The organism is Alkalihalobacillus sp. FSL W8-0930 (genome assembly GCA_037965595.1).
Classification (GTDB): Bacteria; Bacillota; Bacilli; order Bacillales; family Bacillaceae_D; genus Alkalicoccobacillus.
Map to the genome: position 1 here is coordinate 2,306,863 of CP150183.1, position 114,010 is coordinate 2,420,872.

Genomic DNA, 114,010 nt, shown 5'->3' on the forward strand with positions numbered 1-114,010 from the left:
TTCACCCATTTGGCCAAGCCCTCAGGTCCTTGTTCATCAAGGATTTGTTTTGAACCACGAGGCATTTCCTCGATTGGATTGATTTTTGGTACAACCGGCTTTTCAAAGTTTGGCTTTTTCTGTTGATCAATTCCTGGATATCCGTTAACGATTGTTTCTCCTAAGAACGTAAGCATTTTTGTTCCGCGGTCTTTTCGTTTAGGGAAAATAAACAATTCAGGCGTTGTGTCGATAAATGAAGTATTGTATGAACCATTTAAAAACGATTCATGTCGCACAACATTTTCAAGGAACGCAATATTTGTTTTAATTCCACGAATACGGAATTCGCGCAAATTCCGCAGCATTTTTGATGCGGCTCCCTCATACGTTAATGCCCACGTAGACACTTTTACTAATAAGGAATCATAATGCGGAGAAATAACAGATCCTTGGAATCCATTTCCTGCATCAAGACGTACACCAAAGCCACCACCTGAACGGTATGCATTAATTCGTCCTGTATCTGGTAAGAATCCGTTAGCCGGATCCTCTGTTGTTACACGTGATTGAATGGCAAACCCACTACATTGAATATCTTCTTGTGCTGGGATACCCATTTTCGAATCATGAAGCTTCTCACCGTCTGCAATTAATAGCTGTGATTGAACAATATCAATTCCCGTTACCATCTCTGTAATCGTATGCTCTACTTGAACACGTGGATTTACTTCGATGAAATAGAAATCCCCATTTTCTGTTGCTAAAAATTCAACGGTACCCGCATTCACATAACCGATTGCTTCAGCTAGTTGAACCGCTGCTTCGCAAATACGTTCGCGTACACCTTCACCCAACGAAACACTTGGTGCGACCTCAACCACTTTCTGATGACGACGTTGAACGGAGCAGTCTCGTTCATATAGGTGCACAATGTTGCCGTGTTTATCAGCTAGAATTTGAACCTCAATATGCTTTGGATTTTCTACAAATTTCTCAACATAGACCTCATCATTCCCGAAGGCAGACTTTGCCTCCGATTTTGCACGATCATATGATTCACGCAGATCTTCAGCAGCTCGTACAATTCTCATTCCACGACCGCCGCCACCAAGTGACGCTTTTATAATAAATGGATAGCCATGCTCTTGGGCAAAGGCTTCAACTTCCTCCACGCCGTTTACAGGACCATCACTACCTGGAATAACTGGTAACTTCGCTTTTAACGCTTGTTCTTTTGCTTGGACTTTATCACCAAACATCCGAAGATGCTCAAGTTCTGGCCCAATAAAGATGATTCCTTCTTCATGACAACGTTTCGCAAATTGAAGGTTCTCAGATAAGAATCCGTAACCTGGATGAATTGCATCGACACCGTGTAGCTTTGCGGTTTCAATAATTCCTTCTATGTCTAGATATGCATCGATTGGTTTTTTACCTTCACCAATCAGATAGGCTTCATCGGCTTTATATCTATGATAAGCTCCTAAGTCTTCTTTAGAATATACAGCCACTGTTCGGATATGTAACTCAGAACATGCTCGGAAAATTCGAATTGCGATTTCTCCACGGTTTGCTACCAACACTTTTTTAATGGATTGTAACCCGTTCATTTCGTCCTCCCCTTTACTCTCTCGACTTTAGTATTCTTTCTCTACTTTTGGTGAAAGCTTGTTATTTAGTATAGAAGTAAAACAGGAAAAAAAGCAATTGAAATCTTCAGTCAGTTTAAAAACTTTTTTTAGTTTGAAATACTAGACAAACAAAAAAGACTATGGTAATAAATCATAGTCTTTTTTCGTATTAACGTTTAATTGTTAAATCGTGTAAGTCGTCCAGTCTACGTTGTAATTCACTTAAAATAAGTTTTCCCTGCTCTTCGTCTACTAAGCCTAATCGAACAGCAAAATCAATTTCGCGTGAAAGCCCAAACATACGAGTATCTAGTACTTCTTCGTAGAGGGGGCATTGAGGCATCGTTAGATTTTCCAACTGAACTTCAATAAGCTTGCGGATCTTTTCTGCGTCAGACTGCAGAAGTGCGTATGCTTTCTCAGCCTGGCTGGTCATCACCTTAATCGACATTTTGTCCCCTCCTCACAATGATAAATCATCTCTACTCTCATAGTATCTGCTAAAGCGCTAAATTGCAATCTTTTTAGCTAATCTTACGTGATTGAATCGTTGCAGTTATGACTAAATTGAAACGTTTTTAAGTTTCTATAACTGACAAACGTCTATTTTTCGTTTTATACTTAAACAGACAGACCAATTTAGGAGGAATCATCTTGAGTGAATTTGTATTTTTTATCGATGGCGAAGTAGATCGCCCATTAACAATTGATCCGACTGTTTGGATTTTCGACGAACGAAAAGTGGATTTAAGCACTTACTTTGACGAGCTAGAAACGATGGATGATGAGATCACAGCTTATCAAAAATCGATCTCAGCCCAATGGGATAAGGAACGTACGGAAGGTTCAGAGCCTCCAAACCCGAACCATAACGGAAATCTCATTCGGTATAACAAGCAAGCGTTGATAAATGGATCATTTGGTATGCCTTTAAAATCTTTTTTATCAAATGCGAACCCTACCGAAAGCGCTTCATCTGTAAAAATTGAAACGGATAACGGAGAGTCCCATTCTTGCTCTCTTGAAGAGGCATTTAAACTAATTGTTGGGTTTTCAAAAGACGGACAGCCGCTAAGAGATAACGGCCCTGTCCACATTTATTACGGTGACGGCTCCAATGCCAAAAATCCAATTACTCATGTAAAGAGAATAGTGATTGAAAACGGTTTATAAAAGATCAGCTGCAAGCTGCGCGAGTCCGGACCTTTCTCCTTTCACTAGCTTCACATGTCCGTGAATGGATTGGTTTTTAAATTTTTCTACTACATAGGTTAGCCCATTTGTGTATTCATCAAGGTATGGGTGGTCGATTTGCTGTGGATCACCCATCAACACAATTTTACTTTTCTCCCCTACTCTAGTCAGGATCGTTTTAATTTCATGCTTCGTGAGATTCTGAGCCTCATCGATAATGATATATTGCTCTGGAATACTCCTCCCCCTGATATACGTAAGTGCCTCCACTTGAATAGATCCCATTCCTGCAAGAATTTGATCAATCTCACCTGGCTTTTTTGTATTAAACAGAAATTCAAGGTTATCATAAATAGGCTGCATCCACGGTCTTAGCTTTTCATCTTTTTCACCGGGCAAATAGCCGATGTCTTTCCCAAGTGGGACAACTGGTCTTGCCACTAACAACTTGTTATACGTATGAAGATCCTCTGTTTGTAATAACCCTGCCGCAAGAGATAATAGTGTTTTTCCAGTTCCTGCTTTTCCGATCATCGTCACAAGCGGAATGTCTTCTCTAAGTAAGAGCTCAAATACCATCTTTTGTTGGACATTTCGAGAGCGGATCCCCCATACCTGATCTGAATCTGAAACAAAGGGTCGTATGTCAAAACCGTTTGGCTCAATTTTCCCTAGAGCAGAGCTAGAACCACCTAAGGAGTCTTTCAGAATGACAAATTGATGCGGATACAGTTGAGTATGAATCGAGAGATCGCCTCGATTGATTCCACCATTGTCATAAAACCGTTTGATAATGTCCTTATCAACATAGACTTCAATATAGCCATCGTAGCCTTCATCAAACTCTACCACTCGATCATTTAAAAAGTCTTCCACGTCCAAACCAAATGCATCAGCCTTTACTCTGACCAGAGCATCCTTGCTGACCAGGGTCACTTTAGCTCCGTTTTTCTTTTCATTTTCTTCTATTGAAAGGTTTAATGCTACAGCAATAATTCGATTATCGTTTGTCATTTCTGCAAATGATTCTTTTAAGTTCTTAAAGGAACGGTGATTTAATTCTACTCGTAGGGATCCACCCGAATCAAGTGGCACTCCCTCATGCAACTTCCCCTTTTCACGCAATTGATCTATTAATTTTGAGATTTGACGAGCATTGCGTCCAATCTCATCCATATTACGTTTCTTAGAATCCACTTCTTCCAATACTACTGCAGGCAGGACTACCTCATGTTTTTGAAAGGCAAAGATAGAATAAGGATCTTGCAGTAACACGTTTGTATCTAACACATAGATTTTTCTCAATATGAATGCCTCCTGACCTGTTATCGACAAGACCTAGCTCAAAACTAACATTCGCATGTAAATGTACATGTTCATATTCATGTGTATGAGACAAACGTGTCGGTTAGACGAGTTTGTCTTGATTAGTTTCTACAAACTTTTCCTTCTCTATTACATTTTATCAAAATCAGTAACCAGTCATTATGAATTTTCAGTAAATGAGAACGTAAAAAGCCCTCTATGACAAATGGGTGTTTATTTATTATATAAATACGCGTACACTATAGATAATAGTAGGAGCGTGAAAAAAGATGAGAGTAAAGTGCGTGTTATGTGATCAAATCGATACAATCAATGATTTAAAACCTTTAGCAAAAAAGCTACGCAATCGGCCTCTTCATACGTATATGTGTCCGACTTGCGAAGAACGTATTACTCGTAAAACGATGGAACGTAATAAAAACCATAACGAAGTTGAATCTTAATACAAAAAAGACAGCGCCAAGGCGCTGTCTTTTTGTATTAAGAGGATTGAGTTCCACTTTGTTCATTTTGCTTTCTATGAAGATGGAGTCTGAATCGGTACCCGCCTAAGAAAATAGCGGAGATCGCCAACACGGCCATGATCGGTGCACCAAATGCGAATTCCATCGTCCAAAGAAAAAAGCAACCAATGACAAGCATTGTATAGATAATGATTGATTTTAAAAGAGGAAGCTTTTGAGCAAAACCAAGCTTAAAAACGATGACTCCAAGAATTACGGTAATTATACATGTCCAAAAACCCAGCCAAGGATATTCTGCTGTTTGCTGCATGAGCCACGAATATTGACCCAGGTCAGCTTGGCTGATATTGTCTTTCATATATCTCCCGCCTTTTTACTAGGATTGGCTTCCTGTCTTCTTACGTTTTTCTGCTCTTTCACGTTCGTTTTTGTTTAAGATCTTTTTACGTAAACGAATTGAATCTGGAGTTAACTCACAATATTCGTCTTCGTTTAGATACTCAATAGATTCTTCAAGCGTCAAGATACGAGGACGCTTCATTGTAACGGTTTGGTCCTTTGTAGCTGAACGAACGTTGGTTTGTTGCTTCATCTTCGTGATGTTAACGGTAAGGTCATTATCACGTGTATGTTCTCCAACAATCATTCCCTCATAAATTTCAGTACCTGGTTCAACAAAGATTGTACCACGGTCTTCTACTTGCATAATTCCGTATTGGCTTGTCTTACCTGATTCAATAGAAACAAGTACACCTTGACGACGTCCACCAACTTGACCACCAAATAATGGCTTGTAGCTATCGAATGAATGGTTAATAATTCCGTAACCACGTGTTTGTGTAAGGAATTCAGTAGAATACCCAATCAAACCACGAGCAGGAACCATGAACTCAAGGCGAACTTGTCCACTACCATTGTTAATCATGTTAACCATTTCACCTTTACGTTCTCCAAGTGATTCCATAACAGCACCAGTGTACTCTTCTGGAACATCGATTTGAACTCGTTCAACTGGCTCTTGGGCAATGCCATCAATTTGACGAACGATAACCTCAGGCTTAGACACTTGAAGCTCATAGCCTTCACGACGCATGTTCTCAATTAGAATTGATAAGTGAAGTTCTCCACGTCCTGAAACAATCCATACTTCCGGTGAATCTGTGTTTTCAACACGAAGACTAACATCCGTTTCAAGCTCAGCTTTCAAGCGCTCTTCAATCTTACGGCTTGTAATAAATTTCCCTTCACGACCTGCAAAAGGACTGTTATTTACAAGGAACGTCATTTGAAGTGTTGGCTCATCAATACGAAGAATCGGAAGGGCTTCTTGGTGTTCAACCGGGCAAACGGTTTCCCCTACGTTAATCTCTTCCATTCCAGATACTGCAATTAGATCTCCAGCTTTTGCTTCTTCAATTTCTACTCGTTTTAAACCAAGGAAACCGAACATTTTTGTTACACGGAACTGTTTAACAGATCCATCAACCTTCATAAGAGCTACTTGTTGTCCAACTTTAATTGTTCCACGGAATACACGTCCTATTCCGATACGACCAAGATAGTCATTGTAATCAAGCATTGTTACTTGGAATTGTAACGGCTCACTGCTGTTATCAATTGGTGCAGGAATCGATTCAATGATCTTGTTTAATAGGCAAGTCATGTTATCGTCTTGCTTCTCAGGATTTAAACTAGATGTACCGTTGATTGCAGAAGCATAAACAACAGGGAAATCTAACTGATCTTCATCTGCTCCTAGATCAATAAACAAATCAACCACTTCATCCACTACTTCAGCTGGACGAGCGAAGTCACGGTCAATCTTGTTAACGACAACAATTGGAGTTAGCTTTTGCTCAAGCGCTTTTTTAAGTACAAAACGCGTTTGAGGCATACAGCCCTCATAAGCATCAACAACAAGTAAAACACCATCAACCATTTTCATGATACGCTCTACTTCACCACCAAAGTCGGCGTGTCCTGGCGTATCCATGATGTTAATGCGTGTATCACCATAGTTAATCGCGGTGTTTTTAGCAAGAATGGTAATTCCACGCTCTTTTTCAATTGCGTTAGAATCCATTGCTCTTTCTGCAACCTGTTCGTTCTCGCGGAACGTACCTGATTGTTTAAGTAATTCATCTACAAGCGTTGTTTTACCGTGGTCAACGTGGGCAATAATTGCGATATTACGTATATCTGAACGACGATCCATATAAAATTTCTCTCCTTAGCTATGTTCAAAAAGCATATGCTTTCTGCTTCTATTTTATAAAACTTCTCAAAATCTCTAGTTCACAACTGTATAAGTATAACATAGTTATCGTTAGAATAAACAAAAGCTTTACCCAATTTTTCATTTTCTACACTTCATTTAACTGAATTACCGAATTGTTTGACGTATTGTCACATGATACCCTTTTCTTTTTTCTAAATCACGGTACACTGTTAATAGAAGTTTTTGGTGTAAGGGAGGACTTGACTTGAAAAAAGAAAACCTTTTATTTTTATTACTAGCCGCGATCACCGTAGCGTGTATTATGAGTATTGGTATAGCCGTTGCTGAGAGAAGCATTATTATTGCCTTACTTGCTGTAGCAGGTGTCATTCTCGCTATGGGACTCGGCTTCACTCTTAAAAAGCGCATTCGTGAAAATAATCAATCTGAAATAAACTAAAAATGAATCCATACAAAAACCAAGGACATTATCCTTGGTTTTTGTGACGTTTTAAGGTGATTCCTGTTTTTTCTTCAAGGGGTCTAACAATTGCACTAACATCTTGGTGACCATATTTTTCTTTGGCTAAAGCAACCTTCTCAGCACCTAGCTTAACCATCTCAAGAGGCATGTCTATCTCTTCTGCCAGATCAAGAGCAAGTCCAATGTCTTTATGAAGGAGATTAATTGAAAATCTTGCATCAAACTCTCGATCAAGAATGGCATCTACCGCCCAATCCATGCTTTTTGAAAATCCAGCACTTTTCTGGATGAGATCATAGGCTACCGCTGGATCAACACCTGCTTTTTCAGCCATCACATAACACTCAGCAAGAGCTGCTTGGTGTACGCCAATTAACATGTTATTTAATAATTTCACAACGGTTCCGCTACCGATTGGACCGACATGGACGATATACGCCCCGTAGGACTTCATCACAGGTTCGGCCCTTAAGAAGGTTTGTTCCTCTCCCCCACACATAATCGTTAGTGTACCCGCGCTTGCTCCCATTGGTCCACCACTAACGGGTGCATCCATAAATTCAGCACCTTTTTCTTGAAGAAGATGTAATACTCGTTCATTTGTTTGACGATCCACAGTAGAATGATCAATCACAATCTTGCCAGGTGATGCTCCCGCAATTAACCCGTCTTCACCCTCATACACGTCTTCGATTGTTTTAGGAACAGGCAAGCATGTCATCACAATATCGCAAATTTCCATCAATTCTTTAGGTGTCTTTGCTTCTTTTGCTCCATAAGCGACCGCCTCATCAATTGGTCCGCGGCTACGACTTACTACATACGTTTCAAAATTAGAGTCAATTAAATGCTTTGTCATTGGCAGGCCCATCGTTCCAAGTCCTATAAAGCCAACTTTTTTCATTAATTCTCCTCCCCTACGTAAGCAGATACGATTTCCCTTTGCAAGGCTGGCTTCGCGGCAATCACCGTTCCTCCATCAAGAAGGGAGAGTGGTTTTCCCGAAAATGAAGATGCACGGTAGCCCATCTCATCTAGTAGAACTTGTGCACCCGCATAATCCCAAGGAGATAAGTTTACACTTAAGTACGCATCTAGACGATCTGCTGCTACATAAGCAAGTTCTATGGCAGCAGCACCGTATGAACGTACGCTTCTAGAATCTCTAACAAGTGCTAGTAGAGGATTTGCATGAGGATGGTCTGTTTCAGTTAACCACCTTGCATTTAACGAAATGATCGACTCATTTAAAGGTCTTTCTTTTCCAGCAACAAGTTCCACATCGTTTACGTACGCCCCTACGCCTTTTACTGCGTAAAACATTTCGTCAGCCATCACATCATAAACGATGCCGATTTTCCCGACACCATCTTCATAGATCCCAATAGAAATGGCGAACTTTATTTTTTGTTGAACAAAGTTCATCGTGCCATCGATCGGATCAATAATCCACGTAATTCCGTCCGTGTTTTCTAGCTTCTCTGCCGTTCCCTCTTCACCTAGAAATGAGTGTTCAGGGAAGGTTTCTTTCACTTTATTGTAAAAAAACGCTTCTGTATTCTTATCTACTTCAGTCACAAGATCATCTGGCCCTGATTTTGCTTCAACCTTAAAAGGATTCGCTAAGGCTTCTTTTATTTGTTCTGCTGCCTCGTATGTCCAGTTCCGAGCTACTTTTCCAAGTTCGTTCCAATCAGCCATTATAAGTCCCCCTAAAGTAAGGTCAAATTACGTTCGTTTCCTAATTACACCATCATTATGACATATTCATCACTAAATGAACACTCATGCAGGTCCAGCAATCAAAAAAAGCGCAATCACCTAAATGATTGCGCTTACATTTCTATTTGCGTATACGCTTTTCTAAGTCTTGAAGCTCTAGCCATTCTTTTCTAAGTTCAAGCAAGTGTAGCTTGCTTTGTGCAATTGCAGAAGTGTCTTCTTTGACGATAGCATCGTGAAGTGTCATAAGTTCATAATCTAACTCCAGCTGTAAAACTGGAAGCCGAAGCGCCTCATCTCTTTCTTGAACAGGATGGATTAATTTCTCCATCTCTCTCACTCCTTTCAAAGCACTAAATCAAATAATTAAAAATTCTGATTTATAAAGATATTATACATTTTCTAGTATTAAAAAGCAATACTAATTCATTAGATCAATCGCAGGCATGATTCATCAATTTTCATCATTTTTATGGTAGAATAAAGACATTAGATTGAACCGAAAAGGGAGTGCATAGATTTGTTTAAGGGATTTACTAAAGAGGATTTTGACGTATTTAAAATAGATGGTCTAGAAGCAAGAATGGATGGTATAAGAGAACGAATTCAACCTTCTTTTCAAGCGATAGCAGATGAAGTAGTCCCTACATTAAGTACTATTGCAGGCGATGAATTCTTCACTCATATCGCCCAGCACGCAAGACGAAAAGTGAATCCTCCAAATGACACATGGGTTGCATTTGCAGCAAATAAAAGAGGTTATAAGATGATGCCACATTTTCAGGTTGGGCTTTATGAATCTCACCTTTTCATTTGGTTTGCAGTTATTTACGAGGCACAAGTGAAATCCAGCTTTGCAAATCAGCTTTTAACAGATGTATCTAAATGGAAACAAACCATTCCTGGAAATTTCTCATGGTCTCTTGACCATATGAAGCCTGAAACACTAAAGCACGAAGATTTAACGGAAGAAGATTTAAAAGAGATGTTTGTTCGTTTACGAGATGTAAAAAAAGCTGAACTGCTTTGCGGGGTAACCATTGATCGAAATGACCCTATCTTAATAGACGGACCCGCGTTGACCTCAAAAATTGAAGAAACGTTTAAGACCGTTTTCCCACTGTATCAAGAATCTCAAAAAGTTCACTCTATGACTACTTAATACAAAAAATAAAATGGCGAGCCATCCATGTTGGTGGTCGCCATTTATTTTTACTAAGGCATACGAACACGATCTGATTCCCCTGCTTTTGCCTTTTGAACGGTACGATAACAGGAAACATTAGCCTCAGCTTCCTCTTCAAATTCCTTACATAGCTGCTTCTCTTCACTTTTTGAAGGGACAATTTCTTTAAAACGTCGATAACGATTCATCAAATCATTTCGGCTGATCCCTGATTTTTGATAAGCCTCCTCTACCCCTTGAAAAAAATGAATGACATCAACTACTTCTTCTTTTGACCAGTCTAATGAAATAGGCATGTTCATCTAACTCAACCCTTCCTAATCTTCCTAGTTACAAAGATCTTTTAATTTGGTATACTCAATTTTGTTTTCCTTTATATTGGTCGCATGCGACCGACATTTTATAGATAGTAGGTGTGCGATTTGCCCAAATCACAACATGTGACACCAATATTTACAGGTGTTAAAGAACATGCACAAAACCAACCCGTACAGTTCCATATACCCGGCCATAAGCAAGGATCCGGAATGGAACCAGAATTCAGAGAATTTATTGGCGATAACGCCTTATCCATTGATATGATAAATATAGCTCCACTTGATGACCTGCATCATCCATCTGGGATCATTAAGGAAGCGCAGGAATTAGCTGCTGAAGCTTTTGGGGCCGATCACACATTCTTCTCTGTTCAGGGAACGAGTGGTGCGATTATGACAATGATTATGGCTGTTTGCAAACCGGGCGAAAAATTGATTGTACCACGGAATGTGCATAAGTCCATTATGTCGGCAATTATTTTCTCGGGTGCCATGCCTGTGTTTATCCATCCTGAGATTGATAAAACACATGGAATTTCACATGGTGTAACAGTATCCTCTGTTGAAAAAGCGCTTGATGCCCATCCGGATGCAAAAGGATTATTAGTGATTAACCCAACGTACTTTGGCGTTGCTGGAGATTTAGAACAAATTGTTGAACTTGCTCACTCATATTCCATGCCAGTACTCGTTGATGAAGCTCACGGTGTACACATACACTTTCATGAGGAACTTCCTTTATCAGCGATGCAAGCAGGCGCTGACATGGCAGCAACCAGCGTGCACAAGCTGGGAGGTTCAATGACACAAAGCTCGATCTTAAATGTTCGTGAAGGCCTTGTCTCAGCTAAAAGAGTCCAGTCGGTCATTAGTATGCTCACAACTACATCTACATCTTATTTACTTTTATCTTCACTAGATGCAGCAAGAAAGCAACTTGCGATTAACGGACATGAACTTCTTCAACAAACCATAGAGTTAGCTCAATATGCACGCGAGCAAATAAATGCAATTAAGGGATTAAACTGCTTAGGAGATCGTCTTCTCTTCTCTGAATCAGCTTTCTCTTACGACCCGACAAAGCTGATCATCTCGTTAAAAGGATTATCCATGTCTGGCCATGATGCAGAGGTTTGGTTAAGGGAGCAATATAAGATTGAAGTTGAGCTTTCAGACTTGTACAATATTTTGTGCATTGTATCCTTTGGTGATACAAAAGAAACAATACAGATCTTAATTTCGGCTCTTCAAGAAATGGCCAATCAATTTCAAGCAGAAGAATTACATGAAACAAACGATATCTCTATCCTCGTACCTGATGTGCCAACACTTGCTTTGTCACCAAGGGATGCTTTTTATGCAGAGGTTGAAGTGATTCCTTTTAAGAAATCAGCAGGGCGCATCATTGCTGAATTTATTATGGTTTACCCTCCAGGTATCCCTATTTTAATTCCTGGTGAAGTGATTACAGCCGAGAATTTGGCGTACGTTCAAAAGAATCTTGAAGCAGGCTTACCTGTACAAGGACCTGAGGATGAAAGCCTCAATACGTTACTCGTTATTAAAGAGAAGCACGCCATTCAATAGTCAAGCACTTAAAAGAGGCTAAGGCTAAACAATAATCAATTAGAAAAGGCAAATGATTCGCTATGAATCATTTGCCTTTTTGTGTGTAAACGAAGCCAGACTCATCCTGTTCAATTTACACTCAACCTTTTTTTTAATTTTTTATATCCTCTTCTCTATTCAATCGTGTGCGGATCCACAAAGTCATACCCTTTATCTCTTAGGCCATCCACAATATCTGAGAGTGCTTCATTCGTCCAGTCACGATCATGCATAAGAAGGTTTGCACCATTTTGGACAAACTCGTTATTTACCATAATATCAGCTAAAGCATCAGCCGATTGATAATCCGACTCCCAGTCATATCCATATGTCCAATTCATTAAGGTCATTCCTTCTTCAGCAACCAGTTCCTTTGAAAAATCAGTATTTGAACCAAACGGCGCTCTAAAGAACCTAGGGCGTTCTCCTATAATGTCTTCCACTTGATCACTCACACTTACAATTTCTTCACGTTGTTCTTCCTCGCTAATTGCCTTTAAATCCGGATGTGTCGCTGTGTGATTCCCGATTTCGAAGCCCATATTATGTATTTCTTTTAATCTTTCTTTTTCTTCATCCGTTGTTAGAAAGTGACCATTCACAAAAAAGATTGCTGGAACATCTTTTTCTTTTAAGGTTTCCGCCATTTCAACGGCATGTTGATCAGGTGCATCATCAATTGTTAAAAGCACAACTTCGGGGTTTGCTTCTTCAATCGGTTCAACAGTCCAAATCACGTCATTGATTTTATATTCTTTCTCGATCTCATCTGAAGCTTGCTCTGATGTCTCGGCTTCTTGCTCTTCTGATTCATCCTCAGACCCTATTTTCTCTTCTTGGTCATCATCTGCTTCCGAATCTGCATTCGTCTCTTCACTCTGTTCTTGACCTTGTACTACTTCTGCTTCATCCACTTGCTGATCAGCTTGAGTTTGACATGCTGCAAGCATTATGACACTAACCGAAGTTAAAAGCATCGTTCGTTTCATTTAAAGTCCCCCCTATTTATCGCTTTAAGATGAAAGTAATCTTAACAATAAATTCCTAATTCCGACAAGTATTCGCATAATGATTCATCATTGTTACACACTTTAGAATTGATTTGGTGAAAAAAAGAAATAATAAGATTCGACATCACTCATAATAATTCGTCAAAAATGTTTAGCATGGACGGTTTGGTGGTAAATAACAGTCTGATTAGTCCATTTTTGCTCATATGTTCGGTTTGTACTTATTTCACAAGTATGATAGCGTAGGGAACGTTGCACATCTTTCAAAGGGGAGAAAAAGAATTTGAAAAAAACAACATCGGTATTCACAATTTCAATAATTATCGCATTAGCTTTTATTCTATGGGGGGTCGTCTTCCCGAATAACCTAGATCATGTTACTACCCTTATACAAGGCTTTTTAACAAATCAATTAGGTTGGTTTTATTTACTGGCTGCAACGGCTTTCGTTGGATTTAGTATTTATTTAATATTTAGTCCGTATGGCAGAATTAAGTTAGGAAAACCAGATGAGAAACCACAATACAGTTTCCTTACATGGTTTGCCTTTCTATTCACTGCAGGTATGGGAATAGGACTCGTTTTCTGGGGAGCTGCTGAACCTATCAGTCATTTCCACACTCCATTCAGAGCTGATCCAGATACAAATCAAGCGGCTGCTGAAGCGATTCAGTATTCAATGTTCCACTGGGGAATTCATCCTTGGGCCATCTATTCTGTTGTTGCACTATGCCTTGCTTATTTTCAATTCCGTAAGGATGAGCCTGCCATTTTCAGTTCTACACTCAGACCGATTGCAGGAAACAGAGTAGACGGTGGATTAGGTACAACAATTAACGTGTTCGTTGTTATTGCAACCATTTTTGGAGTAGCAACTTCACTTGGGTTTGGTGCCGCACAAATATCCGGAGGGTTAGGATTTTTATTTCCTGCCATCACTAATATGAACCCAACGCTTCTAAACTTAATTGTCATTATCATTGTTACTATTTTGTTTAGTGTCTCTGCAATAAGTGGAATAGACAAAGGCATTCGTTACTTAAGTAATCTAAACGTTTACCTTGCCATTGCCCTTATGCTGTTTATACTCTTTGCAGGCTCTACTGCTTATATGATGGGCGTTTTCACACAGGGTATCGGTAACTACCTACAGAACTTTATTAACATGAGTTTTTCACTAGACATCTATGATGTAGAAAATACGTGGATTCAAGATTGGACTTTATTTTACTGGGCTTGGTGGATCTCATGGTCTCCATTTGTTGGTTCATTTATTGCTCGTGTTTCAAGAGGTCGTACGATTAGAGAATTTATTATCGGTGTAATTGCGGTTCCAGCATTGTTTGGTGCATTATGGTTCTCTGTGTTTGGCGGAGCTGCCATTCAACTTGAACGCTTAGGAAGTAATTTTGGTGATATGATTACAGCATCTGGTGAGGAAGTAGCATTGTTTGCGTTACTTGAACAGTTTCCTTTAACGATGTTCGTATCAATTGTTGCAGTTATCTTAATAGCTTCATTTTTCGTTACATCTGCAGACTCAGCTACGGTTGTGCTAGGAATGCAAACAACAAATGGTATGCTTAATCCACCAAACGTTGTTAAATTAGTATGGGGAATCATTATCTCAGGTACAGCAGCTGTTCTTCTAACTTCTGAACAAGGATTAACCGCCTTACAGACTACAGCGATTATCGGAGCCTTCCCTTTTACCTTTATTATGATCTTAATGATTGTATCCCTTATGAAATCACTGGGAGAAGAAAAACCATTGCTTGCTCAAGATAAAGAAAGACTGCGCCAAGAGCGTGCACGATTAAAAAGTGAGCAAAATAAGTTAAAAGAAGAGAAAGAAAAGTTTAGAAAAGCTAAAATAGATAGCTTAAAAAATAAAAAATAAATAAAGAAAGCCGAGAATTCACTGAAATTCTCGGCTTTTTTCTTACTATCTATTTCTATTTCATTACAATTATGTTACCTCCCCTCTTATCTCTAGAAAACATGATAAACTTAAAAAAAGTGATGGATCGGAAGGGCGTGAGTGTGTGAATAAATGGCTATATTTAATTTGTACGGTTGCACTATTATTTTTGACAAGCTGTGTTGCTGCGTCAACCTCTGCCGTCAACCCTATTGAAGAAGCTGATGAAGACACTCCGGTAGCCGTGTTATTCTCCGATGCTGATAATCCCGAGAAAGAACAAGAAACGATTTATTATGATGCTCTCATTGAACTCTCTAGTAGTCACCCTGATGAAATGCCTCCACTTGTAATCGTAGACTCTTCGGAACAAGAAAAAATCCAATACTTTGAAGTTGAACAATTTCCAACTATATTATGTTTAGATGGGGACGATGTTTCTCTTAGGATAGAAGGTATGAATAAAAAGGAAGAGATCCTCTCTCTTCTATCAAATCTTCTCGAATTAAACTTAAAACTTGGACAAGTATAGGTGTTTTACTACCCTTCCACATATTGTTATAAACCAGGCCTCCTAGAGACCTGGTTTTAATTTTGCTTATATTAGAATTCATAACACTCGTCTAATGGCGCACGTGCGGCTATATGAGCTCCCAACTCAATCTGAAACTATTTATCTTTGCATTACGCTAAAACGCGGAGAACCCACTTCAGTGGCGATTTAAGAGACAATAAAAAAAGCCTCCCAAATATGGGAGGCTTTTCTACTTACATGATATGAATTGGAGAACCTAGAGCAACTTCTGCTGCTTCCATTGTAATTTCACCAAGTGTTGGATGCGCATGAATGGTAAGAGCGATATCTTCCGCTGTCATACCCGTTTCAATTGCAAGACCTAGCTCAGCAATTACGTCAGATGCATTTACACCAGCAACCTGAGCTCCAATTAGAAGGCCATCTTCTTTACGAGTGATCAGCTTCATGAAGCCTTCAGTGTCGTTAAGAGAAAGAGCACGTCCGTTTGCAGCATAAGGGAACTTCGAAGCTTTCACATCGTAACCAGCTTCTTTAGCTTCAGCTTCCGTATAACCAACTGTAGCTAGCTCTGGATCAGAGAAGCATACGGCTGGAATGCCTAGATAGTCAATTTCAGACTTTTCACCAGCAATAACTTCTGCTGCCACTTTACCTTCATAAGAAGCTTTGTGCGCAAGAGCTGGTCCTTCAACGATGTCACCAATTGCGTAGATGTTTTTAACGCTTGTACGAGTTTGCTTATCAATTTTGATTAGACCACGATCAGTCATTTCAATACCAATTGCTTCAAGTCCAAGCTCATCTGTGTTTGGCTTACGTCCAACTGTTACTAGTAGGTAATCAGCTTCAATCGCTTGCTCTTCCCCACCAACTTCAGCTTTAACTGTTACGCCATCAGCAGACTCATCTACACCAAGTGCTTTCGCATCAGTGTGAATCGTTACATTGTTCTTTTTCAAGCGTTTCTCAACAAGCTTGGCCATTTGTTTTTCAAATCCAGGAAGAATTTGTTTCGCCCCTTCAATGATTGTTACTTCAGCACCAAGGTTAGAGTAAGCACCTGCAAGCTCAACTCCAATGTATCCTCCACCAATTACAACAAGCTTCTTAGGTACTTCTTTAAGAGCTAGTGCACCAGTAGAACTGATTACACGATCAGTAAACTTAAACGCTGGAAGCTCGATTGGGCTAGAACCTGTAGCGATAATGCAGTTTTTGAATTTGTACGTAGTCGCACTGTTTTCATCTGCAACTTTTACTGTATCTTCAGAAGAGAAGTAAGCTTCTCCTTGAACGTAATCAATTTTGTTTCCTTTGAAAAGTCCTTGAACTCCACCTGTTAATTTCTTAACAACAGATGCTTTCCATTCTTGTACTTTATCGAAGTTCACTGAAACATTTTCAGCAACAATACCGATATCATCAGAATGCTTAGCAGTGTGAAGCTTGTGACCAGCAGAGATAAGTGCTTTAGATGGGATACACCCAACGTTTAAGCAAACTCCTCCGATTGTCGCTTTTTCAACTACTGTTACTTTTTGTCCTAACTGCGCTGCACGAATTGCTGCAACGTATCCCCCTGGACCTGAACCAATGACTAGTGTGTCTACTTCGTTAGCGAAATCTCCTACAACCATTTGTTTAACCCTCCATTAAAAGTAATTGCGGATCGTTTAACAAGCGTTTAACGTGATTAACTGCGTTTTGAGCTGTTACTCCATCAATTAGACGGTGGTCATAACTGAATGAAAGTGCAAGCATTGTTGCAACAACGATTTCCCCATTTTTCACTACAGCTTTGTCTTCAATACGACCGATACCAAGGATTGCAACTTCAGGGTGGTTAATAACTGGAGTGAACCATTGACCACGAGCTGAACCAAGGTTAGAGATCGTAATAGATCCGCCTTTCATTTCAGCGCCAGAAAGCTTACCATCACGAGCTTTTACAGCTAGATCATTAATATCATCAGCTAGCTCATAGATAGACTTACGATCAGCATTTTTCACAACTGGTACTACAAGACCTTGCTCTGTATCTGCAGCAATACCGATGTTGAAGTATTTTTTGTATACAATTTCTTGTGCTTCATCATCAATTGAAGCGTTAAGAGCTGGATACTTTTTGATTGCAGATGTTAATGCTTTAACAACATAAGGAAGGTACGTTAGCTTTGTTCCTTGCTCAGCTGCTTGTTCTTTGTACTGCTTACGGTGCGCAACAAGATTCGTTACTTCAATCTCGTCTAAGTGCGTTACGTGTGGAGCAGTGTGTTTAGAGTTAACCATTGCTTTTGCAATTGCTTTACGGATTCCTTTAAGTGGAACACGCTCTTCAAGCTCTTCAGAAGAAGCAGCCGGAGCAGATGTAGATGCAGAAGAAGTCGTTTTCTCTTCTTTTGCTTCTGTTTCAGATGCTTGTGCAGCTGGCTGATCTCCAGATAGATACGCATCGATGTCTTCTTTAACTACTCGTCCGTTTTTACCAGAACCACTAACTGCTTGGATCTTAACGTCTTTTTCACGAGCATACTTACGTACAGAAGGCATAGCAATAACACGACTATCGTCGCTCGCGTCTTCAGATTGAGCTTCTTTAGAAGTTGCTTCAGACTTTTCTTCCTTCGCTTCTTCTTTTGGAGCTTCCTCTTTTGCTTCTTCTTTAGCAGGCTCAGCGTCACCAGAACCGTCATCAATTGTGAGGATAACGTCTCCTACAACACTAACTGTTCCTTCTTCAACCTTAACTTCGATAATCTTACCGTCAACTGGAGATGGAAGTTCAACAACTGATTTGTCGTTTTGTACTTCTAGAAGGATATCATCCTCTTTTACTTCGTCTCCTGCTTTAACAAACCACTTTACGATTTCACCTTCGTGGATACCTTCTCCCACTTCAGGAAGTTTATATTCATATGCCAAGCTTAAGCGCCTCCTTCATTATACCTTGATTTCACCTTGCTTAAAAGGAAAGAACGACACCTTGTGACAGTTTCGGACATGATTTGAACACACCTAAGCCTAGCCACACGGTTTCGTTTCCTTTTTTGTTTAGAGCTTTAGCTCTTTATATTAGAAGTTAATAACTTCTTTTGCTTTTTCAACGATATCTTTGTGGTTTGGTAACCAAAGATCCTCAGCTGTAGCAAATGCGTACACTGTATCAGGTGCTGTTACACGTAGAACCGGCGCTTCTAATGAAAGAATTGCACGTTCTGTAATTTCTGAAACAACATTTGCAGCAATACCTGCTTGCTTTTGTGCTTCTTGAACAACAATTGCACGGTTTGTTTTCTCAACAGATGCGATAACTGTTTCAACATCAAACGGGCTAATTGTCATTAAGTCGATAACCTCTGCTTCAATTCCCTCTTCAGCAAGCTCTTCAGCTGCTTTAAGTGAAGCTTGTACCATAGCACCGTAAGCAACGATTGTAATGTCTTTACCTTCGCGCTTAATGTCTGCTTTTCCAAGCTCGATTGTGTACTCTTCCTCAGGAACCTCTTGACGGAATGAGCGATAAAGCTTCATGTGCTCAAGGAACACAACTGGATCATTATCACGGATCGCAGAGATGATTAATCCTTTAGCATCGTATGGATTAGAAGGAATAACCACTTTAAGACCAGGCGTTTGAGCCATTAGGCCTTCAAGCGAATCAGCATGCATTTCAGGTGTTTTTACTCCACCACCAAATGGTGAACGGATTGTAATCGGCATTGTTTGCTTTCCACCTGAACGGTAACGCCAGCGAGACATTTGACCAGCAACTGAATCAAATACTTCGAACACAAATCCGAAGAATTGGATTTCCATAACTGGACGGTGATCTGTTAGCGCAAGACCGATTGCTAAACCACCAATACCAGACTCAGCAAGTGGTGTATCAAATACACGATCCTCACCAAATTCTTTTTGAAGATTTTCAGTTACACGGAAAACTCCACCGTTGTTACCTACGTCTTCACCAAAAATAAGTACATCTTCATTTGTTTTAAGCTCATTACGAAGACCATCCGTAATTGCTTGAGCCATTGTCCAATTACCCATGACTTAGTTCGACTCCTTTGCCGTAAATTCTTCCAATTGCTCGCGAATATTAACAGGAGCTTCATCAAACATATTGTTAAGCATTCCAGTAACCTTCATCTTAGGCTCTTGGTCTGCTTTTTTGATTGCTTCTTTAATTTCTTCTTTAGCTTTCTCAGTTACTTCGTTTTCTTGCTCTTCGCTCCAAAGCTTTTTCGCTTCAAGGAACTTGCGGAAACGAATTAACGGATCTTTCTTAGCCCACTCATCATCTTCTTCAGAAGTACGGTAGCGAGTTGGGTCATCCCCAGCCATTGTGTGTGCACCATAACGATACGTAAGTGTTTCAATTAATGTAGGACCTTCTCCAGCTAGTGCACGCTTACGAGCTTCTGAAGTTGCTGCGTATACAGCAAGAACGTCCATACCATCAACTTGAATGCCTTCAATACCAGCAGCAACAGCTTTCTGTGCAATCGTTTTTGCAGCTGATTGCTTTTCAACTGGTACAGAAATAGCAAAACGGTTGTTTTGAACGACAAATACTGCAGGTGCATTGTAAGCTCCAGCAAAGTTCATTCCTTCATAGAAATCCCCTTGAGATGCTCCACCGTCACCAGTGTATGTGATACAAATGTTTTCTTTTTTCTTACGCTTTAGTCCAAGGGCTACACCAGCAGTTTGAATGATTTGTGCTCCGATGATGATTTGTGGAACAGCTACATTCAAGCCATCCGGGAATTCACTTCCAGCAACGTGACCGCGCGACCATAGGAACGCTTGATAAAGCGGAAGTCCGTGGAATACAAGCTGTGGAATATCACGGTAACCAGGAAGAATCCAGTCTTCTTTATCTAATGCAAAATGCGAACCAAGCATAGATGCTTCTTGTCCTGCCATCGGTGCATAGAATCCAAGACGACCTTGACGGTTAAGTGCAATGGCACGTTGATCCCAGATACGCGTATAAACCATACGACGCATTAACTCCTGTAATTGTTCATCGCTTAAATCAGGCATAGCTGATTCGTTAACGACTTCGCCTTCCTCATTTAAAATTTGGAAGGTTTCAAATTGCTCTTCTACTTGCTCAATGGTTTTTGTACCCAATTTGTCCACCTCATCCTTTCATATTCAACGTTCGCGACCGTCTACCTTTATTGTTGTGCAAGAACATACAAAGTTCATTCAGTTAGGATACCCAATGTCTAGCTATCCATAACCTTAAACATTCATATTGAAACGTATTTGTATCAAATGTTGCACGATTGAAATTAAGACAATTGCGAGCTAAGAACAACAAAAACTTAGAGTATAACTGTATTAGTTATAGATAAATAATACTGATACACTCTGTTACTTCATCTAGTCTACATTACCAGTGTTAATTCAGTCAATTCTTTTGTTTTAATCAGAATGATGACGCTTGTCTCTTAACTCAAAAACTGTTAAAAAGATGCATCTGTGTTATACAGCACATCTTTTTATACTGGTACAGTTTTGGTGTATTGTATTAGTCGAACGTTACATTTAAATCAGCAGACTCATAAAATGCTCGTTTTGCTTGGTTGTATGTATCTGTTTGTTGATTAAATTGGTCTGTTGCTTCTTTCAGTTCATCATACTTACTGTTTACTTGGTCAATATGATCCTCAAGCTCTTCAACATTTAAATCCTCTTGTGCAAGTAGTTCATATAGGGTTTGGTCAAGGTCAAGTGACTCCGCATATAAATCGTGTAACGATTGATAACTTTCATACCGTTGTTCAATTGCTTCCTGAACTTCTTCGGCATGAGCTTTTGCCTCTTCGTTTTCAATGCTTTCAATTTCAGGTTCCGCTTTTGCTGCTTCTTCGTATCCTGCTTCAATTCCGTTTTTCTCTTCAGCTAAGAAGTCTCTTCTTTGATCAACAGATGCGATCAGCTGGTCTGTTAATGAGACAATTTCATCGTACTCGTCCATTCCTAGCTCAATAACCTCTTCATACCATTGTTGTTCCTGCTCTTCTGCCTCTTGTAGTGATGATTGGTTTTCTGTATAAGCAGATTCTTCTTCGACCCCGGCTTCTAGATGATCATACACTGTTTTTTCTGGGTTAGAGTTACAAGCAGCAAGCATCGCCCCTAATGAAATCACAGAGAAAAGTCCCACAAATTTCTTCATACTGTTATGCCTCCTCATTCAACATCTTTTAAAGTGTGACACACTTCGAGAAAGTCCGTCAATTAAAATAAGAGCAAAGAATATGGGCATTTGTCTATCCACATTTTTAGTCTGTGCATATGGTATGAGTGAATCGTCTGTTAGGCGATATAACAAAGGAGGGTTTTACAAATGGGATACGGATATGGTGGACATTGTCATGAGTGTTATGATCCTTGTGGATACGGATATGGTGGACCAGTAGGCGGATACGGTCATGAAAAAGGTGGAAACGGTTTTGCTTTAATCGTTGTTTTATTTATCCTTTTAATTATTGTTGGAGCTTGCGGGCTTGGTGGAGGCTACAAATAAGTTAGTGTCACAATAAGGGGGTCTCCCCCTTATTACATAGATATTTTTCTTTAATCCTTGCTATTTGCCCCACTTCTTTTTAAAGTATAGCTAGAGATTAAAGGAGTGAATGACATGTTAACCATGAAAGACATCGTGCGTGAAGGAGATCCAGTCTTAAGAAAAGTAGCTGAGCCTGTTGCCCTCCCCCCTTCTAAAGAGGATATTGATACATTAAATGAAATGCTTGATTACTTAGTAAATAGTCAGGATCCTGAAGTGGCTGAGAAATACGATCTTCGTCCCGGTATTGGGATTGCCGCTCCACAGATTGGCGTTTCAAAACGAATGTTTGCCCTTCATTTAATAGATGAATGGGATAACGAATATAGTCTTGGACTTATTAACCCACGTATTATTAGTCATTCTGTTGAAGAGACGCACCTAGAAAATGGCGAAGGTTGTTTATCTGTTGACCGTCCCATCGATGGATTAGTACCCCGTTATGCTAGAATTACAGTTAAAGCAACATCAATAGAAGGCGAAGAAATCAAAATGCGATTAAAAGGCATTGCTGCCATTGCCTTTCAACACGAGTTGGACCATTTAAATGGCATTATGTTTTATGACCGGATTGAAGGATATGAAGATTCGTTAAAAGTAGATGTAACAAAATAAAGTGTAAAAGACGAGGCGATGGCCTCGTCTTTTTTATTTTCATTAAGAAAAAATTACCTGCAAGATTTAGTCGGAAGCCTCGCATACTAACAACAAAATCTTTTATTCGTGTATGAACTTGGAAAGGAGCCTAAACCATGTTACGTAAATTAAAACAAAAACTCATTAAAAGCTGTAAAAACTTATTACCTAAAAGTCGACTTCTTGAGGTTTAAATGCCTGTTTTACTGAGAAAACTGGGGAGCATCGAGAAAACGAATAGGAATTTTATTTCGCTTTCTAGAAAAGAATCAATGAAATAAACAGGGCATTGCTTTATAATGGGTGTTAAACAATGTCTAAGGAGAGGTAAGTATGAGTATATTTAAAGTATTTTTTCAAGAGTCACCATCGGAGGTCCCTGTTCGTGAGTGGACGCAAACGGTTTATGTAGAGGGCGAGTCCGAAGCAGATGTTCGCAAAAAACTAATTGATCGCAAGTATAATATTGAATTTGTCACAAAACTCTCTGGAGCTCATCTTGAGTATGAGCAAGCAAATGAAGATTTTAAAACGGAGAACGTGTAATTAATGAAGCAAACTAAAAACAACCAAACAGCCGTATTTGCTTTAGGTGGTTTGGGCGAAATCGGTAAAAACACCTATGCCGTTCAGTTTCAGGACGAGATTATTTTAATAGATGCCGGAATTATGTTTCCAGAGGACGAACTTCTTGGTATTGATTATGTAATTCCTGATTATACGTACCTTGTTAAGAATGAAGATAAAATTAAAGGCCTATTCATCACACATGGTCACGAGGACCACATCGGTGGAGTACCTTACCTATTAAAAGCTGTGAATGTACCAATCTATGGTGGAAAGCTTGCTCTTGGTCTTCTTAAAGGAAAACTTGAGGAACATGGACTTCTTCGTTCGGCCAAACTTCATGAAATTCAAGAAGAAGATGTGATTAAATTCACTAAAACATCGGTTTCCTTCTTCAGAACCACTCATAGTATTCCTGATGCCTATGGAATCGTTGTAAAAACGCCTCCTGGTAATGTTGTACATACGGGTGACTTTAAGTTTGATTTCACTCCTGTAGGAGAACCTGCTAACTTAACGAAGATGGCTAAGATCGGTGAAGATGGTGTTCTTTGCCTCCTTTCAGATAGTACAAACAGTGAGATTCCTGAATTCACAATGTCTGAACGTAAGGTTGGGGAAAGTATCGATGGTGTGTTCCGTAAAGTAGAAGGTAGAATTATCTTTGCTACTTTTGCATCGAACATTCATCGCCTTCAACAAGTAATCGAATCAGCTGTGACGCATGGTCGAAAAGTTGCTGTGTTTGGTCGTAGTATGGAGTCAGCCATTAATATTGGACAAGACCTTGGATATATCAATGCACCGAAGAGTACATTCATCGACTACTCTCAGCTGAATAAGCTGCCTGATAGTCAGGTTGTTATTCTTTGTACAGGAAGTCAAGGTGAGCCAATGGCAGCTCTTTCTCGTATTGCCTTTGGTACGCACCGTCAAATTCAAATCATTCCTGGTGATACGGTTGTATTCTCTTCTTCCCCTATTCCAGGTAATACGTTAAGCGTAAGCAAAACGATTAACCAATTGTATCGCGCTGGTGCAAATGTCATTCATGGTCCATTAAGTGATATTCACACATCAGGACATGGTGGACAAGAAGAGCAGAAGCTGATGCTTCGCCTAATGAAACCGAAGTACTTCCTTCCGATCCATGGTGAGTACCGGATGCTTAAAATGCACAGTAAGCTAGCTCAGGACTGTGGTGTTGCAGCAGAAAACTGCTTTATCATGGATAATGGTGATGTACTTGCCTTGCATCCTGATGAAGCGGGGATCTCGGGTAAGGTTCCTTCAGGCTCTGTTTATGTTGATGGGAACGGAATTGGCGATATTGGTAACATCGTTTTGCGTGATCGCCGAATTCTATCTGAGGAAGGTCTTGTAATTATTGTGGTTAGCTTAAACATGAAGGAATTCAAAGTGACAGCTGGACCTGACCTGATCTCACGTGGCTTCGTATACATGCGTGAATCCAGTGATTTAATTTATGAAGCTCAAAAGCTTTTAGCGAAACATTTGGATACAATCATGGAGCGCAAAACCACGCAATGGTCTGAAATTAAGAATGAATTGGCCGATACACTCGGACCATTTTTGTATGAAAGAACAAAACGTAAGCCGATGATTTTACCGATTATCATGGAAATATAAAAAAAGAAGCGATCATCTCGGATGATCGCTTCTTTTTATGTTCTATTCTTTTATTCCTAATACGCGATTCACACGTTTTGTCAGCATTTTCATGCCGCCGCCACCCGCTTGGAAATGGCGCAGTTGCCCTTCTTCATCAAATACATAATAAGAAGGTACATACTCATTTTCAAATGCATCTGTAAGCTTGTGCTCACTATCAACATAGATCGGCTGATCAATGTTGTGCTCCGCTGCTACCTTTTTAATTTCTTCAAGATCTAAATCTTTTTCAGAACGTGGCATGTGTACCGCAACCACATTTAATTGATCTTTATAGGTGTCACGAAACTCATTCACATTTGGCATTGCTTCTTTACATAAACCACAGCTGATAGACCAAAAATGAATCAGTGTCGGTTTTGATCCGACTAACTCTCCTCTTGTTACTTCACCGTTTAACCATTCAGTTGCCCCGTCTAATGCAGGCATTTGCGAACGTAGTTTTAAAGCCACTTTTGTTCATCTCCCTTTCTATTAATGTAAACGAAAAGGCCTAACATTAAATAGCTAGACCTTTTCATACAACTCAAGAATTCTTATAGAGTTGCTTGTCCTGGCTTCCAGTTTGCTGGGCAAAGTCCACCAGTTTGAAGTGCTTGAAGTACACGAAGTGTCTCATCAACATCGCGACCGATGTCGTTGTGATTCACTACAGAATATTTTAATTCGCCTTCTGGATCAATAATGAACAATCCACGTAAAGCAATTCCTTCATCTTCAATTAGCACACCGTACTCACGAGAGATCGCGTGGTTCGTGTCAGCAGCAAGAGAGTAGTTTAAGTCACCTAGACCATTCTCATCACGAGACGTATTGATCCAAGCTTTGTGCGTGTGAATCGTATCTGTTGAAACCCCAACGATCACTGCATCAAGATCTTCAAATTCATCATTACGATCACTTAGTGATGTAATTTCCGTTGGACATACAAATGTAAAGTCCATTGGATAGAAGAATAACACTGTCCACTTATCGTTTTTCATGTTTTCTTCAAGACTTACTCGTCCAAATTCTTTGTTTGGAAATACTGCCTCCATATCAAATCGAGGTGCTTGTTTACCTACCATACGTTTATCAGACATACTAATTCCTCCTTCAACTGAATCAATGCTTTTTTCACCTTAGTTATTATAAAAGAGCAACATTTTTTAGTCAATGTTATGTAAGAATAAATGTAAAGTAGTGATCTCTTTTATGACATGACCTAAGATGTAGTTTACCCAGTAAATGTTTGAATAAACGACACTGTTCCCCTTAAGTATACTTCTTTTTTAATGAGTAAGGAAATGATAAGGCTCTACCCTCTTCATTTGAGATTCTCATGTGCCTATGCTAGGATTTAAGACGATATCATTTATTGCTGATTGTGTAGGAGCTGATGGAGAAAATGAGTAATTGGTTTAATGAATTGAATGTAGGCGCACTCCTTGAGAGTGGAATTTTGTTAATCGGTCAATTAGTACTGGCGTTTATCGCCTTTTATGTAGCGAGAGCTATTGGACGTAAGGTGATTACACAAACATTTGCCAAGATGAAGGATCAACGAAATATTTCTGCGGGAAGAAGTCATACCTTAGAAAAGCTTACTAAAAACATTCTTTCGTATGTTCTCGGATTTATTTTAGTGACGTTTATTGCTGAAATGTTTGGTTTGTCTCCAGGCGCACTGATTGCTGGAGCCGGTGTCGTTGGACTAGCGATTGGCTTTGGGGCACAAGGTCTAGTCAGTGACGTTGTAACAGGCTTTTTCTTATTACTTGAAAAGCAAGTAGATGTAGGTGATTACGTCACGATTGCGGGTCTAGATGGTGTGGTTGAAGAGGTTGGTTTGCGAACAACACAAGTGCGTGGGTTTGATGGGTCCTTATCCTTTATTCCAAACCGAAATATTACAGATGTTCATAACCACTCGCGTGGAAATATGCGAGCCCTCGTAGATGTCAGCGTGCCGTTTGAGGATGACATGGACACGACCATCCAACTAATTCAAGAAGCTTGCCTTGATCTTGGAGAGGTGAAAGAATTCATTAAAGAAGGTCCAGATGTCTTAGGAGTGGAAGACTTAACTTCTTCCCTTGTCACGATTCGAGTGATTGCTAAAACTGAGAACATGCACCAATGGACAGTCGAACGCCGTATTCGCCAAGCTATTAAGCAAGCGATGGAAAAAAAGAAACAACTGGATGATGCTGCATCAACAAATGACGAAGAATAACTCAAAAAAACCAGGTGAAAAAGGTTCACCTGGTTTTTTGCGTACAGATTAATGCGTTTGGTTATTTAATGTATGCTCCACTCGTTCACAAACATCCATAGCAGACATTCCATCTGCATTGATGACTGTTCCATTTGTCACATGATCTTGAATGCCCATCACATTCTGATCCAATCCAGAAATGACACAACAGTCACAAGAGCTTGCATCATTTTCTTGCTTAAGTGAAACCACATCATATCCTTTAGATGCGAGTTCCTCACTAACAGCTGTTAACGATTGTTCAACGCCAATACGCGCCATATCAATTTCCTCCCTTAAGATAAAGTTCTTGCGTAGCTAGGTTGTCCAAATGACAAGTAGATATGCAGGATGCTTCACCTTATGTCTGAGAAAATCATGACCAAGCGTCACTTTATGCTTGGTCCATCTTCCACGTAAAGTACTCAATTAGATGATTGACAGCTATTTGGATCGCAGCCTCGTCTGGGAGCAGGCGCGCATCATGCAGCCCGTATGGACTGTTAACCCCTAACCAGAACATAAATCCAGGAATCTGCTCGAGGAAGTAACCAAAGTCTTCACCGGTCATAGCTGCTGGTGCCTCTACAAAAGAGACATTCTTATCTGCTTCAGCAAAGCTCATATATTCTTTAGTGATCGCAGAATGATTAGATACTTGACAGTAATTGCTTCCGTAATCAATTGTCAGCTCACATTCAAAGGAAGCTTCAATTCCTTTTGCGATTGCCTCAATCCGACGTTTCATTTCGATCATCGATTCAATAGAGAGGCTTCGAATGGTCCCTTCTACTCTCGCTGACTCCGCAATGATATTCTGCTTCGTCCCACCTTGAATGACTCCAATTGTCACGACACCTGAATCGAGTGGATTGATATTTCGGGCAACAATGGTTTGTAGCTGTGTCACAAAATGACTCGCCGCGACAACCATATCACGGGCTGTATGTGGATAGGCAGCATGTCCGCCTTTGCCTTTTAGATCAATAAATAACTCTGAGGTGTTGGCAAAAAGCAGCCCTTCACGTGTTGAAACAGTACCTACTGGGAGCTCTGGTGCGATATGCAAAGCAACCATTTGATCTGGCCAAAAATCCTTTAGTACCTGTTCATCAAGCATTGGTTTCGCGCCACCAGGTCCCTCTTCCGCTGGTTGAAACACAAATACGAGGTTATCTTTCGGTTGGTGTGTTGAAACGTGTGAAAGCACACCTAGGGCAATCGTCATATGAAAGTCATGTCCGCACGCATGCATCATGTTGTCATGCTCTGAAGCAAACGTCTCGATACCTGAACGTTCAGCAATTGGTAATCCGTCCATATCTGCTCTATAAGCAAGGGTTTGCTTCGGGTCAGATCCTTGTATATATACAAGTACACCTGTACGCCACAGTTTTATCTTCCAATACTCTTGGGCCATTGGTTCAAGTATTTCTAAAATAAGTTGCTGCGTTTTAAACTCGTTAAACCCGATTTCTGGGATCTGGTGAAAACGGCGTCTTAAAGCAATTAATTCTTCGGTTTTCATTCGTTCACCTCTTGTAATACTTCATTAAACAATGTTAAGAAATCGTGGATCTGTTCATCACTTACAATAAGCGGAGGTAATAGTCGGATGATCGTTTGTTGGGTAACATCCACTAGCATTCCTCTCTCAATAAGCTTGTGCTGAATCTGCTTGACCGATTTCGGCTCAAGCTTCGTGACCACACCAATCATCATTCCTAAGCCACGAATTGACTCGATCTTATCTGTATGTTCTTTCTTCAACCCTTCAAGGCCATCTAATAGAATCTTAGACGCACGTTTTCCGTCAGCAAGCACACCATCATCAAGAAGCAGCTTGAGTACCGTATTACCAAGAGCCGAACTAAGCGGGGATGGTGCAAATGTTGTCCCATGATCCCCAGGCTTAAACAAGTCCTTATGGGCTTCTTTCACGATAATTCCACCTAGAGGTAGTCCTCCTCCGATCCCTTTTGCAAAAAGCACAACATCCGGTTGAACCGCCGTATGCTGGTATGCAAAAAGCTCGCCTGTTCGTCCGATTCCTGTTTGAATTTCGTCCATACAAAAAAGCACACCATACGTTTCACATAAAGCTGCTGCTTGCTCGATGTATGATGCCTCTAAAGGAAGCACGCCACCCGAGCCTAAAACAGGCTCCATTAAAAGAGCAGCCGGTTTCTCTTCGCGTAAGATCGTTTCCAAGGCTTCCAAGTCATGCGGTTCCACATCATACACAGGAAAATCACTTACAGGAAAGTCTTGATAGACGCCTGGCTGTCTTGTTAGCTTTAGAGCACCAAGTGTACGACCGTGAAAGCTTTTCTTCAGGACAACGATTCCATCTTTCTCTTTCTGTGTTTTTGTCCATTTATGAATAAGCTTAACCACAGCTTCTGTCGCTTCCGCACCTGAATTTGTATAAAAAACTCTACCTGGGAATGTTTCTTGAATCAGTCGTTCAGCCAGTTCAACAGCTGGTTTGTTCACATATAGGTTTGAGATATGAAGAAACTTTTCCCCCTGATCTTTTAATGTCTGAACAATGTCAGGATGCGAATGACCTAAAATATTTACTGCCAAGCCGGTAATAAAATCAAGATATCGTTTTCCATCCTCATCGATTAACTCTGCGCCCTCTCCCCGTTCGATCACTAGAGGCAGTCTACCATATGTATTCATAAGTGCCTGATGATTTCGCTCGTTCCAATCTGACATGCAATCACTCCTCAATCTAATTGGATACAGAAAAACCTTGTCACCTGTACTGGCGACAAGGCTTCTCCCTATCTACATTTCTATTAGTCGTTTAAACGACGTAGTTCTTGTTTAATTTCTGTTTTACCTTTTGTTTTTTCATCAATTTCTTTGATTACGCGTGCAGGTGTACCAGCAACTACAGTATTTGAAGGTACATCCTCTGTAACAATGGCTCCAGCAGCGACAACGGCTCCCTTACCTACTGTTACGCCTTCAAGAACCACAACGTTTGCACCAATCACAACATCATCTTCTACGATAACAGGCTTAGCAGATGGTGGCTCAATGACACCAGCAAGAACAGATCCCGCACCAACGTGGCAGTTCTTACCAACTGTTGCACGTCCACCAAGAACAGCGTTCATGTCGATCATTGTTCCTTCACCGATTACAGCACCGATGTTAATGCTTGCACCCATCATGATCACTGCGCCTTTTCCGATTTCTACTTGATCACGGATAATTGCACCTGGCTCAATACGCGCTTCAATTCCTTTAAGGTCTAGAAGTGGAATAGCAGAATGACGACGATCGTTTTCAACAACATAGTCTTCAATGTTCGCTTGATTTTCTTCAAGAACTGCGTTGATTTCGTCCCACTCACCAAAGACAACCCCGGTTTGTCCATTTATAAAGGCTTTTGTATCTTCGCCAAAAGAAATCCCCTCAAGGTTTCCTTTGATATGTACTTTTACAGGTGTTTTCTTTTTACTTTCAGAGATAAACTTAATAATTTCGTTTGCATCCATTTGATTCATGACCTTTTCCTCCTAGCAATTACGTTCAGTATACTCACAATCATAAAGATTTCCCCGTAAAAATGCAACGCTTATCATCCAAGGATCATAATTAGGATCGTAATCGTCGGAATACTGATAAGAGTTGTAATTAAGGTAACACTTGAAACAAGCTTAGGCTGCGCTTGAAATTGGACAGCATACATCACAATCGTTGCGGCTGATGGCATCGCTGCAGATACAATAAGTACTTTACCAAGTAATGGGTCAAGCGGCATCAGTGAGACTAACACCCAAGCAAGCACAGGTGAGATGAACATACGCAGAATCACACTAAAGGTTATATTACCCCAATCGAAATTCCCCCATTTGATCATCGCAAGCTGCATACCTAAAATGACCATAACCATTGGGATCGCAGCATCTGAAATAAGATCTACGGTTCCAAACAAATTGTCAGGTATCTTCACTTGAGTAAAATTAAGAATGAGAGCAAAAATCGCGGCATACGAAGCAGGCATTTTCGCAACAGACTTCATCGCTATGCGGATACCGGCTTTTCCTTTAACCGCATAATAGACTCCAAAGAAATTCATTAGGATGGATTGAAGCACCATGGCAGAGATAGCAAATTGAAAACCAGATTCCCCGTAGGCGAACAAAATAATCGGTGTACCATAGTTTCCGGTGTTCATGAACGCTGTCGATAAGATGAGTGCATTTTCCGTGGATAGATCAATCTTTCGGATTTTCGTATAGATCTTACAAATAAAAATAATGAGAAACATTAGTATAAATGAAAAGAGAACCATATAACTATATTGGCTATTTAACTCTGTTTCATAAAAGGTCTTAAACACAAGACAAGGCGTCATCACATAAATGGCCATAGTAGAAATAGGACGGATATCGACCTTTGCCACACGTTGAAGAATATACCCAATCATAAAAATCAAAATAACAGGTAAAACCACTTGAATAAATATTGTCAAAACAAAAGAACTCCTTTTCGCGTTACTGCCGTGTCAGTATATCATACTCTTTGTTTTAGGTTAGAGGGTTCTTAGTGTTTTCTTGCCACTCTTAAGATAAAAAGAATGGGGAGTGAGATATAACATATAGCAAAGCACGATATCCGCTACGGAAGGGACGGCCTCAGCCCCTTTCGCGGGAAAGCGCCGCTACAGTGTCTTTACCACGTCCTATTCCGTAGGAGTCTCGGGTTCTTCCTCCGCTCGGTTTACAAAAAAAGAACGGCGAATGATTCAATCGTAGAATCATTCGCCATTTTTTCATTGATTTTTAGTTTTGTCGTTTAGTCTACAATCTTCTCAATGAAAACGGTTGGGTGTTTGACTAGATTGATATCGACTGCTTGAAACTCTCCGTGCCCGTGGCCTTCTGCCTTAAAAATACGCACAAATGGTCGTTGTGGGATGCCATCATTTTGCGCGGATACGACCCCATATTCGCCTGTCGACAAAACCACCTGGATGCCTGTCGGATAAAAGGCAATCGTTTTAAGGAAGTGTGACACGATTTGATGGCCGTAACGCACACCCGTTAAACCCATAATGATTTCGCACGCTTCATGTGGCAGCATCCGTCCACCCGGTCTAAGCGGGCTGATTAGATGATCAAACGCATTCGCTACTGCAACAATCTTTGCAAATACGTGAATATCCTTTTCTAGTAACTGACGAGGAATCCCGCTTCCATCTACATGTTCATGATGAGAAAGAGCAATGTGAGCAGAAAGGGCACTCATTTCACTATTTTTACGTAAGACATTAAATCCTCTCCAAGTATGATGATCCCCCATCACGACTTTTGGTTCGTTATCTTTTAAGGAAGCCATCTTGCCGATATCATGCATTAGCGCACCTGTTGCAAGCTCATACAGCTTCGCTCTCGGTAATCCGAGACGAACCCCAACAATGGTTGAGATCATACACACATTTAGGGAATGAACAAACAACCCATTATCCTCGGTTCTCATGTCCGTTAAACTTAATAGAGACTGACTGTGATTGAGGATTTCTTCGACGATCTGCTTTACTGATTGCTGGACTGATTTTAGTTCAAAGTCTTGGCCTTCTTGTACAAATTGAAAAGACTCGGTTAAATTTGCAAAGGTTGCTCGTTTCACTTCCTCTGAAACAAGATCTTCTTTTTTTATTTCATTGTCAAAGGGGTCCTGAAGATAAACGGCTTTGATTCCTAAGCGCTTTAAGCGACTAATCAATGCCGGTGTCAGAGACGCGCCTTCATTTAATAATACCCTGCCATCACTTGTATAAATTTGTTTGCCTAATTTTTCATTAGCCTGCGTGAGTTCTATGGTCGTATAGCGCATGATGAAACCCCTTTGGTCAGAATACTCTTATTATACTAATCTTCTCCCTTTTATCGGTTCTTTTTTTGTTTATTCTTATGTTTTGTCGATAAATAGTGCTAGAGTCCCGTGTTGTTTTAAAGAAAAAAGAAGAGTGACCCCGATTGATCACTCTTCTTGCATTCTATTCTTTTACTTCATGGTTTACGACATCAAGTGGCTCTTCAGACATGACTAGATTAGCCGGTGCGGAGACATGGATGCCTTCTTCCTCTAGTACTTCAAGAATACGGAAGTGGGCTTTTTCTCGTATTTCCATAAACGGCGCCCACTGATTTGTTTCTGTGAAATAAGTAACCATCAGGTTGTAGCTTGATTCAGCAAATTCTTCAAACCTGACAATGACTGTGTCAGTTGCAATGTCTTCGAATAATTTAAGCTCATGATCAATCCGATCTCTAAGCGTCTGTAGCTTCTTACTAGAGGTAGACTGTCTAATGCCTAAGCTAAAATAAACACGTCTTCTGCCCATCTCTGTCCAGTTCGTAATGGCTTCATTTGCTAGCGTTGAGTTTGGAATAACAACTAATGTATCGGAGAAGGTGCGGATTTTTGTACTTCTAAATGTGATATCCTCTACTCCACCTTCAACCGTTGGTGTTTCAATCCAGTCCCCTTTTTTAAATGGACGTTCTGTAATGATGATAATTCCACCAAAGAAGTTCCCAATTGTGTCCTGTGCAGCAAGGGCAAAGGCTAGTCCACCGATACCAAGACCAGCAACAAAGGTACTAATGTTAAAGCCCCAATTGTCGAGGATGATGATGAAGGTTACAATCACTACTAAGACTCGAAGAATTTTTGAAACAAAGGGAATGAGCATGCTTTCTTCTTGAAGCTCTGCTTTTTTTGCAATGTTCGTAACCGCATTTGAGTAATAAGTCATGTAATTATATAAGCCCCACCCTATGGTGAAAATAATGAATGACCGATATAACCTCTGGATTGGACGTTGATCCGTTAAGGTTGAGTAATCTAAGTATTGCAAGGCCAGATATGTACCGATTATTACAAATAAGAAGCGCAATGGCTTTTCATACGATTTTAATACATCTCGAATGACTTTAGTTGACGAGCGTTTTGATAAGCCTAATACTAATTTTTTTGTTAAAGTTGTGAACATTTTTCTAAAAACCAAGAACACTAAAAAGATGGCAATTGATAAGCCAATATTTATCCAGTCCAGGTTAATTAGTTTTTCTACGTATTGGTTCAAGCGTTCCATATGAGGCTCCTCTCAAATCCTTCTATTTCTTTTGTTCATAAAGGATACCTGCTAGATGGTCCGTTTTTCAACCAATAACCATTGCCATTAGCCACTTTTTCATCTTTTTCGACAAAAAGTAGCCCAAGCATAGGCTTGAGCTAGAGAATGATTCCTTATTAAAATGGATCGTGGTCCAATGTTTTTTGAATAACCTTTGCAAGCTCAGGCTTTGTTGTTTCTTTTTTTGCTTCAGAATGTGGAATAGCTGCTTCTACAACATCCTTTAAGCCCGAGAGAACATCGTCACCTGATTCCATCATTGCATTTGTCAAATCATGACTCTCTTCTTTATAATCTATCGCTTTTTTCTTAATGGCTTTTGTGTTTGTTAAGGCATAAAGACCTGCCGCTGCCAAAAATCCGCCAGCTGCTCCACCGATCATATATCCCGCATGATTTTGTTTTTTTCGTTTGAACATCTTTTTTCACCTCTTTTCTTTTATCGTGTGTAGCAGAGCTGATTTTATACATAGTTTAAAAAAGGGCGTAGTCTATGCTAGAATAAATAAGACTAACTCCTTATTATTGAATGGATTTATTTTGTAGGAAAGGTGTTTATCATGAAAAAAGGACTACTCGCATTCTCCATTGTTGCCCTTTTCATGATTGCTAGCTGCGCGATTGGGCAGAATCAATCAGATCAGCAAGGGCCCGGTTCCCTTGATACACTTGAAGCTGAAATACACGCACCAAGTGAAACGGCTTTGGATGAACCTGTTATGCTACAAGTGAATGTCACCTACGGCGGAGAGCCTGTTACAGATGCCAACCTTGTAACGTTTGAAATTTGGGAAAATGGTCATCGAGATGCTGGGGAAACAATTACCGCAGAGGAATCTGAGCCCGGTGTGTATTCTCTGGAAACTACGTTTAATGAAGATGGCATTTATCATATACAATCTTTTGTTGAAGCAGGAAGCGAACAAATTGAGCCTACTGTTCGTATCATAGCCGGAGATGTTTCAGAAACGGAGCTTGAAGCAGCCGAACAAGAGTTTCAGCAGGAAGAAGATCAAGAAAAGGCACAAGAATCTAACTCAAATGAATAAATGATAAATGGCTACAAGGAAAACGTTACGAGTATTCGTGACGTTTTCCTTTGTGCCTATTGGAGATGAAAGATGTATCACGCACAAACCTATCAGCAAAAATTAAAATTATACACGTTGATTCTTTGGCCAATTATGGTCACACAAATTAGCCTCCATTCGATGAATGTAATTGATACGATGATGTCTGGTCGAGCCGGAACAACTGATCTTGCAGGTGTTGCTGTCGGCTCAAGCCTCTGGGCACCAATTCTCACTGGGTTTAACGGGATCTTAATGGCCGTAACCCCTATTATTGCTCAGCTTTTAGGAAAAGGAGAAAAAGCTTCTATTTCACGTTCTGTGATACAGGCTCTTTATCTGTCTGTGGCATTAGCACTTCTGGTATACATAGCGGGATTTCTCTTTCTTCCTTCTATTCTGGAGTTCATGAGCCTTGAAGCTGAGGTTTCTTATATTGCTAAACATTATCTTATTGGCTTATCCATCGGCCTAATTCCTTTGTTCGCGTCGAATGTTTTACGCTATTTCTTTGATGCACAAGGATACACTCGGATCACGATGTCCATCCTGCTTATTGCTCTTCCCGTTAGTGCTTTGTTAAATTATTTGTTGATTTTCGGTAAATTTGGATTTCCCGAGCTTGGTGGAATTGGTGCCGGGTATGCAACAGGCATCACCTATTGGCTAATTTTTATTTTAAGTATTCTCGTCACTTATTATGTGCCAACGATACGCTCCTTCTCGCTTTTCTCTACCTGGTTTAGACCTTCTCTAAAAGCTTGGCGCGAGCAGCTTGCGCTTGGCTTACCAATGGGGCTGTCCATCTTTTTTGAAGCAAGTATTTTCTCGTTTGTTACCTTGCTGGTCAGTCGTGTGTTTGCAACAGATATTATCGCCGCGCATCAAGCAGCATTAAATTTCTCATCGCTTTTATTTATGATTCCACTTAGCATGTCGATGGGCTTAACGATTGTTGTTGCTTATGAGATTGGAGCAGGTCGTCTCCAAGGCGCCAAACAGTACAGTCGAATAGGAATATCTGCTTCCATGCTCATTATTTCGTTTGCATCTGTTATTCTGTTTTTCCTAAGAGAACCGATTTCTTACTTATACACAGATAATCCAAATGTCGTCCAGCTTGCTATGAGCTTCTTTATCTTTGCGATTTTCTATCAGCTTTCTGATGCTGCGCAGGCTACCTTGCAAGGTGTACTACGAGGCTATAAGGATGCAACTGTGCCATTTATTATTGCCTTAGTGTCTTATTGGGGAATTGGTATTCCTTCAGGTGTGTTACTTGCTACCCAAACAGACCTAGGTCCATTTGGTTTCTGGATCGGTATAATTATTGGGTTAACGAGTGCAGCGATTGGCTTTTGGATTCGTTTGTCTATGGTTACCAAACGTTTCACTCTATCGTAAAAGAATGAATTCCTGACATTTGGACATCTTTGTACTAGGAACTTTTTTTACGATAAGAGGTGTTAATCGATGTGGACTCCGTTCATTCTTTATACAACACGTGGATCCTCTGGCGTGGGGACAACGCCAATTGTACTTGTTGCTGTCTCCATTGGCCTGATGGTTATGATCATGGGTGCGCTGTTGATTTATGTTTCTAGAAAACGTCAAAAACAATAAACTTCCTTTAAAAAGAACCCAAGCTGGTTCTTTTTTCTAGTTGTATAAGAACATTCATTCGCATATAATAAGAACATATATTCGCCAAGAGGTGAACAAGGATGAAGAAGGTCATTTTTTTAGTAGACATGGAAAGCTTTTACGCATCAATTGAAGTGACGAGAAGACCGGACTACCGTGGGAAAGCCTTAGTGGTATCTGGTGATCCAAATCGTCGGAGTGGGGTAATATTGGCTGCTTCAAAGGAAGCAAAACGGTTTGGGGTTAAGAATGCCGAACGCCTATGGGAAGCCCAACAAAAGTGTAGTGATTTAATTATCGTCCCGCCGCATATGCAGGACTATATTGAGGTCTCCATTGAAATCACCGCTATCCTCAAAACCTATACGGACTTAGTTGAACCCTATTCAATTGACGAGCAATTTATGGATGTGACCCATTCTCAGCGACTTTTCGGTTCCCCTCATGAGATCGCAAAAAAGGTACAACAAGACATCTGGAAGCAATGCGGAGTAAGAGCGCGAGTGGGCATTGGTGAAAACAAAATTTTAGCTAAGCTTGCCTGTGACCATTTCGCCAAAAAGAACAAGGAAGGCATCTTTGAGCTAAAAGCTGAAGAGCTTAAAGAAACACTTTGGCCATTGCCTGTAGAAGATTTATTTGGAGTCGGCAGCCAAATGAAGCGGCACCTGTATGACCGTGGTATTCGTACCATTGGGCAGCTTGCAGCAACGAACGTGGAGTTTTTTAAGAAGCGATGGGGCATACATGGTCAAGTACTGTGGATGAATGCTCATGGAGTTGATTACTCACCTGTTAAGCTCTCCACGCATGATGGACAAAAAGCGATTGGTCATGGGATGACGCTGCCCTATGACTATGCAACAAAGGCTGACATTCATACCGTGTTGCTTGAGCTGTGTGAGGAGGTCTGTCAGCGCGCCCGTAAAAATCATGTACATGGTTCAACGGTTTCACTCAGTGTCTCAGGTGCAAGCTATGAAGTGCGCACAGGATTCCATCGGCAATTTACAATGCCTTATGCAACAAACGCCTCACTCACTTTATATAAGTATGTGTGTCGGCTGCTTGACCAGTTTTGGGATGGTCAGCCTGTTCGCCGGGTAGGTGTGGCGTTGTCTAAGCTCTCTGATGGAGATGCCGTACAGCTTGATTTGTTTGATCATAAGCAACAGCAAGATGACCGAGCACTTGGAGAAGTGATGGACCAAATTAAAGCACGTTTTGGTAAAACAGCTCTGCTTCGCGCCTCCTCTCTCCTACCTGCTGGTCAAGCGAGAGAGCGTGCTGCTAAAATTGGAGGACATTACAAATGAGTGATTTTTTAGAACGAGGCAATCTTTTGTGGGAAGGCAGTCGAATGATGCTTCCTGAACACAAACAAGCGATCCGTGCGCAAAATGAGCGAGAAAAGCACACTGCTCCTCCTGAGCTTGACGCACAAGAGCTAGAAGAGCTTGGAAGGGTTGCGACACACTCCCTTACCCACTCTACCCCTGTGCATATTGTGTTTTGGGAGAACGGGTACGATTACAAACTAATTGCTACTGTCGAACGAGTAGAGCCCCAGCAACAGCAGGTAACCGTTCGAGAAAGCAAGGATACGCGCAAAACGATTATGTTTAACCAATTAAAAAGCATCGAACCGATTTAAACAATTTGGCAAAAAAGAAGGCGAATTACTCAGCCGCCTTCTTCCATTCCATTACATATTCACGTTCACCTGTCACGTCGTCCATTTGTTCAGAGACAATCTGAAAGTCAAATCGTTTATAGAACTGAATCGCTCGTTCATTTTTTACATACACTTGTAAGCTTAAAAACGAGTATTCATTCTGCACCCATTCAAGTAATTGCTTGCCATAGCCCTTCCCCTGACGTTCTTGATCGACAAATAGTGCCGCTACTTGAGAATCCATTAGCGAAACAAACCCACAGATTTCTCCTCTATCCTCCGCTACAAGCGTACAAGCTTGAGGCAAGTACACATCCTTCATAGCAGATTGTTGTTCACGCCAGTATGAATCGGTAATAAAGTCATGGGCTGTTAAAGAAGCTGTTAGCCAAATTGAAACAAGTGCGTCCATGTCTGTACACTGAGCCGGTCTGATCATGTGATTCGTCCTCCTCTTGATGGTTTATTGATCGGCTTTGGTTGCTTGGATCCATCTGTGCATCCATTCCCCCACTCTATATGATTTCATATGTATCATTCTATCTTACCAAAAATCCCCACACTAAAAAACGGTACAACATGATCTTTTTAAAGAACGTGTCATACCGTTTAAGAAGAATTTAGCTATGTTTTAATTGCAAATATTCTTCGACTTTCTCTAGAACCTCCGAGGCTCCTTTTGGACTAAGGACAATGTTCCCATTACCGAGTGAAATGTTTCCCTCGTTAATTTCACCTGTAAGCATACATTGTGTACTTGGCGTATACTTTTTTAAAATAATTTCCTCGCCATTCACGTAAATCTCCATAGGATCTTTAATGTCTATATCTAGGGTGCCCCGCAGTTCCTTAGGAATCACAATACGGCCTAATTCATCAATTTTGCGAACAATACCTGTTGACTTCAACGTATGACCTCCTAGTCAATTATGATCTCCTATTCTATACCCGATTTTCGAAAAATAATGGAATGAAATTAAGTTATTTTTGTGAACAACAAAAATAACGGGAAAGTACCAATGTACCTTCCCGCAAATCCTTTTTATTTAAATTCAATCGTCTCAAGATACAGTCCGTTTGCATCTGCAAACCCTGCATGTTCCCGCTCTTTTGATTCCAAAATGCCAGGAATCGCTTCTGCTTTCATCTCACCTAATCCTACTTTAATCAGTGTGCCGATGATTTTACGAACCATGTTATATAAGAAGCCGTCTCCCTTTATGCGGATCTCCAGCACCCCATCCTTTGTTGAGAAATCAATCGACCGGATGGTGCGTACATTTGATTTCTTCTTTGATTTGGCATTGGAGAAGGCTGTAAAATCATGCTCGCCGATAAAATAAGAGCTCGCCTGTTTCATTAGCTCAAGCTTTAACGGATCCGCTACATGCATACTTACCTTTCTTAAGAAAGGATGACTATATGATTCATTCCAGATTTTATAGACATACGTCTTGTCCGCTGAATTATAGCGCGCATGAAACCGTTCATGAACCATTTCTACTTTCGTTACACTAATGTCTTCAGGTAAATAACGATTCAAATAACTTTTTAATTCATGAACCGTGATGTCCAAGTTAAGCTTCACATTTGCCACTTGTCCAAGCGCATGGACACCAGCATCCGTGCGGCTACTACCGATGATCTCGATTGGATAACCCGCCATCTCCGTTAACACATTTTCTATTTTCCCTTGAATCGTGTTTTCGCCTTTACCAAGACGTTGCCAACCTTTATATCGTGTTCCGTCATACTGGATGGTTAATTTAAAATTCTTTTTCATTATGTTCTCCTTCAACGTACGTAAATGTTTAAACCCTGTCTAATAGTAACATATAACAGAGTAAAACCAACATGTGTGCTGAAGGAGTTTTAAAAAAGACTCACTATCTTAGTAGTCTCTCCCAGGTGTTTGGTCCTGCGATTCCATCAACTGCAATTCCTGCGCTACGCTGGAATGTACGAACAGCAGCATCTGTAGCCGGGCCAAATGCACCATCAACTGCAATGCGTGCGCCTTTTGTATTTAGTGCAGATTGCAATAAACAAACCCACCATTGGTGAGTGGAGTTTCTACGAAGTGTATTCGCGGCACGCTTACTTACGGGACCAAAGATACCATCAATATTGACACCTGCAAAATATTGGTACACACGCACAAGCGCCTGACGCGTTCTCGGGCCGGTAATGCCATCCACCACTAGAGGGGTAAACGATGCCTTATTCGGATAGTCACGAGAGTTCAAGAATGATTGCGCACTGGCAATAAACTGATTCACAACCGGCTTTGGTGCTGGTGTCGGTGTCGGGCTAGGCGCTGGTGTTGGTGTTGGCGCTGGAACTTGCACTCCGCCTGTTTGTGGACCTGATTGAACAGATTGAATCAGGCGCTTATAGTCGTCCCACTCATTTAGCAGGCGCGCCGGACAGTTTTTACCGGTCCAATGCTTATGCGTCACGACTCTTGATAATGGAATGTTTAAATTCTTCATCAGTCTCTGAACAAGCCAGGCTGCATTTTCTTTTGCTTTTTGAAAATTACCATCGGAATTCACACAAAGCTCGATTCCGATCGACTGACTGTTTCCATCTGGTCCAGCATGCCAAGCGACTTCATTGACCGGAAGATGTTGAATAATCTGTGTGTCATCTACAGTATAATGCCATGAAACAGAACGAGATCTTGCGTCAGCACCCTTGATATAACGAGCATGCACCTCTGCATTTGCTCCCGCACTTGTATTTCCCGTTTCATGCTGAGTGATATATGTTGCATTTAACGCACGGCCCGGACGGTTACTCGCTGAAACTGGTAGAAAATCCATCTTAATATTCATCTGAATCCTTCCTTTCTCTCCTTTATGTGATCTAGTAAAACGACTCATTAGTACTAGAAAGATATGAAGGGAACGCTTCACTCCATTCATAGAATATGCTTGGCCTATTTTTTACGTTCGGGTGTTTGGAAGGGGTGACTAGTAATTGATGTGAAAAAGCCCTGCATTTCTGCAGGGCGAAGCATTACGCATAACGATCTCGTTGGACCGCTTTTAGATAAGAGAGAACCTTATCCGTTTCTACAGCGTGTTGCGTATAGTGAAACGTTGACGCTACCTCATCAGCATAAGTAGCAAACTCTTCTAAAAGAACAAAAAGGGATGTCCATATTTCGTGGTTCTCTAACCGTGGGTATGTCTCACTAAACCGCTTCCATTCCTCTTCAGATAAAAACCGTTTAAGGTACTTCCCATTCTTCCCAGTACTAAGCGAAAACTTCGTGTGTATCCCAATCTTCCAATTCATCATCTGAATGAGCATCTCTCTCACAATTGATAAATGATCATATGCATACGTCAGCTCATCGCGCCATAATCCCTTTGCAACATAGGTCGCGACCCACCAGCACTCATTGCAGCAATCATCAAATAACTTTTGCGTTGGTGGCAGAACCCAATATGCTTGGTCTGTTGAAGGTGGGAGGATTGGTAGCTGCTGATCCTTATCTAGTAACACCACAGCAAGCGCATCCCCGCCATTCCACGAGTCTGCTAGTGACTGTGGCACAAGCGTCAAATCAATGCGATTCCCATCCTCAAATAACATAAGGTAGGCAAACGTCCCATCATCTAAAGGTGAAATCAAGTCAATGGCTTCCGGTGTTTGCATCACAATTCGCTTGCCGAATGGATCGATCCAATCTGGATCATGTATAAAAGATTCCACATCCGTGACAACATATACAATATCGTAATCTTGAAATTGATCTTTTGGCACATTCGGATTCGTTCTAGATCCATTCATCCCGACGGCTCGAACTCGTTCATCCTGCTTGGCTACGTCTATCATAAGCTTCATCATTTCATCGGTTGATCTCATTTTGCACCCTCCATTTATATGATGATTGATTGAATAAAGGATGGTAGGTGGTGGACCTCGAATCGGTTGAGCTTAACATCTCATGATATTGTCTCCTTTTCATATTGTTTCTTTGCCCGTAAGCCGTATAAACCACATAAGAGAATAGTAAGGATGAGGAAGTACACTGCCAACCCTCTCATTAAGGCAAACGGTGTTTCAAAAAGGAATGCAAACCAAAAGGAGCCGCCTTCCTTATCCCATAGTCCAGGTGTTAAATACCAATTGACAGGGTTAATATTTCTTGGAAGCATATCAGCCATATAAAAAATGAAAATCAAAGGAATGGAAATATAAAACTGAGTTAAGTATAAATCGGAAATGCGTTTATAGCGAGCAGCTTTTGATTGCTGATCAGAGAAAATATCTTCCGTAGCTCTCTCATCTATGCGTTCAAAATAGTGGTGACCGTTTCTTCTAGGACAAGGTAGCCTACTCCACCCACTATCTTCAAACATGATTTCGTAATCAATAAAATCGGCCTTACGTTTGAATTTACGATAATCAATTCTATAGGTTGTGTTTTTCGGTTCTCCCTTTTTAAATCGATAACCAAATGAACGATACATCAAGTGATATCCGCGATGCGCCATTTCATTTAACCATTGTTCTTCCTTCGTTAAATCAGTGAAAAATCTAAACCTCCTCATCTCTCTCCTCCTTTAACAACTGATCCGTCACTCGAAGCAACGTACGCATCCGTTCCTGTTCCAGAGCAAGAATTTCTCTTCCTTCATTTGTTATTTTATAGACTTTTCTACGTCTCCCTTTATCTGGGACAAGTTCAATAAACTTAAGTTTTACCAAATTTTCAAACGCTCCATACAACGTACCCGCTGCCATGCGCACTTGACCTTCACTTAACTCCTCCACACGCTGCATCACTAAATATCCATGCCGCGGTTCTAACAAAGAAAGCAAAATGTAATAAACCGTCTCTGTTAAAGGTAAATGTTTACTTCGTTTCATGCTACCTCCTATACAGTTCAACTGAATAGTTTGAGTATATACAGTTAAACTGTATACGTCAATGATCGAATTGAGAGTGTGGAGATGGATGAATTTTGTTTTCAGTTCGATGTATTGTCCATTTCTCCGATGTATTTTGCTCTCTTCCCGATGTAATTCTAACTCTCGTCTACATAACCGCACCCGAATTCCAATTTCAACCCAAAAAAAGACGCAACAATTGCTACGTCCTACTCCCACTCGTCCTTTAACAATCCATATAAAATTCGATCATGGAAGGTATTGTTTATCCTCTCGTCTCGTCTGATTATTCCTTCCTGAGTAAAGCCTAATTTCATTGGGATTGCCTGGCTTTTTGTGTTTATGGTGGCGACCTTGATTTCGGTTTTCTGTAGGTTCAATTCGTCAAATGCCACACGAATAAGCTGGGTGCAGGCATTTGTCATGAGCCCCTTTCCGACGAATTCTTCTCCGAGCCAATACCCCATTTCCGTTCGCCGCGTCGTGTAATCAATATACAACAAGCCAATGGATCCGACGAGTTTTCCTTCATACCAGATCCCAGACCAATAACCATTGTTTGTTTCACTTCGTTTTAATGATTTTTCAATAAATGCGACTGTGTCTGAGACAGAATGTGTGTAGGTAGGAAACGTAAGCCAAGCACTAAGGCTTTCGCGACTTTTATCAATTAGTTGAAAAAGTTCCTCAGCGTGATGCAGCTCTAACCGTTTCACTACACTTCTTTTATCTGTGTCTAATTTCATCCTTTATTTCCCTCCTTCTATTGAATCGTACAAACGACCCTTTTATACTTGAGTTAACAAGAAGTAGGAGGTAAGCCAATGAAAGCAACAAACATACTTTTTTTCATCATTGCACTTATGTATTTAGGTATCATCGCTACAGTAACAGGTTCATTCCCTCCTCTTACACATGATCAACTAATGACGATTGCAAGCGCCTTGTTTCTAGCTGCACTTGGTGTACAATTCGTTTTATTAGCTAAAAAGAAAAGTACAAAAAGACAATCATCAACCGAATTAAAACGCTAGCTCTCCGTGAAAGGTGTAAGGAATTCCTTGATCCAAAAATCGCTCGATCCCTCCGTAATGAGGGATTTTTTGATTTGCTTCTTCTAGACTAATCCACCTTGCCTGCTCAATCGTTGCGACATCATGAATGTGAATAATATCCGAAGTCGACATTAGCGTCGCGTTAAACGTGGTGAGAATCGCATGGTGCTCTTTGATATACATTTCATTTATACTTACAACATTGTTCACTTCGACTGATAATCCGGTTTCTTCATACACCTCGCGGACGCAAGCTTCATGTAGCGTCTCATTCCCTTCTACCCGGCCACCCGGTAACGACCAGGTGGGATGATTCTTGTTTTTAACAAGTAAGACTTGATCACTTTGTTTGTTGTAAACAAACACATAGACTACTTGAATCCGTTTCATAGACTCTCCTCCAGTGCTTGATTCCAAGATGTTATAAACGATTGAACCGTAGAATAACGTTCATCTTTGTTTTCAGAAACCGCCTTGCATGCGACCTTCCAAAGTGCGGAGCTTGCCTCCCATTTTTCAATTGAGCGATCAAGTTCGCCTCCAAGTAAACAAAATGCCGTTGCTCCAAGTCTAAAGACGTTCGTTCGTTTGTCGATCAAAGCACTTTGTTCAAATTCCTCCGGTGACATAAATCGTTTAGAGCCAAACATTCGCCCCATTTCATTGTGAAGAGGACCTAACTCATAATAATCAATGTCACAAATGGTTGTTCGATCATTCGTAAAATCGTAGAGAATACTTCCATCATAAAAATCAATGGCGATGTATTCTTGTTCTTCCACTAACTCGTGAAATGTGAAGATGCTAGAGAGTGCGTTTAAACGTTTTTGTACAGGTAGTTGTTTGAAACGATAAAAAGGAGAATCTGGATGCTCATATTTTTCAGGCGGAGGATAGGACCAATGAGGATGCAGGCACTCACCCTCCTGCCAATCAAACACAACCGCGTATCCATGCTCTAACTCGAAGTGATCTTGAAGTGTAACGAGATGCTTATGGGCTAATGTCTTATAAAGGGGAACGGCTTGTTTTAAACGAGCAATTGCATTCCTTGGTTCTCCGTCAAAATGAATTGTTTTTGCACCTGCATATTTAATAAATTGTTTGCGCCCGTTTCTCATGACACCAAAGCAAATATTACCTGAATCCTGCTGATCAAATACGTGACATACCGTTCCTAGCGCTTGCAACCAGCTAAAATCATGCTTCTCCTTCAATTGAAAAGATACTTCATCGATTTGTATCGTCAAACCTTGACTCATCCAGTCACTCCTTCACACTGTTTATATGGTTCATTTTACCAAAAATAAGTGGCATGAAACTAGTCTTAAAGATAAATAAAGACCTCACCCACCAAACATATGGAGAGGGAAGTCTGTAAGACCTTATTCATCTTTAATATCATCAAGATTAACTGGGGTGTAATCACTTCTTTTGTAATTCCCAGTAGATTTAACCATCTCTTTAAGATGATCCATGTCAATGGGAGTATTCGTTACATGATAATAGTTTTCACCCCATTGTAACATTCGTGTTTCATACAAACTAAGCATAATCGGTGAGTCACGATTGTTCTTATAAAATGTAATGAGAACGCCATTTTCTTTTGAGACATCTCCATCCCATTCGGAATCACGCATTTTTTTAATCGAGTACTGACTTAGAAAATCAATGAATTCATCTGCGTCAGTAGCGTCCTTTGTTTCGTAAACTTCATCCGAGGATAACTCAATAATCATCGATTCAAAGTTTGCTGAATGGTAATCAAACAAACTGTCTAGCGGTTTCTCTTTATTCTCATTTATCACATTCACAGAGAAGATCGCAACAGGAATTAGGATTAATAATGTACTGAAAATGATAAAGCTCGTTTGATTTCGCAGGACTCTAATCAGTAAATAACTTGAAAGTTTTTCAGATACGAATGCTGTTAAAGGGATAACGCCTAGAAGATAAACGAAAATCGTTGTTAACGTGCTTATAAGTCCCGTTTTCCAAGGGATATAATAGTAATAGATGGCTCCGTATACATACGTATTGATAATCAAGAAAAGCACTAAAAAAGTGTAAAATAGAAATTTCCCTTTTGCTTGATTAATGCCAACGATACTTCTCTCACTAAGCTCTTTAGGGACGTTAATTTTATTTATTTCATCTTTTATGTTATTACTCATTAAAATCACCTCTTTCTGCATTCTTTCTAAGTTTTTCTAACGCACGATAGAGAATGGTTTTTACAGTGCCTAGTGATAAATCAAGTACATTTGAAATTTCGGAAAGTGTTAAGTCTTGATAAAAACGTAAGACAACCACACTTTTTTCAGACTCATTCAACACATCTAATAAGTCCTTTAAAGTCATTCCTAAGTCTATGTCTTCGTCTAGATGATCAGGAACGTACTCTTTCGCGTAATCTTCAAAGAGGACCTCCACATTTTTCTTTCTAAGTAAATCAATTGAGACATTTATGAAAATTCTAAGTAACCACGTTTTAAAATAGGTAGGCTCCTTTGCTTGAAATCCGTTTAAAGGAACGGTATGCCGTTTCTTGAACAACTTCCAGGGCATCCTCTTCGTTTTTCATATAAATAAAGGCCATTTTATAAATGTCCACCTCATATGTTTGAAAACATTCCAAAAAAGCCTTTGAATTCCCTCTTCGTGCTTTTTTGACTAAATTCACATTCAAGAACGTTGCACCTCCTACGTTCGTTCACTATACATTAGACGTAACAGTCGGCTATTTGGCTTTCATTATTTAAAAATTTATTTTTATCATACCATTTTATGTAATTGAACATGTTCAAAAAACCAGACTCAGAAATAAACATCTGAGTCTGGTTTTAGTCATACTAGCTATTATCCATTTGTGATACGTCCAAGTGATTTAAGCAGTGTTGCACTTTTTTTGTTTAAGCCTTGATAGTTTACTTGAATTTCATTTGCGGTAAACATCGCTTCTAACCGATCAAGAGCACCAACAGCAGAATCATCCCAAATTTGAGAATGCGTGAGATCAATAACAACCTCATTCACTTGTTCTTCTGTGTCAAATTGCTTTAAGAAAGGCGTAACTGAAGCAAAAAATAAAGGTCCTTCTACCTGGTAGATGCGTATGTTTGTATCCTGATCCAAACGTTTGGTTACGTGGATTTTGGAGATTTTTGATGCAAAAAAGATCATGCTAAGTAGGACACCAGACAATACTCCGTATGCTAAATTGTGCGTTATAAGCACAACCGCTACCGTTACAACCAACACAACCGCATCCGTTCGAGGCAGTTTGTGCAACGTGCGAAGCGAACTCCAATCAAAAGAACTAATGGCAACCATAATCATGACTCCAGTTAAGGCAGCCATCGGAATTTGAACAACCAGATTGCCTAAAGCAACAATCATAAACATAAGAAATGCACCCGCCACAAACGTAGACAGCCTACCTCTACCACCAGACTTCACATTAATCATAGATTGGCCAATCATCGCGCATCCAGCCATTCCACCAAAGAATCCTGCCACAATATTAGCCATTCCCTGACCGCGGCTTTCTTTGTTTTTATTACTTGGTGTATCCGTCATATCATCTAAGATATTTGCGGTTAGCAGCGATTCAAGTAACCCAACAATCGCAAGCGCAAAGGAATAAGGGAAAATGATCCATAACGTCTCAAGATTTAACGGGACATTTGGCAAAATAAAAGTGGGCAAACTTTGCGTTAACGTACCCATATCTCCTACATTTCGAACATCAATATTTAGTGATAAAACAATAATCGTTACAACGACGATTGCTACAAGCGTTGAAGGTACAGCTTTTGTTACATAGGGAAATAGATACACAATTGCAAGCGTCACAGCTACGAGTACATACATGACCCATGTTTCCCCGATAAAGTGTTGAATTTGAGCCGTGAAAATTAAAATGGCTAATGAATTGACGAAGCCGGTCATCACCGTACGTGGGACGAATTGCATCAGCTTCGCAAATTTACAGATTCCAAAAATAATTTGAATGACCCCGGTCAAAATTGTCGCAGCCAACATATACTCGATCCCATGTGACGAAACTAAATTGACCATCACTAGTGCCATCGCACCTGTTGCTGCAGAGATCATTCCCGTCCTGCCACCGACAAATGAAATAACAACCGCGATACAAAACGATGCATACAACCCTACCATTGGGTCAACCCCAGCAATAATTGAAAAAGCAATGGCTTCCGGGATCAAGGCTAAGGCGACAACAATCCCTGATAAGATGTCTCCTTTTACATTGCCAAACCATTGTTCTTTTAAGCTTCCAACCATATCTAACCTCTCTCTTTCTTTTCATTTTACCGACCCTCGAGTCTCACGAAAGTCAATGAAATTTGAAAGAGAGTTTCCTTCTTCTCCGATTTTTACACAAGGTCTATTATAGGGCTTCTTTCGATTTGCGCAAGATCTTTTTATTTATTGAGGTATTGACATCATTTGGATAAAAGAGGTATGAATAAGCTAACACTAGAAAAGTCGGCATCATCCTACTAGAATCATTTAACAATAAGAATGCAATCGAAAAGAGGAAATCTATTGATCTCAGTTCAAGTAAATCAGCTAGCTGAAGAAGATAAAGGGATTGCGGAAATACATGGACCCTATCGTTGCTTTTCCATCTATCCGAATTCAGAGGATTATGTAACTGCAACAAGAGATGTATTCCAATGAAACTTATCTTTGCATTTTACGAGGGTTTAGAAAAAGAATACAGCGAGTGGTTTCAAAAGAGGAATATTTCTTTTAAGCTATTTTATTCGGTGATTGATGAGAAAAAAGGTAAGACTACGTATAAATCTCCCTTAATAGAAGCTACAATCATGAATGCTCAAGACTTCTTATCAGTGCTCCATTTCACCTTTTGGCTCCCTATGCAAAATGAGTTTTTTGTCCTTTCACTTAACGGAGAGGTTTCATTTGAAGAGAGATCTCCTTATTCGGACAGTAAAAGAAAACAGCTTGTTCCGATCTTGGACATGCTACCTAACAACACATATATAACTATTGCTCATGACGCACAAGGGATTTTTCTTTTATCAAATCATGAGAGCTATCAGTCAACTACTGCACTCAAAAACTCCCTTCCTCCTTGTATTACGGTTGAAACATAAATGTTATAGCACTCGTCCAACTACATATGCAGGCACTGGCGTAAATCCCAGCTGCCTTGCCCATACGGAAAGCTGACCAATGTGATGAATTTCATGCACAACGATATGGTGAATAATCTCATTTTCTGTGTAAGTTTCAGCCTCCCACGGAACGTTGATTCTTTTTTCTAACTGTCGTTCAAAAGATGCGTCTAACCATTTCTCATTTTCTTTTCGCAGTTGTTCTGACAAAGAAATGACCTTCTCTAGCGATGCATAATCCTCATATACATAAACAATATATTCTTTGCCTTGAATTCCACGTATCCAGCTATGCTCAACTTCAACAATATGAAATAGAGTATACAATATACTCCTGGCACCGCCACCTAACTCTTTTTTTAATAGATGTCGGGGAATTTGATCACACCATTCAAACCATTCATCACGAACCTGCCAGTTATAATTGAACAATATTTTCATGTGATCATTCCTTCCTATTTAAAATTGAAGTCACATTGAAAGGAGGACTATTCAGTCTCTTCCTCAAAGTAAATCGTCTCTTCTCCCTCACTCCAAGTGATCATTAACCCAAAGTTTCCTCCGTTCGCATAGGCACCCTCTAGTCCGTAGTTCCCATACCTTTTGTAAAAAACCCCGTCATCGTTCGGAGAAACATCACCATATGTGTCAGGAATATTGTATTGTTTTATCGTCCTTACTTCTATCGTCTCTGGCTCCGCGCCTTCTCCTTGATATGTAAGCTCTACGTGTGCATCTTCATAAGTTGGCTCAATTGTAGGTTCTAACACAAGAAGAATCTCCCCAGTCCAACTTTCTGATTCTCCACTAAAGTAGCGATCATCAAGATCAGCACTGCCACAAGCAAATAAAAAGATCGTAAGCAAGATTACTAGAAATGACCACTTCATCGCTTCCCTCCTCTATTAATAATAGATTAATTTCATTCAAAAAAGAGGTTTCAATTGAAACCTCTCCCCTTCTTGTTCATGTTTTTTGAGTGTGGTAATAAAATGATCATTAATGGGATAACAGCTAGAAAGATCATGGTAAATCCAAGAATTGAATAAGGATTTGTGATATTTTCTTGGACAATTAACCCATAATAGATAAACCCAATCGCAGCAAATTCCATCATTAAAATTGGAATAAATTTAGTGATTAGAGGTAGATCTTTTTTACTAAGCATTAACGCTACCACGGTTACGCTTGCAACAAGAATGATAGCTAAACTAATAGGAACTAAAAAATCCAAATGATTCAACCCCTTCATATGATTTTATGCAAGCGACATAGCCTATAAACAATTTTTTAATCTTATACCCATTTTAGTGCAATTAATAACGTTTAGAAAAGAATACAAATAAAAGAAAAACTGTACAAATAATTAAAGCAGTAAACATTCCTAATAGTTGTAGTGCAGTAAGATGAATCAGTTCGGTATAGAGCAAGGTCATAAGTATAAGAGAGTATCCCATATTAAAGAAATAACTAGTAGAAAAGGCTTTTTGCTTAATTAGTTTTACCCGCTCATCGTTCACAATAAATTGAGGCACAAGATAAGCATTAGCAGCACACACTACCGCCATCGAAATAATCAAAAATTCATGCCCGTCTATCTTGCCATCAAGCGACACACTTAAGACGATTAACCCTACTCCAAGAATTAAAAAGAAAACAGAACTAAGTATAAAAAATACTCTGTACGACCTCACATTCATTTCATTCATCATTTCTCCTCCTCTTCGTCAAGATGAAATACGTCCTCTACGGTCGAGTGGAAACATCTCGCTATTTGAATGGCAAGTGGTAATGAAGGATGATACTTTCCCTTTTCAATAGAGATAATGGTTTGCCTTGAAACGCCTAGCTTTTGTGCTAGTGCTTCCTGAGACCATAGGTGTTTTTTTCGCAGCTCTTTGATTGAATTTTTCATACACTAGCCTCCTATCGCCGATTATAAAGTAAAGCACCCTTTACGTAAAGGGTACTTTACTTATATCTAGTCTGCTTACTCATTTTCTTCATCTTCTTCATGAACATCATCTGGCATTCGTTCGACAAACAATCCCCTACTCTCCATTCTACGTTTAAACGAGTGGATGGGTTCGTCCGAGTATAGATACATGTAATAATCGAAGCCAAACGACACCATCATGCACTCTTCCATCTCCAACTGTGCCCATAATAGCTCTCGTAAAATTAATTTGGCGAACGACTCGATTTCAGGAATAGATAATTGATCTTTATCTTTTACACTTGAAAAAAGCCTCTTCATCTCTGGTGTTGTACGTGAGTCAAAGTGTTGCACAAAATCTTCATACCTCTCTAGTTTCGTTACTCGAAGCGATTCGATTGAGTGCAGCTTCATAAATTGCACAATGGCCTCGACATAGAGTTGCTCGATATGTACATATTCTTCTTCAGATAATAACCCTGACTTCCCTTGTTTTTCCCCTATATCATTGTATGAAATCCATTCCTCTTGATCTGTATAAATCCCATATTGATCACGGTTCGCTGGATTATACTTGGTTACTCGATACTTATTCATTCATATTCTCCTTTAAATCAAGGACCATCATATCCTCATCTGCATATGTTTCATTGGTTCGTTTTAAAGCACGCTTATCTACTCCATAACATCTAAATCCAAGAGACTCATATAGCCTTTTTGCTCGATCATTAGTAGAAACGACCGTTAAGTAAATTTGTTCAATTCCCTGCTTCTTTCTGGCAAACGTGATGGCATATTGAAGTAATTCTCTACCCATTCCTTTTCCTTGGTGATCGGGTTGAACGTACATCGCCACAAGCGTAGCTCGGTGCTTTAATTTCTGTTTCTGTTCAAATAGTAAAGTCACTACTCCTATTAAATCTTCAGAGTGGAACACTCCAAGTGTTGTCGCTCCTTCTGCCTTTAACCGTAACTGAAATACTTCAGCAGAAACTTGTTGTTCTTCTTCAAAACTTGTTGCGAATGATTCTGGTGATTTATTTAAAGCTTCTAACCGAATGTTTCTGTAGTTGTTTGCATCTTGATCGATTAATGGGCGATACTTCAACATCTTGCCACTACCTTCCTTTACAAATTCTTCACACAAACCCTCTTGTTTTAAGCGCATAAGCCCCTCATGATTAATTGTATATGAAGATTTCATTGCGTTCAGTAAAATACGACAACTAGAGGATGAGGATTATGAACATAACCAAAACCTACTATCATTCAATTGATGTCTTCAGGTTCATCTGTGCGATCTTCGTCGTTACCGTACACATCACTTCTCACATTCCAAGTCATGACATTGCGACTTGGACTAACTACTATAGCTATCGATACCTTCTAGATATCGGGAGTCCATTCTTTTTTATGGCTGCAGGATTTATCCTCTTTCACAAAAGTTCTGATCAAGGGCCATCTTATCTCATCACATATGGAAAGAAGATTCTTTCCTATTTTATCGTATTCTCCCTATTCTATATGATGGCAAGAGTCATTGTTGAAGCAATTAGCGCACTCGCACTAAGTGAGTCTGTGACAGAAGCGATTCGCGCTCAACTTAGTCAGTGGAGTGCATTAAATGCCCTGAATGGATCGATTGGTTCCTTCCAGCTTTACTTTCTTGTTCTCTTACTCTATTCAGCGCTAGCCTTGTATGGATTACTTCGCTTACGCATGCACCCGCTCGGTATATTTGCAGTAGCCATAGCTCTGTACGGGCTTGAAAATATAGGATTCTTTGATTCTATTCAGCTGTTTCAATATAAAAGCTTTGCATTTGGTTTCCTTTATGTTGTGCTTGGTTACACATTAAGCTATACGAAAGATCATATAAGCTACCGAGCTCCGTGGCTTTATACGCTTCTTTTTGCAGCTGCTTACGTTGCAAATTATTATTACCAGTTAGGGCTTGCTTGGATCCTGCTACCTTTATTTACATTTTCATTAGGCTCACTATGTGTTCAGTATCCGAATTTAGGTAAAGGTACAATTCTAACAAAGCTTTCCTCCTATTCATTAGCTATTTATATTTTGCATATCTTTGTTGAACTTCTTGTGTTAAAAGGTGTTCAACTGGCCGGGTGGACAACTTACTATACGAGTCCGCTCTATTACGTAGGAACAATTATTTTATGTATCGTCCTACCGATCTTTATTTTTCAGCCTATTTATCGCAGCGCCTTATGGATAAAGGAAAAATGGTTGTTTACTACTAAAATGAAGACGAGTAAAAAAGAAGCGTATCAGCAAGAACAACTTGGTTAATGATCGAGAAAGATTCGATACAGCTTATCGCTTATCGGATCTTTTTTCATTTCATCCTTGCTTTTAGATCAGGGAATAAGATATACTATTTACTATTAACAAATCGTTAATAGTATTTTGCGCAGGAGGTTTGAATGTCTACAAATCATCAAGCTCTTAAACAGTATGATCGCAACAAGTACCGAACTCCTGATGGATATACATCTGATATTGCTGTATTCACTATAGTCTCAACGGAACAACTTGCATATAAGCCTCCTAAAATGGAGCTTGCTCTCATGTTGATTCAGCGGGCTGCAACCAATGCAGAAGGCGATGCAAACATTGAAGCGAACAAATGGGCCTTGCCTGGTGGCTTTGTTCAAGAATCAGAGACGGCATTTGAAGCAGCAAAACGAGAACTCCATGAGGAAACAAACATTCGAGATATTCATCTAAAGCATTTTGGGGTATATGATCAACCAGGACGTGATCCCCGGGGATGGATTATCTCTAATGCTCATTATGCCATCGTTTCAGAGAACAAGGTCTCCATGCGAAAAGCAAATGATGATGCGGCCGAGGTGCAACTTTTCTCCATGGCTGAAGTGCAAAAGCTCTCTCAAGAGTCAAAATTAGCTTTTGATCATGATGAGATCATTCAAGCAGCAATTCAGCAAATAAAAATGGACTTGTTACAAACGACTGTAGCAAAAGAATTTTTACCGGATACCTTTACCTTTTCTGAGTTACAAGCAGTGCTACTTACTGTAACGGACGATCCTGCAATTACAAGCAACCAGTCATTTATTAGGAAAATTAAATCATTGCCTTTTCTTGAAGCCGTTCCTGGACAAACAACACAACGTACATCAAAGACCCCTACTCAGCTTTACACCTTTGTTGAAATGGACGTGCTTAAACCCATTTACACGGCCAAATATTAATGATGGAGGGATTTCTATGAAAGCTTTGCTAAATATCGATTATACATTTGATTTTGTTGATACAGATGGATTACTGACATGTGGAAAGCCTGGTCAAGACATTGAACAGAAGATCACAACTATTACCAATGAGTTTATAACGAATAACTACTATGTTGTATTTGCTGTTGATTTACATAAAGAAAAGGACCCACTACATCCTGAATCTTCACTTTTTCCTCCTCATAACATCGAAGGGACAAAAGGACGAGAGCTCTACGGGAAATTAAATGATGTGTATCAATCAACTAAACATGAAGACAATGTATATTGGATGGATAAAACAAGATACAGTGCCTTTGCTGGTACGGATCTCGAACTACGATTACGCGAACGCCAAATTACAGAGCTCCACTTAGTGGGAGTGTGTACGGATATATGTATCCTGCATACAGCCGTTGATGCCTACAACAAAGGATTTAAAATCGTCATTCATGAACACGCTGTTGCAAGCTTTAACGCTGCAGGACATACATGGGCACTTGAACATTTTAGGGGATCACTTGGCGCAACCATTGTATAAATGAGAACTTTAGGAGGTTTCATATATGAGCACAACCTATGCTGACGATAGCTTAATGCTTCACACAGACTTGTATCAAATTAACATGGCACAGACCTATTGGAAGGACGGCCTTGAAGATAAAAAAGCGGTATTTGAGCTTTATTTTCGTAAGCTCCCCTTTGGAAATGGATATGCCATTTTCGCTGGACTTGAACGTGTCATCGAATTCTTAAATCAGTTTCAGTTTACAGAAAGTGACATTGAGTACCTTCGTGAGCTCGGGTACGAGGAAGCCTATCTCAATTTCTTAGCCAACTTAACATTTACGGGTACAGTTAAAGGAATGAAAGAAGGAGAATTGGTATTTGGCAACGAACCTATTTTGCGGATCGAAGCCCCGCTCATTCAAGCACAATTAATAGAAACTCCTTTGTTAAACATTGTGAATTACCAAACATTAATTGCAACTAAAGCGGCAAGGATTAAACAATTGATTGGTAGCGATATTGCAATGGAATTTGGAACACGCCGTGCCCAGGAAATGGACGCAGCCATATGGGGAACAAGAGCCGCATATCTTGCTGGGTTTGATGCGACTTCAAACGTACGTGCCGGCAAAAAATTTGGAATTCCTGTGGCTGGAACGCATGCCCACTCATTGGTTCAGGCGTACCGCGACGAATATACGGCCTTCAAAAAATATGCAGCATCACACAGAGATTGTACATTTTTAGTGGATACTTACGACACACTAAAATCCGGTGTTCCTAATGCAATCAAAGTGGCAGATGAAGATAAAGACAATATTACATTTAAGGCCATTCGACTTGATAGTGGTGACCTTGCTTACCTCTCCAAAAAAGCGAGAAAAATGCTAGATGAGGCCGGTTACCATGACACAAAGATTGCCGCATCAAATGATCTAGATGAAAAAACAATCATGAACCTGAAATCACAAGGTGCCGAGATCAACATTTGGGGAATTGGCACAAAGCTAATTACAGCCTACGATCAACCTGCTCTTGGTGCCGTGTATAAGCTCGTATCAATTGAAGAAGATGGTAAAATGGTCGACACCATTAAAATTAGTGCCAATCCAGAAAAAGTCTCTACACCTGGTCTGAAGCGCGTGTTCCGTATCATCAATACACTTACACGTAAGTCTGAGGGTGACTATATTGTGATGGAATCAGAAGAACCCAACTCAGAAGAGACACTCATTATGTTCCACCCGGTTCATACCTACGTAAAAAAAGCGATCCGAACATTCGAAGCCATTGAGCTACACCAACCCATTTTTGTAAACGGCAAATGTGTCTACAAATTGCCAAGTCTAGCTGAAATCCGTTCATTTGTAGAAACAAACCTCGAGCTTCTATGGGATGAATACAAACGCCTGCATATGCCAGAAGAATATCCAGTCGATTTGAGCCAAGCATGCTGGGATAATAAAATGAAGCGAATTGCCGAAGTGAAGGAAAAGGTTGCAAGTCGGAAGTAGACATGAGAAAGTGGGCGGGACATAACATTAATGTAGCAGGCAAAACACGAAAATAGCACAATATCCGCTACAGGAGAATCCCTCGCACCCACAAGGACGGCCTCAGCCCCTCCCGCGGGAAAAGCGCCGCTACAGTGTCTTCACCGCGTCCTATTCCGCAGGAGTCTCGGGTTCTCCTTTCGCTCGTCTTACTAAAAGTACAAACAACACAAATGACGAATGATTCGATGGTAGAATTATTCGTCATTTTTCATTAGTTTCTAGTTATGTCCAGCCCTCTTTTTGATAGAGTTAAATGCGAGGAACGATGTATATTATCTTTTCTCTAATGCAATGAGTTCTCGTATGACGTTACCATTTTGTTCAGATTTAATTAAGCCAACCCCTTCAGCATAATACCCTGTAAAACCAAAATCTGTTTCGATTGTTATCACATTAGAAAACGTACCTGCCCCTGTTTGTATTGTGTCATTAACACTAGTAACTTTTCTAGTGCCATCTCCTTCATAACCAAGTTCCCATTCTTGCTCTAGAGTGATAGGATACTGGATATCAATTTCGTAGTTAGAGTTCGGCCAACCTGTATAGACCCCTTCTTCATCTTCCCTATGCAAAAATTCAGTTTCTCCGTTCGTCCAAACTTCCCATTCAGAATCCTGATCCCATTGAGAAACATATAAAATATTCGTTTTTTCAATTCCATTTTCATAAATATATACTTTGCTCTTATCCTGTTTATATGATCCTTTTACCTCTTCTGAATTATCGATATCAGATTCCGAATCCTCTTCTATATTTGTATTATCTGAAGTAATATTCGTTTCAGTCTCAATTGAAGTTTCTGGTTCAGGTTCTTTTTCTGTTTCAGACTTATACTTTTCCTCAGGCTCATCGACCGAAGAGTGAATAGTAGTTTTTTGATCGTTAATACACGCGGTTAAAGCTAACAAACAAACGAAAAATAGTATTGTAAGTAATTTCAGTTTCATATTTCCCCCTCTTTTTCTAATATATTGTACTAGATTCAGTTTATCTATTAATGTATAGGCTTGCAAGAGTCATGAAAATATAGGCACTTATCCCTACAAAGAATTTATCTATATATACTTTTATAACACTCTACTTGGGAAAACCGTTTGAGAATGGTAACGATATACTATAAAAGCGCCACTTTATTGCCACTTACTTCTAAAGAATCTTTAAAAAATAGCACCTTTCCCAATACGGAAAGATGCTATCAATCAAATTACTATGATGACCCGTATTGGGCTCGAACCAATGACCTCCACCCTGTCAAGGTGGCGCTCTCCCAGCTGAGCTAACGGATCCTGTATGTACGTTCTTGCGACATCTATTAATATACCTTTATTTATGTTATAAGTCAATAGGATAGCTATCAGCCAGCTCTATTTAAGTAGAGCTGGCTGTTTCTTGTTCTTCGTTCCCTTGACGTTTTGAAGGATTGTAGTTGCTTGAGTGCTTCATCTCATCTCTTAATGTAGTATCATGCATGATACGCAAAACTGGACGGCTTGCTAGAAGTAAACTACCACATAAGTATAGGGAATTTCCTACCGTTTGGAGAGCTGTGAAGAAGTTTAGTATACTTCCTACTACAAAAAAGAAACCGATTAATAGATCATTTACTGTTGTGATGAGTCGATAGCGTTTCCGGAAATAAATTCGAAATCGCCCTGCTCGCATGTCAATGTAGTCACTTTTTTCTTCTTTGGAGATCATCTGTATCACCTATTTATGATTTTTTATTTTTCTAGTTCCCTTCTTTTGTGTACCTAAACGTCAAAAAAGAAGTGACGTGTTCGCCACTTCTTTGTAGATTAACCTTTTAGCGCGTTGCTGCATCTGCATTAACTAGTCCACTACCAAATTGAGATGAGTTCCCTAGATTCGTCGCAGTATTTTTCAAATGATTACGAATTTGAGTCGCATTCCAAGATGGATTTTTTTGTTTAACAAGCGCAGCTACTCCAGCAACATGAGGTGTAGCCATTGATGTTCCAGGCATACTAGCATAGCTATTATTTAGGTATGTGCTTTGAATTCCAACACCAGGTGCAACAATATCAATTCCTGTGCCATATTGAGAAAAGCTCGCACGTCTGTTGTTTTGGTCAGTCGCTCCTACAGCCATTGCGTTTGCATAACGAGCTGGGTAGCCAATGGAACCAGTACCATTGTTACCAGTAGCTGCAATGACCAGAACTCCACGGCTTGTCGCGTAGTTAACTGCACGCTCTAATGTAGTGCTAGGTGCATCACTACCGAGACTCATGTTTGCAATATGCATGTTATTCGCTGCAGCCCACTCTAGACCTTGAGCAATCCCACTCACGCTTCCTCTACCATTTGCTCCTAGTACCTTTACAGCGTATAGGTCAGCACTTGGTGCCACACCGATCACACCAATTGAATTATTAAGAGCGGCCACTGTTCCAGCAACGTGAGTACCATGACCATTTAGATCAGCCGTTGTTGACTCTCCTGGTACAAAGCTTGCTCCCCCACGAATGGTTAAATCACTATGCTGAGCTATACCTGTATCAAGTATAGCGACTTTTACTCCAGATCCTGTTATTCCACGATTATGCACAGTGGGAGCTTGTACACGTGTAATACCCCATGGTACGGTTTGTTGTATCGATAGTTCAAAGTCTTCTTCGATATAAGAAATACCTTCTTCCTCACTTAACGCATCTACATCTTCCGGATCTAATTCTACAGATAACACATCAATATAATCATATTCATCAATAATGTCTACATCAATATCTAACGTATCCTCTACTAAACTTTGTTCTTCAACAGAAAACACGCCTACTTGGTCAACTTCCTCCGTGAAGGCTTCAAGCTCTGCTTCTTCTTCAAATCCTATTAAGTACTTTACCTTTTCTTCTGCTGCCGATGCAGAATCTGTCACTGCTACTAGAGCTGTCACACATACAAGCCCTATCACTAGCTTTCCTACTCTTCTTTTCATATAGCCGCCTCCTTTTGTTTGGACCAGTTCACCTGGTAATGATAGAGTAGCATGAAACGTTCGCCTTGATTATTGGGAAATCGACAGCCTCTTTTATCTAACAAAAAAGCCTTGCTTCAAGAAAGAAGCAAGGCTTTGATCTGTTTCGTTATTGTGGCACTGTTGAAGATTGTTGTAATCCTAAGTGCTCTTTTAATTGGTTTTGTATATTTGCAAGAGAAGTTTCATCCACACGAACATAGCTAACACCATCTGTCCCTCTAAATGGCTCTCCTTCAAGCTGAACTTGTTCAATATCAGAAATCGAACCAGCATATCCATGAAGTGCGACAAGATTTGCAAAAGTTAGATCGGTACGTAATGTATTACCTAAGCTATCAAATACACGTCCAAAATTATCAATGCTTTGGAACGATGCGGCTTTATCAATAATCGCTGCCATCACTTGTGCCTGTCGTTGGCCGCGACCAAAGTCGCCACCACTATTAGCACTTTTCCGTTCTCTTGTATAAGCCAGAGCATGTTCCCCGTCTAGCTCAGCAGGACCTTCTGTAAAGTTTAAAGTCTTACCACCTTCTGTAAAGTCAAACGTATACTTCACATCTACATCCACACCATCTAACGCATCAACAATATCCTTAAAACCATCGAATTTAACTGTAGCATAGTAATCAATCGGTATCTCTAAGAAATTCTCAACTGTTGCAACAGTCATATCAATTCCACCAAAAGCATTTGCATGGTTAATCTTATCTTGTGTGCCCCGTCCAACAATCTCCACATAGGAGTCACGTGGAATACTCGTTAAAATAATTGAACGATCTGTCCGGTTAAACGTTGCGACTAGCATCGCATCTGTACGGGCATGGTCTTCACCTGGACGTGCATCATCTCCGAGTAGTAATACAGAGAAATTATGTTTTCCAACATCAACAGCTTCCGTACGAAGCTCGGATTTTTCACCACGATCTAATGTTTCGTGGAATTCTTTTTCTGCACCCATCGCTTTAACATATAAATAGGTTGCTCCACCTAAGACAACAAATAATACTAAAGTTGTTAACAATAGGAGTATTTTAAGGACTCGCCTTGACTTTTTCTTTCCCCGCCTTTGCTTTCGCGAACTTGTTTCCATATTCAAACCTCACTTTTTTTACTTCTAACCATATTGTTCATACAATCGCATTCATTTAATTTTAATATTGTTCATTATTACCATTCAATCATCATACATGATAACTTTCTAAACATAAAGATAATATCATAAATCTACACAAATCTACAACAATCTATTTACGAAGTAGACTTAGATTAAGAGACTCGGATTCAATGACTAATGCACTCATACCAAGTGCTGAACGTGTTTGGTGCCACTCTCCAGATTTCCAGAAAACGGCATCGCCAACTTGTATCGGAAGTTCTTTTCCAGCGCTTTCAGCAACGCCACTTCCTGATGAACAATAGCTTGATGAGAACCAATAATTCCGTTTGTTTCTAATTGAATTAAACCTATGCGTGTTTCGGAGGTTGTACGACAGATTCGCGTAAGAAACGCACTAGAATCAAACTCTGTCAGTGGTTTTCTTAATTCTTCACATACATGGATTCGCTCCATCGATTCCACACCACCCGTTACAAGTCTTAAAGGCTATCATACCAAACGACCATTCATGAAGAAAGGGTATTTGTCAGAAAATGAACGAAACGAATAGCCAAGCTATCCGATTCGTTCTGGACAAGTGTACACATTAAATGATTGATTTCGAATAAATCCAACAGTTGTTATTCCCAATTGCTCTGCTAGCTCGATAGCTCTTTCAGTTGGCGCTGATTTCGATAACAATACCTCACAACCGATTTTTGCAGCTTTTAATAAAATTTCCGAAGAGATTCGGCCACTAAACACTAAAAAAGTTCCGGTTAATGAAATTTGATTCCTAACACAATATCCATAAAGCTTATCTAATGCATTGTGCCTGCCGATATCCATTCGATTGATAAGCATACCCTGAGAGTTACATAAGGCTGTGTTATGGACGCCCCCTGTTTGCTTAAATGTGTCAGCACTGTCTTGAAGCTGATTCATAAAAGTCATACAGTCATCAGGCGTCAGGTGAACGGTATGCTTTTTCATTTGTTTTGTTAAAAGTGCATCCTGCGCAAATACAAAGCCTTCTCTACTGCCTCCGCAACAGGAGGTAACATAGCGCTTTTGTTTGAGATCAGAAAACAATGGATTTACACGATCTGATTCAACATAAGCAAACCCTTGCTTCCAATCTATTCGCATACGCAAGATATCAGAATAGTGCCGGATGATTCCTTCAGATAAGAGATAGCCTACAACGAGATCTTCGATATGGTCAGGAGTACAAACCATCGTTACAAGCTCCGTCCCATTCACTTTAATTGTAAGCGCATATTCTGATACAATCAGATCCCGCACATGTTCTGGCTTCCCCTCTGTATATCGGACAATCGTTCGTGATGCTGTAATAGCTGGCTCCATTCAATTAACCCTACTTTCGTACACGATAAGGCTACCTTTTATTTTTTTGTAGCGGTGAACACAAGTGTAGCAATGGAAAAACCCGCAACAGCCGCTGCCCATTTCCAGCTGCCGGAACCTGTTTTATTTTTGCTCTGGTTCGAGCGATTAGATTGCTCCGATTCCTCATCGCTCACTTGTTGTTTTGGACGTTTGGTGTTTCGTTCCTTATGATCTTGATCTTCTCCGAGACCTTTCATAAACGCAACGCCAACGTGAAGGGCTTGACGAAATTCAGGATCCATTATCGCTTTTGCTAGACTAAGCGCATGCGGTTGTTCTCCGTTTTTCTCAAAGTCTGCCACACGTGCGATCCCTTGGTTTATCTTTAATACAAGAGGCTCAAGCTGCTCTACATTCAACCGGCCAAGCACACCTGCCATAAGCAGCATGTTTTTTAAAGAGCTGGCCGTTTCCGGGTTGTCTATCGTCCTCATTAGAATGTCTAACACCTTATCGCCTTCGCTAAACAACGCAGTCAGCATAGGCAAGATCCTACGATCCTGCATATGCTGTATAATTTCAAACGTTTCGGAAATTGCATCTTTATGTTGAACTAAAAGCTGTTGAATCTCCTGAAGCTCCTGTTCCCTTAATTCTTCATCACTAATGGAACGGCGCTTAATTGTTGTGGTTGCTTTAGCCATGTTGGTTCGACTCCTTCTTCACGACATCTCCAGGGAAGGTATAGTCCTTCCTTCTCCATTTTCGCTCTACTTCTACCCCGCGCTGCGGATTAGGGTTTCCGTATCGATGGTTGACCCTTGGAAGCGGTGATTCCCCTTTTTCTCTTAAGATCTCAAGCTTAGCCGAAACCTCTTTATAGGCTGGAGTATCCGTGTCCTTATCTGCATGGCTGCTTGTTAAATAGTTAATGGCACCTTCGCCGGAATCATTTAAAGGCAAGTAGACTTCTTTGCCCTTTACGCGATCCGTCACCAAACACTCAACTTTCACATGACCATATGGGCTTGTAAGTCGAACTAGGGTACCGTCACTTAAGCCTCGTTCTTCTGCTAGCTCTGGAGATACTTCTAAGAACACGTTTGGTGTTTTAGACTTAATTCCCTTCGAACGATACGTCATATTACCTTCGTGGAAATGTTCAAGCAACCGTCCATTATTCACATGAAGATCATATTCGTCATCATAGGTTAATGGCTCTGTCCAATCTACCGGGAAAAGTCTTGCTTTACCATCAGGGAATGGGAATTCATCCAAGAATAAAACTGGCTGATCCGTTCCATCGGCGGCTACTGGCCATTGCAAACTGTTGTATCCTTCCAATCGATCATAACTGACCCCAGCAAATAAAGGTGCAAGAGATGCTGCTTCCTCCATAATTTCACTTGGATGAGTATATGTCCACCCTGCGCCAAGTGAGTTGGCGATGTGTTGAATGATCTGCCAATCTGGTTTGGAATCCCCCATTGGTTCAAGCGCTTGATACAATCGTTGGAAACGTCTTTCTGTATTTGTGAACGTTCCTTCTTTTTCGAGGCTTGGACTAGCCGGTAAGACAACATCTGCAAACTGAGCCGTTTTTGATAAGAAGATGTCCTGGACAATAAAGAAGTCTAGCTTTTCAAAGGCAGAGTGAACATAATTCAGGTTAGAATCTACCAGACCCATATCCTCGCCCTTTAAGTACATCATCTTTAAATTGCCTTCGTGAATAGCTTCAATCATTTCATGATTGTTTAGACCTGGTTCCTTAGGGATCGATACGCCCCATTTCTTTTCATACTTAGCTCGAACCGCATCATCTGTTACTTTTTCATATCCAGGGAAACGATCTGGCATACTCCCGAAGTCACTTGCTCCTTGAACATTGTTATGTCCTCTTAGGGGATAGCTTCCTGCTCCAGGCTTTCCGTAGTTACCAGTAATTAATAGCAAATTTGAAATCGCTGTACTTGTGTCGCTACCACCAAGATGCTGTGTTACACCCATCGCCCATAAAATACAAACCGTTTTAGCACGCGCAATTTCCTCTGCCATGTGTATGAGTGTTTCCTGGGAAATGCCCGTAACTTTTTCAGCATACTCAAGTGTAAAAGGCTCTAAATGCTCAATATACTCCTCAAGATGATTCACACGTCGTTCTAAGAAGTCTTGATCCTGCCAGCCTTGATCAACAATGTATTTTGTAATGGCTGACAGCCATACCAAATCGCTTCCTTGCGCGGGCTGAACAAACAGATCTGCTCGTTCTGCCATTTCATGCTTACGTAGATCAGCTACAAACAGGGTTTGGCCTTTTAGCTTTTGAGAACGTTTTACACGTGTAGCAAGAACAGGATGAGATTCTGCAGTATTTGTACCAATTGCTAGCACAAGATCAGACTGCTCAATATCTGTTATTGAGCCAGAATCGCCACCATAACCAACGGTTCTAAACAGCCCCATTGTTGCTGGAGTTTGACAGTATCTAGAGCAATTATCTATATTATTTGTACCAATTACACCTCGGCCTAGCTTCTGCATCAAGTATGATTCTTCATTCGTACATTTAGAAGAACTGATGAAAGCCATGGATTCTGGTCCATGCTCTTCTTTAATATGTGTCATTTTTGATTGGATCAACTCAAGTGCTTCTTCCCACTCCGCTTCACGGAAATGATCTCCTTCTCGAATAAGGGGCTTCGTCAGACGTTCTTCGCTATTTACAAAGTCCCAGCCGAATTTCCCCTTTATACAGGTTGAGATTCCATTAGCCGGCGCTTCTGCCTGCGGTTCTACCTTTAATATTTTTCGATCCTTAGTCCATACATCAAAGCTGCATCCCACTCCACAATAGGTACAAACGGTTTTTGTTTTTTCAATATGTTCATCACGCATTGCCGCTTCCATATCCGAAATGGCCAAGATAGATCCGTATCCTGTTTCCACATTCTTAGTTGTCTCAATCATCGGACGCAGGGTGTTCTTAGCGATCGCTGTTAAGAAGCCAGCTTCTCCCTCCATCCCTGTTTCCATCATGGCATTACAAGGACAAACAGTTGAACAGTGACCACACGAAACACAGGAAGATTCATTAATTGGAGAATCCTTATCCCAAATCACACGCGGCTTCTCTCGTTCCCAGTCAATGGAAAGGGTCTCCGTCACCTGAACATTCTGACAGGCTTCCACACAACGACCACACAAGATACATTGATCAGGATCATAACGATAAAAAGGGTTGGAACGATCGACTTCATATGGTTTTTCGGTAAATGGAACACTTTGATGATTAATCTTCATTTCTTTAACTGTATTATGTACTTCACACCCACCATTATTAAAATCACAGACGGTACAATACAACTCATGATTAACAAGTATTTTGTCCATTGCCATCGCCTGTGCTTTTTTTACATCGGTTGTTTCAGTTTGAACTCTGTCTCCACTTTGTAATGTTGTAGAACACGACCTCACATACTCACCATTTACTTGAATAATGCACGTATCACATGTTTCAATGGCTCCAAGACTTGGATGATAACAAACCGTTGGCACTTCGACTTCATTTGCCTGCAAACATTCTAGAACTGTTTGTCCTTCTGATGCCTGTATCAACTGATCATTCACTTGAATGCTAATATGCTTCGACATCTGTACAACCCCTTTTTACACTCATTAACATAGTAAAATATGCCTTTTACCAATTTACCCTTGTCAATAAATGTTCAAACCAAGTTGTATCCGCTTACATTTATGTGAGTCAGGATTTCTCCCAACATTATTTCTTAATTTCTTTTACGACATGACTAATTTGTGGGAGGATGAGATTCTCCATCGCTACCTTTACTGCGCCTGTTGAGCCAGGCATAGAAAAAATCGCGGTACCACGAGCTGTTCCAGCTATTGCTCTTGAAAGCATGGCTGCTGAACCGATATCATGCGCATAGCTTACATACCGAAATAATTCACCAAACCCAGGTAATTCTTTCTCAAGTGTTGCTTCAACAACTTCGTAAGTTACGTCGCGTTTAGAAATACCGGTACCTCCATTTAAAAGGATCACTTCTACCTTTGATTGGTCTAACCCTTTATGAATTGCTGTTTTAATAACAGATTGATCATCTGTAACGATCTGATAGTCAATCACTTGATGACCAGCGCTTTGTAGCATGTCTTTAATCGTGTGGCCACTCTTATCTGTTTCAGCTGTACGGGTATCACTTACCGTAATTACACAACAAGTGACTGGCTGTTTAGCGATATGCTCTGACATCTTTTCACTCCCTCTATCCACTTATCCTCCGATATAGGACATCTCTATTTTAGGTCGATTGGCTGCTGCTTCCTCTGTTCGCTCATCGGAATAGCGGTCCTTGCGCGTTTGCCATACTTCTGTTAAAAGGTTTTCCAGTCCGTCATTTGATGTTTCTCTTACAAGCTGTTTGAGATCATGACCTTTTGAAGCAAATAAACACGTATAAAGCTTTCCATCTACAGATACTCTTGCTCTTGTACAAGATTGGCAAAAAGAGTGTGAAACCGATGAGATGACCCCAACTTCTCCTGGGCTATCTATAAATCCATACCGCGAAGCCACTTCACCATAATAAGCAGCCTCAATTGGTTTTACTCCAAAATGCGAGTCTAACAGATTAATAATTTCAGCTTTTGTCACAACCGAATCGAACTTCCATCCATTTGTACAGCCAACATCCATGAACTCAATATAGCGAAGCGTCACATCTTTATCCTTAAAATAGGCAGCCATCGGAATAATTTGATGATCATTTACTCCTTTTTGAACGACCATATTAATTTTCACACCAAGTCCGGCTGACTGTGCAGCTTTTATTCCCTTAAGTACTGGTTTGATTCCCACTGATCGTCCGTTCATTTTCTTAAAGACATCTTCATCAATTGCATCCAGGCTAACATTCACACGTTTAAGTCCTGCTTTTTTTAATGCTTCTGCATGCTTAGGTAGAAAGACCGCATTTGTGGTAAGGGCTACATCTTTTATGCCTGAAACGGTGGTAAGCCTTTCTATTAAAACGGGTAAGTCACGACGAAGAAGAGGTTCTCCTCCCGTGATTCGGACCTTCTCCACTCCAAGCGAAGCTGCCACTTCTACGACCTTCACGATTTCATCAAACGTTAGGTATTCTTCCTTGGGTAAGAATGCGTAATCGGGTCCGAATATTTCTTGTGGCATACAGTAAGAACACCTAAAATTACACTGGTCTGTAACAGAAATGCGAATATCCCGAAGCGGTCGTCCTAACGTATCTTTTACGGAAGCCATTTTCTCACTCCTTCCTAACCATTCAATCCTTGCTTGAGCAATTGCTCATAGGTCGATCTGTCATTTACATTTTGAAAGGCTGCAGGTGAAACAGATAGATCTTCCTCTGACCACTGCTTTGTTTTTACCTTTTGAAGCAAATCCGACATGCGGTAGTGCTTGTTTACTAATTGATGATAGATAAGCTCCTTGCACGATGCATGGTAAAGAGCTGAAAGTGGTTGAATTCGTCCTTCTATCAATGGAATATGCGCATCATAGCCCTTATTCTTCGTACACTTGATTAATTGTTTAATAGTGTATGCATCCATAAGTGGCATATCAACAGCAAGCACCATATACCATTCTGCTTGTATCGCATTCATTGCTGAATACATTCCGGCGAGAGGTCCACACCCTGCGAATTCAGATTCATCTTCTAACACAGCAGTGCTTTTATTTACGATTATTTCCTCTTTTAATTCCGGTTTCACCACGATCGTCACCTGATTAACATAAGGCTCTATCATTGAAATGGCCCCTTGATAAAAGGGTTGTCCATTAAATTCAGCCAGAGCTTTTTGTCCATAGAATCTTGATGATGCACCTCCAGCTAAAATGACCCCTGCATAGGAATCAGATGTATCCATCATCACCCACCACTAACTGGAGGAATGAAGGCAATGACATCACCTGTTCTGACCTCTGTATCAACACTCGCGTATTCTTCATTTACAGCAATCATAACGGAGTCTAAAGAGATGGTATAACGTTGTTTCATTGTATCAATAATTGTTGAGACAGTTGCTTTTTCATAGTCAAATTCTAGTGTATGCTTGCCAATTTGCTCTTCGACACTTGCAAAGCATTTAACGGTAATCATCTTCTTTTCCCTCCTTTGGCATTCCGGAAACTGTTTCAAGCTGATTTCCGATCCATTCGCTTCCATCTTCCCACTGTTCCTTTTTCCATATCGGTACAATTTGTTTGATTCGTTCAATTGCATATTCATTTGCTAAATAAGCGTCTTTGCGATGAGGAGTAGAGACAGCAATGACAACGGCAATATCAGATATTTGAAGATGGCCCGTCCGATGCCAGATGGCGGTTGTTGCATCCGGCCACCGCTCTTTAATTTCGTCTCCAATTCGTTGAAGCTGCTTTTCGGCCATTGTTTGATACGCTTGGTAGTGCAAGGAAATGGTTTTTCTTCCATATGTAAGTTCTCGTACAGTCCCTGTAAATGTCACAATTGCACCAGCGTTTCGATTGATGACCATGTTAGAGACGGCTTCGATGCTTAATTCTTGATCAGTTACACAAAACAATGGTTCAGTCATTTAATTGCCTCCTTATATAATCCATCATCCACGGTATGTATGATGCTGTTTCGTCTCTTAAGAATGTCGGATAGGATCGCGTTGGTTGGAACCCATCTTCCGTTAAAATGGCCATAATGTTCCTTAAATCTAACAGTGATTGATCGTCTTCACTTCGAAGTAGAACCATTTTCGGATATGGCCACTGCTTATAGCCCTCAACAAGGATCAGATCAAGCGGCCAGTTTTCAAATACCCGTAAGGAAGAATTAAGATCTCCTCCAGGAACATTTGCTTGAAGATGCAATGAGCCAGCACCCTCTACAGCACTAACTGTTGCTCCATGTGAAAAATGCTTGGCACTATCTTTCATTTCTAGGTTAGCATCCGGTACGCCACCATGACCATGATGTTTGATGGTTCCGACCTTTAACTTGTCATTTACCGCTTCTTTTATTAAATGATTCATTAAAGTGGTTTTTCCGCTATTTTTAAACCCGACAATTTGAATAATGACTGGCTTTATGCCCACGGCCACTCACTGCCTCCGTTTGTATCAAGTAACAGTACATCAACTGTATCTCCTGCCTTAAACCCTCTTGTTCCCCCAGGCAGTACCATAAACGCATCTGTTTTAGCCAGGCTACTAACAGCACTCGACTTATTAAAGCCACTTGGCGCTATGTGGATTCGATCTTTATTATACTGAATCGTACTTCGTACAAACCGTGTAAATGGGTTAGGCTTTGGCACATCTTCCGTTAAAGTCGCTTTAACCTTTGGCAAATGTGGAAATACATCATCCATCATCGTTCGGATGATAGGACGGACAAATAACTCAAAACCTACATAACATGCTGAGGGATTGCCTGAAAGTCCGTAGAGTAAGGTGTCCTCCCAAACGGCTACCGTCGTTACGCTGCCAGGTCTCATCGCAATTTTGTTAAACAATACGTTTGCGCAAAGCTTCTCATATACATCAGGCAAAAGGTCAAAATCACCGACCGACACGCCACCTGTTGTTAGAAGCATATCAACCTGACTGGCCGCATGTTTAACCTGTTCATAACAAAGCTCAAAATCGTCAGGCAAACTTCCAAAATAATGAGGGATCGCACCAGCTCGTTCGATTTGAGCTAGCAGCATATGCGTATTACTATTCCGAATTTTTCCGGGTTCAAGCGAATCTCCAAGTTCTAGTAATTCAGAACCTGTTGCAAATACACCAACTGTTGGACGTTTGGCCACTTTCACTCGTTCATAACCAAATGTCGCCAACAGTGCAATCGTTCCCGGGTTAATCGTTGTTCCTTTTTTAATGAGGACAGTCCCCTCTGTGACGTCTTCTCCTTTGTAGGAAATGTTATGTCCAGATGGAAAGCTTCGTTTAATGGTCATAAAAGACCCTTCTTCATTCGAATACGTTTGAGCCAATTCAAGCATGACAATCGCATCACATTCCTTAGGCATCTGCGCACCAGTCATAATACGAACCGCTTGATTTGATTGGACTTCTTTTGAACAAACAGAACCTGCTCCAACCGTTTCAATGACTTCAAATGTAATAGGGTTATCTTTGCTTGCCTCTAATGAATCGTTTGAGATTATCGCAAATCCATCGTAAGGCGAGCGATCGAATGGAGGCACCGGATGTGTAGCTACAAGATCTTCGGCTAACGTTCGTCCATATGCTTCGTGCAAATGCACGTCTTCTTTTTGTTGCTCTATCGGAACACTCATTACTTTTCGAACGGCTTCTTGAACCGGAATCGGTGTACGTTTTTCTATCATCTTTCTCACTCCTGACATTCTTACTACAGATTCTATCTGTGATACAATAACTTGCAAACAAAAAACGAATGAGGTGTCTAGTCAACATGTCTGAATTTACACATTTTAACCATCAAGGTCGTGCCAAAATGGTCGATATAACTAGTAAGGAAGAAAGCTCAAGACGTGCAATTGCCGAGTCTAGCATTACAGTTAATCAAGCAATCTATGAGGGAATTACCTCGAATCAAATGAAAAAAGGAGATGTATTAGCAGTCGCTCAAGTAGCTGGCATTATGGCAGCCAAACAAACATCAACGATGATTCCAATGTGTCACCCCATACCCATTAGTGGTGTAGATATCCAATTTGAATGGATAGAGAAAGACTCGTCCTTTCAATTAAACATTCAAGTCACCGTTAAAACAAAAGGAAGTACAGGTGTTGAAATGGAGGCACTAACCGCTGCGAGCGTTTGTGCGCTTACCGTTTATGATATGTGTAAGGCCTTAGATAAAGGAATGATTATTGGCCAAACCTATCTCATACATAAATCTGGTGGAAAAACGGGAGACTTCGACCGCTCATCAATTGATTAAACCTTTTTACTAGTTTCGCACAGATTAGTGCAGGAAGAAACGAAAAACCATTGCCTCCATGCAGACATTTGATTCTAATCTATTTTTACTATGACTTTTGATGTATGATAAAAGAAGGACAAAGGAGGTTTTTACATGAAATATATGATGACTCTTGTATCCATGTCAATTCTCTTACTCGCCGCTTGCGGTCAAACAACAGCTGAGACAAATGCAACGGATGACAAATCTATTGAACAAGTGAGTGAGCAAGAAGCTGACAACCAACAAGATACTGAAGATGAAACAGATGACGCTAAAAAAGATGAAGTAGATCAAGATGAAGTAGAAGATACTAGTGTTGCTAATGCATCCGAAGAAGCTTCAACTGAGGAAACAGAAGCAGAATTAACGACTACTGAAACCGAATCTAGTGTAACTGCTGCAACTGAAACCTCTGATGCAGACGAAGAAACTGAAACGGAAACAGACAAAGAGCAAGTAAGCACTGAATCGGAACAAGGCGTTGATGAGATCGCTGATCCATCGTATACCGAAGCAGTAAATAATGAATACGAGGAGCAGATTGCGTCACTCAAGAATCAATTCCAAAACCAGCTACTATCAATTGAACTTGAAAATGGTGAAGATTGGGGCTATGTGTATGCGCTTGTAACGGATGGCTTAAAGCTGCCTTCAGATGAAGAGCGCGAATTTCATATGCTACAAATGGCAGAAGCGATTACAGAACAGCTTGACCTTAAGGCACAGGCACCAGGTGGAACCATTACATTTGTGTACGAGGATCAATCCGTACTTGGGATCTACCATACAGAGGATGGATCGATTGGTTATCCTTAAACGTAAAAAGGAGCGAGACATACAGTCTGTTCGCTCCTTTTCTCTATGACTTCGAAAAGCGTTCTACAACGCTCATTAGTTCTTCAATTGCTTGGTCACCGTTACCTTCTTTAATCGCATCGGCCACACAGTGCTTAGAATGATCCTCAAGCAGCTGCAAGCTTACCTTTTTCATTGCTGCGTTTACCGCTGAAATTTGCGTTAAAATATCCACGCAATATCGATCGTCTTCAACCATCTTTTGAATGCCGCGTACCTGACCCTCAATGCGCTTTAACCGATTAGATAACTGTTCCTTGCTCATCGATGTACGATGATGAACTGTTTTATGATTATGCTCCAAACCATCACCTCGTTTTACCCTTTACAACCCTTTTTGTTGTCATAGTATACCACGATTTTAATTGCCACGTCAGCTTAAGGATTGCTTTTGATCCTAGATTGACACTCATGCCCTGCTATAATAAAGTTAGTATGAGAGAAGAAAAAAGTAGATAAAGAGAGTGATACGATGGAAAAAGCAATGATTTTCTTTGATATTGATGGTACGTTATACAACCATGAGAAAGAATTACCCGCTTCAACAAAGAGATCGATTCAAGCGCTGCAGCAAGCAGGACACGAGGTAGCCATTGCTACAGGGCGTTCTCCATTTTTCTTTAAGGAATTACGCGAGGAGCTCGGTATCGATTCATTCGTTAGCTTTAACGGACAATATGTCGTTTATAAGGGTGAAACCATTTACGCTAATCCGCTAGACCCTGCGGCTGTTGAAAGATTAACAGCATTTGCGGCAACACGTAATCACCCTCTTGTCTATATGAATCATGAGACAATGCGCTCAAATATAGCTGATCATCCAGCGGTTGAAGAGAGTTTAAATAGCTTGAAATTTCTCCCACCAGAAAACGACCCACACTTCTATAAAGAAAGAGATCTATTCCAGACATTATTATTCTGTACCGAGGGTGAAGAACAAGAGTATAGTGAAGCATTTGATACCATTCGATTTGTTCGCTGGCATCCGTCCTCTGTTGATGTCATCCCAGCCGAAGGTTCAAAAGCAATTGGAATTAAACATCTAATTGAGAAGCTTGGCTTCACAATGGATCAGGTCTATGCGTTTGGAGATGAGCGCAATGATCTTGAAATGTTGAGTGAGGTTGGTCACGGCGTAGCAATGGGGAACGCACCTCAAGTGGTGAAAGATGCCGCTCGCTACGTGACAAAAGCCGTAGATGAAGACGGAATTGAGCATGGCTTGAAGATGGTTGGATTGTTGGATTAATAGATTGGGAAAAGCCTCTTTTGAAGAGGCTTTTTTGTTTGGGCATATGATTAGGATGGTTGGTGGTTCTTGATTGTGAGCTGGTTCTTCTTGGTCCCTACTGAGCCCGGCTTGGTATCGGGCTCTTTCTTCTTAGTATTGAGGGGAGCTCCTTGGTACAGGCGCCGCGCTTCTTGCTATCAGCCCTCTCTTCTTGATTGGTCCCCCGCTTTTTCTTAATAGGAATAGCGTTCTCCTTAGTAAGTGCCTCTGGTTCTTGGTCTTTCTGCCCTTCTCCTTGGTTCCGTTCCAAACGTTCTTACTAAAAATCAAAAATGTTCATTTTTTTCCTTATTTCATTGAAGGTTCTTGGTTGTGGCCTGGTTCTTCTTGGTACGCGTTGAGCCCGACTTGGTATCGGGCTCTTTCTTCTTAGTATCGAAGGCTGGTTCTTGTTAATTGCGCCGCGCTTCTTACTATCGGCCCTCTCTTCTTGATTGGTCCCCCGCTTTTTCTTGATAGGAATAGCGTTCTCCTTAGTAAGGGCCTCTGGTTCTTTGTCTTTCTGACCTTCTCCTTGGTTCCGTCCCAAACGTTCTTACTAAAAATCAAAAATATTCATTTTTTTCCTTATGTCAGTGAAGGTTCTTGGTTTTGAGCTGGTTCTTCTTGGTCCCTGTTGCCCCCGTCTTGGTATCAGGCTCTTTCTTCTTAGTATCGAAGGCTGGTTCTTGTTAATTGCGCCGCGCTTCTTGCTATAGACCCTCTCTTCTTAGTAGGACCCCCGCTTTTTCTTGATAGAAACAGCGTTCTTATTGGTAATGCTCCTCAAATCTTGGTTGTTCTGCCCTTCTCCTTGGTACCGCCCCTAACGTTCTTACTAAAATCACCTTTTCCTCTTCTCAGTGAAGGTTCTTGATTTTTGAGGGGATCTTCATTCTTCCAAACTCGCTCCTCCAGACACAAAAACGCTCCACTCCTCCTTAACCGGAAGAGTGGAGCGTTTATCGAACGCGCCTAGTAGGACTCGAACCTACAACGCAAGAATCGGAATCTTGAATGATATCCCTTTCACCATAGGCGCATGGTAGTTTTTGCGACATGAATAAGTATAGCTTAAAGGGAGGATTCAGTCAATCATTTCCTCCCATCGCATCATTATGAGTGTTGCTTTTCGCCTTCTGCAAACATTTCGCTGAAGCGTTCGTTGATGTCATCTTCAGTGTAACCAGCTGTACCTAAACGCGCACCAAAGTTCTTTGCCCATAGTTGAAGTCTGCTAGCCATTTTGGCATATTTCTTAGACTCACTACCTTTTGTATCGTTCGCACGGCCTTCTGCATTGGAAATCACGTTTTCTACAACAAAAAGCACTTTCCATAGAGATTCTTCTTCGAGATCATTTCCTTCAGCCGCTAGACGATCTAGAACTTTCTTGTAGAAATCTTGAAATTCCTTAAAGGAAATTTCTTCGTCCATATTTAAATACACTTGAATTTGATCATATAAATCCTGCATGTTTACCTACACTCCTTTAATTCTATCGGGCTTATTATAGCATATTTTTCGCTTGGTGGTTAGCCTGTCCTGTTACGCTAAAAACAAAGGCAGTGAACAGTTGGTGTCCACCGCCTCGAGTGTTTGTTAGTTTGTTGTTTTGCAGTATTCATCAAAGGCTTTTTCAAGCTTTTGTACGACTTGAATTGGCTCATGACCTTCAATTTCATGGCGCTCCACCATCATTTGGATCTCGCCATCTTTAAGTAATGCAAAAGATGGAGAAGACGGAGCATAGCCTTTGAAGTATTCACGTGCTTTTGCCGTAGCTTCTTTATCCTGGCCTGCAAAAACCGTTAGAAAACGGTCAGGTCTTGTTTCGTAGTTTTTCATGTAAGCAGCTGTAGGTCTTGCAATCCCACCAGCACAACCACATACAGAGTTAACCATAACAAGAGCTGTTCCTTTTTCTTGAAGAGCTGTATCTACATCTTCAGGAGTTGTTAGCTCTTTGTAACCTGATTCAACCATTTCTTGTCTAGCACCTTGAACTACATCATTAATAAAGAAATTAAAATCCATGAACGCTCTCTCCTTTTTGCCTTGCTTTGACTATTATTTTACATGGTCATACGGCAAAAACCAATAGAAATGCTTGAAGTTATTAGATTGATTCGTCTGAGAACTGTTCAAGCTTCTTCTTAATTGAAGCAAGGAATCGTCCGCAAACGAGACCATCAAGGATACGGTGATCAAGGGACAGACACAAATTAACCATATGACGGATCGCAATGGAGTCTCCCTCCGGTTGCTCAATCACAACTGGACGCTTCACAATCGATTCGATTGAAAGGATTGCGGCTTGTGGATAGTTAATAATTGGTGCTGATTGAATGGAACCAAAGGAACCTGTGTTATTAACAGTAAACGTTCCACCTTGAGAGTCAGCGCCGCTCAACGCGCCTGAACGAACTTTTCCGGCAAGCTCATGAATGCTCTTAGCCAACCCTTTAATTGATTTATCGTCCGCATGATGGATGACAGGAACGTATAATGCATCCTCCGTTGACACCGCCATTGATAGGTTAATGTCTTTTTTACGAATGATTTTATCTCCTGCCCAAACGGAATTAACTTCTGGAAATTCTTGCAACGCCTCAGTTACAGCCTTCATAAAGAATGGAAGGAAGGTTAAGTTATACCCTTCTCTTTCTTTAAATGCTGCTTTATGCTTTTGTCTGAACTGAACGAGTCGAGTGACGTCTACTTCAACCATTGTCCACGCATGAGGAATTTCATGCTTACTACGAACCATGTTTGAAGCAATTGCTTTACGTATTCCAGATACAGGAATTTCTACGTCACCAGTTGATGTTGTCACTTCTTGAGGGGTTTCAACCTTCGCTCTCTCAGGTGCTGGTGTATGTTGAACTGAATCCGCAGCCGGTTTACTTTGTTGCTGTTGCCCACCAGAGGAAATGATCTTCTCAAGATCCTTACGAGTGATACGGCCAGACTTGCCTGTCCCTTCAACCTGAGTTAAATCAATCTCGTTTTCTTGAGCGAGTTTAAGTACAGCAGGGGAGTAACGAGTTCGACTAGACGTGTCTTTCTCTTCTACTTCAGGCTCTGCCTGCTCATCAGATTTCTCCTGTTTTGTAGCGTTTGTTTGCTCAGCAGAGACTTCATCAGTCTCAACTGAACAAATAACCGTGCCCACGCTTACCGTTTCATCCTCTTTAACATGAAGCTCTTTCACAACGCCATTGTAAGAAGATGGTACTTCTGCACTTACCTTATCTGTCATCACTTCTGCAATCGGTTCATACTTTTTGATCGTATCTCCAGGTTGCACTAACCACTTGGTAATCGTCCCTTCTGTTACACTTTCACCAAGCTGTGGCATCTTCATTTCTGTTGCCATGCGACCAACTCCTTTGCATTAAAACTCAGCAAGCTCTCTCATTGCTTTTTCCACTTTATCTGGGTTAATCATAAATTCTTTTTCCATGGTTGGAGCATATGGCATGGCTGGTGTATCTGGTCCAGCTAGACGCTTAATTGGGGCATCTAGGTCAAACAGACAGTTCTCAGCAATGATTGCTGCTACCTCACCAATGATACTTCCTTCTAAGTTATCTTCAGTCACAAGGAGCACTTTCCCTGTTTTAGAAGCTGCTTCAATAATCGCTTCCTTGTCCAGAGGATAAACGGTACGAAGATCTAGGATATGAGTAGAATACCCATCTTTTTCTAAGCGTTCAGCCGCTTGCATCGCAAAATGAACAGCTAGTCCGTACGTGATAACAGTTAGATCTTCTCCTTCGCGCTTCACATCCGCCTTACCAATTGGCAGTGTATAATCGCCCTCTGGAACCTCACCCTTAATTAAACGATAGGCACGCTTATGCTCAAAGAATAGTACAGGATCGTTTGAACGAATCGCAGCTTTTAAAAGTCCTTTAGCATCGTATGGTGTAGATGGCATGACAATCTTCAAACCTGGCGTCCCAGCAAACATTTTCTCTACACTTTGAGAGTGATAAAGCGCTCCGTGAACACCACCACCGTATGGGGCGCGGATCGTGATTGGACTTTGCCAATCATTGTTTGAACGATAGCGAATTTTTGCAGCTTCTGAGACGATTTGGTTCACTGCAGGCATAATGAAGTCAGCGAACTGAATTTCAGCAACCGGACGCATCCCGTACATCGCTGCTCCAATTCCTACACCAACGATTGCTGATTCTGCAAGCGGTGTATCTAGCACTCGATCCTCGCCGAATTGTTCATACAGTCCAGCTGTAGCTCGGAATACACCGCCACGCGCGCCAACGTCTTCGCCTAGGACAAACACTTTTTCGTCGCGTTCCATTTCTTCTTTTAATGCTTGAGTAATTGATTCAATGTAAGATATCACCGTCATAATGAACCCTCCTGCTCTTCATACACATGTAAATGCAAGCTCTCAGGATCAGCGTAAGGCGCCTGTTCTGCATATTCGGTTGCCTCATCAATGATTTGTGCAATACGGTCTTCCATTTCTTGTTCAGCCTGCTCTTCAAGCAAGCCTTCCTTAACTAAATACTCTCGGAACGTAAGAAGCGCATCCTTACTCTTTGCTTCCTCAACTTCTTCTCTTGTTCTGTAAGCACGATCATCATCATCACTTGAATGAGGTGTTAAACGGTACGAAACCGTCTCAATTAAAGTAGCACCTTCCCCGCGACGACCACGATCTGCAGCTTCTTTAACAGCCGCATAAACAGCAATTGGGTCATTTCCATCCACTGTTATACCAGGCATGCCATAACCGATGGCACGATCAGATACACGCGCACATCCTAGTTGCTTTTCTACTGGTACAGAGATCGCATATTGGTTGTTTTCACACATTAAAATAACTGGAAGCTTATGCACACCCGCAAAGTTTGCTCCTTCGTGGAAATCTCCCTGATTTGAAGATCCTTCCCCAAACGTAGTAAACACAACAAGGTCCTTTTTCTCCATTTTTGCGGCTAATGCCATTCCAACAGCATGTGGTACCTGTGTTGTTACAGGAGACGATCCGGTCACAATCCGCTTTACACGGTGACCGAAATGTCCGGGCATTTGGCGTCCACCTGAGTTTGGATCCTCAGCTTTTGCAAAGGCTGACAGCATCAATTCTTTTGTTGTCATGCCAAACGTTAGAACAACGCCTAGATCACGATAATATGGCAGGATATAGTCCTTTTGTTGGTCAAGCGCAAAAGCTGCTCCAATCTGCGCTGCCTCCTGCCCCTGACATGAGATCGTGAACGGAATTTTTCCTGCGCGGTTTAATAACCAAAGACGCTCATCCAGTCTTCTTGAATGCAGCATATATTCATACATATCAATGACGGTTTCGTCGATTAAACCAAGTGAATGGTGTTTATTCGTAATCATAACTCTCCTCCTTAACGTACTGCTTATCCATGAATGGCACGACCATTTGCCGCTAGTGCTGCCTCACCTATAGCCTCCGACAATGTTGGATGTGGGTGAATCGTATGAGCCACTTCCCAGCTTGCCGCATCAAGCACTTTTGCAATGGCAGCCTCTGAAATTAAGTCAGTTGCATGTGGTCCTATGATATGGACCCCAATCAAATCATCATTTTCTTTATTAGCAATGAGTTTAACAAAGCCATTTGTTTCGCCTTGGACAAGTGCTTTTCCGATGGCTTGGAAAGAGAACGTCCCCACTTTTAATGGTAGGTTACGCTTCTTCGCCTCGTCCTCTGTTAAGCCAACAGAAGCCATTTCAGGATAGCTATAAATGCAGCTTGGCACTGTTTCATACTTAATCGGTTCTGGATTTGCTCCTATAATGTGCTCTACAGCAAGAATTCCTTCATGTGAGGCCACATGAGCAAGCTGCATCCCGCCGATCACATCTCCGATCGCATAGATATGTGATTCTTTTGTTTGACCGAATTCATTGACTTGAATGAAGCCACTTTGTACGTCAATCTCTGTATTGTGTAAACCGATGTCTGATGTATTACCAGCCCGTCCGACGCAAACTAGGATTTTTTCTGCTTCAAACGTGAGCTTTTCATCACCCACCATACCTGTGATTTTCACATGATTTTCTTCTTTCACAAGTTGATCTGTTTGTACGTTCACATTGGTTTGAATCTTGATGCCTCTAGCTTGAAGCTGTTTCGCTGCTTCTTTTGCAATGTCAGCATCTTCTGTTGGTAGAATTCGTTCTCCGTATTCAACGATAGTGATATCTACACCAAAATCGTTTAACATTGATGCCCATTCCACGCCAATAACTCCTCCCCCTACAATAAGCATAGAAGCTGGGAGATACTCGAGTGTAAGGGCATGATCTGATGTGAGTATGTGGGTTCCATCAATTTCGAGCCCTGGAAGTGAACGAGGCGTTGAACCTGTTGCAACAATGACATTTTTGCCGATAAGCATTAAGTTCTCATCATTACTTCTCTCAACTGAGATGGTTCCAGGAGTTGGTGAAAAGATAGAAGGGCCCAGAATTCGACCCTTTCCTTCATATACATCAATTTTGCCGCGTTCCATTAAATACTTAACGCCTTTATGGAGCTGATCGACCACTTTTTGTTTTCTTCTTTGTGCAGCTTTAAAGTCAAAGGAGACACCTGTGGTTGTTACTCCAAATTCCTCTGCTTCTTTTGCGGTTCTAAGAACCTCCGCACTTTTTAGCAGTGCTTTACTTGGAATACATCCTTTGTGAAGACACGTTCCACCAATCTTCTCTTGTTCTACGATTGCTGTTTTGAGCCCTTCTTGAGCTGCTCTAATTGCGGCTACATAACCGCCTGTTCCACCGCCTAGAATGACTAGATCATAATCTTCCGCCATGGTGTCTCCTCCTTTAAAACCTTTTACTTTTGCTGTCCGATTCTTGAACGTGATAATAAATGATGTCCATCGCGAACAAATTGCTTACGAGAACGACGTAAGTTTTCAATACGCTCTTCAGCCATACGATCTGCAGCAACATTTGTAGATAACCCATCACGTCTGGCAATCTCAAATACTTTCGCCACATTATCGTAAATGCCTTCTACTTTTTTCATCGCACGATCACGATTATAGCCTTTTAATTCATCTGCTACGTTTATCACACCGCCCGCGTTAATGACGTAGTCAGGAGCGTAGGCTATACCCATCTCTTTTAAACGCTCGCCGTGGCGCTCTTCTTTTAATTGATTGTTTGCTGCTCCTGCAATCACAGTTGCTTTAATATGAGCTAGCGTATCGTCATTTATAATGGCTCCAAGTGCGTTAGGCGAGAAAATATCGCAGGCAACACTATAGATTTCGTCTGGAGTGACATATGCCGCACCAAAATCTTCAACCGCACGCTTAGCAGAAGCTTCATAGATATCCGTTACAATCAGCTCTGCACCTTCTTCATGCAAATACTTACACAGTTGATAGGATACATTTCCCACACCCTGTACGGCAATCTTCTTGCCTGCAAGATTCTCATCTCCGTACGCGGCTTTGGCGGCAGCTTTCATTCCGACAAAAACACCGTATGCTGTGACAGGGGAAGGATTCCCAGAAGCTCCAAATGCAGGAGAGATCCCTGTTACATAATCTGTTTCCTCATGAATGATGTCCATATCAGCCACTGTTGTTCCAACATCTTCTGCGGTAATATAACGACCATTTAATCCTTGTATGTAGCGTCCAAACGCACGAAACATTTCTTCGTTTTTATCTTTTCTGGGGTCACCAATGATGACTGTTTTTCCCCCACCTAAATTGAGTCCAGCTGCTGCATTCTTGTATGTCATTCCTCTTGAAAGTCTGAGGGCATCTTCAAATGCTTCCTCTTCACTTGCATAATTCCACATTCTTGTTCCACCTAAAGCGGGGCCAAGGGTCGTGTCATGAATAGCAATGATAGCCTTAAGTCCGGATGTTTTATCCTGACATACAACCACCTGTTCATAATCATATGTTTCCATTGTTGAGAAAAGATTCATCGCGATTCCTCCTTTAGTCTTTTGGAAGGTCAAAATGTGTGTAGCATGTTCTCTATTTCTTCATGCTTACTCGCAAAATGTCTCTCAAATTATAATGAATTATTAGCTCTATATACCGATTCATCATAAAACTCCCATAGCAAAATGCGCCATTCAAGTATATCACGCAGGTTGCTTAAATCCTATGGCTACGCGATTTCACAGATAATTTGAACATTTATTGAACAGAATTTACTCTGTTTTATGACTAGGTCCTAAAACTTACTCTTATATTATTACTCAAAATTAAAAATCATGCAACATTCAGGCATATACTTCTTGTCTTTTTTTCGCTACAATATGATAAGAACGTTTTCAAGGAGGCTTTTTATGGGACGCTTTTTAGCATTAATTATTCTTCTAATCCCTATCTTTTTGGCTGGTTTCGGAATCAAGTTAATGAGAGATGCATTTTTTCATATTATCCAACCCCCTTTCTCTTCCATCTCACTACAATTTCTAGCCGGAATTATATTATTTTTTATTGGTTTTGCATTTATCGGAGGGTTTATTCTTCATCGCGACCGCAAAAATGGGAAGGTTGCCCCGCGTTTTGTAAAAAAAGAAGGATAGGAGAGGGTCATTCTTTCTTCATGACCCCAATCCCATCCATCCATCTAAAAAACGGTCGCTCCGCAATCCAAATTGAAAATGATACTCGTTCTGCTGCAAGCAATAACAGAAACAAAATGGTTACGCTAAAATATTGTAATTCCATAGATCCTTCATGCGTAAGCCAAACAGCTAGAATCGCTCCAGTAGCTGTAGCACCGTTATCACCAAGTACTGCCTTTCTCTCCCCCTCCATCACATACACCAAATAGAAAATGGTCAGTACATAGACCAGGGTTGAAAACCTTGGAATCGGCATAAAGGCAACAATGACAGCTGATACCATTAAGGAAATTTTCCACACTCGTAAAGGGCGGGTATCAAATAAGTTCATGATGTGCGGAAACAGGCATAGAAGCATAAACATCATAATACTTGTGATTGCTGATTGAGGTTGGCTTAAAAAGGTATAAACCCCGGCTAGTAAAATCGTCCCTACCGCTTTAATTAACCCAGTTGTCCATCTCCGATCATTTAAAAAGACACCGATATGACCACGAATGCCTTTGGGTTCACCATCACCGTACCGGTCATCAATAAATCCAATAATCCATATACCAATAACATAACCTAAAGACGTATAAGTAAAAACAGCCGATTCATTAGGTGGAAAGGCACACATGACCGCATAGCTATAAACAACAAATACCCCTAGGCTGTATGGAACAATTGTTTGTTCATAATTACGTACTGTCCATCTTGCTTCATAAAAAGCACACATACTCGTAAAGGCGATAATGGGTAACGTCAGCATTAACAATATCATTGTGACTCACCTTTTAACTGTTTTCTAATCTGACGCCACTGATTATATCGATGCATAACGCCTGTTAGATTACGCCCCATTTCACGATGCCGCATGTCTGACTCAATCTCGAGTAGCCTTGCTCCTCCATGAATCATGTGTAAACACATCATCGTTTCAATTCCATAACCAATATAGTTTTTACTTAGTAGCAGCCTGAGCCATCTTCTTTGAAAAGCCCTCTGACCAGATAAGGGGGCATCTAACCAGACCCCAGTTTGATCATGTATCAAGCGCTGAACCTTTGATTTCACAAACCCGTTTCCTCCACGTCCAAGGTGCGGAACCTTTGAAATAGTTAGATCCGCTTCTTTTTTCATTAGTGGGTCTAGCAAGTGATGCGCTTGGCTTGCTGAGTCTGCTAGATCAGCATCTAAACAAATGATATAAGAACCTTTTGCACGCATCCAGCCTGTTTGTAACGCATGTCCCTTTCCTTTATTCTGAGGAAGAAGAATATGCAGGTCAGCTAACTCTTCAGCAATTTCAGCAGTTAAATCTATACTTCCATCATTCACACAAATGATTTCATGTTCATAGGGAATGGCTCTTGCCGCCTGAATGGTCGCAGCTAACCGCTCTTGCTCGTTGTAAGCAGGAATGACAATCGAAACTCTAGTCATGTCTGAATTCACCCTTTCTAACAAACAACCTATATCCACGACCGACCATTTTTTGCAGTTCTTTTGCTTCTGCCCTGAGCTCGTGACGCATACGTTTGACCTGAGATACAAAGGACGTCCCTTCAAACAGGCGATGAATTCCTTTTAAGTCCGTCATACGATCACCTGATTCCATCCGTGCTAAAATGGTAGACCCCATGCCTTGTCTTTGTTTCTCCATAAACTCCTTTATTCCAAAGCGGCACCCAATTAAATACATATGCTCCACCCCGGCTTCATGCATCGCTCGAATGGCTACATCTTCACTCGTACCTATAAAATCCACACAATGAGATTCCAGTCCTAGTGAGCTGACACGTGCACGTCCCGGCGACTCACCGTTCGTAAAAGAATGACAGATCAGACTTGCTCCACACTGAAGCGCAGATGTTGAAATTGAATCCATATCACCTATAATAAAATGGGGTACGAGTCCTAGGTCAAGCAATCCATCTGCTGCCCCATCAATCGCTACAATGAATGGATTCGTTAAAAGAATCCATCGTTTCATCGCTTTCACATCATGCTTGTATTTTCCATTACGTGCGACAATAAATACTTGCTGATGTTTGAGCTCTTGAAACGCAGCAGGAAGCTTCATTGGATCTAAAAAGTCAGCTAGATTGCTTTTCGCATGATGAAGTGTATTTTCAATAAATGCTTCAAACATGCTCGGAAAATATGCTTTTGCTTTTTCATTTAGTAGGTGAACTTTCTCAAGCGTGTAGAAATCAACCTTTGCTAGTTCCTTATACTCGTTTTGATGTTTTAAGAGTAAGTTATGATCTCTAATGCAAATCGTCGCTCCATTTAACACGCCTTCCCATTCACTCCACTCTGTTACATCACAAACAGTAACGCCTGCACTTAAAAGACGAATGATATTATCATGTTCATAGGTACCAGTCATTGACTGTCTACGATTAACAACAGCCTTTACTTTTTTCTCGAGTATGGCATCCGTTGTGACTGAGTCCAGATCCTCATGCCACAATAGGAGAACGGCATGATCAGGAACTCTATGAAGAAGCTCTTTTGTTCGTTTACCTTCAAACGCTTGCCCTTGTATGGTTTGAGTCATTGCCATAAACCTCCACGAGACATCTTTTCGTCTAGTATGCGCAGACAGTACATAAACATTCTTCGTTTGTTTAATTGGTAAAGTACGATATACTAAGCGTATTCCGTTAAGAAGGAGCGAATTTGCTTGTCCAAACGATTATTACTTACGTTTCATAGCTTCATTTTAATATTTGCGATCGGTGTGATTTCAGCGTATTTTATTTCAACTTCCTCGTCCGGACGTGATACGTTGTATCTAATCCTTGGAATCGGTATTGCCTTATCTAGTGTCTTTAACTTAATCCGACTGTCACGCCCTCAAAGAGAAGCAACGTCTACAAAAAAATAGGGTTAACCATAAAGAGCCAGCTGATCATTAGTCAGCTGGCTCTTCTTGATAAAACGGATAGAATTCCCACTGTTCCATTTGATCCTTGTCCCAGAATACTTCCCAAATCCCTGGTGTTATCCGGTCGTAGATGTACCCGTCCTCCGCAAAATATGCCGACGTTGGTAACGTTCCAGGCTCTAAACATAACCACGCTCCACAAATAACACCTTCCTGCAACGGACCGTATCGACCACTATAGTCATCCATCCATATTACCTCGCGACCATCTTTAACTGTTTTTAAGGTCTCGTCCACTACAGACTCAAAGTGAAACGGGTCGCTTAAGCCTGAATACGATAAAAAATCCTTATCTTCTGGTTTAGGTGCTTCAAAATAAGCTTCTGTCACATTAGCTGATTGTCCACAGGACATAAGAATGACGACTACACCTACTAAGGTGAACCACATGCTTTTTCTCTTTGGCATCATACTCACTATGCTCCTCCATAAGTTCATTCATTTATCTATATATATAAACGTGGAGTGAGAAATAGTTCTGTCATTTTGAAAATAATGTCTAAATAAAAAAGCCTTCAATGGTATGTCCTACTACGCATCGAAAGCTACTTTTATTGTACAAATGTAAGATGTCTTAGATCAGAATAATTAAATGTTTAGCCAACCTTATGCTCAATACGTAACTTATCTGCTACCATCGCAATAAACTCACTGTTAGTCGGTTTTGCTTTTGATTGACTAACGGTATATCCAAACAAACTAGAAATGGATTCAATGTTCCCACGGCTCCAAGCTACTTCAATCGCATGACGAATCGCACGTTCCACACGACTCGATGTAGTATTGAATTTTTTTCCGATATCCGGATAAAGAACCTTTGTGATTGATCCTAATAACTCGATGTCATTGTAAACCATTGTGATTGCTTCTCTAAGGTACATGTATCCTTTAATGTGTGCCGGAACACCAATTTCATGGATAATTGCTGTGATGCTTGCATCCAAGTTAAATCTCTTATCTGATCTCGAAGGAGCGTGATTCATCGTAAAGGTTGATGTTTTTTGCGTAATGCCTGCTTTCTTGCCGCCAATTTCTCGAACTTTAGAGACAAGGATTTCCATATCAAATGGTTTAAGTACATAATAAGAAGCACCAAGATCTACCGCTTTTTTTGTCACATCTTCTTGACCAAAAGCTGTAAGCATAATGATGTTAGGCTTATGTCCGCTACCAGAATTGATGCGCTCGAGTACCGCAAGTCCATCTAAATGAGGCATAATGATGTCTAATAATAAAACATCTGGTTGCTTATCTTCAACCAAACTTAAGCACTCTTGCCCATTATATGCTACACCGGCTATTGTCATATCTTCTTGAGCCGAAATATATTCACTAAGTAAATTAACCAATTCCCTATTATCATCCACAACACATACTTTTATTTTATCCACAAAACATCCTCCTTGAGTTCAATTGTAAGTTTACTGTATGTAATCAATTCGACAGTTTGATTCTAAGTCCTTTATTTTTTAAAAATAATCCTTATTCTTTTACAAATACTTAATTTTTCTTCGTTATTCGCTTCAATTCGATTAATTAAATAAGATATTATATAAATTTGTCGAATAATCTTTAGTAAGAAGATACCTATATGAAAATAATAAACAGGCTAACGAGTTAACTCGCTTTAGCCTGTTTAAGATCATTTGTTACTCCTGCTTCTTCAAGCATCCACCCAATATGACAGCCATAACCCGACGTTGGATCATTCACAAACACATGAGTTACCGCACCAACCAATTTTCCGTCTTGTATGATTGGACTTCCACTCATCCCTTGAACAATGCCACCTGTTGCTTCAAGCAGCTTAGGATCCGTTACTTTTAAAACAAGTCCTTTAGTAGCTGGTTGCTTTTGTTGAATGGCATTTACAATTTCAATATCAAATTCTTCTACTTTTTCCCCACTGACCACAGTTAAGATCTTAGCAGGTCCTTCTTTTATCTGATTAGACAAGGCAATTGGTAGTTCCTTATCCATAATATCATTTTTTAAGTCCGCTTTGTTAAGTGTACCAAAAATTCCAAACGAACTATTTTTATTAATTTGTCCTAGAATTTCTCGGTTCTTAGAAAAACTCGCTAGCTTTTCTCCAGGATCCCCATGACTTCCTTTTTCAATCGATGTGACAGATGATCGCAACACTTCTCCATCATGCACTGCAATTGGTTTATGTGTGTCTGAATCAGAAATGACATGCCCTAATGCACCAAATTTCTTAGACTGGGGATCATAAAAGGTCATGGTACCTACTCCTGCTGCCGAATCTCTAATAAATAAACCCATACGATAGGACTTTTCACCATTTGCTTTAATCGGCTGCAGCGTTGTATTTACTGGGTGTTGATTCCGTTTTAATTCAATGTTTAACTCCTGGTTTTTCTCTCCTGCCTGTTGTACAACTTGTGTGACTTGGCTCATTTTTTCAATAGAGACACCATTAATTTTTGTAATCATGTCGCCTACTTCAATGCCTGCTGTTTCACCGGGTGATACTTCCCCTGTATTCGTTTTTATTAAATGATGTCCTACAACTAATACACCTTTTGTATTCAGTTTTACTCCAATCGACTGACCGCCAGCAATGACTTTTTGCTCGGGTAGTACATCTACCGTTGTTGATTTCACGGGAAATCCACCAGCTGTACTAAACACAACTTTTTCTGTACCTGCACTCATCGCTGCAATCGATTCAGTGTCTTGGATGTGTAGCGTAGAATCATCATGAGTCGGGTCAACCGTTAAGAGTTTTGGTGCTTTTAGCGTTACTAACTCCCCTTTAAACACAGATATAGATGTTGGGATATGTGCCCATTCCTTGATCGGGCTCCAAAAACCAATGCACAGCATTCCTGCAAGAAGCAAGATGCCGATTACCATACGCACTCCTTCTACCTTCAAATTCTTCACTCTCCTAGCTCCCAACCCACACCTCATGTGGCTGTACTATTAATGTTGCCTCCAAATAGCACATTTATAACTGGAACCATCAGAAAAAGCTACCCTTAAATGGGTAGCTTTTGTATGAATAACCTTTAAGCGTGTTTATGCTGGCTAGCAAGATCAAGTAATTCGTGAGCGTGCTGCTTCGTTAATTCAGTAACCTCTACACCTGAGATCATTCTGGCGAGCTCTTCCACCTTAGATTGCTCTCTCAACCCAGTTACAGATGTAGATACACGATCTTTTGATTCATGCTTCGATATATATAGATGTTGATCAGCCATTGCAGCTACCTGAGGTAGATGCGTGATGACCAGCACCTGCGAGCCAGAAGCAATGGTATAAATCTTCTCAGCAATTGCTTGGGCAACTCGTCCACTTACACCGGTATCTACTTCATCAAAAATAACTGAAGTGACTCCTTGATGTGTAGAGAAGATGGATTTGATTGCGAGCATGATTCGAGAAATTTCCCCGCCTGAAGCCACTTTAGCCAGAGGTTTAACCGGTTCTCCAGGGTTGGTTGAAATGAAGAATTCAACTTGGTCTACCCCATTTGCTGAAAAAGCGGACATTCCCTTGTGTTCATCCAATGTCGAGCTTTGAATATTGATTTCAAATATTGTTTTCTCCATATAAAGGGCACGAAGCTGTTTATGAATCGCTTCTGTCAGCTCCAAAGCGGCTTTTTTACGTATTGCTGTGAGCGCTTTGGCTTCAACTGTCAAATCAAGAAGAACACCTGCAAGTTCCTGATGCATGGCATGGAGCCGATCATCCTTATTAAGCTTTGTATCAAGCTCTTCTTCAATTCTTGAAGCATATTCTAAAATTTCTTCTACCGTTGTTCCATATTTGCGCTTGAGCTGCTGAATTTCAGCAAGACGGTTCTCAATTAACTCTAAGCGGTCAGGATCAAATTCAATTTGCTCCAACTGTTCTCTTATTGAGAAGGCTGCTTCCTCCATCATGTAATAGCTGCTGCTTACACTTTCATGAAGAGCCTTTAAATTAGGATCTAAATCACTTGCTGTTTCAAGATTAGCTGCACTGTCGTTCATCGCATCAAGTGCCTGCCCATCACCATAAAGACGTTCATAGCTATCTCTAAGCAATGTGTAAAGCTTTTCACTATTTGCTAAACGTTTGCGATCTTCCTCGAGCTGATCGTCTTCTTTCGGTTTAAGCTCAGCTTTCTCAATTTCTTCTAATTGATACCTAAGCAAATCAATGCGCTGAGCGGTTTCTTGTTCATTTTCACTTAATGCTGATATTTGTTTATTGATTTTTTGAGCCCGTTCATATAACTCACGATATTCTTGAAATGTGGTTTTCAGCTTATTTGTCGCATACTGGTCCAAAAATCGTAGATGCTTGTCCGGCTGCATTAATGATTGATGCTCATGCTGGCCATGAACATCCACTAAAGATTGTCCAATTTCACGAAGAATGCCAAGTGTGACCAGCTTCCCATTAATTCGACAGATGCTTTTCCCCTGGCTCGTAATTTCTCTACGCAAGATAAGCTCTTCATTCGCTTCAATTCCAAGTTCAACAGCTTTTAAAACCGCTTGATGTTTCGTATCCACTGCAAATAATCCTTCAATCTCTGCTCTTGTTTCTCCATGACGAACAAATTCTGCAGAACCACGACCGCCCAGCAATAAACCAATCGCGTCGATGATGATGGATTTCCCTGCACCAGTTTCCCCTGTTAAAACGGTTAGACCACTTTCAAAAGGAATGGTCAGTTCTTCAATTATGGCAAAATGCCTCACTGACAGTTCAATTAACATCGATTCCCCACCTTATAGCATGTCTAAGAATCGAGAACTAATGAGCTCTCCATCCTTTTTATTCTTACAGATAATTAATAAGGTATCATCTCCACAAATCGTTCCCATCAATTCTTCCCAATCAAGATTATCGATTAATGCTCCAATGGCATTTGCGTTACCCGGTAGGCATTTCATCACAATGAGGTTGTCCGTACTGTCGATACTGATAAAGCTATCTGTAAGGCTACGTTTTAGCTTCTGCAAAGGATTAAACCGTTGATCTGCAGGTAGGCTATACTTGTAGCGCCCATCCTGCATTGGCACCTTTACAAGATGCAATTCTTTTATGTCTCTTGATACCGTTGCTTGAGTTACGTTATAACCTAATCCTTTTAAATAATCAACTAAGTCCTCTTGCGTCTCAATGGCTTGATTAGCGATGACTTCTCTTATCTTAATATGTCGTTGACCTTTATTCAATAAACTCACCTTTTTCATATGATTTCCTTATCACCCATTATGATATGAAATGCCTGTTAAAACAATAGCTGAAGCCATTTCATCAAAAAAGAAACGAAAAGATCAAATCATAAAAATAAAGAAATATACACAATTTATACATTCTTATACGTTCAACCGCACTAAAACAAAAAGGGACTAACGATTCCAATACAGAATCATTAATCCCCTCTCATCATGTCTGATCTACCTCAGATCCTTTTGCATTCAGCTGCTGTGCTTGTTTCACAACGTCCTGAACGGTTGCCGGATCTAACTTACGTACTGTTTCACTTTCATCCAATGGCAAGGTGAGATGCATGAGAAACTCAATGTTGCCTTCTCCACCTGTAATCGGTGAAAAGTCCAAAGCACGCACGTGAAACCCTTCGTGATTCGCCATTTTACTAACGTTAGTTAACACTTGCTCATGTATGGCAGGATCTCGTACGATTCCTTTTTTCCCTACTTGCTCTCTGCCAGCTTCAAATTGAGGCTTAACTAAAGCTAGAACGTCGCCACCTGCACATAACACAGTCTTTAATGTTGGCAGGATTAGTTTTAGAGATATAAAGGAAACATCAATGCTCGCAAATTCAGGCAAGCCTTCCTGTAAGTCTTCAGGCTTTACATAACGGAAATTCGTACGTTCCATCACAACAACCTGCTCGTGCTGTCTGATTTTCCAAGCAAGCTGATTATACCCAACGTCAAGCGCATAGACAAGTGATGCTCCATTTTGCAGGGCACAATCTGTGAAACCACCAGTCGATGCACCGATATCAATCATAATCTTGTCTCGTACATCTACATCAAACACCTTCAAAGCTTTCTCTAGCTTATAACCACCGCGACTGACGTACGGCATAAGCTGACCTTTTACTTCAAGAGGTGCCTCCTGATCAATTTTCATTCCTGGTTTATCTAAGCGTTCCGTACCAGAGTAAACCAAGCCTGCCATCACAGCACGCTTGGCTTTTTCTCGTGAATCGAGTAGCCCCCGATCCACTAATAATGTATCAATGCGTTCTTTTTTCACAGGTTATGCTCTTTTCTGTTTCGCAGGAATGAACTCAACTAGCTGGCTCATCACGTTCTTAGATGTTAATCCAATCTCTTCAAGTAGTTGCGGAACATCTCCGTGCTCAATGTATTCATCAGGGATACCCAGTCGTCTTACTTGGACATGATGATAGCCGTGTTCGTTAAAATGCTCAAGAACGGCACTTCCGAAACCACCTTGAAGAGCTGTTTCTTCAATCGTCATCACTGGAATCTCTTCTTCTGCTAATTTATTTAGAAGCTCAATGTCTAGTGGCTTCACTGAGTTCGCATTTACAACACGAATTGATAAGCCTTCTGCTTCAAGCGCTTTTGCAGCTTCTTGGGCTACAGGAATCATTGTACTAAATGTGAGGATACAGCCATCTGTTCCTTCACGAAGCGTTTCCCATTTCCCAATTGGAAGGGTCTTGAACTCTTCATCCATTGGTACCCCGTACCCATTACCACGAGGATATCTAACCGCGATCGGGCCATCGTTGTATTCTAAAGCTGTATGAAGCATGTTCTGCAGTTCATTTTCATCCTTAGGATTCAAAATGGTCATGTTTGGCAAATGTCTTAAATACGCGATGTCAAATACACCTTGGTGTGTTTCTCCATCAGCCCCTACAAGTCCTGCACGGTCAATTGCAAACACTACGTTAAGATTCTGACGACAAATATCATGTACTAATTGATCATACCCTCTTTGAAGGAAGGTTGAATAAACAGCAAATACAGGCTTTAATCCTTGAGTAGCTAATCCACCAGCCATCGTTGTTGCATGCTGCTCAGCAATTCCTACATCAAACATTCTGTCTGGGAAAACTTGCCCAAATGCGTCGAGTTTTGTTCCGCCAGGCATAGCTGCTGTAATTCCAACAATACGCTCATCTGTTTTGGCTTTCTTAATGAGAGTATTTGCAAATACACCACTATAACTTGGTGGGCCTGGTTTAGAAACGACTTCTCCAGACTCAATTTTGTATGGTCCAAGACCATGCCATGTTCCTTTTGCGTCATTTTCAGCAGGCTCGTAGCCCTTACCCTTTTTCGTTAGAAGGTGAATTAATACAGGACCTTTTGTTTTCTTAGCATACTTAAGGTTGTCCATTAAATCATCAAGATCATGACCATCAACCGGTCCAAGATACGTAAAACCAAGCTCCTCAAAGAAAACACCAGGAATCATCATGTACTTCATACTATCTTTGAATTTCTCCGCTGTTGAAGCAAGTTTACCGCCGACTGCAGGAATCTTTTTAATAAAGCTCTCAATCTCATCCTTCGCACGATTGTACTTCCCGCCCGTACGTAATCGACCAAGCACACTGTGTAAGGCCCCAACGTTTGGTGCGATGGACATTTCGTTGTCATTTAAAATGACAATTAGATCTGTTTGTTCATGTCCAATATGGTTAAGTGCTTCAAATGCCATTCCGCCTGTTAATGCACCATCACCTATTACCGCAATCACACTCTCATCTGTTCCTTTTATATCGCGAGCTGTCGCCATTCCCATGGCAGCAGAGAGAGAAGTTGAACTATGACCTGTTTCCCACACGTCATGCTCACTTTCATTACGCTTCGGAAAACCGCATAGACCTTTATATTTGCGCAATGTTTCAAATTGTCCCGCTCTACCAGTTAAAATCTTATGAACATAGGCTTGATGCCCCACATCCCAAATAAATTTATCCTTTGGACTATCAAATAAATAATGCATAGCAATTGTTAACTCAACAACCCCAAGATTTGGTCCTAGGTGTCCACCCGTAACTGATAACTGTTGAACTAAAAAGTCCCGGATATCTTGAGACAATTCTTGAAGCTCTTTTTTGGAATAGCCTTTAATGGCTGCCGGATGTTGAAGGTCCTCTAACCTCATATACATTTTCCCCACTTTCGTCAATCTTATCGACCCGTAATCTGTATCTAATCTCATATTGTGATCTTAGTATATCAAAAATTGAAGCGTTACCCCAAATGTAATCCTTTAGCATTTCTTGAGAGCCAAGAAAAAAGGCGATCCAGCAAAGTGGAATCGCCCGAGACCAACAACTATTAGTGATTACGATATGCGACGTACTTTGTCAAATCCTCAAGTAAAGAATGATCCATTTGTACGTTTCGAAGAGAAGCCAGTGCTGCTTCAAGGTGGTAGGTTAGTTTTTCTTTAGCCCCATCCATACCTAGCATGCTTGGGTATGTTCCTTTATTGTTGGTTATATCGCTTCCAACTGGTTTTCCGATCGTATCCGCATCGCCCTCAATATCTAAAATATCATCTTTAATTTGGAACAACAGTCCTAATTCCCTTCCAAATTGTCTAAGATGCAAGATATCTTCTTCAGTCGCATCGGCAAGAATGGCTCCAGCAATAAGCGATCCAATAATTAAATCACCGGTTTTATGATGGTGGATATGCTCTAATTCTTCAATAGATAGCTCCTTGTTTTCACCTTCCATATCAGAAACCTGTCCCCCAACCATACCTTGCGCCCCAGCTGCCCTGGAAATTTCGCGAATGAGAGAGACAATACGAGCAGGATCTTCATCTACGTTTGAAATTAGTTGAAAACTGTAGGTAAGTAACGCATCACCAGCGAGGATAGCCGTTGCTTCTCCAAACACTTTATGATTTGTAGGCTTCCCGCGACGAAGATCATCATCATCCATTGCTGGAAGATCATCGTGAATTAAAGAGTATGTGTGAATCATTTCAATGGCGCAGGCTACGTCCATCCCTTTTTTAATTGGCTTACCATATCCTCTAAGAACAGCCATTAACAGAACAGGTCTGATGCGCTTACCACCTGCTTGCAAGGAGTAGATCATCGATTTTTTTAATGAATCAGGTGTTTGCAATGCATCGATTGTTCGGATCAGTTGAGCTTCAATTTCTACTTTAGATGATTCGATAAAGCGTTCTAGTTCTGCTGTCACTCCTGGTCCTCCCCACTTAGGTCAAGCTCTTCAATTTCACCATCTTCATGTAAAATTTGATCCATTTGTTTTTCTATTTGCTCAAGTTTCACATGGCACTGTTTGGATAGGTCCATGCCTTGTTGGAACATCTCAATGGCTTGTTCAAGAGGCACATCTCCTTGTTCAAGCTTGTCTACAACCTCTTCTAGCTGCTCCATTGCTTCTTCAAAGCTAATGGTTTCTTCTTTATTTGCCATGTGATTCACTCCTCGGTATCTTTTTTTCTTTCCCGGTAATCTGACAGAAGTACGTTCCATCCGTCACTTGTAATTCCAACACTTCATCTGGATCTGCTTGATCAACAGATTTAATAAGCTCACCGGTAATCTGTTGATATGCAAGACTGTAGCCTCGACTCATTACTTGAAGAGGGCTAAGAAGCTGAAGCTGTTGCAGTGCGTGTTGGAATTGCTGTTGCTTCGCAGTTACCAATTGTGAGGTTTCTCGCTTTAAGGAGAGTTCCTGACGCATAAGCTTATCTTGCAATTGTTTAATTCGTTCTTTCGGATGAGCTTGAAGTACACTTTTCGCAAGTAGCTCGTGTTGTCCTTTTTTCTTTTCAACTAAACGTTGAATCGTTCGTTTAAGCTGATCCATTCGCGTGTCGAGCTCCTGTTCCTTCTGGCGGATCAGTTGCGCAGGATACTTGAATGCATAGGACTTTTGCAAGCGATCAAGCTGTCTTCTTTCCTGCTTGACTCTCTCACGCATACCAACTAAAAGACGTTGCTTATGGCTTAAGGTTCTATGTAACAAATCTAAGCGGTTGGGTACTGCAAGTTCCGCTGCAGCAGTTGGAGTTGGCGCTCGTAAGTCAGACACAAAATCACTGATGGTAAAATCCGTTTCATGTCCTACTGCGGAAATAATTGGAACCGTAGCCTCAGCAATTGTTCGAACAACCTGTTCGTCATTAAATGCCCAAAGCTCTTCGATTGAACCACCGCCTCGCCCTGCGATTAGTACATCAAACACACCTGCTGCATCGGCCTGCATGATGGCACGAACGATAGAGGATGGAGCCTGGTCTCCTTGCACCAAGGCCGGAAGCAGAGTGATTTGAGCGATAGGATAACGCCTTTTTAACGTTGTGAGAATATCTCGCACGGCCGCACCTGTAGGAGACGTAACAACAGCAATTCGCTTCGGATAAACAGGGATAGGCTTTTTTCGTTCGTCGGAAAATAAGCCTTCTTCTTCAAGCGTTTCTTTTAGCTTTTCATACGCTAAATATAAATTCCCAATTCCATCAGGTTGCATCTCTTTTGCATAGAGCTGATATTGACCATATGGCTCATATACATTGATCTCTCCACGAATTAAGACCTTCATTCCATTCTCAGGCTTAAACGCTAAGTAGCGATTATGACCTGCAAACATGACGGCTTGAATCCGTGAATTTTCGTCCTTAACGGAAAAATACATATGCCCGCGACTATGCTGTTTAAAGTTTGAAAGTTCTCCTCGAATCCATACGTCAGGAAGGAGCTTGTCTGTTTCGAGTAACCCTTTAATATACCGTGTTAATTCTGAAACGGAAACAATCGATTCAGACATGTCATTCCTCCTTACGAGCGATTAATTGCTGATTCGATCGTGTTTTCAAGAAGCATCGTGATCGTCATTGGCCCCACTCCACCAGGAACTGGTGTTAAATGAGATGCAACGGTCTCTACATCCGCAAAGTCTACATCACCACAAAGCTTTCCATTTTCATCACGATTCATCCCAACATCAACAACAACTGCGCCGGGTTTCACGTCTTCTTTTTTAATTAATTTTGCTATACCAACCGCAACAACCAGTATATCTGCTTGCTTTGTGATGGCATTTAAGTCAGGAGTTCGTGAATGACAATACGTAACAGTTGCATGTTCATTCAACAATAACTGCCCGACAGGTTTTCCAACAATGTTACTTCTACCTACTACAACGGCGTGTTTACCTGCAATGTCTACGTTTGAAGCTCTAAGTAGCTCGATAATGCCATGTGGCGTACAAGGTAAGAATGTTTTCTCACCTGTCATCATCTTACCTATGCTGATTGGATGAAACCCATCTACATCCTTAGTAGGACTAATGGCTTCAATGACAGCTTGTTCAGAGATTTGTTTTGGCAACGGCAATTGCACAAGTATTCCATCAATCGTTGGATCCTCGTTTAACTCACGAATGTGATTAAGTAGCTCTTCTTCTGTTGTCTCATCAGAAAGGTGTCTAAGCTCTGAATGAATACCTGCTTTTTCGCACGAACGTTGCTTGGAACGCACATAAGTTTGTGATGCTTGGTTGTCTCCAACTAAAATCACAGCTAGGCCTGGAACAATCCCTTGTTCTGTCAGGGCTTGAACACGTTCTTTCATTTCTGCTTGTTTAGAGGCTGCTAGTTCTTTTCCATTCATTAATTCCGCTGTCATCATGATCACTCCGTTGTAGTTAATTTGCAGACAAAAGACACCCATAAACTAGGGTGGATAAACGATACACTTAGTCTTACTCGTTTAATTCGCTATTCATCATATCAACTGAGTTTGATAAAACTCCATTCATAAATCGACCGGCTTCTTCCCCGCCAAAAGCCTTTGACAGTTCAATGGCCTCGTTAAATGTTACATTCGCTGGGATGTCGTCTATATATTTCATTTCAAACAGTGCCATGCGTGCAATAGCTCTGTCAACATGACCCATTCGCTCAATGGTATATCCTTGAAGATTACTTGAAATCCATCCGTCCAGTTGTTCTTTATGTTCTAACGTGCCATGCACAAGCTGATGAAAGAATTCGCTAGGCTGTTCATCATCATTTAGTACACTTTCCATCGCTTGGTCTGGTTCTGTTTTTGTTACATCAATTTGGTATAGAGCTTGTGCAGCTCTCAGTCTTGCTACCCGTCGATTCATAGATATGAACTCCTTATCATTTAAAAAAATTCTAATGAACGTCTAGTATAACGCACTTTTTTGTCTGTGGAAAATCGTTTTGTCGACGTTCGTGTACTTTTCACGAAATTTGTACAAAAATAGTCTGGATACATGCTTTCCAACATGCAGCCAGACTATTTTTACACGTAGGTGTTAGATAACCCTCTTATTCGTCTTTTGCTGGTTCTGTTGATTCAAATTGCACCCCAACAACATGGACATTAATCGCCTCAAGCTGAATAGCAGTCATCGTAAGTAAGGTTTGCTTAATATTCATCTGAACAAGATTGGCCACCTCAGGAACAGAAGCTCCATAGACAATCACAACAGAGACATCTACAATAATGCCACTTTCATCCAGATCAACTTTTACACCCTTGCCATGATTCTTGCGTCCTAAACGTTCAGCTACATCAGTGGCAAAACTACCACGTAAGGTTGCAATTCCTTCGACCTCTTGAGCTGCAATCCCTGCAATCACTTCAATGACTTCAGGAGAAATCTCAACTTTTCCTAGGCCAGACTTTTTTTCCTCTAGTTCCAAAATTTGATTATCTTCCATAATAGCCTCCTTGTATGAACATTATTGTTTTTCTTTTTCGGATGGCATTACTTCATATTGCTCAATGAATTTTGTGTTAAATTCTCCAGAGCGGAAAACTTCATGATCAAATAATCGAAGGTGGAACGGAATGGTCGTATCCACTCCTTCAATATCAAATTCTTGGAGTGCACGCTTCATACGTTCAACCGCTTCAATACGAGTTGGCGCATGCACGATTACTTTAGCGATCATGGAGTCATAAAAAGGCGTAATCTTATAGCCTTGATATGCAGCTGAATCAATTCGTACACCAAAGCCTCCTGGAACTAAATATTGCGTAATTAATCCTGGAGATGGCATAAAGTTCTTTGAAGGGTTCTCAGCATTAATTCGACACTCAATTGCTACACCCTGGAATGTTACATCTTCTTGTGAAAATGAAAGCGGCTGTCCATTAGCTACGCGAATTTGTTCTTTAATTAGATCAATTCCCGTTACCATTTCAGTTACTGGATGCTCAACTTGAATACGAGTATTCATTTCCATAAAGAAAAAAGTTCCATCGTTATGGTCATAGATAAATTCTACCGTACCAGCTCCAACATATTCAACAGCCTGTGCAGCTGCAACAGCAGCTTGCCCCATTTCGGCACGCTTTTCAGGAGTTAAAGCTGGAGATGGTGTTTCTTCTACAAGCTTCTGAAGACGACGTTGAATGGAACAGTCACGCTCACCTAAATGAACCGTGTTACCTAACGTATCAGCCATCACTTGAATTTCAACATGACGGAAATCTTCAATAAATTTCTCAAGATATACTCCTGGATTTCCAAAGGCTGTTGCTGCCTCTTGTTGCGTAATATTAATCCCCTTACGGAGCTCTTCAGGATTTCTTGCTACACGAATTCCTTTTCCGCCACCACCGGCTGTTGCTTTAATGATAACTGGATACCCAATTTCTTCAGCAACCTCAAGGCCAGCTTCAGGGCTTTGAATAATCCCATTTGAGCCTGGTACAACTGGAACGCCAGCTCTTTTCATTGTTTCACGAGCCACGTCTTTTGTACCCATTTGATTAATAGCAGAAGGACTAGGTCCGATGAACGTAATATTACACGCTGCACAAATTTCAGCAAAGTCAGCGTTCTCAGCTAAAAACCCATATCCTGGGTGAATCGCATCTGACTCTGTTAATGTGGCTACGCTCATGATATTTGTAAAGTTTAAGTAGCTTTGACCAGAAGCTGTTGGTCCAATACAAAATGCTTGATCAGCAAGCTTTACATGTAATGCATCAACATCAGCTTCAGAATAAACGGCTACCGTCTCAATTCCAAGCTCTTGGCACGCTCGAATAATTCGAACCGCAATTTCTCCGCGATTAGCAATTAGTATTTTTTTTATCATCTTTAACCCAGCTCCTAGATTATTTCAGTTCCACAACAAATAGAGGTTGTCCGTATTCAACTAATTCCCCGTTTTGCGCCAGAACTTCAACAATTTTGCCATTCACATCTGCTTCTATTTCATTCATAAGCTTCATTGCTTCAACGATACAAACGATTGAGTCTTCTTTCACATCATCGCCAGCACTTACATATGGACCGTCCTCTGGTGATGGTGATGAATAAAATGTTCCTACCATTGGTGAAGTTACAGTGTGCAGGTTCTCTTTCTTTTCAGGCTGCGCTTGACTAGCCTCTTGAGGTGCATCGCTAACCTTGGGGGCAACTGGCTGTTGTGCCTCTACCTGGCGAACTGGCTGGTACGCCTCAGCCTGTACCACCGTTTCTGCTTTAACCTTTTTGAGGACAAGCTTATTTCCATTTTGCTCATATTCTAATTCATCAATATCCGATTGATTGACTGCTTCTATTAATTCTTTAATCTCTTGAACGTTCATAGTTATTATGTACAACTCCTTCTTCGTTGGTTAACACTTGCAACAATTATAACATGGCCCCTGCACTCAAAGTAGCAAGAAAAACTGACTGCATTAGACAAGTTCTTTTCTTGTTATAAAAAATCCTTCATTCAATGAATAAAGGATCCAACCACTTATTCTTGCTCTTCGTTTACTTGCTCTGACTCTATCTGCTCTTTAATTAGAGCATCTTTTTTGTATTGGCGAAACACAGGAAATTCAGAAAGATTATCAGGAATCTTACCGTTTTCGAGTAAGATAATCTTCACGATATCTTTGTTTCGAGCCATATGGTATTTCTCATCGTATTCGTTTTCTTTTGTATACCTTTTTAAGTTCTCGTAATCTTCTTCTTGAATGGAGACTGTATAGGTATCCTCATCTTGCTCTTCAAATTGTTCCTCAAACCCTACTTCAAATTCAACGATTTGAATATGATCATTCTTGATATTACGAGTTTGCTCTAATACTGCTTTAGCGCCCTCGGTTAGGTCTGTCCATTCCATACTTATCGCTCCTCGTAAACAAATTGCACCTAAAGTATTATAACATGACTCGTTAATGAATGCATTAATGCATCTATCCAGTCTTCACAGTCTAACCAACAAGCAGGTGAATTAAAAGAAGGCAAAGGGACTGAGGCTGGGAGATAACATGAATGTAGCGAGTCAAACTTGAATTGAGCAACACATCCGCTACGGGGGAACCCTCGCTTGTTCAAATAAAACCACGAATGGCGAATGATTCTGCAATCGAATCATTCGCCATTATCAAATTGATTTTTAGTTATGTCTCAGACTTTGAACGCTAAACAATTAATTACTTCCGCCTGTATTATGGGTAACTGAAACGTTATTTGCTTGACCAAGCTGTTCTTTGGCTAGCAGGATAATATCGTTTGCTTCTGCTGATGTTAACTCATCTGCGTCAACCATAATTTGAACTTTTGAATCCTCACTTACTACAAGCACATGATCATAGCCTTTTGCTTTAACTAGTGACTCAAGCGTTTCTTCACTTTGAGTTAGGTTTAAAATAGCCATGCTCTTATCTCGAGCTTCAACTTTTTCTTCAGCCGTTGCATCTGGAGCAGCAGATTTTTCCATGTACTGCTCTGCTTGCTTTGCACGTGATACTTCTAGTTGCATGCGTGCTTCAGTAAAGTAATTAGCCACATTATCTTCACCAGTTACTTCAAGAATTCCTTCTACATCACCGTCTTGAGTGACCTGTACTTCAATTTGGTTCTCATCATCTGTTGCTGCATTTTCCTCAGTCTTAGGTTCTTCGTCCGTTAGAGCTAAATTTGTATTACCTGAAGATACATAATAAACGGAAAGAACAATAATCAAACTTAACATTGTTAAAAGCCAAACTGTTTGTTTTTTAAGAGCCATATTTTATTCCTCCTTAGTTTTCTTAGGCATTACTGAAATACGATGGGCAGGTACATCTAGTACTCTGCTTACGGCTTCAACCACCCAAGCTTTAACTTGTACATTTTCTACTCCCTCAGCTACCACTAGCACACCCTTGATGTCCGGTTTCTCTGTTTGAATAAGTAACGGCTCTTCTTTGTCGCCGCTACGAACAATGACCGTCTGTTCATCAATGGTTTGATCGGTTACTTCGCGCGTTCCACCTTCACGGTCTGTTTCACTTGTTTGCTGGTTTTTAGAACTCGAATTTTTTTCATAGACTTGTTTTTCCGTTTCAGCAAGGTTGATCATGACTGATACCTCACTTAGGCCAACAATTTCTTCTAGCGTTTCTCTTAACTGATTCTCGTAGCGGTCCTCATAGTCCGTCATGCTGACTGGTTCTGTTGAGTCTTGTTTAAAGACTTCAACATCTCCACCTTCTCCCTCGTCTTCCTTGGATTGAAAAGTAGGCATAACGGATTGACTTTGTTCTGGTGGCGCTCCTTGAAAGACTTGGTTTGCAACCATTAACAGAATCCCAACAACACCTAAGACCAAGATGTATTTATAGTTTTTCTTTTTGCCTTGCTCCTGGCTTCCAAGTTTCTTTAACCACCCGAAGCCTTTAGGATGCTCTTCACCCATCGACCTGTTCTCCTCCCTCCAAGTAAAGCATGATCTTACTTTCTGGAATCTCCCAGCTCTCTGAGAGATATTTTTTTACCGGAAGCAGATCGACAGTTTCTTCTTCGGTAGGTTGTTTGGAGAGGTCAACTCGGACCGTTTGAATCTCACGTGTAGTCGTTTGCTCTTCCGTTTGCTCCTCTGATTCTCGAACAACCGCATGTACCTCTACTGCCTCCTCATCTTCCTGACCTCCCTGTCCCGTTTCTTGCAATACTTCTACACTTGCAAATTCGAGTGAGTAGGTGTCTCGCATTGTTTCTTCTGCTTGTTCTACTAGTTGGTCAGCCACCTGTTCAGAAATATATGCAGCTCGTACCTCTTCTAACCCACTTTTCTGCAAATTTATTTGACTTTCTATTGAATTTGTTTGGTAAGGGTCACTTACTTGGAGGTTGCGGACCCATTCATCTGAATCCATTGTAAATAAGGAGAGCACGGGCTTTAGCATCGCAACCAGGATGAGCAAACTGATGACCATCTTAACGTACCCTCTCATTGATGAATTCGGAAGTAGCATCTCAAGGATGATTGCAAGCATAATCAACAATACAAGTCCTGTAATCCAACCTGTCAGCAATCCCAATTCTCAACACCCCTAACGCATCATAAACGAAAGATTACTTGCTGCAACCATCAGTGTGACAGCTAAGAAAAACATCAAGCTTACAAGCGCCAAGGCAGCGAATACATACATCACTGCTTTCCCAATAATAGATAGGCATTCTATAATTGGTCCGCCTCCAAGTGGTTGCAAAATAGCAGCTGATAGATTAAAGATAATCCCGAGTGATAGAACCTTTAGTAATGGGAACACACAGATCATGAATAAAATCCCAAGGCCAGTTACTCCTACTGTGTTTTTTAGAAGCACCGATGCACTCATGACAGTATCTGTAGCGTCGGTAAACATCTTCCCTACAACTGGTATAAAGTTCCCCGCTATAAACTTTGCGGTACGAATCGTTAAGCCATCCGTTGCTGCAGTAGAAGCGCCTTGAACGGAAATCACTCCTAAAAATACAGTCATGAAAATGCCTAACAACCCAACAGCAATATTACGAAAGAAATCAGCCAGTTTCGAAACTTTATAATGATCACTCAATGTGCTGACCATACCGAGTACAGCCGAGAAAAAAAGTAGAGGGAGCACAAACTGATTCACTAAAATTCCACTTGTATTTACTAGAAAAATAATCAGTGGATGAAACAAAGCTGACGAAGCAATGCTTCCCATCGAAGCCATTAAGGCTAAAAGTAACGGGAGTAATGCAATCATAAAGTGAATCATACTGTTAATGGCATCGGTTGCGTACGTGATCGCTACATGAAAGCTATTAATAGCCAGGATCATCAGTACAAGGTATGTGACCCCGTAAGCCGCTTTGCTTACATTTTGACTTTCAAAAGCATTCTGGATGGTTTGCATGATTTGACTAAACAACGTCAACAAAATCAACATTCCAAGTAGCTTACTATTTACGATGAGCTCATGAAGTAAAAACTTCACAAGTCCCATTCCCCATTCCTTAATCTGAAACTGTTTCTCTCCTGTAATAAATTCTCTAAAAGAACCCTTTTGGCTTTCTGGTAAAAATCCACCGTACTCTGTGGAAACCTGCTCCCAGTATTGTTGAATCTCGTCTAACTGAAGACGTTCTATTTGTCTATCTATAAAAGTTTGGTCTTCTGTAAGACTGTCTTCATCTGGCGGGTTCACTTCATCTACAGCTTGTACCATGCTCGGATTCATGAAAAAGAGAATGGTCATCACGACAATCAGGATCCAATGACGCAAGCGCTACTCCCTCCCCTCACCTAACCTGGTAGCAACGATAAGATCATTTCAATAACCGCTTTAATGATAGGAATGGCTAATACGAGAATTAAGATCTTCCCAGCTAGCTCAATTTTAGAGGCCATTGATGCTTGTCCTGCATCCTTTGCAATTTGTGCTCCGAACTCAGCGATGTAGGCGATCCCGATAATCTTTAGGATCGTTTGCAAGTACATGATGTGAACATTCGCGTCTTTTGCTATTCCTTCAAGTAGGTGGATAATCTTGATTAATTCATCTACAACAAACAAGAAGATCATGACGCCAGCAAACAATGTAATTAAGAATGCAAAAATCGGTTTTTGTTCACGAACAACAAGCGCTAAAAACGTTGCGATCAGACCGATTCCAACAATTTGAATAATGTCCATCGCAACGTTCACCTCTATCCTTGAAAGAGGAATACACCTCTAATTTTTTGAAACAAATCATCAACAATAGTCGCTACCATATAAAGTACAACGACAAATCCAATTAACGTGACCCAGTGGGCCCAGTCTTCTTTCCCCATTTGTTTGAGTACCGTGTGAATCATCGCTACAACGATACCGATCCCAGCAATTTGGAAAATGGTATTCACGTCATAAGCCAACTGTCATCCCTCCTTTTTTCTACTAAATCATCAGAATGACAATCAGCAGACCAAATAGAAAACCAAGGCTTTTCACCATTTTTTCGTACCGAATCTGATTGTCCCTCGCTTCAGCCTCTTCGCGCTCAAGATGAACCATGGTTAATTTAATTTGTTTTTGTTGCTGATCCCGGTCATGCTGACCTAGTGTTTGACCAAATTGGCGTAAGATTTCACGCTCACTTTTTAATAAGCTTGTTAACGTCCACGTTTCTTCTAAGCTCTGCTCCCACGCTACATGGGCTGATTCTCCCTTTAATTCAAGCTTATGGGCAAAGCGTTCAAATAACAGATTCACTGGGTAACCCAGCTGCTTCGACAGTCTGAGACTCGCCTCAGCAAGTGGCGTAAGTCCATATACCATCTCAGCTTCAAGTGCCTGAATGCCAACTTTCAGCTGCCTTAACTGTTTAGGTCTGTTACTAATTCGTTTTGCAAGTTCAAACCCAATCCATGTACATGTCACAATAATGAGGATAGCCCCCAGCCATTTCATAGCCCTTTCACCGTACGAATGTGATTTAAGCTTTTCACTCGTCGGATTTGTCCTGGTTTTTTTCCGCGAGTAAGCTCTACACATTTATCGAAGGCTTTTTCTGCAAATAACGCTCGCAAGGCCGGTCTTGAAGCCACTTCTTCAAGCGAAGACCCGTGTGCGGTTGAGATCACTCTTACACCCGCGTGGATCGCTTCTTGAACGGCTAAACAGTCTTCAGGACGACCGATTTCATCAACAATTAAGACATCCGGACTCATGGAACGAATCATCATCATCATTCCTTCTGCCTTTGGACACCCATCTAGCACATCTACCCTGCGTCCAAGCTGGTGCTGCGGAACGCCCTTTATACTTGCTGCAATCTCTGAGCGTTCATCAACAATTCCAATCTTTAATGGCCGGATACCAGCTGAAGCAACCCCCGTGCTAATAATGCGGGCTAAGTCTCTAAGTAATGTGGTTTTACCACTTTGAGGCGGACCAATTAGTAAGCTATTCTTCCATCCACCTTCATAAAGGCTTGGCACAAGTGAGTTAGCAGAGCCAATGGTTTGTCTAGCAACCCGAATGTTAAAGGAACTAATATCTCTGATCGTTTTCACTTCGCCTTTTTCGAGTGTTACCTTACCTGCGAGCCCTACTCGATGTCCTCCCTTTATTGTGATAAACCCTCGCTTCAACTCTTCCTCAAAGGCATACATGGAGTACTGACTTAACTGGTTTAAAATAAATTGCGCATCACTTGGTTGCACAATCCATTCCTCTTCACCAAGTTCACTTGGATACATGGGCGTTCCCGCCGAAATCACTTCGAGAGGTCTCAGGACACGTACCCGAATCTCCTCCATACTTTTAATCATGTCATTCGGAAGTTTCGTCAGTCGTTCGCGAATGGCAGGTGGCAACACAGCTAAGATCTCTTCCATCCTGACTCCTCCTACATCTTCGCACCAATTAAAATACAAGCAGCCCCCGTACCTATTAACATAAACTTCGGAATGGATAGCTTGTCTGATAAACCAACTAATCCAATGACGATCGATAAAATAAAAATAGTTGGCCCAATCAATGCGAGAACGCCATTTAAAAAGATTGCTTTCTCTACACTATTAAATCGAAGGATGAGCCCTGCTACAGTGATCTCAATTAATCCTGAAAGTACTCTTAGAAGGACCATAACGAGCAGGGTCCATTCAACGGCAACAAACCATTTCAACATACATCCCTCCAGAATCCACGTTCTTTAAAAAGGTATGCAGGGTTGGACGAGTTCAGAACATGATCTGCGCTTCTTGTAAGACAGACTTCTAAGCTAGACATCCTTTTGCTATACTGAGATCGAGACTAAGAAGACGTATTTTAGAAAAGGGGAACACATATGAGTAATGTAGAGAGAAATATTGTTCTCATAGGATTTATGGGGGCTGGTAAAACCACGGTCGGTAAGGAGCTTTCGCGACTTCTTGATTTGCGCTTTGTCGATTTGGATCAAGCCATTGAAGAAGAAGCAAATCAAAGTATCCAATCAATTTTTAAGACAGAAGGAGAAACAGGCTTCCGCAGGCGGGAGCGGGCACTGTTTCATACGCTCTCAAAGCAAACTAACATGATTTTTTCACTCGGAGGAGGGGCATTCTTACAGGAAGACATTCAACATGCCTGCTTACGTGACAGTTTAGTCATCTTCCTTGATATTGACTTTTCTATTTGGGCGGAACGAATTCCGTTGTTACAAAAGGATCGACCACTTCTTCAAGAAAAATCGCTTGAAGACATGAAGGAACTATACACATCAAGAAAACAATCGTACTCAAAAGCACATCTTATTATCCAAACAGGACGGCTAACCCCTCCTCAAACCGCAGAAAAAATAGCAAAAACCATCCATCATGCGAAAGCATAAAGGATGGTTTTTCTTTATTCGGTATACGCTTGAATGTCTCTAATAAGTTCTAAGGGAGCTTGACCAGGAGCAGAAGCTTGATGACCAACAGCGAAAGTCATGACTGACCCGAATTGATCACCTACTAATCGAGTAGAGACCCCCATACTGCCCATCGCAATGGTGATAACGGGCACAGTAAGTGCTTCCGTTGCTTCATTCGTCAATGTGAATAAGGAGAGCACATCTTCTCTTGAATGAGGCATCACAGCCAGTTTCACTAGATCTGCTCCAAGAGCCTCTCCCCTTTTAAGGTATGTAAGCATCTGTTCACGAGTTGGGGTTTTCTCAAAGTCATGTGTTGATCCGATCCATTTAATCTTAAAATCTTTGCAAAGTGTTTTTAAATCTTCATCCTCTGCAAATGGAGAAGCAACTTCAAAGTCGATCATTTGAATTAGTCCACTCTTAAGTACATGTTGAATCAATTCTTTTTGTTCAAACGTGGTTAATGAGACAGGTTGCCCACCCTCCTGATCTGAGCGGATGGTGAACAGCAAAGGAGTCTCTCCTGTTATCTCATGTAATGATTTTAGGACGTCTAGTACCGCGTTCGGATCGTCTAGCTCGGTTAAAAAGTCCGCTCTCCATTCAATGACATCTGGCTTTTTTAGTTGGATAAGCTTTATCTCATCTACTAATTGAGCCTTCGTTGCACCAACCAACGAGCAACAGATTGCAGCTTTGTGCCCCGCTCCAAATGTTACATGATTTACTTTTACTTTCTTCGCACACAATGTAACTCACCTCTTCTCATCATTTGCTAGAAAACCAAACGAAAGGCGGCGATCCATTTATGTGATCGCACGCCTCTCTGTTCTAGACCCATTTATGTAGGATCTGGTTATGTTTTACGCTCTTGACATATAAGACGTATTTCTCGTATCAATTAGAAGACGGTCGCCTTGGTTTACGAAGAATGGTACTTGAACCGTGATGCCTGTTTCAAGTGTAGCTGGTTTTGTACCACCTGAAGCCGTGTCACCTTTAATACCAGGCTCTGTTTCAACCACTTCAAGTTCAACCGTGTTCGGAACCTCAACGCCTAGCGTTTCAGCCTGATAGCTGATGACTTGAACATCCATATTCTCTTTAAGGAATTTCAGTTCATGTTCAATTTGATTGGTTTGTAATTCAAGCTGCTCATACGATTCTGTATCCATGAATGTGTGCGTATCTCCACTCGCATAAAGATATTGCATACGTCTGTTTTCAATGTGAGCTTTTTCAACTTTTTCACCGGCACGAAATGTTTTTTCTTGAATGTTACCATTTCGAAGATTACGAAGCTTAGAGCGAACAAAGGCCGCGCCTTTTCCTGGCTTAACATGTTGGAAATCCAATACCTGCCAAAGACCATTATCCACTACAATCGTTAATCCTGTTTTAAAATCATTTACTGAAATCATGTTTTGTCCTCCGTATTCCCTGCATAGTTTGCGGAATGTTTCCATCCATTACTATACCACAGCTTTGTGGCAAGGTGGATATGTATTAGACCTGATTATTCTCCTACGTGAATTAATTCCTTTGGAGATGAAGTAAACGAACGGTTTCCACCAGCTGTAATCAAGATATCATCCTCAATTCTTGTTCCACCTACACCTTGAATGTAAATTCCCGGTTCAACCGTTACAACCATGCCCGGTTTAAGAATTGTGTCTGATTTAAATGATAATCCTGGCCCTTCGTGAACCTCCATTCCTAAACCGTGACCCGTAGAATGACCAAAGTATTCTCCGTACCCTTTTTCTGTAATATAATCCCTTGTTAGAGCATCAGCTTGCTTGCCCGTAATTCCTGCTTTAATTCCATTCATGCCGCGTAGTTGCGCTTCAAGAACTGTTTGATAGATGGTGGTTAGTTCTTCGTTCACTTCTCCGACCGCAAGAGTACGCGTTATGTCTGAGCAATACCCATTATAGTAAGCACCATAATCTAACGTAACAAGCTCTCCTGACTCAATCAATTTTCCACTCGCTACTCCGTGAGGAAGCGCAGAACGGTAGCCAGAAGCGACAATGGTATCAAAGGATGAACTTTGTGCTCCTTGTTTACGCATAAAGAATTCAAGCTCATTTGAGACTTCTATTTCTGTTAAGCCGGGGCGAATAAATGTAGTAATGTGTGTAAAGGCCGCATCAGCAATATCTGCTGCATCTTGGATTAGCTGAATTTCACTCTCATCCTTAATCATACGTACGCCTTCAACTAAACCACTTACAGGGACACACTCAATGCTCTCCACTGCAGCTTGTAATTGCTGATGCTGTTCATATGTAACATAGCTTTGTTCAAATCCTAATTTCTTAACCTTAAGTTTTGATGCTTGCTTTCCAACTTCCTCAAGAATCGCCGCTTTATGTTGAACTATTGTAAAGCCTTTTGCTTGTTCTTTCGCTTGCTCAACATATCTAAAATCTGTTATGAAAAGCGCTTCCGTTCCTGTCAGAAGTATGACTCCTGCACTACCTGTAAACCCAGAAACATATCTACGATTGTATGGACTCATAATTAGTAGTCCGTCAATCCCATGCTCTTTTAATTCACTGCGTATCGCTTCTAATCTACTCATCATTCCACGCTCCTTCTTAAATTGATCCACAAGGTTAGTATCCAAACCTAGTGTACCATACAGTGCATGGAGACTTGCAGTGAAATGTTTTCTTACTGTGGCTGTTGTTGCTGTTGATATTCGTAAGAAATGGAGTATCCAATAAATAGCCCATAGAGAATAAACAGACTAAATGATGTGACGAGTGAGTGAATCCCCATCTGTTGTACACTTTTTAACCCAGGTATAAATGGATTACAAATATAAAAGACAATTATCCATAATAAAGCTCCGAAACCTACACCTGCCCACATCGTATTCACTTTCTGAAGCAGCCACTTATAAATAAATGCAATGAAAATGGATGCGACAGCAATTACTGCTACACCTACTCCCTGCCCTATGTACGTTGTTTTCCAGTCACCTAAAGCCCAAGGCATAAGGATGAGCGCCGGTCCAAAGGTCATAAAATGAAAATAGAAACTGAAAAGCCCAAGAAGAGAGCTGAGTAACCCACCAAAAAAACCAATTAAAACGACCTTAGTATGATATTTCATTGGCTGCTCTGTTTTATTTTGTTCATATGCTTGATTCATAAAATCACCTCATTTCAGTATATCCCTAACTCAATATGTTTCATTCAGATAGACCTAACTTCGGGTACTAATGATTTGTAATAGAGGAATTGTTTTGTTTCATGTAGAATAGTGAATATACAACACAGAAGAATAGGTTGGTGACTTATGGAAAAGTCTTCAAAACCAGCATATGGCGGTCAAGCCATTGTTGAGGGAGTTATGTTCGGAGGAAAACACACCACTGTCTCCATGATAAGACGTAAAGATGGAAGCTTGGATTCCTTTGAAGTTGAGCGACACTCTCCCGCTTGGGTAACAAAAGCAAAAAAAATTCCCTTTGTTCGAGGCATTGCGGGAATTATTGAAGCAAGTATAAACGGATCTAAGCATCTCAACTTCTCATCAGATCGTTATGATGTTGATCCCACAGAGGATGAGTCAATTAAACCGACTGAAAAGTCTTCTAAATTAAATTTAATTCTTGGGGTAGCAGCGGTTGCTGTGTTATCCTTCCTGTTTAGCAAGTTAGTGTTTACACTTGTTCCAGCATTTTTAGCTAATTTATTTACTCCCATACTCCCTGGCCACGTTGCACAGAATTTACTCGAGGGTGGATTTAAATTAATCTTATTACTTGGATACCTGTACTTGTTGTCTTTCACCCCATTGATTCGTCGAGTGTTTCAATATCACGGGGCTGAACATAAGGTAATTAACGCGTATGAATCAGGTCAACCTCTTACTGTCGAATCGGTCCAGTCGAGTTCAAGACTTCACTACCGTTGTGGAAGTAGCTTTATTTTATTTACAGTCATCGTTGGTGTAGGATTATATCTATTTCTTCCATTCGATTCATTATGGGAACGAATCTTACAGCGTATCGTATTAATACCGGTTGTATTAGGAATCTCTTATGAGGTCTTACAGCTAACCAATCGCTTCCGTGATATTCCAGTTTTGAAGTGGTTAGGATATCCTGGTCTCGCTCTTCAATTATTAACAACAAAGGAACCAAACGATGAACAAACAGAAGTAGCAATCGCATCCTTTAACGAGTTGCTCACGCGGGAGCAATCCTACACAAGTTCTGCAAAAGCAGACATTGTATAGCTAGATGACATCATGGAGGTGAGTAGAATGCGCAAATTCTTTAACGTGGCCTTTCCATTTATCATTGTGTTAGCTGTTATTGGATTTGTTTTTACTGTTATTAATAATCCGATGCAAATTGTGCAATCTATTTTATTCATTGTCGGTTTTATTGCATTGTTCTACTTTGGTTATCGTTTCTACTTATCAAGGAAGTATGGCACGCCGTTTTTACGATCCGGTTCTAAGGATGGCCCTACTAGAGCTCAGCTAAAAAAAGCAAAACGAACTAGCACAGTTCGTGCTACCGGTCCAACCAATCAATCAAAATTGAAACCAAATAGTACAGTTCAAATGAAACGAAATCAAAAACCCTTTAAGAAAACACCTAAGCGAAGATCTGGCCCTACATTGACAGTTATTGAGGGCAAGAAAAATAGAGCGAAACCAAAGAAAAAGAATCGTGCTTCCTTTTAGCACGATTCTTTTTTGCTTATTAAAATGACCATCGACTTAGAAACTTTGTTGTTTTTGCTTCACCTAGCTTAATGAGTTCTTCTTTTTCAACGGGTGTTAAATCAAAATCTGTTGCTTTAATGTCAGTTACAGGAATAAAAATGACATTTTGTGCATCCTCTTCTTCAATGTGCCTTGCATCATGTGCGGCCGTCATTGTATCAAATACTGCTTTATAAAGATCAATTGCATTTTTGATGCGATGAGGAGGCTGATCCTCTATTTTGGGTTTAAGCTGTAACCCGATAACAGGGCGCCTCCACGTATTTTTTTCGCCATCACGAAACAACCAGATTGGGAAGTTACTTAATAAGCCTCCGTCTACAATATACGAATAATGTCCAGAGCGATCATAGAGTTTAACTGGCTCAAAGAAATAAGGAATGCTACAGCTCATACGTATGGCTTTAGCCACAGAAAACGACTCAGCTCGTATGCCATACTTATCCAGATCATCTGGCAGAACAACCATTTGCCCCCTCGAAAGATCAGATACGACCACGCGTAATGATTGCTCAGGCAAATCACCAAATGTTACAATGCCTTTCGCTTTTAATAAATCTCGAATCCAGGCCTCAAGTGCATCGCCTTTATACAATCCCAGCTTCATATAAACATTGATCCATTTAAGAACGGTGAATGGCAGGAAGGATATTCGATCATCCTTAAACGAATCAATATCAATCTGATCAAGAATCGTCATCATTTCCTCACTTGTGTAGCCTGCTTTGACCAAAGCCGCAACAATTGAACCCGCACTTGTTCCGGCTACGCGCTCAAATTCATACCCTCTTTCCTCAAGCACCTTTAAGGAACCAAGAAAGGCAAACGCTTTAACTCCCCCACCAGCAAAGACCGCATCAATTTTCAAGTGGAATCTCCTCCTATACACATCGTATGTATCCCATATCAATCGTATGTAGGTCATAAACCGATTCAACGCAAAAACAGCATCAAAAAGTGTCCGCTTTTTGATGCTGTTTCTTAGTTTTGATTGGTTTCTTCTTCATTTTTCCGTTGCACTTCACGTAACTCTGTTACACGCTCTTCTTTCTCCGTGAAGAATTGCACGACATCCCCAATACGATCGATGGCATCCCAGCTAATATGATGCTCAATTCCCTCTACGTCCTGGTAGATATGCTCCTTGTCAACGCCGATAATTGTCATAAATTCCTCTAACAGTTCATGACGATAAACAAGTCTTTTCCCAATTTTATTTCCTTTTGCCGTTAAAATTAATCCTCTATAACGCTCATAGACAAGGTACTCACTTTTATCTAGCTTTTGGACCATCTTTGTGACGGAAGAAGGATGCACCTCAAGCGCCTCAGCAATATCCGATACTCTGGCATAGCCTTTCTCTTCAATCAACATATATATTCGCTCCAGATAATCTTCCATGCTTGGTGTAGGCATAGGGTCCCCTCCAATTTATCAACGCACAGATACAACACGCGCATCCGAACTTATAGTAAAACCACCATCTATTTTACTATACTTGGGGGTAAATAAACAGTACAAATCGAGATCAACTTCCACCTTACGTGAAGTATTCTAACTTCGCCTCTGGAAAATACTTATCAATATATGTTTGTATTGTGTCTTTAAGCTGACCCGCTTCATCATCCTTATACACATACTTTGTACGCCCGTATTTTCCCCATTTCACTTTACGATCTTCTTCAGTCATTTCAAGCTTTGACTTCGGATAACGCTTCTGAATGATGCGCTTCGCCGTTTTCGTAAATCGATGCTGAATGAGTTCAAACGTGACATCTTCCTTTGCATACGCTGGAAGAATCGACTCCAGGCGTTCAAACAGCTCAAGATATCCCTTTTCCCATCCCTCGTACCATACAATTGGAGCGACGATAAACCCTATTGGATAATCTGCTTTGGCTACCTTTTGAGCCGCTTCAATTCGTTCGAGAAATGAGGATGTTCCCGGCTCAAAATGCTTAATGACATGATCCGAATTCACACTAAAACGAAACCGCGTATTCCCGTTGTGCTTCGCATCAAGTAAGTGATCCACATGATGATATTTTGTCACAAAACGCAGGCGCCCCCACTCTGTTTGGCCAATATGTTCAATGGTTTTCTTTAAGGAATGAGTTAAATGATCAAGGCCAACGATGTCTGAGGTACACGCAGCTTCAAATCGTGTAGGCTCTGGTGCTCGTTCCATCATATACTTATCCGCTGCATCAAAGATCTCATCCAGATTTACATA

Annotated in this window: 135 protein-coding genes and 2 tRNA genes (2 of these 137 running past the window's edge); 32 read left to right on the top strand and 105 right to left on the bottom strand. The window is 40.7% G+C overall.

Annotated elements, in window-relative coordinates; genetic code table 11:
* Together pyc and NSQ54_12260 are read right to left on the bottom strand one after the other, a co-directional pair.
* Positions 1-1,592: the 5' end (the start) of a pyruvate carboxylase gene (pyc, locus tag NSQ54_12255; GenBank protein ID WYP25098.1), read on the bottom strand. 1,855 nt of this gene lie to the left of the window's left edge; the window shows 1,592 of its 3,447 coding nt (coding positions 1-1,592); it begins with the start codon at positions 1,590-1,592; the stop codon falls past the left edge of the window.
* 190 nt (positions 1,593-1,782) lie between these two features.
* Complete coding sequence (locus NSQ54_12260) at positions 1,783-2,064, bottom strand: YlaN family protein (protein WYP25099.1); 282 nt, start codon at positions 2,062-2,064, stop codon at positions 1,783-1,785.
* A gap of 203 nt (positions 2,065-2,267) precedes the next feature.
* On the opposite strand from NSQ54_12260, the gene NSQ54_12265 reads away from it, so the two are divergent.
* Complete coding sequence (locus tag NSQ54_12265) at positions 2,268-2,786, top strand: peptidyl-prolyl cis-trans isomerase (protein ID WYP25100.1); 519 nt, start codon at positions 2,268-2,270, stop codon at positions 2,784-2,786.
* Here NSQ54_12265 and NSQ54_12270 read toward each other — a convergent pair.
* Positions 2,781-4,112: a PhoH family protein gene (locus tag NSQ54_12270; protein WYP25101.1), complete on the bottom strand. Its 1,332-nt coding sequence runs from the start codon at positions 4,110-4,112 to the stop codon at positions 2,781-2,783. The genes NSQ54_12265 and NSQ54_12270 overlap by 6 nt on opposite strands.
* 290 nt (positions 4,113-4,402) lie before the next feature.
* On the opposite strand from NSQ54_12270, the gene NSQ54_12275 reads away from it, so the two are divergent.
* A complete protein-coding gene (locus NSQ54_12275; protein WYP25102.1) occupies positions 4,403-4,576 on the top strand; it encodes a YlaI family protein in 174 nt (57 codons plus the stop codon).
* 37 nt (positions 4,577-4,613) lie between these two features.
* Here NSQ54_12275 and NSQ54_12280 read toward each other — a convergent pair whose 3' ends face one another.
* Positions 4,614-4,955, bottom strand: a complete 342-nt coding sequence (locus tag NSQ54_12280; GenBank protein WYP25103.1) for a YlaH-like family protein — start codon at positions 4,953-4,955, stop codon at positions 4,614-4,616.
* Between the two features lie 18 nt (positions 4,956-4,973).
* Positions 4,974-6,812, bottom strand: a complete 1,839-nt coding sequence (gene typA, locus NSQ54_12285) for a translational GTPase TypA (GenBank protein WYP25104.1) — start codon at positions 6,810-6,812, stop codon at positions 4,974-4,976.
* 268 nt (positions 6,813-7,080) lie between these two features.
* Between typA and NSQ54_12290 the strand changes: the two genes are divergently transcribed.
* The gene (locus tag NSQ54_12290; GenBank protein ID WYP25105.1) at positions 7,081-7,275 is read left to right on the top strand and encodes a YlaF family protein; all 195 of its coding nucleotides are present in this window, start codon (positions 7,081-7,083) and stop codon (positions 7,273-7,275) included.
* A gap of 28 nt (positions 7,276-7,303) precedes the next feature.
* Here the strand turns inward: NSQ54_12290 and NSQ54_12295 are convergent, their stop codons facing one another.
* The 3 genes from NSQ54_12295 to NSQ54_12305 form a co-directional block, all read right to left on the bottom strand.
* Positions 7,304-8,203, bottom strand: a complete 900-nt coding sequence (locus tag NSQ54_12295; GenBank protein ID WYP25106.1) for an NAD(P)-dependent oxidoreductase — start codon at positions 8,201-8,203, stop codon at positions 7,304-7,306.
* Positions 8,203-9,000 carry an inositol monophosphatase family protein gene (locus NSQ54_12300; protein ID WYP25107.1) on the bottom strand — a complete coding sequence of 266 codons (798 nt, stop codon included), beginning with the start codon at positions 8,998-9,000 and terminating at the stop codon, positions 8,203-8,205. Before NSQ54_12300 ends, NSQ54_12295 begins: the two co-directional genes overlap by 1 nt.
* A gap of 142 nt (positions 9,001-9,142) precedes the next feature.
* Positions 9,143-9,352, bottom strand: coding sequence for a hypothetical protein (locus NSQ54_12305; protein ID WYP25108.1), 210 nt, complete (start codon positions 9,350-9,352; stop codon positions 9,143-9,145).
* A 183-nt stretch (positions 9,353-9,535) separates the two neighbouring features.
* Between NSQ54_12305 and NSQ54_12310 the strand changes: the two genes are divergently transcribed.
* Positions 9,536-10,183, top strand: coding sequence for a DUF1054 domain-containing protein (locus NSQ54_12310; GenBank protein WYP28556.1), 648 nt, complete (start codon positions 9,536-9,538; stop codon positions 10,181-10,183).
* Between the two features lie 53 nt (positions 10,184-10,236).
* On the opposite strand, the gene NSQ54_12315 is transcribed toward NSQ54_12310, so the two are convergent.
* The gene (locus tag NSQ54_12315) at positions 10,237-10,509 is read right to left on the bottom strand and encodes a UPF0223 family protein (protein WYP25109.1); all 273 of its coding nucleotides are present in this window, start codon (positions 10,507-10,509) and stop codon (positions 10,237-10,239) included.
* Between the two features lie 120 nt (positions 10,510-10,629).
* Here NSQ54_12315 and NSQ54_12320 point away from each other — a divergent pair, with 120 nt between their 5' ends.
* Positions 10,630-12,111, top strand: coding sequence for an aminotransferase class I/II-fold pyridoxal phosphate-dependent enzyme (locus NSQ54_12320; GenBank protein WYP25110.1), 1,482 nt, complete (start codon positions 10,630-10,632; stop codon positions 12,109-12,111).
* Positions 12,112-12,266: 155 nt separating this feature from the next.
* Here NSQ54_12320 and NSQ54_12325 read toward each other — a convergent pair whose 3' ends face one another.
* Positions 12,267-13,121 carry a polysaccharide deacetylase family protein gene (locus NSQ54_12325; GenBank protein WYP25111.1) on the bottom strand — a complete coding sequence of 285 codons (855 nt, stop codon included), beginning with the start codon at positions 13,119-13,121 and terminating at the stop codon, positions 12,267-12,269.
* Between the two features lie 304 nt (positions 13,122-13,425).
* On the opposite strand from NSQ54_12325, the gene NSQ54_12330 reads away from it, so the two are divergent.
* Both NSQ54_12330 and NSQ54_12335 read left to right on the top strand, forming a co-directional pair.
* Positions 13,426-15,042, top strand: a complete 1,617-nt coding sequence (locus NSQ54_12330) for a BCCT family transporter (GenBank protein WYP25112.1) — start codon at positions 13,426-13,428, stop codon at positions 15,040-15,042.
* Between the two features lie 145 nt (positions 15,043-15,187).
* Entirely contained in the window at positions 15,188-15,595 is a 408-nt protein-coding gene (locus NSQ54_12335) for a hypothetical protein (protein WYP25113.1), read from the top strand.
* A 236-nt stretch (positions 15,596-15,831) separates the two neighbouring features.
* On the opposite strand, the gene lpdA (NSQ54_12340) is transcribed toward NSQ54_12335, so the two are convergent.
* From lpdA (NSQ54_12340) to NSQ54_12360, 5 genes are all read right to left on the bottom strand, one after another.
* Positions 15,832-17,238 (bottom strand): dihydrolipoyl dehydrogenase, encoded by a 1,407-nt coding sequence (lpdA, locus tag NSQ54_12340; protein ID WYP25114.1) that lies wholly within the window; start codon positions 17,236-17,238, stop codon positions 15,832-15,834.
* Between the two features lie 4 nt (positions 17,239-17,242).
* Positions 17,243-18,523, bottom strand: coding sequence for a dihydrolipoamide acetyltransferase family protein (locus NSQ54_12345; protein WYP25115.1), 1,281 nt, complete (start codon positions 18,521-18,523; stop codon positions 17,243-17,245).
* A 150-nt stretch (positions 18,524-18,673) separates the two neighbouring features.
* The gene (locus NSQ54_12350) at positions 18,674-19,651 is read right to left on the bottom strand and encodes an alpha-ketoacid dehydrogenase subunit beta (protein WYP25116.1); all 978 of its coding nucleotides are present in this window, start codon (positions 19,649-19,651) and stop codon (positions 18,674-18,676) included.
* Positions 19,652-19,654: 3 nt separating this feature from the next.
* Positions 19,655-20,740, bottom strand: a complete 1,086-nt coding sequence (gene pdhA / locus NSQ54_12355; protein WYP25117.1) for a pyruvate dehydrogenase (acetyl-transferring) E1 component subunit alpha — start codon at positions 20,738-20,740, stop codon at positions 19,655-19,657.
* 403 nt (positions 20,741-21,143) lie between these two features.
* Positions 21,144-21,794 carry a YkyA family protein gene (locus NSQ54_12360; protein ID WYP25118.1) on the bottom strand — a complete coding sequence of 217 codons (651 nt, stop codon included), beginning with the start codon at positions 21,792-21,794 and terminating at the stop codon, positions 21,144-21,146.
* Positions 21,795-21,965: 171 nt separating this feature from the next.
* Between NSQ54_12360 and NSQ54_12365 the strand changes: the two genes are divergently transcribed.
* From NSQ54_12365 to rnjA, 4 genes are all read left to right on the top strand, one after another.
* The gene (locus NSQ54_12365; protein ID WYP25119.1) at positions 21,966-22,145 is read left to right on the top strand and encodes a YjcZ family sporulation protein; all 180 of its coding nucleotides are present in this window, start codon (positions 21,966-21,968) and stop codon (positions 22,143-22,145) included.
* Positions 22,146-22,259: 114 nt separating this feature from the next.
* On the top strand, positions 22,260-22,802 hold the full coding sequence (def, locus tag NSQ54_12370) for a peptide deformylase (protein WYP25120.1): 543 nt from the start codon (positions 22,260-22,262) through the stop codon (positions 22,800-22,802).
* Between the two features lie 354 nt (positions 22,803-23,156).
* Positions 23,157-23,369 (top strand): DNA-directed RNA polymerase subunit epsilon, encoded by a 213-nt coding sequence (locus tag NSQ54_12375; protein WYP25121.1) that lies wholly within the window; start codon positions 23,157-23,159, stop codon positions 23,367-23,369.
* Positions 23,370-23,372: 3 nt separating this feature from the next.
* Entirely contained in the window at positions 23,373-25,040 is a 1,668-nt protein-coding gene (gene rnjA / locus NSQ54_12380) for a ribonuclease J1 (protein ID WYP25122.1), read from the top strand.
* A gap of 42 nt (positions 25,041-25,082) precedes the next feature.
* On the opposite strand, the gene NSQ54_12385 is transcribed toward rnjA, so the two are convergent.
* Both NSQ54_12385 and NSQ54_12390 read right to left on the bottom strand, forming a co-directional pair.
* On the bottom strand, positions 25,083-25,535 hold the full coding sequence (locus tag NSQ54_12385) for a TlpA disulfide reductase family protein (protein WYP25123.1): 453 nt from the start codon (positions 25,533-25,535) through the stop codon (positions 25,083-25,085).
* Positions 25,536-25,618: 83 nt separating this feature from the next.
* Complete coding sequence (locus NSQ54_12390) at positions 25,619-26,164, bottom strand: peroxiredoxin (protein ID WYP25124.1); 546 nt, start codon at positions 26,162-26,164, stop codon at positions 25,619-25,621.
* Positions 26,165-26,469: 305 nt separating this feature from the next.
* On the opposite strand from NSQ54_12390, the gene NSQ54_12395 reads away from it, so the two are divergent.
* Positions 26,470-27,297, top strand: coding sequence for a mechanosensitive ion channel family protein (locus tag NSQ54_12395; GenBank protein ID WYP25125.1), 828 nt, complete (start codon positions 26,470-26,472; stop codon positions 27,295-27,297).
* 48 nt (positions 27,298-27,345) lie between these two features.
* Here NSQ54_12395 and NSQ54_12400 read toward each other — a convergent pair whose 3' ends face one another.
* From NSQ54_12400 to NSQ54_12435, 8 genes are all read right to left on the bottom strand, one after another.
* A complete protein-coding gene (locus NSQ54_12400; GenBank protein ID WYP25126.1) occupies positions 27,346-27,600 on the bottom strand; it encodes a YkuS family protein in 255 nt (84 codons plus the stop codon).
* A 112-nt stretch (positions 27,601-27,712) separates the two neighbouring features.
* Positions 27,713-28,846 (bottom strand): N-acetyldiaminopimelate deacetylase, encoded by a 1,134-nt coding sequence (locus NSQ54_12405; GenBank protein ID WYP25127.1) that lies wholly within the window; start codon positions 28,844-28,846, stop codon positions 27,713-27,715.
* Complete coding sequence (locus NSQ54_12410; protein ID WYP25128.1) at positions 28,843-30,042, bottom strand: acetylornithine transaminase; 1,200 nt, start codon at positions 30,040-30,042, stop codon at positions 28,843-28,845. Before NSQ54_12410 ends, NSQ54_12405 begins: the two co-directional genes overlap by 4 nt.
* A gap of 83 nt (positions 30,043-30,125) precedes the next feature.
* Positions 30,126-30,842 (bottom strand): 2,3,4,5-tetrahydropyridine-2,6-dicarboxylate N-acetyltransferase, encoded by a 717-nt coding sequence (dapD, locus tag NSQ54_12415; GenBank protein WYP25129.1) that lies wholly within the window; start codon positions 30,840-30,842, stop codon positions 30,126-30,128.
* A 74-nt stretch (positions 30,843-30,916) separates the two neighbouring features.
* Positions 30,917-31,813: an AEC family transporter gene (locus NSQ54_12420; protein ID WYP25130.1), complete on the bottom strand. Its 897-nt coding sequence runs from the start codon at positions 31,811-31,813 to the stop codon at positions 30,917-30,919.
* Positions 31,814-32,136: 323 nt separating this feature from the next.
* Entirely contained in the window at positions 32,137-33,177 is a 1,041-nt protein-coding gene (locus tag NSQ54_12425; protein ID WYP25131.1) for an HD domain-containing phosphohydrolase, read from the bottom strand.
* 163 nt (positions 33,178-33,340) lie between these two features.
* On the bottom strand, positions 33,341-34,441 hold the full coding sequence (locus NSQ54_12430) for a mechanosensitive ion channel family protein (GenBank protein ID WYP25132.1): 1,101 nt from the start codon (positions 34,439-34,441) through the stop codon (positions 33,341-33,343).
* Positions 34,442-34,599: 158 nt separating this feature from the next.
* On the bottom strand, positions 34,600-34,902 hold the full coding sequence (locus tag NSQ54_12435) for a hypothetical protein (GenBank protein WYP25133.1): 303 nt from the start codon (positions 34,900-34,902) through the stop codon (positions 34,600-34,602).
* A gap of 141 nt (positions 34,903-35,043) precedes the next feature.
* On the opposite strand from NSQ54_12435, the gene NSQ54_12440 reads away from it, so the two are divergent.
* From NSQ54_12440 to NSQ54_12460, 5 genes are all read left to right on the top strand, one after another.
* A complete protein-coding gene (locus tag NSQ54_12440; protein ID WYP25134.1) occupies positions 35,044-35,532 on the top strand; it encodes a FixH family protein in 489 nt (162 codons plus the stop codon).
* 72 nt (positions 35,533-35,604) lie between these two features.
* A complete protein-coding gene (locus tag NSQ54_12445) occupies positions 35,605-36,957 on the top strand; it encodes an MATE family efflux transporter (GenBank protein WYP25135.1) in 1,353 nt (450 codons plus the stop codon).
* A gap of 69 nt (positions 36,958-37,026) precedes the next feature.
* Entirely contained in the window at positions 37,027-37,176 is a 150-nt protein-coding gene (locus tag NSQ54_12450; protein WYP25136.1) for a hypothetical protein, read from the top strand.
* A gap of 101 nt (positions 37,177-37,277) precedes the next feature.
* Positions 37,278-38,513, top strand: a complete 1,236-nt coding sequence (locus tag NSQ54_12455; protein ID WYP25137.1) for a DNA polymerase IV — start codon at positions 37,278-37,280, stop codon at positions 38,511-38,513.
* The gene (locus NSQ54_12460; GenBank protein ID WYP25138.1) at positions 38,510-38,851 is read left to right on the top strand and encodes a YolD-like family protein; all 342 of its coding nucleotides are present in this window, start codon (positions 38,510-38,512) and stop codon (positions 38,849-38,851) included. The genes NSQ54_12455 and NSQ54_12460 overlap by 4 nt, the downstream gene beginning before the upstream one ends.
* 25 nt (positions 38,852-38,876) lie before the next feature.
* Here the strand turns inward: NSQ54_12460 and NSQ54_12465 are convergent, their stop codons facing one another.
* The 8 genes from NSQ54_12465 to NSQ54_12500 all read right to left on the bottom strand — a co-directional run bounded on the left by NSQ54_12465 (position 38,877) and on the right by NSQ54_12500 (position 44,523).
* Entirely contained in the window at positions 38,877-39,311 is a 435-nt protein-coding gene (locus tag NSQ54_12465; protein ID WYP25139.1) for an N-acetyltransferase, read from the bottom strand.
* A 181-nt stretch (positions 39,312-39,492) separates the two neighbouring features.
* Complete coding sequence (locus NSQ54_12470) at positions 39,493-39,780, bottom strand: AbrB/MazE/SpoVT family DNA-binding domain-containing protein (protein WYP25140.1); 288 nt, start codon at positions 39,778-39,780, stop codon at positions 39,493-39,495.
* Positions 39,781-39,914: 134 nt separating this feature from the next.
* Positions 39,915-40,655: a tRNA pseudouridine(38-40) synthase TruA gene (gene truA, locus NSQ54_12475; protein ID WYP25141.1), complete on the bottom strand. Its 741-nt coding sequence runs from the start codon at positions 40,653-40,655 to the stop codon at positions 39,915-39,917.
* Positions 40,656-40,758: 103 nt separating this feature from the next.
* Positions 40,759-41,709, bottom strand: coding sequence for an N-acetylmuramoyl-L-alanine amidase (locus NSQ54_12480; protein ID WYP25142.1), 951 nt, complete (start codon positions 41,707-41,709; stop codon positions 40,759-40,761).
* Between the two features lie 184 nt (positions 41,710-41,893).
* Positions 41,894-42,748, bottom strand: coding sequence for an aminoglycoside 6-adenylyltransferase (locus NSQ54_12485; protein WYP25143.1), 855 nt, complete (start codon positions 42,746-42,748; stop codon positions 41,894-41,896).
* A gap of 80 nt (positions 42,749-42,828) precedes the next feature.
* Positions 42,829-43,437, bottom strand: a complete 609-nt coding sequence (locus NSQ54_12490; protein ID WYP25144.1) for a DUF2812 domain-containing protein — start codon at positions 43,435-43,437, stop codon at positions 42,829-42,831.
* Positions 43,424-43,756, bottom strand: a complete 333-nt coding sequence (locus tag NSQ54_12495; GenBank protein ID WYP25145.1) for a helix-turn-helix transcriptional regulator — start codon at positions 43,754-43,756, stop codon at positions 43,424-43,426. The genes NSQ54_12490 and NSQ54_12495 overlap by 14 nt, the downstream gene beginning before the upstream one ends.
* A 230-nt stretch (positions 43,757-43,986) precedes the next feature.
* A complete protein-coding gene (locus tag NSQ54_12500) occupies positions 43,987-44,523 on the bottom strand; it encodes a GNAT family protein (protein WYP25146.1) in 537 nt (178 codons plus the stop codon).
* A 78-nt stretch (positions 44,524-44,601) separates the two neighbouring features.
* Here NSQ54_12500 and NSQ54_12505 point away from each other — a divergent pair, with 78 nt between their 5' ends.
* Positions 44,602-44,811 carry a hypothetical protein gene (locus NSQ54_12505; GenBank protein ID WYP25147.1) on the top strand — a complete coding sequence of 70 codons (210 nt, stop codon included), beginning with the start codon at positions 44,602-44,604 and terminating at the stop codon, positions 44,809-44,811.
* Here NSQ54_12505 and NSQ54_12510 read toward each other — a convergent pair.
* The 5 genes from NSQ54_12510 to NSQ54_12530 all read right to left on the bottom strand — a co-directional run bounded on the left by NSQ54_12510 (position 44,800) and on the right by NSQ54_12530 (position 49,140).
* Positions 44,800-45,222 (bottom strand): NUDIX domain-containing protein, encoded by a 423-nt coding sequence (locus NSQ54_12510; protein ID WYP25148.1) that lies wholly within the window; start codon positions 45,220-45,222, stop codon positions 44,800-44,802. The two genes, NSQ54_12505 and NSQ54_12510, sit on opposite strands and share 12 nt — an antisense overlap.
* Entirely contained in the window at positions 45,219-46,094 is an 876-nt protein-coding gene (locus NSQ54_12515; protein ID WYP25149.1) for a serine/threonine protein kinase, read from the bottom strand. The genes NSQ54_12510 and NSQ54_12515 overlap by 4 nt, the downstream gene beginning before the upstream one ends.
* A 123-nt stretch (positions 46,095-46,217) precedes the next feature.
* Positions 46,218-47,006 carry a hypothetical protein gene (locus NSQ54_12520; GenBank protein WYP25150.1) on the bottom strand — a complete coding sequence of 263 codons (789 nt, stop codon included), beginning with the start codon at positions 47,004-47,006 and terminating at the stop codon, positions 46,218-46,220.
* Positions 46,999-47,388 carry an RNA polymerase sigma factor gene (locus NSQ54_12525; GenBank protein WYP25151.1) on the bottom strand — a complete coding sequence of 130 codons (390 nt, stop codon included), beginning with the start codon at positions 47,386-47,388 and terminating at the stop codon, positions 46,999-47,001. Before NSQ54_12525 ends, NSQ54_12520 begins: the two co-directional genes overlap by 8 nt.
* A 303-nt stretch (positions 47,389-47,691) precedes the next feature.
* Entirely contained in the window at positions 47,692-49,140 is a 1,449-nt protein-coding gene (locus tag NSQ54_12530) for a SulP family inorganic anion transporter (GenBank protein WYP25152.1), read from the bottom strand.
* A 264-nt stretch (positions 49,141-49,404) separates the two neighbouring features.
* Here NSQ54_12530 and NSQ54_12535 point away from each other — a divergent pair, with 264 nt between their 5' ends.
* Together NSQ54_12535 and NSQ54_12540 are read left to right on the top strand one after the other, a co-directional pair.
* Entirely contained in the window at positions 49,405-49,539 is a 135-nt protein-coding gene (locus tag NSQ54_12535) for a hypothetical protein (GenBank protein ID WYP25153.1), read from the top strand.
* Entirely contained in the window at positions 49,536-49,979 is a 444-nt protein-coding gene (locus NSQ54_12540) for a hypothetical protein (protein WYP25154.1), read from the top strand. Before NSQ54_12535 ends, NSQ54_12540 begins: the two co-directional genes overlap by 4 nt.
* A 3-nt stretch (positions 49,980-49,982) precedes the next feature.
* Here NSQ54_12540 and NSQ54_12545 read toward each other — a convergent pair whose 3' ends face one another.
* The 7 genes from NSQ54_12545 to NSQ54_12575 all read right to left on the bottom strand — a co-directional run bounded on the left by NSQ54_12545 (position 49,983) and on the right by NSQ54_12575 (position 53,104).
* Positions 49,983-50,441, bottom strand: coding sequence for a DinB family protein (locus NSQ54_12545; protein ID WYP25155.1), 459 nt, complete (start codon positions 50,439-50,441; stop codon positions 49,983-49,985).
* A gap of 47 nt (positions 50,442-50,488) precedes the next feature.
* Positions 50,489-50,890, bottom strand: a complete 402-nt coding sequence (locus NSQ54_12550; GenBank protein WYP25156.1) for a hypothetical protein — start codon at positions 50,888-50,890, stop codon at positions 50,489-50,491.
* Between the two features lie 50 nt (positions 50,891-50,940).
* On the bottom strand, positions 50,941-51,234 hold the full coding sequence (locus tag NSQ54_12555) for a hypothetical protein (protein ID WYP25157.1): 294 nt from the start codon (positions 51,232-51,234) through the stop codon (positions 50,941-50,943).
* An 82-nt stretch (positions 51,235-51,316) separates the two neighbouring features.
* On the bottom strand, positions 51,317-51,709 hold the full coding sequence (locus NSQ54_12560) for a hypothetical protein (protein ID WYP25158.1): 393 nt from the start codon (positions 51,707-51,709) through the stop codon (positions 51,317-51,319).
* Complete coding sequence (locus NSQ54_12565; protein WYP25159.1) at positions 51,709-51,915, bottom strand: helix-turn-helix transcriptional regulator; 207 nt, start codon at positions 51,913-51,915, stop codon at positions 51,709-51,711. The genes NSQ54_12560 and NSQ54_12565 overlap by 1 nt, the downstream gene beginning before the upstream one ends.
* Positions 51,916-51,990: 75 nt before the next feature.
* Positions 51,991-52,533: a hypothetical protein gene (locus NSQ54_12570; protein ID WYP25160.1), complete on the bottom strand. Its 543-nt coding sequence runs from the start codon at positions 52,531-52,533 to the stop codon at positions 51,991-51,993.
* Positions 52,526-53,104 carry a GNAT family N-acetyltransferase gene (locus NSQ54_12575; protein WYP25161.1) on the bottom strand — a complete coding sequence of 193 codons (579 nt, stop codon included), beginning with the start codon at positions 53,102-53,104 and terminating at the stop codon, positions 52,526-52,528. The genes NSQ54_12570 and NSQ54_12575 overlap by 8 nt, the downstream gene beginning before the upstream one ends.
* 74 nt (positions 53,105-53,178) lie before the next feature.
* Here NSQ54_12575 and NSQ54_12580 point away from each other — a divergent pair, with 74 nt between their 5' ends.
* From NSQ54_12580 to NSQ54_12595, 4 genes are all read left to right on the top strand, one after another.
* Complete coding sequence (locus tag NSQ54_12580; GenBank protein ID WYP25162.1) at positions 53,179-54,246, top strand: acyltransferase family protein; 1,068 nt, start codon at positions 53,179-53,181, stop codon at positions 54,244-54,246.
* 134 nt (positions 54,247-54,380) lie between these two features.
* The gene (locus NSQ54_12585) at positions 54,381-55,172 is read left to right on the top strand and encodes an NUDIX hydrolase (GenBank protein ID WYP25163.1); all 792 of its coding nucleotides are present in this window, start codon (positions 54,381-54,383) and stop codon (positions 55,170-55,172) included.
* Positions 55,173-55,188: 16 nt separating this feature from the next.
* A complete protein-coding gene (locus NSQ54_12590) occupies positions 55,189-55,734 on the top strand; it encodes an isochorismatase family cysteine hydrolase (GenBank protein WYP25164.1) in 546 nt (181 codons plus the stop codon).
* A gap of 25 nt (positions 55,735-55,759) precedes the next feature.
* Positions 55,760-57,217, top strand: coding sequence for a nicotinate phosphoribosyltransferase (locus tag NSQ54_12595; protein ID WYP25165.1), 1,458 nt, complete (start codon positions 55,760-55,762; stop codon positions 57,215-57,217).
* Positions 57,218-57,531: 314 nt separating this feature from the next.
* Here NSQ54_12595 and NSQ54_12600 read toward each other — a convergent pair whose 3' ends face one another.
* The 16 genes from NSQ54_12600 to glp form a co-directional block, all read right to left on the bottom strand.
* Positions 57,532-58,206 (bottom strand): hypothetical protein, encoded by a 675-nt coding sequence (locus NSQ54_12600; GenBank protein ID WYP25166.1) that lies wholly within the window; start codon positions 58,204-58,206, stop codon positions 57,532-57,534.
* Between the two features lie 266 nt (positions 58,207-58,472).
* Positions 58,473-58,545, bottom strand: a tRNA-Val gene (locus NSQ54_12605).
* Positions 58,546-58,627: 82 nt separating this feature from the next.
* Positions 58,628-58,957, bottom strand: a complete 330-nt coding sequence (locus NSQ54_12610; GenBank protein WYP25167.1) for a YrhK family protein — start codon at positions 58,955-58,957, stop codon at positions 58,628-58,630.
* 106 nt (positions 58,958-59,063) lie between these two features.
* On the bottom strand, positions 59,064-60,215 hold the full coding sequence (locus tag NSQ54_12615; protein WYP25168.1) for a S8 family peptidase: 1,152 nt from the start codon (positions 60,213-60,215) through the stop codon (positions 59,064-59,066).
* A gap of 148 nt (positions 60,216-60,363) precedes the next feature.
* Positions 60,364-61,350 carry an LCP family protein gene (locus NSQ54_12620; GenBank protein ID WYP25169.1) on the bottom strand — a complete coding sequence of 329 codons (987 nt, stop codon included), beginning with the start codon at positions 61,348-61,350 and terminating at the stop codon, positions 60,364-60,366.
* Between the two features lie 207 nt (positions 61,351-61,557).
* Positions 61,558-61,830 (bottom strand): hypothetical protein, encoded by a 273-nt coding sequence (locus NSQ54_12625; protein WYP25170.1) that lies wholly within the window; start codon positions 61,828-61,830, stop codon positions 61,558-61,560.
* A 102-nt stretch (positions 61,831-61,932) separates the two neighbouring features.
* A complete protein-coding gene (fdhD, locus tag NSQ54_12630; GenBank protein WYP25171.1) occupies positions 61,933-62,724 on the bottom strand; it encodes a formate dehydrogenase accessory sulfurtransferase FdhD in 792 nt (263 codons plus the stop codon).
* A 38-nt stretch (positions 62,725-62,762) separates the two neighbouring features.
* Positions 62,763-63,410: a DUF1641 domain-containing protein gene (locus tag NSQ54_12635; protein ID WYP25172.1), complete on the bottom strand. Its 648-nt coding sequence runs from the start codon at positions 63,408-63,410 to the stop codon at positions 62,763-62,765.
* Positions 63,403-66,360: a formate dehydrogenase subunit alpha gene (fdhF, locus tag NSQ54_12640; GenBank protein WYP25173.1), complete on the bottom strand. Its 2,958-nt coding sequence runs from the start codon at positions 66,358-66,360 to the stop codon at positions 63,403-63,405. Before fdhF ends, NSQ54_12635 begins: the two co-directional genes overlap by 8 nt.
* Positions 66,361-66,487: 127 nt before the next feature.
* Positions 66,488-66,982, bottom strand: coding sequence for a MogA/MoaB family molybdenum cofactor biosynthesis protein (locus tag NSQ54_12645; protein ID WYP25174.1), 495 nt, complete (start codon positions 66,980-66,982; stop codon positions 66,488-66,490).
* 21 nt (positions 66,983-67,003) lie between these two features.
* Entirely contained in the window at positions 67,004-68,011 is a 1,008-nt protein-coding gene (moaA, locus tag NSQ54_12650; protein WYP25175.1) for a GTP 3',8-cyclase MoaA, read from the bottom strand.
* A gap of 14 nt (positions 68,012-68,025) precedes the next feature.
* Positions 68,026-68,640, bottom strand: coding sequence for a molybdenum cofactor guanylyltransferase (locus NSQ54_12655; GenBank protein WYP25176.1), 615 nt, complete (start codon positions 68,638-68,640; stop codon positions 68,026-68,028).
* Positions 68,641-68,642: 2 nt separating this feature from the next.
* Positions 68,643-68,873, bottom strand: coding sequence for a MoaD/ThiS family protein (locus NSQ54_12660; GenBank protein ID WYP25177.1), 231 nt, complete (start codon positions 68,871-68,873; stop codon positions 68,643-68,645).
* Complete coding sequence (locus NSQ54_12665) at positions 68,860-69,330, bottom strand: molybdenum cofactor biosynthesis protein MoaE (protein ID WYP25178.1); 471 nt, start codon at positions 69,328-69,330, stop codon at positions 68,860-68,862. The genes NSQ54_12660 and NSQ54_12665 overlap by 14 nt, the downstream gene beginning before the upstream one ends.
* Positions 69,323-69,847, bottom strand: coding sequence for a molybdopterin-guanine dinucleotide biosynthesis protein B (mobB, locus tag NSQ54_12670; protein ID WYP25179.1), 525 nt, complete (start codon positions 69,845-69,847; stop codon positions 69,323-69,325). The genes NSQ54_12665 and mobB overlap by 8 nt, the downstream gene beginning before the upstream one ends.
* Positions 69,832-71,100 carry a gephyrin-like molybdotransferase Glp gene (glp, locus tag NSQ54_12675; GenBank protein ID WYP25180.1) on the bottom strand — a complete coding sequence of 423 codons (1,269 nt, stop codon included), beginning with the start codon at positions 71,098-71,100 and terminating at the stop codon, positions 69,832-69,834. Before glp ends, mobB begins: the two co-directional genes overlap by 16 nt.
* Before the next feature lie 86 nt (positions 71,101-71,186).
* Here glp and moaC point away from each other — a divergent pair, with 86 nt between their 5' ends.
* Together moaC and NSQ54_12685 are read left to right on the top strand one after the other, a co-directional pair.
* Positions 71,187-71,678, top strand: coding sequence for a cyclic pyranopterin monophosphate synthase MoaC (moaC, locus tag NSQ54_12680; protein ID WYP25181.1), 492 nt, complete (start codon positions 71,187-71,189; stop codon positions 71,676-71,678).
* 135 nt (positions 71,679-71,813) lie between these two features.
* Complete coding sequence (locus NSQ54_12685) at positions 71,814-72,518, top strand: hypothetical protein (GenBank protein ID WYP25182.1); 705 nt, start codon at positions 71,814-71,816, stop codon at positions 72,516-72,518.
* Between the two features lie 43 nt (positions 72,519-72,561).
* Here NSQ54_12685 and NSQ54_12690 read toward each other — a convergent pair whose 3' ends face one another.
* Positions 72,562-72,861 carry a metal-sensing transcriptional repressor gene (locus tag NSQ54_12690; protein WYP25183.1) on the bottom strand — a complete coding sequence of 100 codons (300 nt, stop codon included), beginning with the start codon at positions 72,859-72,861 and terminating at the stop codon, positions 72,562-72,564.
* 168 nt (positions 72,862-73,029) lie between these two features.
* On the opposite strand from NSQ54_12690, the gene NSQ54_12695 reads away from it, so the two are divergent.
* Entirely contained in the window at positions 73,030-73,806 is a 777-nt protein-coding gene (locus tag NSQ54_12695) for a Cof-type HAD-IIB family hydrolase (protein WYP25184.1), read from the top strand.
* Between the two features lie 991 nt (positions 73,807-74,797).
* On the opposite strand, the gene NSQ54_12700 is transcribed toward NSQ54_12695, so the two are convergent.
* The 8 genes from NSQ54_12700 to NSQ54_12735 form a co-directional block, all read right to left on the bottom strand.
* Positions 74,798-74,869: transfer RNA gene (locus NSQ54_12700), tRNA-Arg, on the bottom strand.
* A 74-nt stretch (positions 74,870-74,943) separates the two neighbouring features.
* Positions 74,944-75,303 (bottom strand): hypothetical protein, encoded by a 360-nt coding sequence (locus NSQ54_12705; protein ID WYP25185.1) that lies wholly within the window; start codon positions 75,301-75,303, stop codon positions 74,944-74,946.
* Positions 75,304-75,429: 126 nt separating this feature from the next.
* Positions 75,430-75,864 (bottom strand): BrxA/BrxB family bacilliredoxin, encoded by a 435-nt coding sequence (locus NSQ54_12710; GenBank protein WYP25186.1) that lies wholly within the window; start codon positions 75,862-75,864, stop codon positions 75,430-75,432.
* A gap of 82 nt (positions 75,865-75,946) precedes the next feature.
* The gene (locus NSQ54_12715; protein WYP25187.1) at positions 75,947-77,206 is read right to left on the bottom strand and encodes a dihydrolipoamide acetyltransferase family protein; all 1,260 of its coding nucleotides are present in this window, start codon (positions 77,204-77,206) and stop codon (positions 75,947-75,949) included.
* Between the two features lie 18 nt (positions 77,207-77,224).
* Positions 77,225-78,208 carry an alpha-ketoacid dehydrogenase subunit beta gene (locus NSQ54_12720; protein ID WYP25188.1) on the bottom strand — a complete coding sequence of 328 codons (984 nt, stop codon included), beginning with the start codon at positions 78,206-78,208 and terminating at the stop codon, positions 77,225-77,227.
* On the bottom strand, positions 78,205-79,212 hold the full coding sequence (locus tag NSQ54_12725) for a thiamine pyrophosphate-dependent dehydrogenase E1 component subunit alpha (GenBank protein WYP25189.1): 1,008 nt from the start codon (positions 79,210-79,212) through the stop codon (positions 78,205-78,207). Before NSQ54_12725 ends, NSQ54_12720 begins: the two co-directional genes overlap by 4 nt.
* 23 nt (positions 79,213-79,235) lie before the next feature.
* Positions 79,236-80,657: a dihydrolipoyl dehydrogenase gene (gene lpdA / locus NSQ54_12730; GenBank protein WYP25190.1), complete on the bottom strand. Its 1,422-nt coding sequence runs from the start codon at positions 80,655-80,657 to the stop codon at positions 79,236-79,238.
* 23 nt (positions 80,658-80,680) lie between these two features.
* Entirely contained in the window at positions 80,681-81,793 is a 1,113-nt protein-coding gene (locus tag NSQ54_12735) for a Glu/Leu/Phe/Val dehydrogenase (protein WYP25191.1), read from the bottom strand.
* A 369-nt stretch (positions 81,794-82,162) separates the two neighbouring features.
* Between NSQ54_12735 and NSQ54_12740 the strand changes: the two genes are divergently transcribed.
* Positions 82,163-82,405: a DUF2627 domain-containing protein gene (locus NSQ54_12740; protein ID WYP25192.1), complete on the top strand. Its 243-nt coding sequence runs from the start codon at positions 82,163-82,165 to the stop codon at positions 82,403-82,405.
* 7 nt (positions 82,406-82,412) lie between these two features.
* Here the strand turns inward: NSQ54_12740 and NSQ54_12745 are convergent, their stop codons facing one another.
* From NSQ54_12745 to steA, 3 genes are read right to left on the bottom strand one after another with little or no spacing between them, the layout of a single operon-like run.
* Entirely contained in the window at positions 82,413-83,210 is a 798-nt protein-coding gene (locus NSQ54_12745) for a hypothetical protein (protein ID WYP25193.1), read from the bottom strand.
* Complete coding sequence (locus NSQ54_12750) at positions 83,207-83,872, bottom strand: glycosyltransferase family 2 protein (GenBank protein ID WYP25194.1); 666 nt, start codon at positions 83,870-83,872, stop codon at positions 83,207-83,209. Before NSQ54_12750 ends, NSQ54_12745 begins: the two co-directional genes overlap by 4 nt.
* Positions 83,865-84,992, bottom strand: coding sequence for a putative cytokinetic ring protein SteA (gene steA / locus NSQ54_12755; GenBank protein WYP25195.1), 1,128 nt, complete (start codon positions 84,990-84,992; stop codon positions 83,865-83,867). The genes NSQ54_12750 and steA overlap by 8 nt, the downstream gene beginning before the upstream one ends.
* 126 nt (positions 84,993-85,118) lie before the next feature.
* Here steA and NSQ54_12760 point away from each other — a divergent pair, with 126 nt between their 5' ends.
* Positions 85,119-85,322 carry a hypothetical protein gene (locus tag NSQ54_12760; GenBank protein WYP25196.1) on the top strand — a complete coding sequence of 68 codons (204 nt, stop codon included), beginning with the start codon at positions 85,119-85,121 and terminating at the stop codon, positions 85,320-85,322.
* 27 nt (positions 85,323-85,349) lie between these two features.
* Here the strand turns inward: NSQ54_12760 and NSQ54_12765 are convergent, their stop codons facing one another.
* From NSQ54_12765 to NSQ54_12885, 25 genes are all read right to left on the bottom strand, one after another.
* On the bottom strand, positions 85,350-85,793 hold the full coding sequence (locus NSQ54_12765) for a hypothetical protein (protein ID WYP25197.1): 444 nt from the start codon (positions 85,791-85,793) through the stop codon (positions 85,350-85,352).
* Between the two features lie 185 nt (positions 85,794-85,978).
* Positions 85,979-86,773, bottom strand: coding sequence for a sporulation transcription factor Spo0A (gene spo0A, locus NSQ54_12770; protein WYP25198.1), 795 nt, complete (start codon positions 86,771-86,773; stop codon positions 85,979-85,981).
* Between the two features lie 226 nt (positions 86,774-86,999).
* The gene (spoIVB, locus tag NSQ54_12775; protein WYP28557.1) at positions 87,000-88,283 is read right to left on the bottom strand and encodes a SpoIVB peptidase; all 1,284 of its coding nucleotides are present in this window, start codon (positions 88,281-88,283) and stop codon (positions 87,000-87,002) included.
* Between the two features lie 134 nt (positions 88,284-88,417).
* On the bottom strand, positions 88,418-90,121 hold the full coding sequence (gene recN / locus NSQ54_12780) for a DNA repair protein RecN (GenBank protein ID WYP25199.1): 1,704 nt from the start codon (positions 90,119-90,121) through the stop codon (positions 88,418-88,420).
* Positions 90,122-90,133: 12 nt separating this feature from the next.
* Positions 90,134-90,583, bottom strand: coding sequence for a transcriptional regulator ArgR (gene argR / locus NSQ54_12785; GenBank protein ID WYP25200.1), 450 nt, complete (start codon positions 90,581-90,583; stop codon positions 90,134-90,136).
* A gap of 214 nt (positions 90,584-90,797) precedes the next feature.
* Positions 90,798-91,640 (bottom strand): TlyA family RNA methyltransferase, encoded by an 843-nt coding sequence (locus tag NSQ54_12790; protein WYP25201.1) that lies wholly within the window; start codon positions 91,638-91,640, stop codon positions 90,798-90,800.
* Positions 91,641-91,643: 3 nt separating this feature from the next.
* Positions 91,644-93,533, bottom strand: a complete 1,890-nt coding sequence (gene dxs / locus NSQ54_12795) for a 1-deoxy-D-xylulose-5-phosphate synthase (GenBank protein WYP25202.1) — start codon at positions 93,531-93,533, stop codon at positions 91,644-91,646.
* 176 nt (positions 93,534-93,709) lie between these two features.
* Positions 93,710-94,591 (bottom strand): polyprenyl synthetase family protein, encoded by an 882-nt coding sequence (locus NSQ54_12800; protein WYP25203.1) that lies wholly within the window; start codon positions 94,589-94,591, stop codon positions 93,710-93,712.
* The gene (xseB, locus tag NSQ54_12805) at positions 94,588-94,830 is read right to left on the bottom strand and encodes an exodeoxyribonuclease VII small subunit (protein ID WYP25204.1); all 243 of its coding nucleotides are present in this window, start codon (positions 94,828-94,830) and stop codon (positions 94,588-94,590) included. Before xseB ends, NSQ54_12800 begins: the two co-directional genes overlap by 4 nt.
* Complete coding sequence (xseA, locus tag NSQ54_12810; GenBank protein WYP25205.1) at positions 94,820-96,190, bottom strand: exodeoxyribonuclease VII large subunit; 1,371 nt, start codon at positions 96,188-96,190, stop codon at positions 94,820-94,822. The genes xseB and xseA overlap by 11 nt, the downstream gene beginning before the upstream one ends.
* Positions 96,191-96,201: 11 nt before the next feature.
* On the bottom strand, positions 96,202-97,050 hold the full coding sequence (folD, locus tag NSQ54_12815) for a bifunctional methylenetetrahydrofolate dehydrogenase/methenyltetrahydrofolate cyclohydrolase FolD (GenBank protein WYP25206.1): 849 nt from the start codon (positions 97,048-97,050) through the stop codon (positions 96,202-96,204).
* Between the two features lie 76 nt (positions 97,051-97,126).
* Positions 97,127-97,534, bottom strand: coding sequence for a transcription antitermination factor NusB (nusB, locus tag NSQ54_12820; GenBank protein WYP25207.1), 408 nt, complete (start codon positions 97,532-97,534; stop codon positions 97,127-97,129).
* A gap of 187 nt (positions 97,535-97,721) precedes the next feature.
* A complete protein-coding gene (locus tag NSQ54_12825) occupies positions 97,722-98,117 on the bottom strand; it encodes an Asp23/Gls24 family envelope stress response protein (GenBank protein WYP25208.1) in 396 nt (131 codons plus the stop codon).
* A gap of 21 nt (positions 98,118-98,138) precedes the next feature.
* Entirely contained in the window at positions 98,139-99,506 is a 1,368-nt protein-coding gene (gene accC / locus NSQ54_12830; GenBank protein WYP25209.1) for an acetyl-CoA carboxylase biotin carboxylase subunit, read from the bottom strand.
* 19 nt (positions 99,507-99,525) lie between these two features.
* Entirely contained in the window at positions 99,526-100,002 is a 477-nt protein-coding gene (accB, locus tag NSQ54_12835) for an acetyl-CoA carboxylase biotin carboxyl carrier protein (GenBank protein WYP25210.1), read from the bottom strand.
* A gap of 155 nt (positions 100,003-100,157) precedes the next feature.
* Positions 100,158-100,529, bottom strand: coding sequence for a hypothetical protein (locus NSQ54_12840; GenBank protein WYP25211.1), 372 nt, complete (start codon positions 100,527-100,529; stop codon positions 100,158-100,160).
* 309 nt (positions 100,530-100,838) lie between these two features.
* A complete protein-coding gene (locus tag NSQ54_12845) occupies positions 100,839-101,420 on the bottom strand; it encodes a SpoIIIAH-like family protein (GenBank protein WYP25212.1) in 582 nt (193 codons plus the stop codon).
* A gap of 3 nt (positions 101,421-101,423) precedes the next feature.
* Complete coding sequence (spoIIIAG, locus tag NSQ54_12850; protein ID WYP25213.1) at positions 101,424-102,089, bottom strand: stage III sporulation protein AG; 666 nt, start codon at positions 102,087-102,089, stop codon at positions 101,424-101,426.
* Positions 102,082-102,714, bottom strand: a complete 633-nt coding sequence (gene spoIIIAF / locus NSQ54_12855; GenBank protein ID WYP25214.1) for a stage III sporulation protein AF — start codon at positions 102,712-102,714, stop codon at positions 102,082-102,084. Before spoIIIAF ends, spoIIIAG begins: the two co-directional genes overlap by 8 nt.
* 12 nt (positions 102,715-102,726) lie before the next feature.
* The gene (gene spoIIIAE, locus NSQ54_12860; GenBank protein WYP28558.1) at positions 102,727-103,869 is read right to left on the bottom strand and encodes a stage III sporulation protein AE; all 1,143 of its coding nucleotides are present in this window, start codon (positions 103,867-103,869) and stop codon (positions 102,727-102,729) included.
* Positions 103,870-103,946: 77 nt separating this feature from the next.
* Entirely contained in the window at positions 103,947-104,336 is a 390-nt protein-coding gene (gene spoIIIAD, locus NSQ54_12865) for a stage III sporulation protein AD (GenBank protein ID WYP25215.1), read from the bottom strand.
* 14 nt (positions 104,337-104,350) lie between these two features.
* Positions 104,351-104,557: a stage III sporulation protein AC gene (gene spoIIIAC, locus NSQ54_12870; protein WYP25216.1), complete on the bottom strand. Its 207-nt coding sequence runs from the start codon at positions 104,555-104,557 to the stop codon at positions 104,351-104,353.
* 22 nt (positions 104,558-104,579) lie between these two features.
* Positions 104,580-105,092 (bottom strand): stage III sporulation protein SpoIIIAB, encoded by a 513-nt coding sequence (spoIIIAB, locus tag NSQ54_12875; GenBank protein WYP25217.1) that lies wholly within the window; start codon positions 105,090-105,092, stop codon positions 104,580-104,582.
* The gene (gene spoIIIAA / locus NSQ54_12880) at positions 105,089-106,021 is read right to left on the bottom strand and encodes a stage III sporulation protein AA (protein WYP25218.1); all 933 of its coding nucleotides are present in this window, start codon (positions 106,019-106,021) and stop codon (positions 105,089-105,091) included. The genes spoIIIAB and spoIIIAA overlap by 4 nt, the downstream gene beginning before the upstream one ends.
* 11 nt (positions 106,022-106,032) lie before the next feature.
* Entirely contained in the window at positions 106,033-106,314 is a 282-nt protein-coding gene (locus NSQ54_12885) for a YqhV family protein (GenBank protein WYP25219.1), read from the bottom strand.
* Between the two features lie 159 nt (positions 106,315-106,473).
* Between NSQ54_12885 and NSQ54_12890 the strand changes: the two genes are divergently transcribed.
* Positions 106,474-106,998: a shikimate kinase gene (locus NSQ54_12890; protein ID WYP25220.1), complete on the top strand. Its 525-nt coding sequence runs from the start codon at positions 106,474-106,476 to the stop codon at positions 106,996-106,998.
* A 14-nt stretch (positions 106,999-107,012) separates the two neighbouring features.
* On the opposite strand, the gene aroD is transcribed toward NSQ54_12890, so the two are convergent.
* The 4 genes from aroD to NSQ54_12910 all read right to left on the bottom strand — a co-directional run bounded on the left by aroD (position 107,013) and on the right by NSQ54_12910 (position 110,187).
* Positions 107,013-107,774 carry a type I 3-dehydroquinate dehydratase gene (gene aroD / locus NSQ54_12895; protein ID WYP25221.1) on the bottom strand — a complete coding sequence of 254 codons (762 nt, stop codon included), beginning with the start codon at positions 107,772-107,774 and terminating at the stop codon, positions 107,013-107,015.
* 114 nt (positions 107,775-107,888) lie between these two features.
* Positions 107,889-108,446, bottom strand: coding sequence for an elongation factor P (gene efp / locus NSQ54_12900; GenBank protein WYP25222.1), 558 nt, complete (start codon positions 108,444-108,446; stop codon positions 107,889-107,891).
* Positions 108,447-108,541: 95 nt separating this feature from the next.
* Positions 108,542-109,612, bottom strand: a complete 1,071-nt coding sequence (locus NSQ54_12905) for a Xaa-Pro peptidase family protein (protein WYP25223.1) — start codon at positions 109,610-109,612, stop codon at positions 108,542-108,544.
* Positions 109,613-109,704: 92 nt separating this feature from the next.
* A complete protein-coding gene (locus tag NSQ54_12910; GenBank protein ID WYP25224.1) occupies positions 109,705-110,187 on the bottom strand; it encodes a YqhR family membrane protein in 483 nt (160 codons plus the stop codon).
* Between the two features lie 147 nt (positions 110,188-110,334).
* On the opposite strand from NSQ54_12910, the gene NSQ54_12915 reads away from it, so the two are divergent.
* Together NSQ54_12915 and NSQ54_12920 are read left to right on the top strand one after the other, a co-directional pair.
* Complete coding sequence (locus tag NSQ54_12915) at positions 110,335-111,279, top strand: DUF1385 domain-containing protein (GenBank protein ID WYP25225.1); 945 nt, start codon at positions 110,335-110,337, stop codon at positions 111,277-111,279.
* A 27-nt stretch (positions 111,280-111,306) separates the two neighbouring features.
* The gene (locus NSQ54_12920; GenBank protein WYP25226.1) at positions 111,307-111,735 is read left to right on the top strand and encodes an SA1362 family protein; all 429 of its coding nucleotides are present in this window, start codon (positions 111,307-111,309) and stop codon (positions 111,733-111,735) included.
* A 19-nt stretch (positions 111,736-111,754) separates the two neighbouring features.
* Here the strand turns inward: NSQ54_12920 and NSQ54_12925 are convergent, their stop codons facing one another.
* The 3 genes from NSQ54_12925 to splB form a co-directional block, all read right to left on the bottom strand.
* The gene (locus NSQ54_12925) at positions 111,755-112,645 is read right to left on the bottom strand and encodes a patatin-like phospholipase family protein (GenBank protein ID WYP25227.1); all 891 of its coding nucleotides are present in this window, start codon (positions 112,643-112,645) and stop codon (positions 111,755-111,757) included.
* Between the two features lie 113 nt (positions 112,646-112,758).
* Entirely contained in the window at positions 112,759-113,193 is a 435-nt protein-coding gene (gene mntR / locus NSQ54_12930) for a transcriptional regulator MntR (protein ID WYP25228.1), read from the bottom strand.
* A gap of 124 nt (positions 113,194-113,317) precedes the next feature.
* Positions 113,318-114,010 carry the 3' portion of a spore photoproduct lyase gene (gene splB / locus NSQ54_12935; protein ID WYP25229.1) on the bottom strand. It continues 333 nt past the right edge of the window, so the window shows 693 of its 1,026 coding nt (coding positions 334-1,026); the start codon falls outside the window, past its right edge — the gene reads right to left on this strand; the stop codon is at positions 113,318-113,320.

Coding starts and splice junctions, on each gene's coding strand:
- NSQ54_12485 (WYP25143.1), bottom strand. CDS start 42,748: ATGAGATCAACCGATGAAATGATGAAGCTTATGATAGACGTAGCCAAG.
- glp (WYP25180.1), bottom strand. CDS start 71,100: ATGATAGAAAAACGTACACCGATTCCGGTTCAAGAAGCCGTTCGAAAA.
- NSQ54_12615 (WYP25168.1), bottom strand. CDS start 60,215: ATGAAAAGAAGAGTAGGAAAGCTAGTGATAGGGCTTGTATGTGTGACA.
- mntR (WYP25228.1), bottom strand. CDS start 113,193: ATGCCTACACCAAGCATGGAAGATTATCTGGAGCGAATATATATGTTG.
- steA (WYP25195.1), bottom strand. CDS start 84,992: ATGACTCAAACCATACAAGGGCAAGCGTTTGAAGGTAAACGAACAAAA.
- dapD (WYP25129.1), bottom strand. CDS start 30,842: ATGAATCAAATGGATGCAAACGAAATTATTAAGTTTATCTCTGAAAGT.
- NSQ54_12530 (WYP25152.1), bottom strand. CDS start 49,140: ATGGTTGGAAGCTTAAAAGAACAATGGTTTGGCAATGTAAAAGGAGAC.
- NSQ54_12495 (WYP25145.1), bottom strand. CDS start 43,756: ATGAAACGAAGTAAACATTTACCTTTAACAGAGACGGTTTATTACATT.
- lpdA (WYP25190.1), bottom strand. CDS start 80,657: ATGGCGGAAGATTATGATCTAGTCATTCTAGGCGGTGGAACAGGCGGT.
- NSQ54_12455 (WYP25137.1), top strand. CDS start 37,278: ATGAAGAAGGTCATTTTTTTAGTAGACATGGAAAGCTTTTACGCATCA.
- NSQ54_12405 (WYP25127.1), bottom strand. CDS start 28,846: ATGAAAACCGAAGAATTAATTGCTTTAAGACGCCGTTTTCACCAGATC.
- NSQ54_12645 (WYP25174.1), bottom strand. CDS start 66,982: ATGTCAGAGCATATCGCTAAACAGCCAGTCACTTGTTGTGTAATTACG.
- folD (WYP25206.1), bottom strand. CDS start 97,050: ATGACAGCGGAATTAATGAATGGAAAAGAACTAGCAGCCTCTAAACAA.
- NSQ54_12490 (WYP25144.1), bottom strand. CDS start 43,437: ATGAGGAGGTTTAGATTTTTCACTGATTTAACGAAGGAAGAACAATGG.
- NSQ54_12305 (WYP25108.1), bottom strand. CDS start 9,352: ATGGAGAAATTAATCCATCCTGTTCAAGAAAGAGATGAGGCGCTTCGG.
- accC (WYP25209.1), bottom strand. CDS start 99,506: ATGATAAAAAAAATACTAATTGCTAATCGCGGAGAAATTGCGGTTCGA.
- NSQ54_12550 (WYP25156.1), bottom strand. CDS start 50,890: ATGAAGTGGTCATTTCTAGTAATCTTGCTTACGATCTTTTTATTTGCT.
- NSQ54_12705 (WYP25185.1), bottom strand. CDS start 75,303: ATGCAGGATTTATATGATCAAATTCAAGTGTATTTAAATATGGACGAA.
- NSQ54_12300 (WYP25107.1), bottom strand. CDS start 9,000: ATGGCTGATTGGAACGAACTTGGAAAAGTAGCTCGGAACTGGACATAC.
- xseA (WYP25205.1), bottom strand. CDS start 96,190: ATGTCTGAATCGATTGTTTCCGTTTCAGAATTAACACGGTATATTAAA.
- NSQ54_12280 (WYP25103.1), bottom strand. CDS start 4,955: ATGAAAGACAATATCAGCCAAGCTGACCTGGGTCAATATTCGTGGCTC.
- NSQ54_12590 (WYP25164.1), top strand. CDS start 55,189: ATGAAAGCTTTGCTAAATATCGATTATACATTTGATTTTGTTGATACA.
- NSQ54_12665 (WYP25178.1), bottom strand. CDS start 69,330: ATGACTGAACCATTGTTTTGTGTAACTGATCAAGAATTAAGCATCGAA.
- NSQ54_12480 (WYP25142.1), bottom strand. CDS start 41,709: ATGAATATTAAGATGGATTTTCTACCAGTTTCAGCGAGTAACCGTCCG.
- NSQ54_12295 (WYP25106.1), bottom strand. CDS start 8,203: ATGAAAAAAGTTGGCTTTATAGGACTTGGAACGATGGGCCTGCCAATG.
- NSQ54_12825 (WYP25208.1), bottom strand. CDS start 98,117: ATGGAAGATAATCAAATTTTGGAACTAGAGGAAAAAAAGTCTGGCCTA.
- NSQ54_12400 (WYP25126.1), bottom strand. CDS start 27,600: ATGGCGCGTATTGGCGTTGAACAATCGTTAACAGCTGTTAGTGAGGAA.
- spoIIIAG (WYP25213.1), bottom strand. CDS start 102,089: ATGGGTGAAGAGCATCCTAAAGGCTTCGGGTGGTTAAAGAAACTTGGA.
- NSQ54_12360 (WYP25118.1), bottom strand. CDS start 21,794: ATGAAGAAATTTGTGGGACTTTTCTCTGTGATTTCATTAGGGGCGATG.
- NSQ54_12445 (WYP25135.1), top strand. CDS start 35,605: ATGTATCACGCACAAACCTATCAGCAAAAATTAAAATTATACACGTTG.
- fdhD (WYP25171.1), bottom strand. CDS start 62,724: ATGGAGCCAGCTATTACAGCATCACGAACGATTGTCCGATATACAGAG.
- NSQ54_12565 (WYP25159.1), bottom strand. CDS start 51,915: ATGAAAAATTCAATCAAAGAGCTGCGAAAAAAACACCTATGGTCTCAG.
- NSQ54_12890 (WYP25220.1), top strand. CDS start 106,474: ATGAGTAATGTAGAGAGAAATATTGTTCTCATAGGATTTATGGGGGCT.
- NSQ54_12390 (WYP25124.1), bottom strand. CDS start 26,164: ATGTCTGATAAACGTATGGTAGGTAAACAAGCACCTCGATTTGATATG.
- NSQ54_12575 (WYP25161.1), bottom strand. CDS start 53,104: ATGCGCTTAAAACAAGAGGGTTTGTGTGAAGAATTTGTAAAGGAAGGT.
- NSQ54_12715 (WYP25187.1), bottom strand. CDS start 77,206: ATGGCAACAGAAATGAAGATGCCACAGCTTGGTGAAAGTGTAACAGAA.
- typA (WYP25104.1), bottom strand. CDS start 6,812: ATGGATCGTCGTTCAGATATACGTAATATCGCAATTATTGCCCACGTT.
- NSQ54_12595 (WYP25165.1), top strand. CDS start 55,760: ATGAGCACAACCTATGCTGACGATAGCTTAATGCTTCACACAGACTTG.
- NSQ54_12765 (WYP25197.1), bottom strand. CDS start 85,793: ATGATGCCAAAGAGAAAAAGCATGTGGTTCACCTTAGTAGGTGTAGTC.
- nusB (WYP25207.1), bottom strand. CDS start 97,534: ATGAATCGACGGGTAGCAAGACTGAGAGCTGCACAAGCTCTATACCAA.
- NSQ54_12610 (WYP25167.1), bottom strand. CDS start 58,957: ATGATCTCCAAAGAAGAAAAAAGTGACTACATTGACATGCGAGCAGGG.
- NSQ54_12315 (WYP25109.1), bottom strand. CDS start 10,509: ATGAACATGCCTATTTCATTAGACTGGTCAAAAGAAGAAGTAGTTGAT.
- NSQ54_12725 (WYP25189.1), bottom strand. CDS start 79,212: ATGATTACGAATAAACACCATTCACTTGGTTTAATCGACGAAACCGTC.
- NSQ54_12625 (WYP25170.1), bottom strand. CDS start 61,830: ATGGAGCGAATCCATGTATGTGAAGAATTAAGAAAACCACTGACAGAG.
- xseB (WYP25204.1), bottom strand. CDS start 94,830: ATGGCAAATAAAGAAGAAACCATTAGCTTTGAAGAAGCAATGGAGCAG.
- NSQ54_12510 (WYP25148.1), bottom strand. CDS start 45,222: ATGAAACGGATTCAAGTAGTCTATGTGTTTGTTTACAACAAACAAAGT.
- spoIIIAE (WYP28558.1), bottom strand. CDS start 103,869: ATGGTACAAGCTGTAGATGAAGTGAACCCGCCAGATGAAGACAGTCTT.
- NSQ54_12885 (WYP25219.1), bottom strand. CDS start 106,314: ATGTTGAAATGGTTTGTTGCCGTTGAATGGACCCTGCTCGTTATGGTC.
- fdhF (WYP25173.1), bottom strand. CDS start 66,360: ATGTCGAAGCATATTAGCATTCAAGTGAATGATCAGTTGATACAGGCA.
- NSQ54_12425 (WYP25131.1), bottom strand. CDS start 33,177: ATGCGCTATACGACCATAGAACTCACGCAGGCTAATGAAAAATTAGGC.
- NSQ54_12440 (WYP25134.1), top strand. CDS start 35,044: ATGAAAAAAGGACTACTCGCATTCTCCATTGTTGCCCTTTTCATGATT.
- NSQ54_12915 (WYP25225.1), top strand. CDS start 110,335: ATGGAAAAGTCTTCAAAACCAGCATATGGCGGTCAAGCCATTGTTGAG.
- NSQ54_12435 (WYP25133.1), bottom strand. CDS start 34,902: ATGTTCAAACGAAAAAAACAAAATCATGCGGGATATATGATCGGTGGA.
- NSQ54_12600 (WYP25166.1), bottom strand. CDS start 58,206: ATGAAACTGAAATTACTTACAATACTATTTTTCGTTTGTTTGTTAGCT.
- NSQ54_12545 (WYP25155.1), bottom strand. CDS start 50,441: ATGAAAATATTGTTCAATTATAACTGGCAGGTTCGTGATGAATGGTTT.
- NSQ54_12740 (WYP25192.1), top strand. CDS start 82,163: ATGGGACGCTTTTTAGCATTAATTATTCTTCTAATCCCTATCTTTTTG.
- NSQ54_12460 (WYP25138.1), top strand. CDS start 38,510: ATGAGTGATTTTTTAGAACGAGGCAATCTTTTGTGGGAAGGCAGTCGA.
- NSQ54_12515 (WYP25149.1), bottom strand. CDS start 46,094: ATGAGTCAAGGTTTGACGATACAAATCGATGAAGTATCTTTTCAATTG.
- moaA (WYP25175.1), bottom strand. CDS start 68,011: ATGGCTTCCGTAAAAGATACGTTAGGACGACCGCTTCGGGATATTCGC.
- NSQ54_12275 (WYP25102.1), top strand. CDS start 4,403: ATGAGAGTAAAGTGCGTGTTATGTGATCAAATCGATACAATCAATGAT.
- NSQ54_12500 (WYP25146.1), bottom strand. CDS start 44,523: ATGAAATTAGACACAGATAAAAGAAGTGTAGTGAAACGGTTAGAGCTG.
- NSQ54_12260 (WYP25099.1), bottom strand. CDS start 2,064: ATGTCGATTAAGGTGATGACCAGCCAGGCTGAGAAAGCATACGCACTT.
- spoIIIAA (WYP25218.1), bottom strand. CDS start 106,021: ATGGAAGAGATCTTAGCTGTGTTGCCACCTGCCATTCGCGAACGACTG.
- NSQ54_12410 (WYP25128.1), bottom strand. CDS start 30,042: ATGTCAGATTGGAACGAGCGAAATCATCAGGCACTTATGAATACATAT.
- moaC (WYP25181.1), top strand. CDS start 71,187: ATGTCTGAATTTACACATTTTAACCATCAAGGTCGTGCCAAAATGGTC.
- NSQ54_12745 (WYP25193.1), bottom strand. CDS start 83,210: ATGATATTGTTAATGCTGACGTTACCCATTATCGCCTTTACGAGTATG.
- NSQ54_12655 (WYP25176.1), bottom strand. CDS start 68,640: ATGGATACATCTGATTCCTATGCAGGGGTCATTTTAGCTGGAGGTGCA.
- NSQ54_12845 (WYP25212.1), bottom strand. CDS start 101,420: ATGGCTCTTAAAAAACAAACAGTTTGGCTTTTAACAATGTTAAGTTTG.
- NSQ54_12910 (WYP25224.1), bottom strand. CDS start 110,187: ATGAATCAAGCATATGAACAAAATAAAACAGAGCAGCCAATGAAATAT.
- lpdA (WYP25114.1), bottom strand. CDS start 17,238: ATGGTTGTAGGAGATTTCGCTAACGAAGTAGACACACTAGTCATTGGT.
- NSQ54_12920 (WYP25226.1), top strand. CDS start 111,307: ATGCGCAAATTCTTTAACGTGGCCTTTCCATTTATCATTGTGTTAGCT.
- NSQ54_12520 (WYP25150.1), bottom strand. CDS start 47,006: ATGAGTAATAACATAAAAGATGAAATAAATAAAATTAACGTCCCTAAA.
- NSQ54_12450 (WYP25136.1), top strand. CDS start 37,027: ATGTGGACTCCGTTCATTCTTTATACAACACGTGGATCCTCTGGCGTG.
- NSQ54_12580 (WYP25162.1), top strand. CDS start 53,179: ATGAACATAACCAAAACCTACTATCATTCAATTGATGTCTTCAGGTTC.
- dxs (WYP25202.1), bottom strand. CDS start 93,533: ATGAGGTTAGAGGACCTTCAACATCCGGCAGCCATTAAAGGCTATTCC.
- NSQ54_12325 (WYP25111.1), bottom strand. CDS start 13,121: ATGAAACGAACGATGCTTTTAACTTCGGTTAGTGTCATAATGCTTGCA.
- NSQ54_12505 (WYP25147.1), top strand. CDS start 44,602: ATGAAAGCAACAAACATACTTTTTTTCATCATTGCACTTATGTATTTA.
- NSQ54_12695 (WYP25184.1), top strand. CDS start 73,030: ATGGAAAAAGCAATGATTTTCTTTGATATTGATGGTACGTTATACAAC.
- NSQ54_12660 (WYP25177.1), bottom strand. CDS start 68,873: ATGATTACCGTTAAATGCTTTGCAAGTGTCGAAGAGCAAATTGGCAAG.
- NSQ54_12840 (WYP25211.1), bottom strand. CDS start 100,529: ATGGAATGGACAGACCTAACCGAGGGCGCTAAAGCAGTATTAGAGCAA.
- NSQ54_12735 (WYP25191.1), bottom strand. CDS start 81,793: ATGAATCTTTTCTCAACAATGGAAACATATGATTATGAACAGGTGGTT.
- spoIIIAB (WYP25217.1), bottom strand. CDS start 105,092: ATGAAATGGCTGGGGGCTATCCTCATTATTGTGACATGTACATGGATT.
- NSQ54_12720 (WYP25188.1), bottom strand. CDS start 78,208: ATGACGGTGATATCTTACATTGAATCAATTACTCAAGCATTAAAAGAA.
- NSQ54_12620 (WYP25169.1), bottom strand. CDS start 61,350: ATGGAAACAAGTTCGCGAAAGCAAAGGCGGGGAAAGAAAAAGTCAAGG.
- NSQ54_12465 (WYP25139.1), bottom strand. CDS start 39,311: ATGATCAGACCGGCTCAGTGTACAGACATGGACGCACTTGTTTCAATT.
- NSQ54_12635 (WYP25172.1), bottom strand. CDS start 63,410: ATGGCTAAAGCAACCACAACAATTAAGCGCCGTTCCATTAGTGATGAA.
- truA (WYP25141.1), bottom strand. CDS start 40,655: ATGAAAAAGAATTTTAAATTAACCATCCAGTATGACGGAACACGATAT.
- NSQ54_12375 (WYP25121.1), top strand. CDS start 23,157: ATGAGTATATTTAAAGTATTTTTTCAAGAGTCACCATCGGAGGTCCCT.
- spoIIIAD (WYP25215.1), bottom strand. CDS start 104,336: ATGGACATTATTCAAATTGTTGGAATCGGTCTGATCGCAACGTTTTTA.
- NSQ54_12710 (WYP25186.1), bottom strand. CDS start 75,864: ATGGATTTTAATTTCTTTATTAATGATGTAGTTCAAGGTGCTAGACAA.
- NSQ54_12540 (WYP25154.1), top strand. CDS start 49,536: ATGAAACTTATCTTTGCATTTTACGAGGGTTTAGAAAAAGAATACAGC.
- NSQ54_12430 (WYP25132.1), bottom strand. CDS start 34,441: ATGGAACGCTTGAACCAATACGTAGAAAAACTAATTAACCTGGACTGG.
- efp (WYP25222.1), bottom strand. CDS start 108,446: ATGATTTCAGTAAATGATTTTAAAACAGGATTAACGATTGTAGTGGAT.
- NSQ54_12560 (WYP25158.1), bottom strand. CDS start 51,709: ATGAATGAAATGAATGTGAGGTCGTACAGAGTATTTTTTATACTTAGT.
- NSQ54_12685 (WYP25182.1), top strand. CDS start 71,814: ATGAAATATATGATGACTCTTGTATCCATGTCAATTCTCTTACTCGCC.
- rnjA (WYP25122.1), top strand. CDS start 23,373: ATGAAGCAAACTAAAAACAACCAAACAGCCGTATTTGCTTTAGGTGGT.
- def (WYP25120.1), top strand. CDS start 22,260: ATGTTAACCATGAAAGACATCGTGCGTGAAGGAGATCCAGTCTTAAGA.
- NSQ54_12365 (WYP25119.1), top strand. CDS start 21,966: ATGGGATACGGATATGGTGGACATTGTCATGAGTGTTATGATCCTTGT.
- NSQ54_12570 (WYP25160.1), bottom strand. CDS start 52,533: ATGAATAAGTATCGAGTAACCAAGTATAATCCAGCGAACCGTGATCAA.
- NSQ54_12350 (WYP25116.1), bottom strand. CDS start 19,651: ATGGGTAATTGGACAATGGCTCAAGCAATTACGGATGGTCTTCGTAAT.
- NSQ54_12750 (WYP25194.1), bottom strand. CDS start 83,872: ATGACTAGAGTTTCGATTGTCATTCCTGCTTACAACGAGCAAGAGCGG.
- accB (WYP25210.1), bottom strand. CDS start 100,002: ATGAACGTTCAAGAGATTAAAGAATTAATAGAAGCAGTCAATCAATCG.
- recN (WYP25199.1), bottom strand. CDS start 90,121: ATGTTAATTGAACTGTCAGTGAGGCATTTTGCCATAATTGAAGAACTG.
- NSQ54_12905 (WYP25223.1), bottom strand. CDS start 109,612: ATGAGTAGATTAGAAGCGATACGCAGTGAATTAAAAGAGCATGGGATT.
- NSQ54_12585 (WYP25163.1), top strand. CDS start 54,381: ATGTCTACAAATCATCAAGCTCTTAAACAGTATGATCGCAACAAGTAC.
- NSQ54_12395 (WYP25125.1), top strand. CDS start 26,470: ATGAGTAATTGGTTTAATGAATTGAATGTAGGCGCACTCCTTGAGAGT.